This is a genomic window from Legionella micdadei, from assembly GCF_000953635.1.
Classification (GTDB): domain Bacteria; phylum Pseudomonadota; class Gammaproteobacteria; order Legionellales; family Legionellaceae; genus Tatlockia; species Tatlockia micdadei.
This window is the reverse complement of the sequence record NZ_LN614830.1, coordinates 1,982,130-2,097,472: the sequence shown is the minus strand read 5'-3', so window position 1 is coordinate 2,097,472 and position 115,343 is coordinate 1,982,130. Positions and strand designations below refer to the sequence as shown.

Here is a 115,343-nt window from a genome sequence, read left to right as displayed (position 1 = left end):
AGTAAAATTGGGTGTGATTCCTGGTTATGGCGGGACTCAGAGATTGGCTCGGTTAATCGGCAAAGGACGAGCAATGGATTTGTGTTTAACTGGACGCTTTATCAACGCTGAAACTGCACTTGACTGGGGATTAGTAAGCGAAGTAGTGGCTGCTGATGATTTACTGACACGTGGAAAGGAAATGCTAAAAGGTATTCTTAGTATGGCACCACTCGCCATAGCAAGCGTCATGGAAGTGATTGATCGGGGATTCGACATGTCTTTAGGCGATGCGTTGCACTTAGAAGCTGTCCATTTTGCCAAAGTTTGTGCTAGCGAGGATAAAAAAGAGGGGGTTGCGGCCTTTTTGGCTAAGCGAAAAGCAGAATTTAGAGGGGAATGACAAATGACTGCAGATATCGCTTTTGCTAAAGCGGGACAAATCGGATTAATCACGCTAAAACGTCCTCAAGCGTTGAATGCCCTGACATTACCGATGATCAAAGCATTACAGCAGCAACTGATGCTCTGGCGCAATGATGAGAGTGTGCAAGCAGTCGTTATCCAGGGAGAGGGGGAAAAAGCCTTTTGTGCTGGCGGCGATGTGCGCTGGCTTTATGAAGCTGGATTAGCTAAGAATCCTGAGCAAATGCAGTTTTTTTGGCATGAATACCGTCTGAATCACTACATTCATCACTACCCTAAGCCTTATATTTCTTTAATGAATGGCATCACCATGGGCGGAGGCGTAGGGATTTCCCTTCATGGTTCCCATCCAGTGGCAACAGAACGCTTTATTTTTGCTATGCCAGAAACGGGCATTGGTTTTTTTCCTGATATTGGTGCTAGTTTTCTGCTTTCTCGTTGTCCAGGCCAAGTCGGTGTTTATCTTGGATTAACTGGTAATCGCTTAAATGCTCAAGAGGCCAAATTTGTCGGTTTGGTGAATTATGTTATTGCTTCTGACCAACTCGAGGCGGTGTTAGACAGCCTCGTCCAAACCAATTTTACAGCCAATGCTCATCAACAAGTGGATGCTTGTTTACAGCGTTTTGTTATGCCTGTTGGCGAAACGATGCTCGAGAAAGATAAAGCAACAATTGATGCTTGTTTCGCAAAAGATACGGTGGAAAAAATCATGGCTAGTTTGCAAGAAAGAGGAGATGAATGGTCAATGCCACTCCTGCACAATTTACAGCAAAAAGCCCCTTTAAGCCTGAAAGTGACTTTGGCACAAATTCAAAAAGCAAAATCGTTATCCATGGGCGAATGCATGAAAATGGACTACTGCCTAGTAAGCCAATTCATGAGGGATGCTGATTTTTATGAAGGCGTTAGGGCATTATTGGTCGATAAGGATAAAAATCCTCAGTGGAGTCCTGGCCACTTGGCGGAAGTGACAAGTGCTAGAGTTGCTGATTATTTTGAATGCGGACAAAAAGAACTTGAATTGATTGAACAGTAATTGATGCCTTGCAATTGCGGGGTTTGGTTAAAGCAAAAAAAAACAACCTTATAAATCCTGCGTGAAAAATTAACTTCATCCCGCTTAGGGCAAGCTATACTAAGTGAGAGCTCCTGAAAACAAAATTGTCTGTTCTCTTCATTTCCCTTAAAATGCGCATTCAAAATAAATGAAGGTTTTTTATGTCTGATTTCTACGAGGATTTCACCAAGCGGCGGACGTTCGCTATTATTTCTCACCCTGATGCTGGTAAAACGACAGTGACAGAAAAGTTGCTGCTGTTTGGAGGGGCAATACAGCTTGCCGGAACTGTAAAAGGGCGCAAAGCCGATCGCCATGCGACTTCTGATTGGATGGCGATGGAGAAAGAGAGAGGAATTTCGATTACAACCTCAGTCATGCAATTTGTTCATAATCAGCATGTTATGAATCTCTTAGATACCCCAGGACATGAGGATTTTTCTGAGGACACTTATCGCACATTGACTGCTGTCGATTCCGCACTCATGGTTATCGACGTAGCGAAAGGTGTCGAGGAGAGAACGATCAAGTTAATGGAAGTGTGCCGTTTACGTGACACGCCTATCATGACCTTCATTAATAAATTGGATCGCGAGGGGCGAGAACCAATTAGCTTGTTAGACGAAGTTGAAACCGTGTTAGGTATTCAATGTGCGCCAATAACTTGGCCAGTTGGCATGGGAAAACGGTTTAAGGGGATTTACCATCTGTATCATGATACCGTTTATTTATATGAGCCAGGTAAAAATGCCCAAAAGCAAGATGCAAAGCAAATTAAAGGCTTAACTAATCCAGAATTGGATGCGTTGTTAGGTGACGCAGCCCAAGAATTACGCAATGAAATTGAATTGGTCAAAGGCGCGTCTCATGAATTCAATTTAGAAGATTATTTAGCTGGAAAGATGACTCCGGTGTACTTTGGATCAGCAATCAATAACTTTGGTATTAAAGAATTATTAGATGATTTCGCGAAATATGCCCCTAGTCCTTTGCCACGCTTAGCAGTTGAACGTAAGGTCAATCCCAACGAAGAAGCTTTTTCGGGATTTGTGTTTAAAATTCAAGCCAACATGGATCCAAAGCATCGTGACCGCATTGCTTTTTTACGTATCTGCTCAGGAACGTTTAAAAAGGGAATGAAGTTAAATCACTTGCGGATAGGCAAAGAAGTGCAAATTTCCAATGCACTGACTTTTATGGCGGGTGATAGGGCGCATGCTGAAATGGCAATGGCAGGAGACATTATCGGATTACATAATCATGGGACTATCCGCATTGGCGATACGTTTACCCAAGGAGAGCATTTAAAATTCACTGGGATACCTAATTTTGCACCAGAGCTCTACCGCTTGGTGCGCTTAAAGGATCCTTTAAAAAGTAAAGCGTTGCTTAAAGGATTAATCGAGTTATCTGAAGAAGGTGCAACGCAGGTATTCCGGCCGCTCAATAGCAACCAGTTGATTTTAGGTGCAGTAGGGATCTTGCAATTTGATGTGGTCGCACACCGCTTAAAGCATGAATACAAGGTGGATTGTATTTATGAAGCGGTTAATATCACTTGTGCACGTTGGGTTTATGCAGAAGATGAGAAATCAATGGCTGAATTCCGTATAAAAGCGCATGACTATTTAGCGCTTGACGGGAGTGACGCGTTAATCTATTTGGCACCGACTAAAGTGAATTTAACCATGGCACAAGAACGTTATCCCAAAATTCACTTTTCCGCAACGCGTGAGCATTGATATTATCCCCACTAAGCGTGGGGTTTTTCAAACCAGATTTTATGATGGCATTACACGCCGATAGATAAATTTCGATCGATTTGTTCCCTTGAGGCTTCAAGGGTGATCAAGGAAGTGTATAAATTTTTATAATATTGTTGAGTTGATGATGCACGTTTATTGATGATGAAAAAGCAAAAATTATAGCAGGTATCCTTGTTGATTATCATATCAACGATCTCGATTAAATGTTGAGTCTGTTCCTTCCAAGCCTCATTCTTTGCTTTAGGAGATTCTATAGCGTCTATGTGTTTTTTGGTTTCAGTAAGTGCATTAAGAATTTCCGCTACACCTTCAGGGACTGTTTTTTCAAGAATTTTTTGCCCATTCCTCATCTTCACTGAAACACCGCCGAAATATTTAACCTCGAATGAAGTAGCGGCAATTTGATTGATGGATTGAGTATAAAATTCTCGATAAAGTCGATTAGCAGCTTCCAGATCAGCGTTTGCTGTTTCTTGTTTTGTATCGACATGAGATAAGAGCATTACGACATTGCTTTCAGTCATGCCCTGGATATATTGAGGAGATTCATAATCAATTGCAGTTTTACTTGGGTCACGCAAACCACATCGGATTATCTCGTTGATCAGTTTCTCTGCCTCAACATCATTCAGTTCAGTAGCATTTCCCTTTGGATCGGAAAGATAGAGAGGAACATAATAATTAAAATACAATGCGGGTAAAATACTGCCTAATCTCGTTGCATCAAAATGCAAGCCATTCATAATTAAAATTGTTGCAACTTTAGCCATTTTTTCGGCAGCACGATCAAGGTATTGTCTAAATGGCTTAACTAAATCAAGTTCACCTGCTTGTGCCGCTGCGAAGGCTGCGCCTCTTTTATTGATATTTAATTTTGTTCCAAACAAATTGTTGCATAAACTTCCTTTACGGCAATAATCACCGCCTTCAGTACCAATAAATAATGCTAACAACTTATGGTTATTCGTAAGCTGAGTATAAAATGAATCAAGGATAGTCTGTTTCAGCTGGAAATCTAATTCTCTATCCGGCAAGCTTAGTGTGAGAGGTTTTGTATTTTGCGGGGAAGCAAAATGTGGATTACCTGCTAAAGCATGCCCGTGGAAAAAATCGCTTTTAGAAATTTCACAGGCTTCTTTGCGAGTAAAACCACTTTCCATTAATAAGGAAGCAGAGACATAATTGTCACCTATATTTTGAGGATTTCGGTAAAAGACATACCCTTTACTTCCTGGAAAAAGTAGATCGCCTAAAGCACCTTGGGGATGACGTGCAACGCCATTTTCCGCCAGGACTGCTTCAATTTCATTTAATAAATCAATCCAAAAAACAGGGTTACTTTCTTGAGAATTTTTATCGAAAATTTGCATATAAATACAAATTTCCTTGCCATCCAGATTTCTATGTCCGGCTAAGTCATTATCGGGATTTACAGTTTTAAAAAAACCAATCTGATGTCTCAATAAAATAGGAATAATTAGGGCTTGGGCTTTATGAATAGTTTCTGCATCATGGGCAACTGAAATATGAACTTTATGTGCATCGGAATGATAGTTTAACCGTCTATTTTTAAATTGAATCCAGTTGCTGTCAAATCCTGTTAAGGCATAGTCTCCGAGTTCAATAGGTGCACGCATTTCTTTCCACAGCCGAACCATAATAAGCTTAATTATAATTAAACAATATTAATAAATTATTAAATTGATTAATATTAAAACAACAAGGCTCCTGCACTGGATTATCAAAACCGTTTTTTTACAGCTAATATCAATGCTCGCCGTTTATCCATGGAATCCTTGCATGTCTGATCTTCGCCTGGATTCTGTAAACTAGTCGCGCATATCGAAAAGAAGAGAGCTGCTATTTGACTCCGCTTTTGTTCTAGACAGAGACAAATGAGAATTGTTTCAAAGAGATATTACCAGTAGTTTTAAACTAGGTTAGAGTCAGCAACTAAAAGAGATTGATTGTGTAGCATTCTCTGTGTTTTCACTTTTTAATTTGAAATTGAAAAAGGTATGACATTCCAAGCCATGGGCTAATTCAATAATACTGTCGGCTTGTTGAAGTTCGACTTCTTTGTATTCGTTGTCACTCTCATCAATCCCCACAAGCGTTTTGTATTGGGAGGTTCTTTCCACCTTTATGGTAAGAGTTCCCGGTAAAGGGAGAAGCTGCACTTCAGGGAGTCTGTCGGCAACAATAACGTGTGCGGCAATTTTACTTATATCATTTGCTACTGTAATTTGATTCTTAAAATTGTCTAAACAAATTTCGACTCCAATAGTTACACCATTGATGGTGATAATATTGCTGTCTTTATGGCCCTTTTTAAAAAAGGCATGCTGACCCAGTTTGCCGCTTGAAAATTCTAAGTCAAAATTTTGATGAGATTACTCTTCCTGTATTTCATAACAGTTGCCTGATGCACAAAATAGATCATGTTTCTGTAGTAGGGTTTTTGATTGTCCTTACTGCTTTTTTGCCAACAAATTATTCCGGGTGCTAGAATTAAGTCGCAATTTTTGGATAATCGAATTAAAGCCTTTTTAAAGTTATTTTTTTGTTCTTGTGAGAAATATCTTTCTTTGCCGCTTTTAGAAAAATCTTTGAATAAATATTCTGGTGCAATAAAAATAGCTTTTATGAATCCTTTGCTTTGTGTTTCTTTAAAATCCTTTTGAGCTAGTTCAATATGTTCCTCCAATTCCTTTAACCGCGCTTCAAAAGGGCTTTCATAAAAGGGTGGAGTTGGTTGAAATAGATATACCTTAAATTGTGTACTGATGGTGGTTGAACCATTATCAGGGTTTATTTTAGCATTATACAAAGACTGCTCGGATAGTTTCTGCGTAAATTATACGCAAAACGGTATGGAAAAACATCACAGTGATGATTACACTATATAAGTCACTTGGCGGGGAGAACATAGCCCTTCTCGCGGATGAGCCGTACAATAGCGTCGACTGCTTCAGGATCATAAAGTTCATTTCGACCACGTAAAAGTTCATTAAGCGCTGCCTCTAAACCTAGGGCAGGACGATAGGGGCGATGAGAAGACATCGATTCTAGAACATCAGCGACGGCAATTATCCGTGCTTCAGGCAGGATTTCATTGCCCATTAGGCCTTGAGGATAGCCACTGCCATTCATGCGTTCGTGGTGTTGTAAAATTGTCTCCGCAACAGGCGCATTAAATTCAATATCTTTTAGAATTTCATATCCTGCCCGCGCATGACCTTTTACGAGCTCCATTTCCATGGCAGAAAGTTTGCCTGGTTTGGAAAGTATTTCTGCAGGTATTGAAACCTTGCCAATATCATGAACAAGTCCAATTAATTCGAGTGCCTCGCAGCGGGCAGGAGGCCAACCCATTTCCTCAGCAATTGCTTTCGCAACCAAACCTACCCGTCGTTCATGGCCTGCAGTATAAGGATCACGCAATTCAACCATATTAGAGACAGCAAGGAAGGTTCCATTAATTGCTTTTTCCAATTGTTTAACATAGCGATTAATCTTGTCTTGGGCTTGCTTTAACTCTGTGACATCCTGAACCATAGTAAGCGCGGCTGGCTTACCATACCAGGTGATTGCTGTGGCGTGCAAACCGAGAATAATCGGTTTGCCATTTTTTCGACGAAACGGAATCTGATAGGAAACACCGACTTGACCGGCTTTAATCTGTTGCCATATCTCAATAACAAGTTTTTTAGTGGGCACATCATTGTTAAGCAAATCTAAGATGTTCTTATCCTGTAATTCTTCTCTACTGTAACCAATGATTTCGAGGAACCGTGGGTTCGTGTAAATGAATTTCTTTTCATCCCTAACAAAAATACCTGTAATGGGCTGTTCAATCATAGCCCGAAAATGATGTTCCCTTTCTTTTAAAGCTTGTTGGTGTCGGTGCAATTCTTCAATTCGCTGACCTAATTCCTTGACTAAGTTTGTCCTTTCTAACTCCAAATATTTTCGATCAGAGATGTCACGAATCACTTGTACCCAAGCATTTGGATAAAATTCAGAAGAAATTGGCGTTAAGCTACATTCTACCCATCCATCATTTTCTCTATTAATTTCTCCCATGAATGGTTCAGTTTTGTTTAATTGCGAACAAATAGGGCATTCGCTTTTAGAAGCGTTGGGATTATGAAAGAGGGTATGGTTCTCTAAGCCAACCAAAGACTCGGGTGTAGAGTGGGTAAACTGAGCGGCAGCAAGGTTAGCAGTTTTAATTTGGCCGCTCGATTCCATAATGATAGTGGGATCTGGAACGGTATCGTAAGTACTGGCTGTTCGTGCCAATACATTAAAAGGTTGTGTTAGGGTTGTGATCACCAAGGCTACATAAATAAACCAGTACGCAACGATTTTAAAGATATGGCCTAAAATATTTTCAATGCCGTACATATCGGCATAGATGGAGAAAAATACCTCTGACAAAGCCATTGCCGATAGCGATAGGATCAAATAATTAAATAAACGAGGAGACATAAGCGCGCGCATTTGCCAATAGCTGAATAGAGTGGATAGCAAGATGAGAATGACAAGCCATTCAGTTATTCTTTTAAACAATGTTAGTCCATGTCTTTCAACATAAGTATCAGGGAAATAGTCATGAAAAATTGCCCAAGAAAGAACAATAATTAAACATGCGAAGCCAATATGAAGAGCATAAGTAGGACAGGTATGGCGTAAAAATATTGGAGAAATTAAAAAGGCTAGTGCTTGAATAAGGCGAGCAGAAACCCAAAATTCGGTGCTCACGTTAGACCCTTGCACGGGAAGCAGATTCATTCCCTTGTACACAAGCATATGAATTAAATCTAAGCTCCCGCACCATCCTGAAGCAATCGCTATAAAAATAATAAAATGATTTTTTGTAAATTGGCTGGTAGTTGTCGCTACTGTCAAAGCAGTGATTACAATAATAATTGAAAAAAGTTCAACTAAAATATGAAAAACAAGGTAATTGGTCTTCATTAATACAAAAATGCTAATCAACACTAAAATAATAGGGGGAAAAAATATTTTCTTTAAATTAGGTTGAATCGGTCCTGTCAAAAGCGCACCTTGTTGACTATCCATAGTTAAATTCGCTAAGAATTGTGTATTATCTAATTAGAGAATAGTTAATTTTTTGCTTATTCGGAATAGGCGGACAATCGTATTTTGCTATCCAAGTTTGAAAAGAGCTTGGTCACAAGCGCAGCGAATAGTGGCTGAGTTTGAATGCAAGATTTTCATTCGCCATTAAGAGCCAATAAAAGAAGTGCTGACAGCACCCCTTTTGATTTAGCAAGAATTCAGTTGGCTAAGGACCGACGTTCTGACCTAAGGCTGGATTTCCTCTAGCAGTTCGCTCAAAGTCGACATTGATTAATGTGACCTGTCTATCTGCCGGCTGACGGATACCCCATGCACCCGCAGTGCCTATATTAGCAATGGCTTGGATATTAAATCTCGTATCACGTATTAATCCGGTATTTAGAATTGCGCTGTTGTTGTTAATTCCCATCGCTTGAATCAACGTTAGATTATTAATACCTGCTTCTCCAACAATATTAAATCTTGAAAGTCCTGAGATACTGAAGTCGCTTGTATCATTTAATGCGATGCCTTGTGCAACCATGACAGGTACAAGGGACGTGTTAGTCGTAGTCGCTGTCGCTCCTAATGTTGAATTAAACATGTCCAATACAGTTCGACCATTTAACTCCATACTAGTTGCAACCATAGGTAGCGGAGCTTGTGCTGGAAAATTTGTAGCTCTCGCAATTACCGCGCTTCTAAGTAGCACAAGATTCGTGTTATTAGCGCGAAGTCCGGTGATTGTTCGTGAGTTGGTGTTTGTCGCAAAAATTGCCGAATCAATGATGCTAACAACATTACGTGCACCATTTTGACTTATTATATCTACGCCTAAGGTATAGGTGTTGGAGTTGCGTGCTGTACCTATATAGTCATTTCTTAGTATGGTTCTTCCTGATATAGTCATTCCAACATTTTGCCTAGGTTGCAAACTGAATAGCTGAAATTCTTGAGAGAAAGGAAGTGCTGAGTCTAGTATTTGATTATCAAGAATAATATTGCTTACTTCGTTATTACCACTTGAATCAAGGCCACCAATCAATTTAGCCCTTTCTTCGCCATAGGCAGGTTTTTTAAAATCAAGCGTGCGACCGTCGATAGATTGTCCTTGATTTAAACGAATTCGCCCGCTTTCTGTAGGGTCTAATAAATAGGTGCCTGTTGCTAAGTCGAGCGTATCAATAGGATCCAGAGCGCTAATGGTATCAATCTCAGACTGGGTCAACCCAGTACTAGTACATGGATGTTCTGCTGTACAATTGCTTAAACCCTTTGCCGCATCAAAGTTTTCCCCGCCTGGTTTAAAAAACCAGATGTGGTCTTTCTCAACCAGATTCGCTCCGTTATCTATCCATGCTCGTTCTGTGGGAATGCTGGTACCTTTATCAAGCGTGCCTAAATTACGGCGAACAGGATCAAGCATCCGTCCTTCCTGCGGGTTAATTGCACCGAACCGCAAACGTACCGTTAACATGAAGGTATTGTCGTGTAAATTATCGTAAGAGTCTTGGGCTAACAGAGTCACACGGTCATTGAATGGGTATTCAACGGTGCCAATGATCCCGCGCATGTCATTCATCTCTTTAAAGTTAAAGTAATAACCGCCTAAAGCCAATCTTAAATTATTTAAGGGCAAAACCCGGTAACCCACCTCCGCATCGATACCTCGGCCGGCGGTTTCGGTATCAACAAACAGATGGTCAAATTGTTTATGTTCTGAAAAACTAACGAAACGATAGTCGCCAACCTCATCTGCCCAGACGCTGCTAAAAATTTTGCTGCGGGAGCCTACCGGGAAATAACCGTTAAGATGGGCATCCCATTGGGCGTTCATACCTTCAATACCCGGATTTAACGAAAAAAAGCGTTTATTGCTTGTTGATTCATTGTGATCAGCAAACACATATCCACCGAAAATATTAGAACCGAAGGTTTGCCGGAAACCGCCCGCGATGCCTCCAAACCAGCTATCATGCCGATAATATTTTCCCTGCAGCCCTCCATACACCATCCCACGCTCACTGCCAAATAGAGGCAACATAAAATCACCTCGACTACCCGCTGTTGTTCCGGCTGTGCCATCACCAAGTAAACGAGCAGGGAGGGGGAAAATGTCGCCAGCACCAAAGCTAGGAAAGATTAAAGCAAATGAGCTAATTGCCAACAGAGTGCGAAGGTATAAGGTCATAAGGTAGTTCTTTTTTTTTAATTATCTAAGAAATATCAATTAAATAAGAAGTTAAGTCAACCCTGATAAAAAAATCCCTTCGCAAAAACCCGAATCCGCTTAATAAAAGTCTAAGGACGGTTTGATTTTACTATGGATGCTCCATTTCTCTTAACTTGAAAGTGGCTAAGCCTAATGTTTGTGATCTAGAAGTTAGAATAGCTAATATTCACTTTTCAATTTTAATAAAACGTCTTAGAGCCTTCTCTCTTATACTCCCATATTGAATATCTAATATGCCGATATAGTTCATTTTTACAGTTGTAAAACAGGGTTGTTCACCTGATTAAAAAAATGGTAATAACTTAATTGAAATTTAATTTGCTCAGGAGAATCTGACACCCCGCAGGCAAGCCTGGGGGTATAGAGTAGATAGTATTGTATGGGGCCAAGATGTTGTTGGGTATGGCTTACACAGAACAATAGGCAGTAACAACGTTTTGACCTCGATTGGTTAATCTTACTTTAGCTCCGGAATCTGCTGAGAGAGTTATCTGCTGTCCTTGATGAACGGTGATTACTATTGGAGGGTCGCCTGCAGAAATAGTTTGCTCGTTTATCTTGCCCGATTTGCTAAGTGCCTCAATAAGGAAATCGTCGCTTGGATCTTCGCTATCAAAAGTACAAGTTGCTGTTACTGACCAGAACCAATAATTAGCAAGTATCTGAGGTTCACCAGGAAAAAACTCATATTTAATGCCAGGTCCTAGCATGTAGACATTCGTCTTTGCGAACACGCTAGCACTGAAAAGGGCACCTGCCCATAACAAACCATAACAAATTTTTCGAAGCATAAAGTCTCCTGGTTAAAAAAAAGCTAAGATACCGTTATTTTGATATCAAGGCAATGAGGGATTTGAGGAGGAAGGCACGCTTCGAGAGAGTAAATGAAAAAGCTACTTTGTTTAAAGTTTAAAAAACCTGACGAAGAATTTGCTTCGTCAGGTTTTGATGGAGCTATATTTCTGTTAAAGCTTTAGCAATTGATTCAGTCATTACTTTTGCATCGCCAAAAAGCATATAAGTATTGTCATGATAGAACAAATCATTTTCTACGCCAGCATAGCCTGGGGAAAGACTTCTCTTCACAAAGAGAATAGTTTTTGCTTTTTCAACCTCAAGCACTGGCATACCGTAGATAGGAGATCCTGGATCAGTTTTTGCGGCTGGGTTAGTAATATCATTTGCTCCAATAACAAAAGCTACATCCGCTGTTGCGAAATCACGATTGATTTCGCTTTGTTCAAAAACACGATCGTAAGGAATATTGGCTTCGGCTAAAAGCACATTCATATGACCTGGCATTCGACCCGCGACAGGATGAATAGCGAAGCGTACACGAATTGAGCGTTTTTCTAGTGCGTCAACGAGCTCTTTTACAGCATGTTGTGCATGGGCAACAGCCATTCCATAGCCTGGGACAATAATGACATCTTTGGCATTAGATAATAAGAAGGCTGCATCTTCGCCATTCGCCTGCCTGATTTGTTGGCCTTCATGGCGGGAGCTACTGCTAGATGAATCCGCTGCATTAATGCCGCCAAAAATGACATTGATAATCGAACGATTCATACCTACACACATGATATAACTCAAAATTGCCCCGCTCGCACCCACCAATGCACCTGTAATGACTAACAAGTGATTACTGAGGGTAAATCCGATACCCGCTGCAGCCCATCCTGAGTAAGAGTTTAACATTGAGATAACAACGGGCATATCAGCACCGCCGATGGGAACAATCAGTAATAGTCCAATTAAAAACGACAGCAAAGCCAAGATACTAAATGCATAGAATGATTGCTTTAAAACAAAGAAAATGAGCAGGGCTAAGATAACCAGCCCTATGATCAAGTTAACAAATTTCTGACCAGTAAAACGAATCGGTTTTCCTGTCATCCACCCTTGCAGTTTCAAAAAGGCAATAATAGACCCCGAAAAAGTAATTGCCCCGATAATCAAGCCTAGGCTCATTTCAATAAGGCTCGCAGTTTCAATATTTCCTGGGGTACCAATATGGAAAGAATGGGGTGATAAAAAAGCACAAAAGGCAACCAACACTGCGGCTAAACCCACGAGTGAGTGAAATCCAGCCACTAATTGTGGAATTGCCGTCATGTTAATTTTAAGAGCGATGAATGTACCGATAGCGCCGCCTGCGAGAATAAGTACAATGAGCAACCAGTGATGACTAACAGAAGGCATCATTAAGGTGGAGATAATGGCAAGAGCCATACCACAAATACCAAGTAAATTACCCCGTCGCGCCGATGAAGGACTGGCAAGCCCTTTAAGGGCTAGAATAAAGCATATTGCTGCAATGAGGTATAAAAATGGAACTGATGATGTCATGTGATATCCGTCCTATAACGCTTAATGTCCTAAACGCCTCACCGGAATGTGGGCGGGTTACATAGTTATTTTTTTGAACTTTTATACATCCGTAACATTCTTTGCGTCACCACAAAGCCGCCAAATATATTTATAGCGGTGATAAAAATGGCCAAACCACCCAGATAAGTGATGGAACCCATCAATTGAGTGCCAGCAGCAATCAACGCACCCAATATGATAATACTAGAGATAGCATTGGTTACCGACATAAGGGGGGTATGCAGGGCAGGTGTTACTTTCCAAACAACGTAGTAACCGACAAAGCAAGCAAGAACAAAGATGGTTAGAATAGCAACATAAGGATTGCCTAGGGTATTGATGCTAGTCATAGCGTTTCCTTAGCCATTTGAAACGGCAAATAATTCCCATCGTGACAAAGTATGGCTTGTTTCACAATTTCATCTTCTTTATTAAAAGCCAATTCAGTGGAGGCACCCACTAACAATGTAACCAAATGCACCAGATTGTTGGCATACAATTCACTTGCTGTTGCCGGGATTAGCCCGGCTAAATTGCTGTAACCGATAATGGTAACTTCGCCCTCCTTGACCACTTTATCGCGCAGGCTCAATTCGCAATTGCCCCCGCGAGAGGTCGCTAAATCAACAATCACAGAACCAGCTTTCATTTGCTCAACGGTTTTTTTTGTAAGTAGTATTGGTGCTCTTTTACCAGGAATAAGCGCAGTTGAGACAATAATGTCAGACTGCTTAGCATATTGGTCAATAAGTTCAGCTTGCATGCGTCTGTATTCTTCACTGGTTTCTGCTGCATATCCGCCACTAGTTTCAGCATCTTGCCCGTCACCCACTTCGATGAACTCAGCGCCTAAGCTTTCAACTTGTTCCTTTGCAGCCCGACGCACATCAAATGCATAAACGACTGCACCTAACCGTTTAGCAGTGGCAATTGCTTGTAAACCAGCCACACCTGCGCCCAAAATGAGTATCTTTGCTGGATGAATCATACCTGCTGCGGTCATCATCATAGGCACTGCACGGTTAAAGTGTGCGACCCCTTCAAGAACCCCGCGATACCCAGCTAAATTGGCTTGGGAAGACAAGCTATCCATGCTTTGCGCCCGACTGATTCGAGGAATCAGGTTCATCGAAAAAATACTCATTTTTTCTTTAGAAGCCCAAGTCAGTAACTCGCTCGATTGATCATTATCGATATGGCCTATCACTAAACTATGCGGAGCTAAGCCTTGAAGATCGGCGGGGGAAGGCTCATTGACACAAACCAGGATTTTTGCATTTTGCAATAATGCATCGCGACTATCAGCCACCTTTGCCCCCACTGCTTCATAATCAGAGTCACTAAAACCAGAAGCGTGGCCAGCATTTTTTTCACAAATCACTTCCAGGCCGAGTTTTAGATAGTGTTTGACTGCATTGGGTGTGATGGCGACACGAGTTTCATTAGAACTGTTCTCATTTAATGCGGCAATGATCATAGAGAAGTATCCATTTCACCTTAGATTTGCTTATCCTATTGTAATCCGGTTGATATTTCTAGCGTTTTTCTATTAATTCTCTATCTCTTTGCTTTGAGGCCTATTTAAATAGGCAAATTGTTGTCTATTTCCCTCACTTGCTATAAAGTACCTGCTACTTAGGTAAGTCCAACAATGAATATGGAAATACTCTGCTTTTGGGCAGGGATGGCTTGTGTTTATACCCGCTCGGCCTATCCTGTGCTTGTTCTGATTTTGAGTCAATTTTTAAACACCAATCGCTCGGCCATTGGATGGTTCTTCTTGGCAGTCCTCTGGGGACTTGTTCATCTATGGTGGGTGAATGATAGAGGAATGCCTGATCTTCGAGTTCTTGCAAATGCTAAGCTGCAAGGAACGGTAATATTGTTGCCGGCCCGAAGCCCCCATAAAACCCAATTTGAATTTGCTGTTACGCAATTAAATAAGCAAAACGTACAGTCTGTGGTTCTGCTCTCTTGCTATCGTCATTGTCCTGATTTTAAACCGGGTCAAATCTGGTCTTTAACCGTAAAACTAAAAAAGCCTGAAAATTTAGCTAATCCGGGCCACTTTGATTTTGTCGGCCAATTAAAGTCTCGCCATATTTATTGGACAGGCTATATCAAGCAAGCAACCAGGTTGAGTGAGACGGCAAATCCACAATATTTGCTGGCCATCCGCGAGAAACTTGCTGAAACACTAAGTCACTCGGTTACAGAGACTCCTGTTTTAGGTGTTTTACAGGCTTTGACCCTCGGTGTTACGTCGAATGTTGATCAATCCCACTGGGATTTGTTTCGTCGCACGGGGACTACCCACCTGATGGTTATTTCCGGATCGCATATTGGTTTAATCGTTGGGTTTAGTTATTGGCTAATAAAGTGGCTATGGTCCCGTTCTAGTCGATTTTGTTTGTATTGCCCTGCTGCAAAAATTGCAACAGGGATAAGTATAGCGATGGGGTTTACCTACGCCTTATTAGCAGGATTCGCTCCGCCTTCCCAGCGTTCGATATTGGCTTGTTTTTTCTTGTTATTACGTAATTTTTTAAATTATCGGTTTACTGTATGGCAAGCCTGGCGATACGGCTTATTGATAGTTTTGTTGTATGAGCCTCATGCGGTGTTGTTGCCTGGGTTTTATTTATCGTTTATCGCGGTGGCTATTTTAATTTTAATTAATCAACGGGTGGGAGGCAGTGCGATTAAAAAAGCGATAGCTATTCAGGTAGCCTGCCTGTTTGGCTTGATGCCCCTTAGTTTATTTTGGTTTTCTTATGGCTCAATTAATGGATTTATAGCCAATTTTTTGGGTATTCCCTGGGTCGGGTTTTTAATTGTGCCGTTTGCGCTCATTCACCTTTTTTTACTTCAGTGCTTTGATATTCATTTTCTTGTTATTCCTGTTAAAAAATCGATTGAGTGGCTATTGTATTTTTTGCAATGGGTAGATTCATTTTCAATGTTAAATATCGATTTTTCATACACTGAACTGATGTTTCCATTAGCACTGATGTTGGTGATATTTGTTGGCTTATTTATGCCTATTAAAGCAATATTTCCAGCCCTAGTAGTTTTATTTTTTTCTAGCGTGTTTCCCGGCTATCCGCGAATTCAACCAGGGGGTGTAAAAATTGATGTTTTGGATGTTGGACAAGGATTAGCTGTTGTAGTCACTACTGCAAAGCATGTTTTGATTTATGATACAGGTATGAAGTTTTATCAGGGCGGTGATATGGGTAAATTTGCCATCATCCCCTATCTTAATACCTTAGGCATTAAAAAAATCGATAAAGTAATTGTCAGCCATCCTGATTTGGATCATCGTGGAGGCCTATCCTCTCTTGAAGAGAGGTATGGTATTGCAGAGCTTTTGGTCGATAACCCTGCCTTTTATCATCGAGGCAAAACTTGCCATCAATACCCCGCATGGCAATGGGAAGGGGTTTCTTTCCGCTTTCTAGCAGTTGATCAAACGCATAACACTAAAAATAATAATTCTTGCATTTTGCAAATAGAACATTCTGCAGGCAAAGTGCTATTAACAGGCGATATTGAAAAATCAGCTGAAAATTATTTGGTTTCTACCTATGGGGATCAGCTTCGCTCAGATATTTTGCTGGTGCCTCATCATGGTAGTAAAACATCCTCTTCCTTTGCATTTATAAAGCAAGTTCGCCCACAATTCGCGATTATTTCATCGGGTTTTGATAATCGCTATCATTTTCCCCATCAACAGACTTTACGCACGTTCGCCAAACAAAAAATTCCAATTTACAATACAGCACAGTGCGGCATGATTTCTATTGAACTTACCAAAAAAAATAAGCCAATTTCACCAACCTGTTTTAGAAACTCTTTGTATGATTAAACTTCTCATTGACAATAAAATAAACACAATGTACCATCAACCCATCTTTTTCTTCCAGGCTTAAATCATGGTGCGTGTTGTTGCTGGCTTGTTGGGATTTTTGGGACTTCTTATTAGTTTTGCAATAAATGCCGCCAGCACTGAATGCCAACAACATCAATGTGTCGCAGTGGTTGATGCAGGCAGCACGGGATCTCGATTACATATTTATGCCTACGACACTGACCTATCCAATACACCTATCAATATTAAAGAATTGTGGTCTAAAAAGATCAAGCCTGGCATAGCCACGATTGAATCTAATCAAGCAACGGTTGATGCTTACCTGACTATCTTATTTTCAGGTGCACCTGAAGGGAATTTGCCAGTTTATTTTTATGCAACTGCCGGTATGCGTTTACTTCCCGCCCCAAAGCAGAAGCATTTTTATAACTTAGTACAAAATTGGTTTGCCAATCAGTCCCAATGGCAATTAAAAAGCTCTAAAACGATCACTGGCAGCGAGGAAGGGTTATACGGTTGGCTGGCAGTGAATTATAAGTTAGGTACACTTAACACTGAGGGTAAAAATACTGTCGGCACCATGGATATGGGCGGCGCGTCTGTGCAAATTGCTTTCCCTGTTGAGAGAACAGATGGAATAAAGGCTACTGATATTCAGCAGATTGATCTTTATGGGCGCCATTTGCAGCTATTTGTTCACAGCTTTTTGGGGCTTGGTCAAACGGAAGTAACCCATCAATATCTCGACGCGACTTCTTGTTTTGCTAACGAATACGAGTTGCCGAATGGTTCAGCAGCTGAAGGAGAGGCTGCAACTTGTAAGGCAGAAGTGGCATCATTATTAAATGGCGTCCATCGAGTCAATCAAATTGTGCAACCAGCAATTGACGCAAACCCAATAAGCAATTGGTTTGTGATAGGAGGTATGGCCGAGCTTGTTCAATCGCCACCTTTTCAATTCCCTACCAATCAATTCACTAATGAATCGCTGCTTGAACAAGCCAACACTCAAGTTTGTCACCAACCATGGTCGTCTTTAAGCTCACTCTATCCAGGCAATGAATACCTGTATGGCTATTGCCTTTTCCCTGCTTATTATTATGCATTAATGGTCGATGGTTATGGTGTGCCGCCACAACAACCCATCAATTATCTCACCGCAAATCAGGTAGGGGATTGGACTTTAGGGGTGGTGTTTTCCCAGGTAGATAAAGCATAAAAAAGTTAAGGTTAAGGAAAAAATAACTTGTATAATAGAGGCCATTCCTATTTTGGTGTTCCTATTCCCAGGAATATTCATGAAAAAAGCGCCTAAATACACTGAGAGTTTTAATGCTTGGCGGTCAAACAAAGCAGCTATAGAAAGTGCCCAGCTAAAAACTGCTATTGAGATCAGCGACTACATCGAACGAGCAAGCTTCGATAACATTAAAGCTGATCTACAAGATAATCATTCTCCGCGGTTTGAAGAATTTAATCATTATGAAAAGCGCAGTATGGGAACCCTTGCTTTTGCAAGGCTCGCAGTTTTTGAATATTTAGAAAGCTCAAGTAGCACGGAAGAGGAAAGGCAAGTAATTATAAAAATAATACAATCCATAGAAAGCTTATATGAGAACCCCTATAACAATACAAAAGAGAATGTTGAACGATTAGTCAAAGAGTTTGGACGATGGATTAATGAATTTGCTGACAAAAATCCAAATAAAAGGGAAGTAAAAGAGGCATGTAAAGCCATTTATGCCGTACTAAAAATTATTGATATAACCATGACGAGTATACCAAGCTGGATTAAGTTTGCAGCTCGTACTGCCGGCATCAATATTGATGAGCTTCAAGAAAAAATCAGGGAGTTAATTAACACTACTGAAGAAAAAAATAAAATATTAGAGAGACAAACCCAGCTACTAAGCCTTCAAGATTCTTCTTCACCAAAATCCCTCCTTGATTCCCTGTATGCTATTGATTTACAAATAATTAATGATTCCTCGATTTCAATGCTTGAACGTATTGAGACCGTGAGAGAGAGAACAGAAAGGATACCGGATGATCTTTGGTCTCTGAAAGCAGCTATCGATAGTGAACAAATGCTATTAAAGCAAAAGGAAAATGCTGAACTACTCCTGCAAGCGCTTAAACAAAATAATCAAAAGGTTACTGGCAGATTATATATCTTAGAATTTATCAATAAAAACCGTAAAAAATTTGATGACGTTATCACTGCTACCGATAATACGGAGGATAAACGCGATCTGCTGAAAAAAAAAGAGGAACTTGCCCAGCCTTCCCTTTATAGGAAAGCCGTTTCATCCATGCAATATTCAACTAGCCTGCTTACCTCTATACCGGCAAGTGTATTTCGTTATGCGACTCCTAAATTTGCACAAAAAATTTCGAGTTACTTACCCGATACTATTGATAGTGAGACAAAGATAAAACTTGAAATTGTCATCAATACGCATCTTGAAAAAATATCAGACGAGTTAAAAACAGTAAGGGAGAGAATCAAGGACGAAAGCGAAAAAGTGACTTGTGGAGATAAGACGGTTGAACAAGTGATTCAAAATTGCGAATTGGAGGAACTTATTAATGCAGCTCAAGTGCTATCAACATCAAAGTCAGATACAATTCAAACCCTGGTTCAATATAAGGAACTGTGTAGAATAGTTGAAAACGGAAAAAGGGTGCTTATGTTAGCCGCAAATTATGAGGGCGAATTGGAAGCACTCATTAAGAAGCATGACGGTTTTATGGTAAAGCTATCCAATTTCCTCGCCCAATTTTTCTCTGTCTGCAAATCCGAGACGGCGAAAACCTTGGATCGCGCTGGAGAGCTTAAAGAAAACATCCAAAATTTTAAACTAGAATACGGGCCTACTATCCAGGAGGCTCAACAAAAAATAGAAAGCAGTACCCATATCCCTGAAAGAATCAAAGCTGCGGTTATCGAACAATTAAATATAGCAGTAGAAGTTAAACCAACATCCAAAATCACCGATAAACTAGAGTATTTAAGCGCCAAAAAGCACTATGAGTTAGTTGAGAAGGGATTTTTCTGCCTCAAGAAAGTCGCAATTTCATCAGCAAAACCAAGTCAAAAGCAAACAGCAGATATCCTAGCCCTTCAAGTTGCCCCAGCTGTGTAATTCCTATAGCTTCAGAATCTATCTAAAACAACATTTGGATCTTGCACCCAATTCTCTAGCAAGTATATACTGCGCAAGTTCGCCGTTGTAGCTCAGTCGGTAGAGCAATTGATTCGTAATCAATAGGTCCGCGGTTCGATTCCGCGCAACGGCATAGTAGAATCAATATGTTACAGTCTAAAATTAGCCAAATTATAATTCTGAGATTAAAAACGTTCCTCTAAACGTTGGGTCTTTCCCAATTACGGGGGCACTAATCGTTAGCAACAGAGCACCCTAACACGCGTTCTATAATTTTCAAAGTTTTTAAACCGATAAGCTCTACGCTGAATGAGTTTCATTTTTCGATGAAAGCCTTCGGTTATCCCGTTGTTCTTAGTGAATCGGAGCATTCTTGCGACTTCATCTTTCCATCTAAATAAGGTATTTCCTAAGGTTTTCAAAGGTTGAAAAGGACTGTGTCTAAGTTCGTTTATCATTTCTAAGAAACGGGGTAATAAGCGTTTGCACTCTTTAGCGGTGCAATGCTTTTTAGTGAGTAATTGATGTAGTTCTTGCTTAAAATCATAAATGGCAGCAATGGCCGGCTGTTGTTCAAGATAGTGATTACGAAGAGAGAGCCTCTTAGTTGTTAAGTTTTCCGGGTTGGTTTTAAGCGCTGCTAATAAACCTCGCTGATACTTGATGGTTGGGTCAATTTGATGAAAGGTTTGTAAGGTGAGCTGATTAATAAGTCTTATAACATGGAATCTGTCAGCCACGATTTGCGCGTTAGGAAAGTGCTGTTTCACCAGTGCTCGGTAACTCGTGCTTAAATCAATACAAACGACTTTCACCCGCTCTTTACCCTCCAAGTTTTTAAAATAGTCTTTTAAATCAGCTGAAGAACGACCTTTAACAATATCAAATACTTTATGTTTTCTAAGGTCGCAAAGTGTAGTTGCATATCGTTGTTTACGGCTAAAGGAATGTTCATCTATTCCAAGAACAGCTGGACAAGGTGCATTCTTTAGTTCTCGTTCTTGTTCTCGATAGTGCTGCTGATACCAGCGCTCAATGGTTGCTTTGCCTTTGCTATATTGCTTAGCAAGGTCTTTTTGCGATATGCCACGGGTATGGTCATGGAAAACAGCTGCCTGCAAACGCCAAGTTGAACGTTGATACTTATTAATCCCAGGAAACTGTTGATTCCCATAACGCTTACAGCTATTGCAATACAGCTTATAAGCCTTAAAGTGTAACTCGCTTCGTCGGTGGCCAATTAATTCATGCGCCACCCGTCGCATATACGACGCTTTTTTACGAACCTCTTTGCTAGCGCAATGGCCACAACGCGCTTTGCGATTATAAGATAACTCCAAAATTAAGGGTTGATAACCACTTACTTTTTTGATGGTAAATCCAGGTAAATTTAGGATAAGATCATTCTTCGGCACTTTAATCTCCTTTTGACCGTCAAATCAAAGGGTTAGTCTATACTAACTCGATTAAAGTGCCCCCGTTTTTGAGAAAGAGCCGAAATTTTCCTAGGTACCCAGTAAGTTTCTCATATGTTGTTCTTTACTCTTCTTTTTTGGTTGTTGTGGGCATTGTTATTTACAACAATACCCCCAATACAAAAAACCTTAATTTCTTTGCGGGAAGAGGAAGTAATTCTCATTTTCAACTAATCCGATAGATCCTGCAGAGTTAATGATTCGATCGACTCTCGCATTTTTTCCTGTCGCAGATATTAAGAACAAATTATTAATTACCTGAGAAAAGCTATCTAAATTAGCGCCAGATCGAACAAAAGTTGCGTTAATAATACCAATTGCTGCTGTAGGATCACTATTTCCTGGGGACAAAGCACTAATGTTGAAAATGTTTCCAACCACATTCATTGTACTTTGATCTCGCGCGTCAATACCTTCCGCTACCAATAGTCCTCGCCCAGGGGAAGTTACGCTAACATTATAATTCACGTTTTGTGAAGTAAACCTACTCCTTTGTGTGAGTTCAACACCTATACCAGTAGTTCTACTATTATCACCTGGGGTATGTGCCCTTACATTAATTATTGAATTACGAATATCTAAAACTGCATTTCGTGAATCCACCCCTCTTACCGGGACATTCACTCCGCTGGCATTAATTTCACTCCCAATAATTAATGCAGAGGTGGCATTGTTGACTCTAACCCCAGTACTATAACCATTCAGATCATTCGGTGTACCTATGGTGGAATTCACAAGCGAATTATTTCCGCTTAAGGTCATACCAATTCGCTGGGAGGTAACCGTCTGCGGTATATTTTCTTGAGAAAAAGCTAAGGCAGAATAACCGATTTGATTAACCAGGATTATATTACTTATATTACTACCAAACGCATCGATACCACCCACAGCTATTGGTCTTTCATTCCCAAATGCTGGTTTTTTAAAATCAAATGTTCTGCCGTCAAGCGATTGGCCAGGATTCAAACGAATTCGCTCAGTGTCTGATGTATCTAATAAATAATAACCGGTCGCTAAATCAAAGGTATCAATAGGGTCTAAAGAACTAATTGTGTCAACTTCAGACTGCGTTATCTCTGTATTTGTACAAGGTTTCTCCGCTGTGCAATTATTTAAACCTTCGGCAGCATTAAAAGTTTCTCCACCCGGTTTAAAAAACCAGATATGGTCTTTCTCAACAAGATTCGAGCCATTATCAACCCATCCCCGTTCGGTTGGAATGGCTGTACCACTATCCAGCGTGCTCAAATTACGACGGATAGATTCAAGCATGCGTCCTTCGCTTGGATTAATCGCGCCAAAGCGTAATCGTACGGTTAACATAAAGGTATTGTTGTGCAAATTATCGTAAGAATCTTGGGCTAAAACGGTAATTCGATCATTGAACGGGTATTCGATTGTTCCAATGATACCGCGCATATCCTTCATGTCGTGAAAGTTAAAATAATAACCACCTAAGGCTAGTCTTAAATTGTTAAAGGATTGAATACGATAACCTACCTCGGCATCAACTCCTCGGCCTGCCGTTTCTGTATCTACCAAAATATGATCAAACTGTTTATGTCCTGAAAAACTAACAAAGCGGTAATCACCGAGTTCATCGGCCCAGGCGCTGCGAAAGGTTTTGCTGCGGGAACCTATCGGAAAATAGCCATTTAGATGCCCATCCAATTGGGCGCTCATCGCTTCAATACCAGGGTTTAACGACCAGAAATGTTTGTTACTGGTTGACTCACTGCGATCGGCGAATAGATAACCCCCTAAAATATACGGGCCAAAAGTTTGGCGCAAACCACCCGCAATCCCGCTAAACCAGCTATCATGACGATAATATTTTCCCTGCAAATCGCCATAGATTATCCCGCGTTCGCTACCAAATAACGGCACCATTAAGTCACCGCGGGTTCCTGCAGTGGTTCCAGCAGTACCATCGCCCAGTAAACGTGCGGGCAATGGAAAACTATCACCCCCGGCAAAGCCTGATGAACTAAAGAATAGGGAAAAAGATATCAACAGAGCCTGATAATTTAAATTCGTCATAAAATGGAGTTTTTATTATTCAATAAAAAACTTTCTCTTAATTATTGAAGAATGTCAATGAGTTAGCAGTAGCGATAGAATGTGTTACTTAAACATAGAGATGGTTGAGACAATAAAAAATAAATCACGACTCGAGGACAAATTGGGGGAAACTGTATCGGTTTAATTAAGGAGCTTTACAATTCCAATCTGAGGCTTTCATCCGTTTTGAATGCTATATCTACTACACCCCTAGGTTTAAACATAGCTAAAAAATGGTTATACATTTCTGACCTATTTTCACCTCCTGCTGTTGTTAAAAGTAAGTTTTGTCCATATTCTGCTATATCTTCAACGATTCGTTCATGCCGGTAATAAGCTAAAATTGTTCTATTTATTTCAATCTTTCCGTAGCCTTTGTAGAAAAGGGCCTCCTCATGTGGTTTATTCCAAACATTAGCGACACCGCCCCCGATAAACATGAGGTCGCGTTCTTTGGGTGCAATGATAGGATCATCCCAATCCACGATATAAATAGTATTATCATTATTTATCAGTATATTGCCACCATGAATATCCGAATGGCACAGCACAAATTGGGGCGATTCGTTTTGAAGAATCTGAGCTAACTGTTCTGCTCGATCTACCAACCGCCGGATTATCATTATATTTTTTCGCATAAAAGCCAGCAATTTCAGAGCTACCTTGTCTCCATTTGCAGTAGCTTCAACGTGAGTGTAAAGGGTGCGAACAATTTGTCGCCATTTTGATGAAAAGGTTTCTTGCCTGAGCCGCTGCTTGATTGATGGAGGCACATTAATTTCATGAATCTGCTTTAGAGTTTTACCGAGTGTTAGCCATTGCTCATCTGTTAAAGCACGAGTAAAACCATTTTTTCCTTCGATGAATGGATACAAAATAAGAGTAAAGTCACCAATACTTTGAGTTAGATGCCCCTGCATGGTTTTAATTGGAGGGATAATCTGTTTAATTCCAACTTCATGCAATAGTTGCAATAGGGTGATACCAATATCGTGATGGTGGCCACATTTTAGCTTTACAAAATAAGAAGAGTTATCTTGTCCTATTGCTTTATATACAGATGCGTTGCTATCTGCACCCAAAGGAATAATCGTAAACTTAATAATTTTTATGCCGTAATGAGCATGAAGGCAATCAATAATACGTTGAGCTGAAAGGGATTGTTCTACTAGCATAGTGAAAGCCTTGTAATAATAAAATTATAACCTATCGAATTATTTGAAGTAATTTTTTAAATATTCATCAGATCAGGGAGGCAGAAAAGGCGGGATAGTCTAGTATTATAATAGCGATATTTCAGAGTGCAAACAATGCAATATTGACCAAGGAATCAGAATCTAAATTCAGGACAAAATTAGCGATTAATCATGAAAGTAGAAACTAGCTCGCGGCTATTTAAAATCCTTACTATCTGTATTGGAATCATTGTCCTCCTGGTTTTATTAATTAATTTCGTAGTGAATCTTGTTGCAAACCGTCTTGTACAATCGATGTTAAGTAAACCTACAAACTCCAATGCGACCAACCTCTATTTTATTCTGGATGTTAGAGCTTTTCCATACCCTAAAATTACTGTCAATGATCTAAATTATAAATATCAGGGGAAAACCGCCCTAAGTGTAAACAAAGCCTTCCTTGACTTTTCACTGATAGATCTCTTTAAAAAGAAATTGCATATTTATAGTATTCATGTTGATAAAATTTTCTTAAATTTACCAAATTTCCCAAAAGCTGATGAAAAACATCAAAATGAGAATATGACTATTCCTTCACAAGAGAAAAATCCCGCAAACCAATCACCTATAAAGGGTACCAATTTAAGAGTTGATGTGATTGATTTAAAAGATTTAAATATTATTTATTCATCTAAGGCGGCTCCCATCCATATCGGCACCATTAAAATCGACCAACTCTCTTCTGATAATAGGCAATTTCAAATCGCTGTGAATAGTGCGTATAAAGATCAACTCATGCAAGGATCCGCAACACTCCGTTTTGAGAAAGGCCTATTTGATTTTGCGGGAAAATTAACTATTGCTAATAATCAAATCGTTGTGAATTCTCAATATAAACAACAGAACTTGAATGGCCAAATAAAGGGGGCATTTAATAATCCCAAGGCCCTAGAATCTATAGTAGGAATTAGTGCGCAGAAATTACCAGCTCAATTTGAGGCAATTTTGCAGGGAAATAGTCAACAACTAACCATTGCCCCAATTCAGGTGCAGTACACTACAGGCGTGGTTCAAGCCGATTTTAACCTCAATACTGGACGGCCTATACAAGGTAACATAATTATACCTGAACAGTTGCTGGAACAATTAGCAGCAGGCGAACCTTCGAAAAATTGCCTTTTGCCTTTTATAGCAACCGAAATAATAAAAGGGATAAATATGAACCTGCAAATGATAATAGTTCCAGCTAATACAAATCAGAGCGCTAAAAAAAGTCTGATTCAAATCAATCCTGCCGGAATAAACCTTGAAAATGGGGTATTACCTGCAAATTTGCAGCAGGATTTTCTTTCTTGTTTTAATTACCAATTGCAGGAGGATATTACCAATTACGGCACAATAGGTTGGTAATGACAGCCTGTAATTTTTTTATTATTTTCATGTAGCAAGAAAATTAGTAAGCGTGCGTTAGACCTTGGGGCTTTTTTCTCAGGTAATATCAACAATAATCATATCATCGTCGATACGTACAGGATATATCCTAAGGTTTTTAGGTTTACTCATTTTACCTAATACTGTACCCACTGCAGGTGGCCAAGGTGACCAGCATTCGGGTTTACCTGTATCAAGATTAAAAGCACTTTTATGAAAAGGGCATACTATAGTGTTTTCATCCGTAATCATGGCTTTAGTCAAAGGTAATTTAAAATGTGGGCATTGAGAGGCAATGGCGTGGACTGAGTTATTATTCCAGATCAATAAAATTTTATGGCCATCAATTGTTTCACAGTGGCGACCTTTTTGTTGGAGTTGGCTTACTGTAATTGTTTGTTTCCAAGACATAATAATATTCCTTCGGTTTTTTAAGTATTACTCATTGGTATTTACCATAAATAGTTAAATAAATACCGCACTAGAGATAGTGGCTATCGCCTATACGATAGATTTTAACGGGATTGAATACAAGATGCTGGCTTTATTCTATTAAATAAAAGGAGCGTAAACTGCCTTAAGCATTCCGTTCTGAACAGTAGCAGCACATGGAGCCCGCTTATTTTTTATGTTTATGCCTATGATGAATATCAGGATAATGCCGGTGAGTGTGGATCATCGATTTATGTTCATGAGGATGAGCATGGGGTTCCATACCATCCCAAGGAAAATCATGCTTGTGCTGATGGTGTTCGTCGTGAACATGGCTGTGATAATGAAATAAATATTCATGAGTATGTCTATGCTCATGGCTTTCAGTTAAATGTATCCAAACGCCTATAGCCATTAATAAAGTTGCAATCCAAAACAGGGTAGACGTGGTACCCCCAAAAAATAAAATGGCTATCGCTGCCCCAATGAATGGAGCCGTTGAGAAATAAGCACCGGTTCTTGCTGTCCCTAAATTCCTTAAAGCTAATACGAATAAAACCAAACTGATGCCATAACCCAAAAGACCGATCATTAAGGCATAACTGATCTGTGTCCAATTGGGTATTGACAAGTGCAGCATAAAAGCAAGGCTGATGTTCGTTATACCCGCAACTAATCCTTTGGTGCTTGCAATAAACAAAGGGTCAGCTGTAGAGATACTTCTTGTCAGGTTATTATCAATCGCCCAACACAAACAAGCTAATGCGATAGCAATAGTCCCCATCCATTGGGGTTGACTTATTTGATTAGACCAAGTCAAAAGAATGCTGCCAATCACAATAAGCAACATGCCGAATATAATACGTCTGTCTGTGCTTTCTTTGAATAAGACCCAAGCTAACAATACAGTCAGTACTGCCTCCAAGTTAAGAAGCAACGAAGCTGTCGCTGCATTGGTTTGTGTCAAACCTAACATCAATAGAACTGGGCCTAGAACGCCACCAAATCCAATAACACATAACAACCATAACCATTCTTTTTTAAGTAATCCAGAGGGTTGCCAACCCCTGTCTTTAATTAATCGAAACAGCAGCAAACCTAGGCCGCTTCCTAAATATAACAAACCGGCTAATAAAACGGGTGGAATATTCCCGAGCAATTCCTTAGCAAATGGGATGCTTGCCCCAAATAAAATAGCGGCTGAAAATGCTGTTACTATGGAGGGCGATAAATGTGGTTTTGCATCCATTATTAGGACTCTTTAATAAGTGTATTCAGCGAGCATCGCGGTTTCTTGAAGCTGCTAGTAATTAGCAGCCACTAAAGTGAAGCCTTTTTAAGTAGATATTAGTCCGCTTACATCAAATATAGTGATTGGTGTATCAATCCCTTTCACTTTTACACGCAGATGACCATTGATTTCAATCTCGTTAGCTACTTCTTTGTATGTCGATTCAGAAATCAATATCTGGCCACCGAGACTAAGCTCTTGAATACGAGACGATAAATTGACCGGAGAGCCTATAGCGCTATATTGCATGCGTTTTTTTGAACCAATATTGCCAACGACCGCAACTCCTGTATTAATCCCAATCCCCATTTCCAAATGAGGCAAATTAAGTTTTTTATGAGAATAATTGAGTTTTTTTAATTCGCGCTGCATTTCTAAAGCACAAGTTACAGCACGCAGAGAGTCATTGCCTGAGGAATGCGGGGCGCCAAAAATAATCATGATGGCATCCCCAATAAAGGCATCAATTGTTCCTTGATATTTCTCTATTACCCGAACCATTCGGGTAAAATAAGTATTCAAGATGGAAACCAGTTTTTCTCCAGGAATTGCCTCAGATAAGGGGGTAAAGTTTCTCAAATCACTGAACATAACTGTTATTTTACTTTCATGCCCCCCCAATTTCTGATGTTCGCGGGATTCAAGAATAGTTTTAACAACATCATCGGACATGTAAAAACTAAACACCTTCCGAATAAACCGGTTTCGTAGTTCAAGTTGTTTTTTTATTTTTTGTAACAAAGAATTTGCTTTTCGTAAGCTTAACTGATCTTTGGCGATGTTTGCCAAATTCAGTAGTAGGTCAATTTGTTTCTCACTCAGTTCTTTAGGGGAAGTGTCTGCGAGGCAAAAAGTTCCAACGTTATAACCTTGTGGATCAGTTAAAGGAACGCCAGCATAAAATCGGATAAAAGGCTCGTGTTGCACAAGGGGGCTATTAGCAAATCGTTTATCAAGATAGGTGTCAGTAATAATGAGCGGTTCAGTTTTTTTGATGGTTTCATTGCAAAAAGCAATGTTTCGTGGGGTTTGTTTTTGTTTTAAACCATATTTTGATTTAAACCACTGTCTTTTTTCGTCAAGAAAGGCAATATAACAAATAGGAATCTGAAACAAATCAATTGCAAGACGCACGAGTCTGTCATAACTTTCTTCTGGCGCTGTGTCCATAATCTTAAGTGATTGCAAGGCATCAATTCTTCCTTGTTCTTCAAGTTTGTAAGGCTGAGGTTTACTCGCGTGCTTTGACATAGTTTAACCTGTAATTTTTTTAAATATGAATCTTCATTATTAATATAGTATTGATGAGTGAAGTAGAAAAATATAAGTGTCCTAATTTTAATGAATTCACTCAAAGTAGCTGAATTAACTAAATGTCAAAAATTCAAGAATCATATTTCCTTAAGGATAATTTTCTAAAATCATAAAAGGTAAGCCTTTTTGGATGAAGAAAATGGATTACGCAAACTTAAAAGAGTGGATAGAGAAATTAAAAGCTGCAAATGCACGTAGAGAGGATGTATATTCAGTTATTGGATCTTTAGAATACATTTTATCAAAGCCTTATGATAACAATTTTACGATAAGTAAGATCAGAAGCGAATTTCGAAAACTCATCGAAATAGATGGAATAATAAAAATTAATTATCCTCCATCTACTTCAACCGCAGGTATATTGTACGAAGATTTTACAAAGGAGTGGGTTCAGGATGAATTTGCTGCTTCTTATCCTAAAATTATAGGGGAAGTTAAATCGGAGCCTTCTGTTTTATCGCCACATCAAGAAAAACGTCCAGTCGCTTTACTCGATGTGGACGGAACTTTGATTATTAGAGATAAAACTAAAAATCAGGAGCAGCTTAATCAGAATTTACTCGATGCGTTGATGAAAAAGGGGATTTGGGATGTTTATCTTTTTACGGATATGTATTTTGATGAAAGACAATTACAGAATAGAAAGCAATTAATAGAACAATTAACCAGCCAGGGATTCCGTGTTCATGGTGTGATTACACCCTCTGATTATACGTGGGGTATAAGAAAGGAAATAGAACAATTAAACGATCTCTTTGTTAGCAAAAATATTGACATTCCAAATGGGCGTAACACAGATAAAATCGATGAATTATTAAATGATTTACCAGTCTTAAATGCTTTGCTTGAAAATCCATCTGAATCGCCAGATTTAGGGAGAGCTTTTGAAGAAATTGCTACGCGAGAGTCTTATCAAAGGCAAGATGCAGAAGATTCGATTAATTGCAAGCTTGCGCTTGATATAATCTCTTTAAAGCGCGGTACAGCATCCCCAAAAACGCTCATGTTTGAGCACTTCCTTAAGAAAAAACCGGATTGGGTGAGTGATATTTTTGTCTTCGACGATAAAAAAGAAAACCTTGATGCAGTGAAAGAAACCCTAAATGGTGAGCATGAAGATTTACAAGTATCAACCCTTTATGTAACCGAAAATACCTCGACAGCTGATTTCGAGTTTGAAATGGATATTGATTCTAACCCAGAAAATAAAACCCCATTAGATGCAGAGATTCGGGGCAGAATCAAAGCTGAGCTCGATGATTACATTCAATCACGCAGTACCGGGGGATTCTGGTTGTTCCACAATAAGCAAGGTTTAACAGAAGAAAAGGTTAAAAATGCCCGATTGTTACAAAAGCTTATTGATTCTGATGATGTTAAGACAGTAGGTGACGCAAAAAAATTGCTACATGATATCAAGAGCCTAAATAAGATTACAGAAAATGAGTTTGGTAAAACATACCTCAAGGGCGGGGGCAAATTTGATGCATTAATCGATGAGTTTAATAGTTGGTTAGAGCATCCAGATTTAAGTAGAAGCCAGGTATTGTTATAACCCTATTAAAGCGAAATCTCAATCTCAGATATTTTTGATTTTGTTTAAGTAAAACTTGAACTGCTGCGGTTTACGACTATGCTAATAAAGACAAGGATTACTGGATAACTCGAATAACTAGATGAATAGTAATGAATTAAAATCATTTTTAATGGTTTATGAATACCGCTCCTTTTCACTTGCGGCAAAACGTTTGTGTGTTACACAATCGGCTGTTAGCAAACGCATCAATAATTTGGAAAACGAATTTAAAGTTAAATTATTTGAAACGAGAGGGGGGATGATCTTCCCTACCATGGAAGGACAGCTGCTCATACCGTATGCCCGGTCTCTTTTACATACTATGTATAACGCTGCAGATAATTTAAAAAATCCCGATATCACAGAAATACCGGTTTTTATCGGTACCTCCACTTTTCCATCGTTACAATTGTTGCCCTTATTCATTGATTACTTGGTTGCAAATCAAATTAATTTTCCTAATTTTCATATTAAACAGATGCCGAAACAAGAGCTGATACCTGCGCTTCAAAACGGACTTGTGGATCTGGCTTTAACTACTGAAGATTTAGTGATTGACAGCGCTATTCTATCAAATCAGCTTGATGAAGAGGACGTGATGGTAGCTATATCGCCTAGACATGAATTAGCTAAAGAAAAATGCATTGATCTAGCAAAGCTTTCCCAATACCCATGTATCTTAACTGAACGAGGGTTTTCTATTCGTGATAATATAGAGCGTATTTTCTCTAAGCGAGAATTACCACTTCTAGTGGATCATGAGCTATTTTCTTTAGATGCAATCAAAAAATTGGTAAAAACAGGATTGGGTTGGAGTGTTTTGCCAAAACAATATTTCGATCCGGAGTTGTTGAAATTAGAAATAAACGATTACTCGGAAAAAATAAAATTATGTTGGTACTGCCACAAGAATCGTGCCCACTCTAAAATAATCCAGTACGTAGGCCAATTGTTAAACGAATCCCTCAATTATATCCGTGAACACCGCTAAGAAGGTATGGATCTTGTGGTGTTGCTCAAATGGAAGCTTGATAAACAAAGTCAACCATCAAATAATAAATAAAATTCCAGACTCATCTAAGCCGTAAGTAAATGAACGGAACAACGGTGGAGTGAATAAGGATACAAGGGATGCCCATCGCAGTTGTCATTCTTTTAATTGTGCTATTTGCTATTGCTTTTCGAAGAGTAATTAGAGTTGCTATTCCCATCTGGGTGATTATGGCTATCGGTGCGGTTGCAGCCTTATTACTCCAACAAATCACAGGGTTAAGTGCCCTCAAAGCGATTGAGCCTGAGGTGATGTTTTATCTTTTTGGTGTTTTTTTAATTTGCCAGGCTGCAGAGGATTGTGGTTATTTGGAACATCTAACTGACAAGATTTTTCGCCGCGCACGGACAGGAAAACAAGCGCTAGCAATCATTGTCTTTATCCTCGGATTAAGTGCAGCGCTATTAATGAATGATACGATTGCAATTATTGGTACACCGATTCTATTACAGTTGTGCAAATCACATAGGGGTTTAATCAAGCCTTTGTTATTTGGGTTGGCTTTCTCAATTACCGTTGGAAGCACCCTCAGCCCAATAGGGAATCCGCAAAATTTATTGATTGCAGTAAAAGGGGAAATCGTTTCTCCTTTTTTTGATTTTGTTTACTCTTTGCTCATCCCAACATTGCTTAGCCTAGTTGTGACTTATTTACTTATTTATTTTAAGTTTAAAACCATGCTAAACGAGCCTATTGAAAAGCCTATTCCTTTACCGATTAATAATTATCAGGTAGTCATCCTCGTTAAAATAAGTTTGGCGATAATGGTTGTTTTGGTCGGTGCGAAAATCATTATGGATTGTATCCAAACCGTCGTGCGAATTAATTTTAGCTACATTGCCCTTATCGCTGCTTTGCCTCTCCTGCTAAGTAAGCAGCGGTGGAATTTCATTAAGAAGCTTGATTGGGGAACATTGATTTTCTTCGCAAGTACTTTTGTGCTTATGCAGGCGGTTTGGGAGAGCGGATTTTTTCAAGCTAACATAAATCATTTTCATATTACTGTCACTCAGATCCCCGTTGTTTTGGCAATAAGTACCATTCTTAGTCAATTTATTTCTAATGTTCCCCTAGTGGCTTTGTACTTACCTTTACTCCTGCATCATCATTTGCCACACTCCCATCTCTTGGCTTTAGCAGTAGGCAGTACACTCGCTGGTAATTTATCGATATTAGGCGCTGCAAGTAACATCATCATTATTCAAAATAGTGAAAAAAGAGGGGTTAGAGGATTTGGATTTTTAGAGTTTATCAAACTGGGTTTGCCGTTAACTTTGATAACTATTCTGATATTTGCTTATTTTCTTTAGGAAAGTTTCTATTTTTATGGCAAGTTGCATTGTCCTAGCACAAATCGTGATGATGACAGTCGCATACTCGTCGGGATTTATTATCAATAACCTAGGTCGAAGCCTATTTTTTATTTGCCTTTTCTATTTTAATTCTTCAAGCCTCCTTAATTCTCAATCACAGAGAATTCATATCATCTTTTATGGCTCCAATTGTTAGATGGTATTAGCTCTGGTATCTTTGGTGCAATTGCGCTGGTTATAGTTTCCGATTTAGCAACCGGGACAGGAAGATTCAATTTTTTAGTAGGTGTTCTAGGGTTAAGCGTGGGTGTTGGCTCATCGCTCGGTAACATCATTGCTGGATGTATAACTCAATTGTTTGGTTTCCATTTAGGCTTTTTTTCCTTAGCTTGTTTGGCTACGATAGGTTTATGATTTTAGCTTTTATTTTGCTAGAGACAAAAAGAAAACAAGACAAATTGATTAAGAATTAGGGACGATTGGAAGAAATTTGCACTAAAAAGCGCTTGGTGCTAGCATTCATTCCTTTTTGATTGTTTATACGATTCATCCATAGAGTCGTAAGAAATTTCTCTAAGCTTCGGGATAACTATCATGCGAGATTTATATATTGTCGTAGAGTCAAATGATATTGATATTAACCAATTATTGCCTTTATTGAATTCATTTCAATACCCAGATTGTAAAATAAACTTTTCAGCCGTAAAACCTTTGCAATTTCAAGAGCCGGAATCTGTTCCTTATTACAAAAGTATGCCTGTTTATGCAATTAGCACGTATTGTTATTTCGGTGAGTCTGGGCCAAATAAACTCGTGGAGGATTTTGATGAGCTTAGACTAGTCGCTGAGCAGTTTGATATTTTTATAAAAGAATTATTAGCCCAAGATGTCAGATTTCGTGAGTGGGTTTTTAAACAGGATTCAGAATTCGAAACTGCTCGAACTGTGAATCAGTTTAATTTATCTAAACAAAGGCAAAAATGGGCTCTCGGCGATGTATTATCAGATTCTGCTCAAATGTTGAGACAGTTTAAATCTTCTTTTATCTCGCCTTCTTATCAGCCAACACTATTTTCTTTTGAGTCTGCTAAAGACCGTTATAATAGAAAAGCTGCTGTTGAATTTATTGCTGGGGGTGTAGTGGGCTTATTAAGCATATCTTTATTTCTTCTAGAGCCAGTGACTGCGTCTATCTTGGCTCTAGCAGCTGTCATCTTAATCTTTGCTGCTCTGTATAATTTGTCTAAGGCCAAGCAATTCGATGAATATCATCACAATAATGCTACAGAATCATTAATTGCATCATCCTAAACGTTAGCTTGGTTAGAGATAGAGCGCACTAACAATTTCAATTAGCGCTAAAAACTTTTATAGTTTTATTTTGGCATTGAAAAATGGGTTTTATTCCGACCTGTTTTAATAAATTACGGGAGATACAGCTCATCTTCGATTATAGGATTAAGAAATAACAAATAAATGGAGAGTCAATGCAACTGACATTTCTTGGTGCGACACAGACAGTAACAGGATCGAAGTATCTATTGGAACTGGACTCTAAGATCATTTTGATTGATTGTGGCCTGTTCCAAGGCTATAAAGAGTTGCGTTTACGGAACTGGGATAAATTTCCTATTAATCCTGCGGATATTGACGCTGTAATCCTAACTCACGCTCACATTGATCACTCAGGTTATTTGCCATTATTAGTAAAAAATGGATTTAAAGGCCCCATTTATGCCTCACCAGGCACAAGAGCGCTATCCTCAATCTTACTTCCAGACAGTGGCCACCTACAGGAAGCAGACGCTAAGTTTGCCAATAAACAAGGCTTTTCCAAACATAAGCCCGCTTTGCCTCTCTATACAGAAGCAGACGCAAGAAAGGCTTTATTGCAATTTGAAGAGGTTGATTTTGGAATCACGTATCCGCTTACAAACCAGGTCACATTCGAATTTTATCGTGCCGGCCATATTATTGGCGCTTCATTTGTCAAAATAAAAGGTAAGGGAATCTCGATTTTATTTTCAGGTGATATTGGTCGTCTACATGATCTTGTTATGCGGGCACCTACGGCAATCGAGGAAACCGATTATTTAGTTATGGAATCAACTTATGGTGATCGCTTACACGAGCCGACTGATCCACTTCGACAACTTAGCAGCATTATTAACCAAACTATCAAACGAAGCGGATCGATCATTATACCTGCCTTTGCGGTAGGCCGAGCACAATCGCTTCTCTATTACATCTATTTGCTTAAAAAGAGGGGGGAAATTCCGGATATTCCTGTGTTTTTAGATAGCCCCATGGCAATTGATGCGACTCGGATTTTGTATGCTTTTAGAGAAGATCATCGACTAAATGTAGAGCAATGCAAAGGGCTCTGTTCGGTCGCTACTTATGTGAATACACCAGAAGAGTCTAAGCAAATTGATTATCAAAAAGGAGTGCAAATAATTATTTCTGCAAGTGGAATGCTTGAAGGGGGGCGCATTTTGCACCATTTAAAAGTTTTTGCCCCCGATTATCGAAATACGATTATTCTTACTGGTTATCAGGCCGGAGGTACGCGGGGAGCACGATTATTACAAGGTGAGCGTGAACTGAAAATTCATGGACAAATGATTCCTATTCATGCTCAAGTCGAAGTGATAAGCAGTATTTCTGCTCATGCCGATTACCAAGAAATGTTGGAATGGTTAGCCAATTTTAAGCGACCCCCTAAAAAAATTTTCATTACCCACGGTCAGGCTCAAAGTTCAGTAGCTTTTAAGGAGAAAGTGGAAAAACGGTTTGGTTGGAAATGTGTTGTTCCTTTTTACTTACAATCAGAAAAACTTAAGTGAAAAAATTGAGTTAATGGATTCTTTCATTAGGAAACACGTTATTATTCTCGGAGGGACAGATTGAAACCCATCGTTTTTTTTCTAGTTGAATCATCCGTCATAGGCAAAAGAATAATAGAAGAGCTTGATGCTGAGTCAGGCGAGATGATATTGCGCCGTTTCCCTGATGAAGAATGGTACATAAAAATCAATTCAGATGTTAAAAACCGCGAACTGATCATGGTCGCAAGTCTAAACCAACCGGATAAAAAACTGTTGCCTATATTATTTTGGGCCCGTACCGCAAGAGAATTGGGCGCTGTAAAAATTGGCCTAATCGCGCCTTATCTTGCCTATCTACGTCAAGATACGCAATTTCAATCAGGTGAGGGAATAACCTCAAAATATTTTGCGACACTTTTATCAGAACATATGGATTGGTTGATAACGGTTGATCCCCATTTACACCGCTACAAATCACTTAATGAAATCTACGCCATGCCAACTTTGGTTTTGCATGCAACAAGTGATATCGCGAAATGGATTCAAATGCATGTAAAAAAGCCAATTCTCATTGGGCCTGATAGTGAAAGTGAACAATGGGTGTCAGAGATTGCAAAGCAAGCCAGAGCCCCCTATCTCATTGCAGAAAAGAGAAGGCGAGGGGATAAAGACGTACACGTTTCAATCCCACATATTGAAAATTTTGAATCATTTACTCCTGTGCTGGTTGATGACATTATTTCAACAGCAAGAACAATGGCTGCAGCAGCTGCACATTTAAAAAAACAAAAGATGGAATTGATTTATTGTATTGCTGTACATGCTATTTTTGCTGAAGATGCTTATCCCATTTTATTGGAAGCAGGCGCTTCTCATGTCGTAACATGCAATACCATTGAGCACAAAACTAATGCTATTGATGTGAGTGGAACTATCATTAACAAACTAATAAAAATGATTAAAAAATAATCAATATGCTTAACTTTTGCTTAATGTAAAAATGATATCATTTTCTATGTAGCAATTCGAGAAAAATATTTACTCCTAAGGTTAAAAATCACTCACATATTTTTGTCAATTGCTACAGCGCTTTTAGAATCGCCACCCATCAAAGGTTGGTTTGTAGTGATCTTAGCTTTCCCTATATCTACTTAAATCTCAATTCCGATGTACTATAGTTAATAGGACGATTCACCGTAAGACAGAAAGGAAAGAAAGTGGATGAAAGCCGCATTTATTACCAAAACAGGGCCTTCAAACTATATTAAGTATGAAGCATTACCTGTTCCTGATATTAAAAACAATGAGTTATTAGTCAAAACACAATTTGTGGCTGTCAATCCAGTCGATTGTTATATCCGTTCAGGTAAATACGCTATTCCACTTCAATTTCCTTACATAATTGGACGCGACTTTTGTGGTGTAGTTGAGAAAATCGGTCCGAAAGTGACTCAATTTAAACCCGGAGATAAGGTGTGGTCAAACTGCCAAGGTATTCATGGCCGTCAAGGATCGTTTGCAGAATATTTAGCTGTGGATGAGAGGACTGTTTTTCACCTCCCTAAAAATGCAAATCCCTTGGAAGCGATTGCAACATTTCACTCTGCCTTAACTGCAGTAGTGGGAATTTTTAGAGAAGCGATGCTCAAAAGGGGAGAAACCATTTTCATCAACGGTGGAGCGGGAAATGTCGGCTCCTTAGTTTGTCAAATCGCATCCTCATTAGGTGCCGCTGCTATTGTTTCAGCCTCTGGCGAACAAGATATTCAATGGTGTTATGAAAGTGGTGCTCAGCACGTCATTGATTACAAAGCTACTGATGTTACAATTGAGCTTAAAAAATTAGCACCTAAAGGTGTCGATGTTTTTTGGAATACGACCCTTGTCCATGATTTTGAACATTTTCTTCCATTGTTAGCCTACAAAGGACGTTATATTCTGATGTCCGGGTTGGGGCGAAAATCATTGATTGATGTTGGTGATTTATATACTAAAGATGCCTGTATTCACGGATTTGCGATAAGTAATTTAAGTGATGATGAATTAGTAGGGAACGCAGAAGCAATTAACCAATTACTTAGTAAAAATAGCATCAAATCTCGCATAGCTCATATCTTACCATTAAGCGAAGCGGCTGCTGCCCATAATTTATTGGAAAATACTAAAGTTAAAGGGAAAATAATTCTAACCTTAGAGTAATTACAGGCTTTCTTTGGATGAGTGAATGCCAATCCACCAAGAAGCTTATACGGGTCTTGTTTGCACCTATTCCCTAGGTGCAAAACGGGATTACTGCTTCGGCGTTGGAGAGGGAGATTCTACTTCTTGTTGTTGTGAAGAAGGTGTTTCACCATCGCCAGTTGTTTTACGATTATAAAAAAATCCTTGTGGATTAGTTTTCGAAGGGTGAAATCGTTCAGGAATGATTTTACTGAGAGGGGCGTTGCCTAATGTTGCGCCAACGCTTGCAACAATCGAAAAAACCCCTCCGGTGAGAATGGCGCGAATAGGTACTTGCTTGGCAGCATTGGCTAAAAAGGCTAATCCTGCCTCTTTAGGATTTTCTAGGTATGCTGCAGCTAATTTCTTGAGTATTGTAGCAGTGCTGTCAATCCTCAATTGTCCGTTAGTTACATTGGCATGCACAAGGGTATAATCTCTCAATAACGCAAAAGGGTAGGAGATAACCCCAGCACCTACACCAGTTAATGCTCCTGATAGAAGATGCCGTATTTTTTCGTCTTCTATTGGTAATCTTTTGGCTAGTTCTTCTTCAAGAACACATAATGCTCCAAAATTGGCAAAGCCTGCGAAATATTCTGACGGAAAACCGCCGGTCCACAACTGATAAAGATTATTCCTTGTGTACCATTTGAAACCTGAAGGCAACAGATTGGGTATTTTCCTTAATTGTGAGAGGGACTTTGGGATTTGAGTTACCACATAATCACCAAACGCAGCGGACATTACATAACCTGCTTTGTTTAAGTTAAGCCCCGATAATTTTTCTTCATGAGGTGTACTTTCTTTAACCTCGATTGGCTTATTGTTTTTAGCTGCAGTCACATAAGCAGTCCTTGCCGCAGAGCCTGCAAATGATGCGGAAGTTCCAGCATACAGTGCACGAAAAAATCCAAATGTTCCAATTGATGTAAGTGGATATTTGGGGAGCACAGTGCCATCTATAGTGAGATTAGTAAGCACGGTTTTTAGAGGGCTTTGGAAAATTACAACCCCACCGCAAGTAACTCCAGTAACGAATAAAAAGTTAAGGGCTTCCCATAATGGTTTGCTCAATTTGTAGCCTGATGTTGGCATGGATTTTGGGGTTGGTGTGCTTTGAGAAGCGCTTTCTGATTTGGTTGAGGGGTTCTGATCGACTCTTGTTTTCATTATTCTTACCGCCTTATTAATGCGAATTCGGCACAGAATATAGCGGGGAAATGTTAAGAAAATATTAAGAAAATATTAAGGGAATATTTTACACATAGTCTTCCATCTTTGGAGTAATTGAGCCCTAAAAGATTCATTTTGTCCATTTGGACACATAAAAACCCAATCCGGTTTATTCATTGACCTGAATGAGATAGAATAAAAAAGATTTTCAAATCAGAGTATTAATAAAGGAAAAATGTGTGATCAATGGATTAAGACCGCTTATTAAAGAAGCAGCACTTCATACTACTGGTGTGGTCACGTCGACTAGTGTGGCTTGGGCAACCTATAAAGCCACTAGCGCTATCTTTGGGTTTTTTAAGAAACCAGAAGACATGCCTTGCCCTCAAACAATGTTGAATTCCTCAGAAAAAGAGGGAACAAAGCTTGCGCCAACCCCTTCCTTTTGAGAGCCATTATTACTCTGCGAGAACTCTTCTTATCAAAAGGATGTTCTATACTTTTAAATAAGGTTGTCATAAGGAAATTGAGCATGGGAATAAAAAGCTATTTAAATCCACAACCGTCCGCTGTTGAAAGAGAAGATAAAAATTGTGTGAAGCCAAAACCAACCAATTTAGATGGTTCTGAATTTGAAAAAAATGATAAAGAGAAAAATGAAAGAGTCATTCGAAGAGGATGTAATCGCTAGTTTAGAAGGAAATTGGTTATTTTATCGAAATCTTGAACTGCTCCGCTAAAACATTATTGATATGCTAAACTCCGCAGAGCGACCCGCTGTTTTTCTGTTGTGATCGAAAACAGAAAAAATTTTGAATCATGGTTAATCACCTAATATTTACTTAATACTCTTAGTTTAGAATATCGACTCTCTTATTCAGTAGTTGATCTAATTTTGAAAGAAAAAATCGACGAGTTATGCGCTTACTTCTCGCTAAGTGAATATAAAGCAATGGTTTTTGGCAAATGGGCTAGGCCCCTGCACACTTCAAAAACAACAATAAACTACACGTTTGATATTCATTCAATGTCTCAGGAATTAAAAAGTGAGTTGGAGGTAAGCTTCCCTAACATTACGATGAGTTCCCTGCCCCAAGTCAGTAGAGAAAAAGTTCAAGAAAACCTAGACTTTTGGCGGCTAGCGTGTGGCAGTACAATTGAATTTAATTATGTGCCTAAGCTAGAGTCTGATCAGCCAGGAATTACGTTTGTTGCAAGTGATAATATTAAAGGTGCGGCTGGTATAACAAACTATAATTTCATTCCGGGTAATGACAATTTGTTAAACCAAGTTTTGGTCTGTTTACCCAGCACAGTAAAGCAAAGAGTTTATGCCCATGAGATAGGTCATTCTTTAGGTTTCCTACACTCTCATGAAATAGAAACCCTTAAAAATCGATTAATGGACACTCCTCAAGGCTTAGGTTGCTCAGTAATGGGATATACCCGTATATTGAGTTCAACTAATAATAATTGTACAACGCCAACATACTGTGGTGATCAACCTTATGCGATATTTCCCGGGCCTATGGATAGGGAGATGTGCACAATGTTGTATGCTTTTCCACCTTACTCATTCACTAAATATGCTAATTCGATGTTTTTGGGTTTTTTAAGTGGGTCTGTTGAAAAAGCGCTTTCAACTTATTTAGAAAACGTGAATTTTCTGAAGCTTAGTCCATTATCGGCCAATGCGCTCGCTCTTACTTCGTCATCAGTACTATATGGTTTTATGAATGGACAAGTATTCAATGTGACAAATGTTCTGGCAATGATAGAACTTATAGCGCGTAATAAGAATGAGAGTATCGCTGACTTGCTTCAGATCGTTAGGGTTTTATCTGTAGTTGTTACTCTTTTTATGCAGATGTATGAATTCTATGCCAATGAAGATGCCGGCAACAACGCAATCTATTTGAGTGCGTTTTTAGGAAGTAGTCTTGCTGGCTTATTATTAGCGTCTACAGTTGGGAAAGTAACTGCCGACTTAACAAATGGTGTAGTTGATAAAATAAGCTCAATATTTGGTTGGGGTGTTCAAAAAAGCACACAGATTTTTCCGGGGATTGCACATAAGTTTGGTTGGTTTGGAAGGATGTTTTCTAAGGGTAACGCAAGCGAAGAATTCGAATTAGAGGCAGAAAATTCAAAGGGACAATCGATATAGCTAAACTTGGCGATATTGCATAATCATTTGACAATGATGTCAAAAAAAGAATAAACTTTCGAAAATTTATCAATTTCACAAATAGGATATAATATGCCAAGGCATTACAAAAATACGAAGCTTGATTCAATCATTGAAGAAATAATAGTCCCTGATGATTCAGGGTATTCTGGCTATTCTTACCCTCATATTAAATTACGTCAATCTGAAGTGAAATTACAGCTTGATGAGCTATCATTTGAGCCTCTCGAAGAGGATAGTGCTATCTATGTGGTGAAAAACAAAGAATATTATTTTGGCAATCTCATAACGACACTAGTATCCTTTGAGGAACGTGGATTGATTGATAACTCTTTTAAAGAATCCATTATATTGAACGAAAAGAGTTTATTTCAAAAACAGATGCAGAAACTTGTCAACAGACGCATCTACGAACATCCACGATCTGAAGGATCGCTTATTGAAGCAGTCATAATTCAACGACATGGGTCTACGGACTCTGCTTTTCTCAGTTATAAACAAGAAAATCAAGAAGAACTATTCAGGGTTTGCGAGCTTCATCATCTAGGGCTTGATAAAATGCCTTCCAGTGTATTTGAAAATTATGCAGTGATATTCGGGGCTGAGAATTTGACTCCTACAATGGCACTTGAAGGCATTAAAAGAGCTGGATTAATTGATGACGAATTTAAAGAGTTTATAATTTCTCAGGAACAACAAATTCCTCGAGAGCTTGAGGAAAAAGCAGTCAATGAAGAGGAAATGGCAAGAAGGTTTGATTGCCGGTATCCTGTGATGGCCGACTATGTCCTAACGAGTAACCATCGATTTTATCAGCCAAAAGAGATGGAGGTTCCAGCTAAGTATAGCGATACGTTAAGTCCGACGAATAGCAACTCCATATAAATTAACTAAAATTAATCACTTTTCGGTACGATACCCTGCACGGGACAATGTACCGAAACAAGGAATAGATAAGCGGTGGTTAATTCAGCTGTTGGTGCCATTTCCAACATTGATCGATCTACTGATCTTATTCTCCTGCTTGACGACACTCATTTTTTGCGTTTGCTTCACATGTTTGCGTGCAATTATTGCCTTTCGATTTTTCACAGGCATTAATGCACTGATTAACACGTTGTTGTATGCACAATTCTTGAGCGTTTTGCTGATCTTGAATTTCTGTTTTAGTAATATCTGCTGCCCAGGTTGTAATAAACAATACCGAGAGCAGCAAAACTAGAATAAACCTATCCATGATATGATTCATCTAATAATTATCCCTATACTGAATACTGATAAGTATAGAAGTGAGTGATACTTTTTTCAGATTTTTAAGATCAACTTATGCAAATCATCGGTGCTGTATCACCAGGACCTGCATCATGATGAAAATCAAGAGGTTTAGCAGGGGCACAAGCGAAAGCTCCCGGTCTAAATAGAGTAGGGTTGTAGATATTTCTGATTCTTGGTAGTCCCGCTGGAGGAGTATGCTGGGCATTCCCTAGGGCTAAAAGTTCTTCTCGAGTGTAGGTTAATTTAGTTCTCATGATTTTGTTCAAAAAATGAATACTATAGCAAAAAATTGAAAATCTGAAAACAATTTAAAAAAAAGCCATACAAAAAAATTAAGAAAATTCTTCATCTCATTGTATAGTCAAAATAAAAAAGGTCGAAAATGAAAGAAATTATCCAAAAAACGCCCTGGCCTTTGAGCAGGCAGACAAGCGAAAATTTTAGTGCATTAGGGATGTCAAAGTTCACCGATACCGAATTTGTGTATGGAGAAGAGGGATTAAATGTTACGCATTTTGTGAGTAAACAATCAGCCTGGGCGCAAGAATTTCTAGAGAATCTGTTTATTGGGAGCGTTTACGCATTATACGGCCATTACGATAAGCAGGGAGGTTATCCTAAATATGATTTAATTATTGATCTTTCAGAATTTAAAAAGAATAACCAATTTATTCAATTGGATAGCAACCATCATACCATCGCAATCGAAGACAACGGCATAAATTTTCCAGAGTTGCTTGAAGAAATCCGCTCCCAAGAGATTTTTAAGAAGATAAATCAAGCCAGGGAGGCTAAGAAACGAGTCTTAATCAATTGCCAAATGGGCATGTCACGAAGTGCTACTTTGGCAATTCTTTATATGATGGAAACCTATGGAGTAAGCCTGGTTCAAGCCTATCGCCATTTGCAAAGGTATCGGCCTATGGTAGAGCCCAATCCTGGTTATTTTGCTGCTTTACATTACCATGAAGCAAATTTAACTGTCGAGCCACCGCCTTTTGAAGCAGCAAAATCTTGGCTTCAAGAGTTTATAAAAAACCCAGAGCCTTTGAGTGTTGAAGAAAAGGAAGACAGCGTAATTTTAAAACTTACAAGAGATAGAGGGGAGTTGGGAAGTGCATTTATCGACTTTGTTTCACTTTTAAGAATGCTCAACATCTCTTTTATCTTGCTCAACTGTGATGGGCGAAGTGGTGATGTCCACATTAGTTTAAATGATTTTAAGAAACTTAAATTGCTTATAGAAAATAAAGCTTTGACTTGGGAAAAACTCAATGAAGAAACCTGCGAACAGTTAGTCATCGCAATGAAAGAGGCATGCGATAGCTTGAAATTCCAGGTCAGTAACAACGAGCAAAAAGAAGGAGAGTTAAACAAACTAATACTGAAATTTAATGAGCATCATAAAGAGAAACAGTGGGATGATGCTTTTGAAACCATTATTAGTTTTATAGCGTATGCCTCCAAACCTAGGGCGGGTACCACTCATTTTTATAAAGCTGATTTTGGCCAAACGCCTCCTGCCAAAGTTTTCTATCAATCACTCGAGAGAGCTGGTTTAATTGATTTGGCTGCTGCCATTAAGAGCCATGTTGGGCACGGGTTTAACGAACAAGATATATCTGCACGTTTAGAAGTTTAGTTCAAGATAGCCTAGATTGAATGATTTGAAAGAAATCCATCGTTAAACTAGTATAAATACGAGGCTATCATTAATGGGCTAATTTTTTAAACTTTCAAAATTAAGGGATCACCACATATTTTTCCATTTAGGAGCTTAGAGCAATATAAGGATATTAATCATGACAAACGAAAACGAAACTGTTTCTACAACGCCGGATGTCAGAAACTTTTACTCAGCCAGACGTATCTCTTGGACAGCAATCTTTACTGGTGCCATTGTTGGGATAGGTCTTAGTTTTCTCTTAGGGCTTTTGGGCGCTGCAATAGGTCTTTCCATTGTTAATATGACCACCAATAGAGTTGGCCTGCTCGCTTTGAGTGGTTCTATTGGCGTTTTGATTAGTATTATTATTTCTATGTTGATTGCAGGGTTTACAGCCGGTTATTTAGGGCGATTATATTGTCCCCACCGGAATTTAGGTACCCTTTATGGCTTCACTACTTGGACTATCGTGCTGATGCTAAGCGCTGTGCTTACCACACATATGAGCGCCTACGTTGCTACATATACTAACCCAGCACAAACCCAAGTTATGAATGCGCCTGTTTCTTCACAACCCCCAGCACCGCCACAAGGAACAACCGCACCAGCAAAAATAAATACAACTCAAGCCACTCCGAGTACAGCGGGTAATGCGACCAACGCTGCAGCTAGCTCGGCAATGGCCTCTCCTCTATCTGTCCAGCCAAATAGTTCAATAAGCGGTAATCAAATTATTATTGTGCGTTCGTCACCAATCACTTTAGTTTGGGGAGCGTTTCTTGTGTTTGGCTTTTTCTTTATCGGAGCACTATTTTGCTGCATAGGTGCTAAATGGGGAATGCGTTGTAGACGAGATAGTTAAATAACGATATAGGGAGTCTCCCGCAAGGGGATTCCCTTGAAGTGCGTTGCTTCTAGCAGCAAGAGTAGCCAGAAACCTAAAATCAAACCTACCATCGGTCAAGAAGGGATGGACTTCGTCTCTATTGATCCCTAGTGGATGACCTCATTTCTTATTGTTCTTTGTCTTATTAATGCTATTTTTTTCTTTAGATTTTATTGTTATTGTTTCTTTTTTAGAGGTTTTACCTACCGACATTTGTGCGGCTGAGCGAGCGATATCAAATGGATCCATATCAGTAGAAGGGGAGAAAAGTGATTTAGTCACATCGCCTATGACTACATCGGGTGTGGATAGTGCAGTTGTGGCTGATTTAAAATAGTCCATTCCTTTTTGACAATTAGAGATAGTTGGATTTGTTTCCAGTAATATTTTTGAAAAAATATCGAAAGATTTCCTCACATAGTCCAGAAAAAGCAGACTATTTTTTAATGCTAATTTAACCTGATTTTCGAACAGTTTCTCTGGCTTGTTTATAAAGTCCATTATTTCAATTTGATACATGTTTTTCATGATTTGAAGATTTAGTTGGATCAAGGATTGAATGGCAGATGAGAGATCATCATTATTACTTGTATTCCTTTGGTTAGACATGGCGGGTTATCCCTGAATTATGCAGTATACTTAAACTATAGATTAGAATGTTTAAATTACCAACCTAACAAAGAACTTCACTTTATTAATAATGTATACGATAAAAAAATTCATTATAAGGAGAGAAATAATGAATAAATTAAATGGATTTAAAGTAGCGATTTTAGCGGCAAATGGATTTGAAGAAATTGAACTGGAAAAGCCTCGAAATGCTTTGGAAAAAGAGGGCGCTAAAACATTTCTGATTTCTCCAGAAAAAGAGTATGTACAAGGGTGGAACCATATGGAAGTGGGGGATACTTTTACTGTTGATGTGCCGTTAAAAGAAGCAAAAGCAGATGATTATGATGCCTTACTATTGCCGGGTGGGGTTATAAATCCCGACAGATTGCGGACGATACCTGAGGCAATTAATTTTGTGAGAGAAATGAATAATCAAAAAAAACCTATTGCGGCAATATGTCATGGTCCTTGGTTATTAATCAATGCTGATGCTGTAAAAAATCATAAGGTTACTTCATGGTCATCGATTAAAATTGATCTAATTAACGCCGGTGCAAAATGGATAGATGAACCTGTCGTTTCTGATGATAATTTAATAACTAGCCGTAAACCGGATGATATTCCTTTATTTAATGAAGGAATGATTAATTTGTTTAGTTCATGGAAAGAAGGGCATCACTCAGCGCAATGAGTCATTCGTTGTTAACTTGAATATGTCTGAAAGGGTTGGGGCTTATTCCCCCACCTCAGTTTTGGATGGCATGGAAAACCATCTCACCACTCCATAACTTGCGAAGAATTGATATAGAGTTTATCAATGAGTGCTGCTCTCAAAGAAGCTGGGCCTTGTGCTCTTGACGTTACTGAGCCAACACAATTCCCGTAAAATCCAATGGCGGAATGAGCAGCGGTGTATCTATCGCTCTCAACGGTATGAAAAGCACCAATAACGGCAGAAAGAAGGCTGTCGATACCAGCAACTTTTTGGAGAAGCGAGGAGTCGAAGTTAAATTTATCTATCTTGTTTGAGTCAATAACTGTGTTAAATTTTCCGCTGACTACTAGGGCAATATCGTATTTTTCGGATAATTTTTTCGCGTTTTCGATGACCGAATTATAATCTGGAATTTTATGATTCGACACCGTAATTTTCTCAGTTAAGAGGCTTTCAAGCTCATTTGCGTAACCACGCACGACAGAGATGTTATGATTTTTGATTAATTTTAGCGCAACGTCTGTTCTATAACGGCTTACACCTGCGCCAACAGGATCTAATACAATCGGTTTACCACTCGCATTCGCGCTTTGACAAATCCGACTGCAAAGATCTACAAACATATCGTCGAGCTTACCTAAATTAATAACAACCGCTCTCGTTAAATCAAGAAGTTCATCGATTTCCTGCTCGGCATTGCTCATTAATGGGAATACACCAATGCCTCGTAATCCGCTAGCTATAAGGTCCATAGGATAGTAATTGATGATATTCAGTAAGTAGGGCTTCTCCTGATGAATCTTCATTAAAATTGCTTTAGCTTTGCTGCTCATAATTACAATCCTAACCAGCGAATAAACTCATTAGTAGTCCGGAGTCGAATTGACGGTTTGGCTTCAAAATCAACGGTGTAACTCTTTACTGATGCTAAATTTTGCGATGGATCCACATTAAGCCTGACTTCTTTTATTTTTCCTAAATCAACAATATGCATTTCCGTCTTATAATAACCTCGTTCCATTTTCACCACTGGAATTACGAAATAAACAGTATTGAGCGCCTCCTTGTTATTACTAATGACTAAATTTTCAAGTTCTGTGCTGCTTAAGGCAATGTATTCCGCATGATTGATTTGACGTCGAAGCATGCGGCCTAAAGGCGGTTTAGTATGGAATATACGCTCATAGTCATCGGCGGACATAACAAGAATGGGTTCGGTGCCAAGATTTTTACTGTTGATATTGGCAAAAAGAACCGGTTCTCTATGCTCTTGTTCTTCTGATTTTATTTCTGTATCCATTACCGAAGCATATCGAGTAGGGGAGAAATTGTCACAATTGAGGAATTTTGATTTTAGAAACCACTTATCACTTGGGTAATAAATTACAAATAAGGATTCACCTTTTATTGTATTAATGATAGCTGAAGTGAGATCGAGGGGTAATGCTGGACATCCCCAGCTACGACCTGCTCTACCGTATTTTTTAATGAAATTTTCATTCACATACCAGCCCCCATGCATAACAACCGAACGATTGGAGGCATTATCATTAAAGCCCGCATCAAGACCATCCAACTTTAATGAAAGACCATCCCGGCCATAGTAAGTGTCCTCGGTTTTATACACGCCGATGCTACTTGATTTGCTGTTAAATTTGTTCGAGAAGCTTGTTGATAATAAAGTCCCAGATTTAATTCCGTGCGAGACATAAGTATGGAATAGCAGTTTTTTTTCAAACAAGTCAAATACCCACAGCCGCTTTTCGCTTGAAGGTAATGAATAATCAATAATGGTTAAAATATTGTTATGAGGCACATTGTATTCGCTTGCACATTTTAGGGTTTTTAATACTTTCTCAATGACAGGTGTATTTAATGTGCTTGCCAAGAGCATGTCCGCTATTTCCGTCATGGATTTATTTGTGGTTTTCGGTGAAATAAGCTCGGGGCTAATCATCGCTATTATTTTTATAATCCTATCGCCATCCTTATCAGTTAATGCTTTTTCGTGTAAATGCTTATGGGAAGACAGGGAAAAACAGGTCGAAGTGACTGCTAACATCCATAGCAGAGCTTTTCTCATGATATTTCCTTGATCCTATTTTATTATTTGATTACCTAATATAATTTATAGCTCAAATTTGAATAAAAAACATAATTTTAATTCAAATAGAAAATTATTTAATCAAAATAATGGGGTAGCATGTGATAGTGGAATTTTTGAGGTTGAATTAAGGACAGGGACTCCTACGCGTTAGAATCCCTGTCATCAAAGGATTAGTCTTTCTTATCGAAAGCACGGATGACTTCACCCACATATTCGTATTTGATAGTGGAAATTTCAGTCTCTATTGCGAGATCCACTTTGTACAATGCATCATTAACAGCTTCCACCATTAATGCACAAGTTCTGGCCTTATCATCCCAATCTGAATAGGAAGGATCAAAACTAAGCTCGAGCAGTTGATGATTACCATCAACCCTTGCTTTAGCAATCCTGTCAGTTGAAAATCCCTCTACGACTAAGAACTCCAGATCTTCCAATTTTGCTGCGATTGCTGCCTCCATTTGGGCGCTTTTCACCCTGATTGCTTTTGCAGTGCGGGCTCCCAGCGCTTTCATGATATTTTCATCCACTAAAACCCCAGCTGAATTTTTCATTAGATTACCTCCTACGAAAATTTTAAAATGCATCGCCAATCAAACGCGAATAATTATGGATTTGATGGTCGTTGAGTTTGTTGCTCGGTTTCCTTATGAACAAGTCCATGTCTAGCCAGTATCTTAGGTAGCTCGGAAGTAAGCTGAACATTGACAACAGGATTATTATTTACACCGCGACCAAAATTATCTTGAGAAACTTTTTTTACTACTTCTACTATTGACTGTATGTCTGCTTTCTTTTTCGTTTCATCACCGCCTATTCTCTGATCAATGATTTTAGCTAATGCTCCGGTTCCGTACATTGCAGCTGAGTAGCAGTTAGAAGTGTACATAGTGCAATGTTGGGGCTCACAAATCGTTTTATTAATTTCTTCAATTAATTTTTTAGTTTCTTTACCCGATATCACCACAGCATTAGGATTAGCTGGTCTTTCTTCAGTAACCTTTCTTAATGCGAATGAAGAGTGGTAGAAAGGGGATTTCTTACCCGTCTCTTTGGCAAAGGCTTGCTTTCTTGCAAAATTTACCTCGAATTGCTCATCATCCCCGATTTCACGAAGCTCTTTACCAATCATCTGTGCTGGTTTGATAAGAACCTTTGGTGCTTTCGGATCTTGAGTAAATGGTTCGGTTACGAAGTCACTGCCGGGAAGCAATTCGTAATGACTTTCGTTATCAATGGCCGTTCCCAATCCTTTAATCAGTTGTGAACTTTGGCTGATTTGATCCCAAAGATGATTCTTTGGATTTTTTACAGGGTCGCGTACATACCCTGGGCTTTGCCTACCAAATAAAAGCCATTCTTTTTGATCTGCTTCAACAATTGCCCTTTCAGGGGGTTCTTGTGTTGAGGAGAGGGACTCCATTTTTTCCTGGAATTGTTTATACTCCCATGCTTGCTGGACTAAATAACCCGCACCTGCGCCAAATCCACCAGTCACTAGTGATTTACTAAAAAATTTACTTGCCCAAGCCATGATTACCTCAAAAAATTAGTTTGTTAGATTTAAGTATACAAACTAAACATTAAGCAATTATTATTATCATAGTACGTAAATTTAAAACATAAAGATCATTATTTGATAAATTTTGTGGATTTGTTTGTGCATGATTTAATTTAATGATTCAAAGAAGGACAGAATAAAAATTAAATGAATTGATTTATAAAATTTTTATTTTAAAATTGAATCTAAAATACGTTGTTAAAGTCGGGCTTATGTGGATGGGGTAGGGATAAAACAGGGGAGTGCTAGCTAGTGCTGCAACCCCTGTTTTCAACAAGTTAGTCCTTCTTTTCAAAAGCGCGAATGACTTCACCCACATATTCATATTTTATCGTGGAAATCTCAGTCTCAATAGCGAGATCCACTTTATAGAGTGCATCATTAACGGCTTCCAACATCAGGGCGCAAGTTTTGGTTTTATCATCCCAATCTGAATAAGAGGGATCAAAACTCAGTTCGAGCAGTTGATGATTACCGTCGACTTTTGCTTTAACAAGCTTACCATTTGAAAATCCTTCGACCACCAGGAACTCGAGATCTTCTAATTTTGCTGCAATGGCAGCCTCCATTTGAGCGCTTTTCACCCTAATCGCCTTTGCAGTATGCGCACCCAACGCTTTCATGATATTTTCATCCACCATAATCCCAGTTGAGTTTTTCATTAGATTTTCTCCTATGAAAATTTTAAAAGGTACGTAGCCTTTTAATAATTATTGTTTGGGCCTAGATTCGTGTTCCTCTGTTTCGGTATGCACTAGCCCATGTTTAGCCATGATTTTAGGTAATTCAGAGGTCAATTGAACACTTACTACTAGGTTGTTACTCACTCCTCGACCAAAATTATCTCGAGCAACATTCGATGCGACGTCCGCAATTGACTGTATATCTGCTTTCTTCTTTGCTTCATCATCGCCTATTCTCTCATCGATGATTCTAGCCAATGAGCCTGTTCCGTAAACGGCAGCAGAATAACAATTGGAAGTGTACATAGTGCAATGTTGAGGGGCACAAATTGTTTCATTAATATCATCAATTAGTAATTTTGCTTCTTTGCCAGAAATAATCACTGCACCAGGATTAGCGGGTCTTTCCTCAGTCACTTTCCTTAATGCGAATGAAGAGTGATAAAAGGGGGATTTTCCTTTGCTCTCTTTAGCGAAGGCTTGCTTTCTGGCAAAGCTAACTTCAAATTCTTCCTCATCAGGAATCGCATGAAGTTCTGCACCGATCATCTGTTCGGGTTTTATAAGAACTCTTGGTGCTTGTGGATCCCGGGTGAATGGTTCCGTCACGAAATCGCTCCCTGGAAGCAACTCGTAATGCTTCTCATTATCGACATGTGTTCCCAATCCTTTAATCAGTAACGGACTTTGTCTGATTCTATCCATAAGATGATGTTTGGGCGTTCTCTCTATGTCTCGTACATACCCTGGACTTTGTCTACCAAAGACGATCCATTCTTTTTGATCCGCTTCAACTAGCGGTCTATCTGGAAGTTCTGGCGTTGAGGATAGTGACTCCATTTTCTCTTGGAATTGTTTATATTCGTATACTTGCTGGGTCAAATAAGCCGCACCTGCCCCTAATGTACCCGTTAGCACAGGTCTAACAAACATACCTAATCTTGCCCAAGCCATGATTACCTCTATAAAGTTAACTAAGTTTGTGTAAGTATACTAATTAAACATTAAGGATTTATTATGTTCATGACTTATGTATTTGAAGCATAAGGAGTGGTTTTTAATAATAATTTACGGAAAAATTTACATATTGTTTAATTTAAGTGATAGATTGGGATAAGATAAAAAACAAGTTGAGTTAATTTATAAAATTTATTTAAAAAATGTCTCGCGATTGCTTTAATGATTTCTAAAAATGTTTTACTATTAATCAACAATAAAAATTTTTTACAACTTTGGTAAAAAAGCCTGTAATTTGCATAAAAAAAGAGAGCAGCGCTCTTTGGTTATAGGCTGTCCATTATTTATTAAGGGAAAAGGGAATGGTACATATAAGTTCATTGGTATCTTTTTTTAGCCCTAGAGCGGGCGAGGTTTCTGGTGCTGAAGCTTCTGCGAAAGATTCTAAAGTGTCTGTGAAAGAAAAACCTTCGGCGGATTATATACCTAATCCTGTTAACGTACCCCGTAATAAAATGTACTCCCTAGAAGAGGCTTCTGATGAAGGAGCTTATGAATTGATGTTTGCCACAAAGGCGGGTTTGCCCCTTCCTCATTTTCCTATTAGTCATTCAGCTATCGCATTACGTGATCCGACGCAAGATCGTTTCGCTATCTATGGCCGCCAAAGCCCTTATAATTTTACAATGTGGTTTGATAAGGGGTTTAGTATTCGCACTAAAAAAGATAATGAAATGCCTTATTTAAATAAAGGCTTCAATTTTACCGCTTACCCTACCGGTGTGTTTTTTAGTAAAGAAGAAATGGAACACTGTTTAGATGAGGCCGACCGTCTTATCAATGAAAATCAGTCTTGTAACATGGTTAATTCGAATTGCTATTCTTATTCGGTCATGGTGATGGCTTTAGCTATTCAACAGTTACTTAAACGACCTACGGTGGATTCTGCAGCAGTAAGTCGAATTATTGCCGTAATGGAAGGACATCCGTTGTCTGATCATTGTGCCTTTGGTGTTTTTAATAACCAGGAGGTTGTGGATAAATTAGTTTCAGTTAATAGCCAAATTCAATCCCACCTTGAGACGATTGAGAATAAATCGGATGAGGACAATCATTTGCTTCAACAAAGCTTGGCTTTAAGTGAAAAAATAGAGAAAGAAGCCCCCAAATATAGGATTTTCGCTTCTTTTACTTAATAAATCTTAACTAAAAATTTACAAAAATGTGATTTAAAACAAGCAAAAAGTATTGCAATTGCTCTGAATGCTCTAAATTTGAGCAAATTATTTGACTGACTCCCTTCACTATGTAAGAATATTGGATTACTAAAGTCCGGTCTTCATTATAAATAATAACTCTAAGACGTTGAAACCGAGTGGGTTTAACATAGTTAAACCTTTATTCTTTAGAAAATTTGGAATCCGTAAGGAAAACTAAAAGCAATGAAGTCTAAGTAAGGAGTAGGAACGTGCCAGGAGAAAAATTAGCTTTACAAGCAGGTCTATCATTTATGAACTTCGGTCGACGAAGCCTAATGACGAAAGCGGAACCTGCTATAAGAAATGGACTTGCCTTTTTTAGTCGTGCATTTTCCACAGATAAAACTAAGGCAACACCCGAGATTAAACCAGAAGTTAAACCACCCATAGTTATCCCTCGTGAAAAAATGCGACCTTTAAAAGAATGGTCTGACGAACATCGTTTGGAGCTAATGTTTGCAACGAAAGAAGGATTACCTGTTCGTCGCTTTCCTATTAACCACTCAGCTGCAGCATTTCATGATCCGAGTAAGGACTTTTTTGCTATTTATGGCCGACAAAGCCCATGGGATATTACTAACTGGTTTCGCGATGGCATTACTTTCCGTACAATGATGGATAATGAGGCCAATTATCTTCATCCAAAATTTCAATTCAAAGCCCATCCGACGGGAGTGTTTCTTACTAAGGATGAGATTAACCAACTTCTTAAGAAAACGGATGAACTGATTAATAAACCTCAAACCTGCAATATGGTTACTTCTAATTGTTACTCTGCTTCCACCACCGTAATGACTCTAGCAATAGATACTTTGCTAAAGAGGCCAAAATTCAATGCTGAAGAGATCGATAAACTATTAACTGTTTTGAGCGACCATCCTATGAAGGATCATTTTTCTTTTGGTGTTAAGAATAATCCGGTTGTGATGGACACGCTAAAATCTGTTCTTTCCTCTGTAAGTGAGCGTAGTGCCAAAATACCGAGTCCTTCTGCAACAGAAAAAGCACTACATCAAAAAACAAAGCATTTACTTGAAGAACTCGCTGAAGAGAACTTGGAACTAGAAAGACAATTCCGTACTAGAGATATGCTTGGAATGTAATCAATTATTGATTGCAAACGTTGTGGCTTGGGCATGCCAAGCCACAACTCATACCCCTGTTGGATTCATGACTTGACCTATAAATAGAATAATGCCTGATTTTGCATCGAACAGAACAAGCAAAAAGGGATGATTCGCATTAAACTTAATAATGGGTTGAGGGTATGCAGCAGTAGCTATCAAAAGGGTCGACGTTGCTGCTGTAGCGACGGTTCCTTTTTCATCTACCTTGATAATTGCTTTTTGAATTATCGCAGAAATGGAGAGCGCTGATTTTGTCATCTTAGAAAAATTGGCTTGATCAGTAAATGCTTCTTTCAATCCCATTTTTTGAAGAGTACTACTTAAGGTATCAAACGTTGAATCAAGATTAAATCGCGGAATGCTAACTTGTACCTTTTGTTCTATGGAGGCACTTACTAGTTTAGAAAAAATTTCTTGATTTAAAGTTTTTAGCACGTCTTGAGTGGTGTAATTTCCTTTCGGCAGCAAAATAGCAAGTTTAATGTTGCTGTTGGTATAGCCCAATTGCAACAGCTGTAGGTGCTCGTCTTCACTATAAAGAAACCGGTTTTCTTGATTCATCATAGGTGTTTGTACAGAAACCCCGTTTTTCAATAGAAATGGCTTTAACAAAGTATTTTTACGCTGAAAAGGGAGCATCCATAATCCATTGAAATAAATTGCGTTGACTAATACTAATTTTGTATCTTTTGAGATGGCTCCTTGTGGAATTAGCTGCTGGATATAGCCGTTTGTTTTCTTTTCAACCCAATTATTGATGGTTGTCCTCGCTTTTTCAGGTAAATTTTTAAAATCAGCTTGATGGAATTGAGTTACCTTGGCTTGTTGTAAAGTAGTAAGAAAGGCAGGAATATAAGAAAAACTTCGATCTGCCCAAAGCGCATTGGCAATTAAGAAAACAGTATTATTATCATTCGGTTTACAATAGGCATCTCTGGGGCAAGCATTAGAGCCTAGCAATTCCTGATCGATTGCATCTAAGTTAAAATTGTTTTTTCCGTTTTCGTAGTTAAAATGAAGAAGTTTAGCGAGTTGTTGTTGCGTATTACCTTGCGCGCCATTCAGTAAAATCACTAACAGGGAAGAGAGGCTATAAGGTGAAATAATGATATTTTGGTTCGACTGCGCAACTTGTTTATAGAGATCAAATGCAAATTCATTGAGTGCTTCTTTTTGAGTGTTGTAATCGGTCGTTGAATTGCTGAGAGCTTGTAAGGGAAAACTCAAAAAGAGAAAGACGAGTGAAATAATGATCCATTTTTGTTTGATGAGAGTCATAACCCTTTCTCCAATTCATTTGGTTGAAAATCGGAACCCCCGATACCGACAACAAAAATCTCTTCTAAGAATAGATGAGCGATTAATTATATTCAAATTAATTAAAATGTGATCACAGAGAAGGGATAGAAGCGAATTTAAAACCTGAATGTGCTTTTGATGGGTTCGAAGCCCTTGGCCTTCAAAATGCGTTAAGGCTTCGAAATCAGAACTGATTCTATAGGATGTTGTTTGCAGAAATAACAGCCGCTTTACCACGTTCTTGGTAAAACAGAGCAAGGAAGCCAACCACGGCAAGCGCTAAAGTCAAAGGAATTACACTTAACCCATAAATGAAGGCGCTGGACATACTGGGTCCACCAAACACATTGACCAAAAGCCCTATAGTAGTATGGAATGCGTAACCAAAGCTCATGATAATCATGTTAGCAATGGCGGTAGTAATTCCGGCCACATCCTCAGGTAAATAAGTGGACGCTTTATAAATCGCTAAAATCTGATATGCACTGCAAACACCGACTAAAATAAAACTAAATGCCATTGTATTTGCTGTAAATTGCTTAGAAATAAGCGCTAAAAAGACAAGCATCATTGCGATGCCAGCGCCAATGATCACAGCTAAATAATTATTGGTTTTCTCAGCGATAAAACTGAGTACGGGTGCACCGAAACACATCCCAATAAAAATCATTGAAGGCAGATAGCTAGCCAAGGTTGGATCGAAGCCATAAACCCGCTTAATGAAGGCCGAGCCCCAAACATCGGCAAATCCTTCCAGTGGACCAACCATGAGCCCTGATAAAAGACATAATGCTATCACCTGTCGATTGGTGAGAACCCTTTTGATATCACTGATGATCGAGTGAGGCTGGGTACTCTTTTCTATCTCTGGCACGATAAAATAGGTTAGCGTGGCAAGTAAAACCCCAAAGAATGCAAAAATTTGTACAACTGTTTTATAACCTAAGAGGGTACAGAGATAACTCACTGGGCCACCACCGTAGATTGCTCCGATTAAACCAATCGTAACAGAGAAACTCAGCATCCGCGTAAACAACTGTTCTCTGAAAGCCATGCGGATTATTTTGAAAGTGCCGAGGATTGCTGCAGAGGAACCCATACCAATCAGGGCTCGGCCAATCATCGGATACATCCAGCGCTCTGCAAATAGAATGGGTAGAAGGCCAATAACGGTGAGTAAGATACAACCCGTCATCACTTTTTTAGGGCCAAAGCGGTCTAGCATAATGCCGATTGGTAGATGCATCAGGGAGTAACCGAGATAATAAACCCCTGAAAACTGACCAAAAACTGCTGTATCGATGTGGAACTGCTGAATAAAATTATCCAGCATGATGTTAGGCATGACCCGCAAAATATATTGATAGGCATAGAATAATGAAGCAATTATCCATATTCCCCATGCTGCAATGCGTGTAATTGATCTATTCATAACTTATCGCTTCAATCGTGTTTAGTTTAAGGAAAGTCAACTCTAAATTATTGGAAGAGCTGAGGAACAAATTTTAATAGGATAGGTTTGAAGGATACTCCGCTTAGCGGAGGAGCTTATTAAGGTGCAGGATTGTAAAAGAATCTAAGCGAGTAGACATGTTTTGTTTCTCACAACGAGTAAAAATCATTGTCATTCGGAACATCATATGAGCATTATAAAAATATGTCAAGCCTAATAATCGAGGAAGAGTTTGAAATATTTAGGTTAAATTAGCAAAATTGTTAAAATTTGATAAAAATTATTTTACATTTTGCAAGTAACTTTTACAAATACTCAATAAATTGTTATTATGCGTTGAATTCCAGTTAGCGACCACGTGAATTAATCGCAAAGAATAAAGCATTATTCATTAACGATTTAGTGCGCCTTTTGAGAGCAACTATCATGACTTTAAATGTAGTTAAAAAAACGCAATTAGAATGGGAATACGATTCATTAGCTGTGTACATGGACAGCAAAGTAGCTTGGAATCAATTAAAGCAGGAAGTTATTGAGTTTTGCGTTAATGAAGAGATTGAACTCTACAGACTTAAAGATCTACCCCATGTAATTGCCAAAGAGCTGGCTTCCGAATTTATAGCGCTCCTCCCACAACCTTCAGGTTCAGAAATTATTGCTGATGGACAACATGCAATCGAATTAGAGCAGCGATTGCAGTGGAAAAGTAAATTTGAAAAAATTTGTGCCGAAGCAACTCTCTTACAAGGAAATTATCATAAATTAGGTACCTACGTAAGAGACCCCTCTGCTTGGTTTTATTTAAAAGAGACGGTTTTACTCTTTTGCCTTAGAGAGGAAATCCATCTGTATGATATTGTTACCCTACGCTATGCGCAGGCTGAATACCTAATGAATTTGTTTGTTGAACTGATCTCCGTTCCCTTAGATAGAGAATTCCTAGGTGATAAACAATTTGCATTAGAAGTAGAAAAGAGGCAAGAATGGAAACGGCGTTACTTAGCGTTTAGGGAACAATCAGATGCTGAAATGCATCGTGAACATAGAATTGCTGATTTAAGCGTTGGACATCAATTCATAAGAACAGGACAAATTCGTAGCCGAACGCTGTTAACGTTTCAGGACATGGATGATCTCCTCAGCGACGAGAAATTTAATTCTCCAGACATTCTCAAATCGAAACCTTTTCCTCTTACAGAACTCGCACCGATCGATGCAGAACCCATTCAAGCGCTAATTGATCAAGTTGAGAAGGATGTATTTCTACCTATTGTTCATGAGGGGCATTGGATTTATTTATTAAGGACTAAAGGGGAATGGTCTATTCACGATTCACAACCTTTTGCTGATGGGAGCATTTTTTCTAACGATGGACTTAATTTAACAGAGCGCCAAAGATCTATTTATATGAATTGCATTGACTTTCTTGCAAAAATGCATCGAGAACAAGATTTCGGAGCTGTGGTTTACCTTACAAGCGGACAACAACCTGTTGGCAATGACTATGAATGTGGCACACATGTAGTTACTGCTTGGAGAATGCTAGCTGATAGGGATTATGTTAAGCCAACTCATGATCAAATTCTTATGGAACTGCTCAATAGGCAAGTCCCTAATTGGCGGGAGCTCAAGCAAAGCAGAGAAGCGAATAGAACAAGCTCCCATTCCGCCTCTTCCCATCATGGTATGGAAAGATTGGATGGCACGCAATCGAGTAGCTCAAAAGAAGCTTCTGGAGAAAAAGAAAATCATCAGGCAGCAATGACGAAGACAATTGACACCATGCAAGGTCTTAGCCAATCAACAGTGGCTCGTCGAGATAAACAAGAAACCGGGGTTGGCACTGTTGGAAGAGATTCTGAGTTAGGAGAAGAGGAAATCAAGCGGCTTGCCTCGGTTGAAGCATTTGACCCATCATCTAATTTAAGAAGAACTAGGCCTGAAAGTTCAAATGGCCGGAGTGATCTCCCTCCAACCACTTTTACAACCCAGTCATTCACTATCCCCACCGAGAGGGAAAAAGAGTTTCTGAGAAGAATCGCTGAATTAGATAATGCTTTAGAAGAACTTTTGAATAAAGCAGAAGAATTCAAAGAGATAAAACAAGCTAAAATAAAAGAGCTTACTGGTAAGGTTGAGTTTGAACGAAAACAAGGAAGAACGAAAGCATTAGAGCAGAATGAATCTATACTGAGCATGCAAGAAGAGATAAAAAAATATGAACAGGCTGAAGTTGCAGCAAGAACAATCCATGAGGCAATTTCAGGCGCTCTTGTAGATTATAAAAAGCACCCCACATATGAGTCTTATATCTTATTCCAAGGAAAAGCTGATGAGGTAATTAAAGCGTATTCTCATACTCTTGCTACACATCGAAATAAAGATAAAATTGTTGCTTATAATATATTGGGATTAATTGCAGGACTAGTTGTTTTTTATTTGGCATATGCGGCAATCGATTACTTCAGCGATCCAAAAAGAAGAGGTTGTTCCATATGGCAAACTGATTCCGGAAAAAAAGTCAATCGCATAGAAGATGCGGTAGATGCATTAAATCCTATGCAGATGCCAATTCAAGCCTTCTAACGATTAAAATATTAAAATTAGAAATAAAACTGGATAGAACGTTATCTATTGCAGCAATTAAGCAACAGGAATGCAATCGATTAGTATTCTCGTAATCTCTTCTATCCCCAGTTTACGCATTGCAGCCATATTGGCCTCGGGAATTTTTTCTGTGTTTCCATATAAAGCAATCGCTTTTTCGACACTTTCTTCGCGCAACAAGTGGAACATAGGGTAGGGAGAGCGGTTGGTAAAGTTAGTCACATCGTCGAATTCAGCATCTGCAAAACAGTATTCAGGATGAAAGGTGGCTAATTGATAGATTCCTTCATATCCATTTTCAAACAGAAGTGCCTCAGCCTCATTGACAAAATCTAAATAATGAAAAAAATCCTCAAACGAGGAAGGGAAAACTAAAAGGGTCGTTTCAACTGAGGGTTCACTGTCTAGTAATTGAATTTCTGTCATTAATACTTTAAGACCCGCTTGGATCTTTTGCGCACTGCTGACTTGGATTCTTAAAGTTCCCCTGTTGATTTCCCGCTTGGCAAATGGACAAATATTCAACTTAATGACAAATGAGCGAATCCAATTTAATGTGTGTTGAATAATGAGTTCATCGGGTTGAGGCATAGTGTAATTCATTACTAAAGCCAAGTATTCTACGACCATTTTTTTTCTTTGCCTATACTTAGTTAAGGCAAAGTAATCAAGAAAAGGATATGAAGATGCCAATTTCTTGCCGATTAAGCATTTTATTTCTTGCATTAGGAGCTTCTTATTATAGTTATTCCGCAGCTCCGAGCTCTCCTGAAGGCGTAGAGTTTGTGAATGGCGAACCCATTTCTCTTGAGCAAAATGCGAATAAAACCTTGTTACCCTCGCCTTTTCCCGTCTACGTAATCCAGAATTCGGGCGTGATTAATCATCCCTATCCTGGAGCCACAAAAGTAATGTTACCTACTGACAATAGTTATACAGATTCTCCTGGGTGCTATATTGCTTGCTATTCGCATCAACCTGGAATTTATGCGGTCTCACCAACAATAAATGTCATGGGACAAATCCGTGTGAGCGGTTCTTATCAGGCTCGCGTTTGTCAGCCGAAAGGGTATAAAGATAAGGATATTAGCGCAGCAGATAAATTTAAGCGTTTATGCTCCGATAAAATAGCATCTTGTAAAAACATTGAATGCTGGGCTGGCGGTGATACGGGTGGATGGTTTGGTATTCAATGAGCAATCGTTAAGCAAGACTCACCGTAAGGGTTTTTTTATAGACAGCGCTGATTTTCTCGCCTGTCCATACATAACTATAGTGAGTGCCCTGAATGCAGTGATGGATAGTTTTAGGTTTGAAAAGAGCAAAATTCTTATTATCTGGTCCCACAGCACGAACTGAGTGATAGACTAACCCATCTTCACTTCGTTTTTTTATCTCTGCGCCTAAAGCTTGGCTGATTGAGTAGTCGTTTAAAGAGTAAAGTGGGTGTTCGGATTTATTCAAACTTAGCAAGTCATACAAATCAGCACTGAATTCGGCGATCAGTGTTCGCATATCAATTTCTTGCGCGGGCTCTTGGGTATAACTTAAGAATCGTTCCCGATGATAAACAGTTTCAGCAATAGCAGTATCCAGGGATTCGGAAGCATAGTAAACCCCATAATCTCCATTCGAAAAACGACTACCATCAGGGTTGATATGGGTAAAGGCGGCCATAACGTAGCCTGATCCAGGTGCTGCATAAAGTCGTTCGCCTTCTGGTACTAACGAAATATCACCAATCTCATCTTGAATCCTTGGGTTAGTCAATGCCTGCACAGCATACAAAGCTGCAAAATCCTCTTCATCAGCCACATCTTCAAATAGATGAATAGGTGGAAATTTAGAGGGGATTAGGCGATAGCATCGTTGATTAGTGAAAAAAAGCTTATTTAATTTGTCGGAAAAGCCCATTATGATTTTCCACCCCGTTCCGCATTAAGGCGGCTAGCAACTGCCCAAAGGTCGACGACACGTCCTTGCAGCATGATATCCATTGCGGATTTGCCATTAAAAAAAGGCGCACGATTAGGCTTTCTAACCCAGCCATAGATGGAATCTGGATTTGAGAAAAGAATTCTTAACGCTGCATGAATGTTTAGTAGATAAGATAGTCTCTCAGTTAAATCTTGGCTGATAGACGCTTTTTCAGGCATGCTTTTATATTTGAACAGGGTAGAGCGTTTTAGGCCAAGTAATATTTGCATCTCTTCAGTTGTGCAATGCCATTTATGCAAAATATTAAGGACAGCTTTAAAGGCGGTATGCACTTGATTACTGGTGATTTCTGTCGTTTGTTTAGGCCGGATCATATTTATTCTCCTGCTCTGGGATATGAGTATAAATATAGACTAATAATTAAATAAAGTCTATATTTAGACTTTGAATTAAGTTTCTGCTTTCGCTCATTTTTCTAATAAAAATTTGATATCCTCTATCGTAGCCGTAATTCTTGCCTGCAAATAGGCATCATTTTTAGCAAGTGTTTTAGCTTGTTTTAATTGACGAATCGCATCGCGGTGTCGACCTTGAAGCAGCTGGCATTGGGCTTCAGTAAAATAAGCATAACTTTTGCGGTTAGCCGCAGCTTGAGCGTGTGCTAATTCTTCGCAAAGGGGTAAATCTTTTTTGAATTGCCTAGAGCCTTTAAGCAAAACACTCGCAGCGCGTTCTGCTTGTCCTGCGGCCAGCAGTCCTTGTCCATAAGCCATCATTGCAGCATAATTTTCCGGATAATTGCTTTGTAAAGCACTTAATCGTGTAATTGCTGGAGCAAATTGTTTAGCTCCCGTTTCTGCATGAGCCATCGCAATTTGAAAAAAAAGGTTATCGTGGTCTTGAGCGAGCAGAGCATTTATATGTGTTTGAGCTTGCTGAAATTGATTGATGTTAAGGAGTGTCAAGGCATAACCGTATTCACAGGCAAGGTGATTTTTTGCGGGGCATTGTGCTCGATAATAATCGAGTAATTGTTTAGTATCATTGGTGACGGAAACCCGGATTATTTCTTTAAATAACCGATAATTTAGATTGTCAGGATATTGTTTTTTAGCGAGTCTGTCGCTGCGATTCTCTGCTTCGGCAATACGCTCCTCGTCAAGCGGGTGGGTTCGCAAAATGGCAGGTATATTGGCTGTATAATAGTAACGCGAATTTTCCTGCATTTTTTTAAAAAAACTAGCCATAGCTTTAGGGTCTAAATCTGATTTAATGAGCATGTCGATACCAATTCGATCAGCCTCTTTTTCATTCGCGCGTGTAAAATTAATACTGTCTTGTGCGAATCCGCTCATTGAAGCCATCAGCGCTCCAGAGCCCAAAGTAGGATTGATTGCACCTAAAGCAATGGAGGCGAGCATAGAGGCTATCATTGGGATTCGCATCTGCTTTTGATGTTCAATCATATTGTAAAGGTGGTGAAGGCGAACGTGGGCGATTTCATGAGCCATTACTGCAGCGAGTTCACTTTCGTTTTCTGTCGCAAGGATAAGCCGAGTATTAATCCCGATATAGCCCCCAGGGCCGGCAAATGCATTGATTTCGTTCGATTTAACAATGAAAAAATAGGGTGTTTGAATGTGTGCAAAACGCGCTAATTTTCGACCTAAATGATTAATGTATTGAGTTGCGAGCGGATTGCGCTCCACACTGTCTGATTGGTTTATGAGTTGAACAAATTCTTTTTCTAATTCTTCAAGTTCATGGGTTGAATAAGGAGATAAAGAAAATGCATTGAGAGGAAAAAATTGCAAAACAGCGAGTAAGAACCCCAAGCTGACTTTAAGAAACCTTTGTCGTCTAAAACGGTGCAATAGGCTCATATGCTTACTCAATTAATCATGATCTTTGTCAAACCCAGCAAGTATATCATAATCAAGACAGCATATATACCAACTGACTAGAAGCGAAATTGAGCCTGATTTGCTTTGATTTCTTTTAAGGTTAAATTCAGTCTGTTAGTGAAAAATCGAAGTCCCTTTCTTAACTCATCCTTTATTGAAGCACCAAAAATAATCTCATCGTCAGTTGCAAAAGTGATCGCTTCACTTAAATCTGAATAGATATCGGTAACAGGGTGCGGTGAGTTTTCCAGATGCCAATTAAGCTTGGAATGACAGGTAGGACAAACTTCAATAGGAATGTTGAGTTTACGAATTCTTACTTTTTGTGATTCGGTTAGAAAAATACAATGCCCTAACCGAACCTTTCCATGTAAGGGTTTTTCTTTTTGAGAAGCATTTTCTTCAACCCATTTTTCCAGAGCGGTCAAAATGGTATCTGTGTCTTGGCGCTCAATCTCAGTATCCGCTTCACCCATATGAATCGTTAAGCCGATGTTTCTATTGAGTGCCTCATCAATAAGTTGCTTAAGATCGTCGCCTCTGAGTGTTCTAGAGGATAATGGATTACCACAGATATCGATACCTTTAAGAACACCTTCCCGGCTGTTGGTGACTCGTGCCATAAATTCTTTGGCAACTTCAAGTGAATGGTATGTTCTATCTAAGCTTAATAGGCCAAAAGCTTTCTTCTCAATAGAAGAATCAAGGCTTGCATCAATTAAACCTTGTTCAAAGGCTGTGATATATTCTTCCCTCGATTTTTTATCAATGCCTTTGGGTGTGGTACGAATTTCTAAGTATTTTGCTAATGAATTACGTATGACATCTATAGTTCCTAAATGGATGTCGTCCAATGTCTGAATAATTTTGTGAATTAAGGCGAATTGCTCCCAGACTAGTTTAACATCTTCTTCTGCAAAGCCGTCTGCTGGCTGTTCTTTTGTCTTAATAAGATAACTTTCTCTTAGTTCGACGAGTCTGGTGTATTCATCAAGGCGTCCATTTTTCCCAGCTACCTTATATAAGAAAGGAAGGCTGAAGCTGCCATTTAAATGGCAGTGGAGATCGCTCGTGTTTTTTTCAAACATATTTTTTATTGCAAAAAATTACAGCTTAACAAAAAATTATTTTATTTACACCAGGTTATTGAGTAAAATCATCAATTTCAAGCGAGAGTTTGAGTCCAAGCACAGGCTACTCATAAATTGAATAATTTGTTATCATATTGGAATTTTTCATCAGTGATTTAACTATGCACAAATACTTTATGCTGGCTGCTCTTGATCAGGCCTGGCTCGGACGGGGTAGTTGTGCACCAAATCCAAGTGTTGGCGCTGTTGCAGTTCACAAGGGCGAAATCATTGCGCGAGCTTGGCACCGAGGTGCTGGAACAGCTCATGCCGAGCAACTCGTGCTTGAGCAAGTCCCAAGGGATATGAGTGATGTTACTTTATACGTTACATTAGAACCCTGTAATCATTGGGGCAAAACCCCACCATGTGTGACCGCAATCATTAACCACGACATTGCTCAAGTGATTTATGGCTATAGTGACCCAAATCCCCTTGTTGCTGCAAACAATACTCCAGAACTTTTGCAGGCAAAGGGAATTAAAGTCCTCCATTACCCATTGGCAGAGATTGATTCGTTTTACCAAAGTTATCGGCATTGGACTTCAACCAAAATGCCTTGGGTTACTGCAAAATTAGCACAATCATTAGATGGCAAGATTGCAGGAGTTAATGGTCAGCGTTGTTATTTATCGAATCCAGAATGTGCTGAATTTACCCACCGGAATCGGTTGCATGCAGATGTTATCTTAACTACTGCCCGTACCGTAAATTTGGATGATCCTTTACTGAATGTGCGCATTGGCGATTACGAGCAGGGCAAGATTGTGGCAATTGTTGATCGATGCTTATCTACCCGTAAAGACGCTAAGGTTCTTAGTACAGCAAAACATTGCCATATCTTTCATGATGAAATGAATAAAGTAGTGAATCCTTATCCAAACTGCTCGTATCATGCGGTGCCTACCAAAAGTGGTTTACTTGATCTAACTGCAATCGCTAAATATCTGGGGCATCTTGGGTTTCATGATGTTTGGTTAGAGGCAGGTGGTCAGTTTTTTTCTGCAATGCATCGTGAAAATTTAGTTCAGAGAACCTACCTCTATATCGTCCCTCAACTTTTGGGCAATGAGGCAGTACCTGCATACAACGGAGAGGAGATTTTCAAATGCGAACCCAAAGTGACATGGGAAATAAGGGCCAATAATGTGATAGCATGCTTTGATTGGTAGGAGAAGTGATGTTTACCGGAATAATAGAGCAGCAAGGGGCGGTATTAGCAAATATTTCAATGAAGAATGCGAATCGCTTGGAAATTGAATCACCTTTTCAGGATTTAAAAACAGGGGAAAGTATTGCTGTAAATGGCGTGTGCTTAACTTTACTCCCAGAGCATAATGGTAGTCTCATGTTTGATGTATCCCCAGAAACAGTAAATCTAACAACACTAGGTCACCTAAAAAAGGGCGATAAAGTCAATTTAGAACGTGCGATGCAGGCAAATACCCGCTTTGGTGGCCATTATGTAAGCGGGCATGTTGATACCACCGCAAGCCTTAAGTCAGCGACAACCATAGGGGAATTCCAAGAAGTTGTTATTGGGGATTTTGCAGCATGTGCTAGTATGTACCTTTTGCCTAAAGGCAGCATAACGCTTGATGGGGTGAGTTTGACAATTAATGCTGTAACTGACGGTAACATTAAACTAATGCTAGTCCCGCACACCTTGGCGCAGACCACTTTAGGCCAAGTCGCGGTTGGCCAACGTTTAAATGTAGAGTTTGATTATTTGACCCGGATCGTAGCCCATCAGCTCAAGATATCGGGGCAATTGAACAATGATAATAGAATAGGTCCCTACGTTAATATTTGTTAGAGCTCAGTAGAGGCCGATCACTTATGAAGAATGAGGTTGAATTTGCATGACAGTACCCTTTGCAACGATTGAGCAAGCGATTGCAGCATTAAAAGCTGGTCGTATGATTATTTTGGTGGATGATGAGACACGTGAGAACGAAGGGGATTTAGTAATTGCAGCTGAGTATGCCACACCCGAAGCAATTAATTTTATGTCTCGGTATGGCCGAGGTTTGATTTGTTTACCTATGACTGGTGAATACATCGATAGACTAGGTTTGCCCATGATGGCAAGTAATAACCGTTCACCTTATGGTACCGCTTTTACTGTTTCTATAGAGGCTGCAAGTGGTGTATCAACAGGTATTTCGGCTCAAGATCGTGCCCACACTATTGCTGTAGCTATTTCTTCAGACACTGGGCCTAATGAAATTATTTCACCGGGACATGTTTTCCCTTTACGAGCAAGGGAAAGAGGTGTGTTAGAGCGGCCAGGACAAACCGAAGGAAGTGTAGACTTAGCACGTCTTGCGGGTCTTAAGCCAGCGGCAGTTATTTGTGAAATTATTAATGAAGATGGCACCATGAGTCGGCGCAATGAACTGGCTTCATTCTCGCAAAAACATAATTTGCCAATGGTTTCAATCAGAGACCTCATAGAATACCGCATTTGTAATGAAATTTTAGTGGAAGAAGCTGCTACCACCCAGATTCCCTTACATGAGCACGGTGATTTTTCGATGACTGTCTTTCACAATAAACTTGATTCAGCTGAACATTTTGCCTTAGTTAAAGCGCCGCTATATAAAAATCAGATTCCTTTGGTGCGTATTCACTCTGAGTGCATTACCGGTGACGTTTTTGGTTCATGCAAATGTGATTGTGGTAAACAACTAAAACAAGCTTTAGCGCAAATTGGCAAGGAGGGTGGTGTCCTCGTTTATTTACGCCAAGAAGGACGGGGAATAGGACTTGCCAATAAATTGAAAGCCTACGCTTTACAAGAAAAAGGATATGACACCGTTGATGCTAATTTACAGTTAGGCTTTCCGGCAGATAATCGTGATTACAGTGTCGCGTTTCAAATATTAAAATACTTAGGGGTAGAATCGTTGAGACTACTGACTAACAATCCTAAGAAAGTGGAATCCTTAGAGAAATACGGTTTAAAAGTCTGTGAACGCTTGCCTTTGGCTATCTGTCCTACCTCTCAGAATCGCGAATATTTAAGGACTAAGCAGCAAAAACTTGGTCATTTATTGGGTATTGAGTAAAATTTGTCATCCGGAGTAGGTTGGAGCGTTTGGCTGCATATAATTTGTATAAGATCTAAATGGATATTCGCGACCTAGCCTACTCAAGAAATCCCCGAAATCTATAGAATCGTATTTCGATAGAAATTAAGTGTTATTTCTTCTCCAACTTTGTTAAAATTAAATCCCGTTTACATGCATAGCTATTTTACCGCTCACTGCGGTTTTGGCATTTCAAACGGGATCATCTATGACGAATTATATTTTTATCACTGGCGGAGTAGTCTCTTCGCTAGGTAAAGGCATTGCTGCTGCCTCACTGGCTGCAATCTTGGAAGCACGAGGATTGCGCGTCACCCTTATCAAACTTGATCCTTACATCAATGTTGATCCAGGTACAATGAGTCCATTTCAACATGGCGAAGTGTTTGTGACCCATGACGGAGCCGAGACTGATCTTGACCTTGGCCATTATGAGCGTTTTGTCCGAACCACCATGACTAAACGCAATAATTTCACCTCAGGTAAAATTTATGAGACGGTTATCAAGAAAGAGCGTCGCGGGGATTATTTGGGTGGTACAGTTCAAGTGATTCCGCATATCACGAACGAAATTAAACGTTCAATCAAGGAGGGTGCGGATAATTACGATATTGCGATGATTGAGATAGGCGGAACGGTAGGTGATATTGAATCTTTGCCTTTCCTTGAGGCGATTCGACAAATGCGAATCGAACTTGGCTCACACCGCTGTCTCTTTATCCACTTGACTTTGGTCCCTTATATTGCGACTTCAGGTGAAACTAAAACAAAACCTACCCAACATTCAGTGAAAGAATTACGCTCAATTGGTATTCAACCTGATATTTTAATCTGCCGTTCAGAAAAACCATTGTCGCTATCTGATAGAGAAAAAATCGCTTTATTTACAAATGTGGAGAAAGAAGGGGTCATTTCTTTAGAAGATGCCAAGAGTATTTATCAAATTCCAATGATCCTGCATGGGCAAGGTTTAGATGAGATCGTGGTAAAAAAATTAGGCTTAGACGTCAAGCCCGCTGATTTAAGTGAATGGCAACGTGTTCTCGATGCCCAGTCCAAACAAACGATGTCAGTTAGAGTGGGTATGGTAGGCAAATACACAGAATTAAATGATGCTTATAAATCCATTAATGAGGCTTTAACTCACGCAGGGATTCATACACAAACTAAAGTTGAAATTGTTTATATCGATGCCGAATTAATCGAAAGACAGGGTGTTGAGCCATTAACATTAGCTGCTGTTGATGCCCTACTCGTACCCGGTGGGTTTGGCGAACGCGGGATTGAAGGCAAAATAAGGGCAATACAATACGCACGCGAAAATAAAATTCCTTTTTTGGGCATTTGTTTAGGGTTACAAACTGCAGTGATTGAGTTTGCTCGCAATGTAGCTGGATTATCAGGGGCTAATTCAACTGAATTTGATAAAAAGACCCCTTATCCTGTTATTGCATTAATTAGTGAATGGCTGGACGCGGATGGCAGCGTGAGTTTCCGAGATGAAAGTACTGACCTTGGCGGTACTATGCGACTGGGAAGCCAGTTATGTCGGATAAACACTAATTCGCTAGCATTTAAAATTTATGACAACACAGAGATAATTGAACGTCATCGTCATCGTTACGAGGTAAACAATCAACTTTTAGAAACATTAATCCAGCATGGTTTAATTGTTTCCGCTCGCTCAGCAGATAACAATCTCGTTGAAATGATTGAACTTAGAGAACATCCCTGGTTTGTTGCTTGCCAGTTTCATCCCGAGTTTACTTCCACCCCACGCGATGGACATCCGTTATTTTCACAATTTATTTTAGCTGCGCGTGAATATCACCATAAAAAGGATCAAGAATGAAATTATGTGGTTTTGAGGTTGGTATTGAATCCCCGTTATTTTTAATTGCAGGGCCTTGTGTTATTGAAAGTGAGGAATTGGCAATTGAAACAGCAGGGTACTTGAAAGAAATTTGTTCGCAGCTCAAATTGCCCTTTATCTATAAATCTTCATTCGATAAGGCAAATCGTTCATCAATAAACAGCTATCGAGGCCCAGGCTTCGAAAAAGGTCTTTCTATTTTAGAGAAAGTTAAGACGCAAGTTGGGGTTCCGGTGTTGACAGATGTGCATGAAGACACGCCATTATTGGAAGTAGCCTCAGTGGTAGATGTGCTGCAAACTCCAGCTTTTTTATGCCGTCAAACTAATTTTATCCAAAAAGTCGCTGCGATGAATAAACCTGTCAATATCAAAAAGGGCCAGTTTTTGGCTCCTTGGGAAATGAAACACGTAGTTGCTAAAGCAAAGGCTTGTGGTAATGAGCAAATCATGGTTTGTGAACGCGGGGTCAGTTTTGGCTACAACAATTTAGTCTCTGATATGCGTTCCCTCCAAATCATGCGGGAGACGGAATGCCCTGTTATTTATGATGCAACGCATTCAGTCCAATTACCTGGCGGTAATAATGGCGTTTCTGGTGGACAACGGGAATTTGTCCCGGCTTTAGCAAGGGCAGCAGTAGCAGTTGGTATCGCCGGTATCTTTATGGAAACGCATCCCCAACCTGAGAAAGCACTCAGTGATGGGCCTAACAGCTGGCCCCTATCTCAAATGAAGCCATTGCTGGAAAATTTAATGGCGATTGATAACGTGTTTAAGACAAATGAGCTTTCCTAGATAATTTGAAGGGATCAGAGGGACATAATGTCCCTCTGATGCTAGAATTTCACCGTTTTAATCAACGCCCTTATTGTTATTTATTAAGGAATAAATCTTTATTCTCCTAACTCTAGGCTAATAACCCGGAACCTGATGTTGGATTTGGCACATACAGTCATCTTTCAGTTTGGTCGCGAGAAAACCTGTCAAAAGCATCTTACTTTCTATGTGTAGTTTTTCCTGTTTGTTAACAAGATGTACCAAATATGGTCTTATCCTGATAAGGGTTGATCTATTCAGTGTAGGGATAAGAATTCATTCCTTGGTAAGGATGGCATTTTTAACTTATTTAGTAATTAGGATGGGTGAGGAAGACTTGGCGGAGAGGCAGGGATTCGAACCCTGGGAAGGTCGCCCTTCAACGGTTTTCAAGACCGCCGCTTTCAACCGCTCAGCCACCTCTCCGACAGAGCTGAATACTATCTCAAGGTGAGATCGTTTGCAAATAATTTTTATGCATTATTTTAAGTTAGCTTTTATTCGCAAAATTCTTATGGATGGGTATAATGAGCGGCATTTACAACGAGTTGCTTTGCAATGGGTGTTTAAATGAAACGAATTCAAAAGCTAGCCCTAATGGGGCTTATGCTATCTCTTACTGCATGCAGTTGGTGGAATAAAAGCGATGATGATAATACGCCGTACCAGGGAATGAGCGCAAAACAGCTATATACTGAGGCGGAGCAAGCTTTAGCAAAAGGGCAGTATGATAGTGCTGCTAAACGCTTTGAAGCATTAGAATCGATGTATCCTTTTAGTGATCATGCTGAAAAAGCGCAAATGGATTTGATTTATGCGTATTATAAAAAAGGGGACTATCCCTCTGCTGCCGCTACTGCAGAGCGGTTTATTCATCTTTATCCGCGGGCTAAGAACGTTGATTATGCCTATTACATGAAGGGGCTGGCGAATTTCCAACAAACCCGAGGTACGCTGGCTAGCAGTCTTCCTATTGATGAATCTTGGCGGGATCCTGGCTCTCAATCTCAGGCGTATTCAGATTTCGCGACTCTCATCCAAAAATTCCCAGACAGCCGTTATAAAGCCAACGCGCTGCAACGTATGATTTATTTACGTAACATGTTCGCAAATCGTGAACTTAATACGTCTAAATATTATTATGAGCGTAAGATGTATGTTGCAGCCGCAGAGCGTGCAAGTTATTTGATTGAGAATTATCCACAAGCACCAAGTACAAAAGAAGCTTTAGCTATCCTTTATAGCGCTAATAACATACTGGGCTTAAAGAAAGCTGCTGAGGATGCTTTAAAAGTTTATCAAGCGACCTACCACAGCAATCCACCCAGTGTCTCTATATCATAAGAATTTACGGTGGTGCTAGGAATGCAACGAAAAATAATTCGTTGTTTTTTAAGCTTTGTACTCGTCGTATTGGCCTTCCCTAATCAGGCTGCGCTCTCTATTGAAGATGCGCAGCTTCTGCGGAAAGAATATCAACAATATCATGCTTGGGTGTTAAGTCGTGACTATCTGTTCGGTACTACCCTAAAACCCGAGCCAATTAAAGCATTAGCATGGCAATTAATTTATGTAGGAATGCTACCAGCATCCTACCCAGGAAAAGAAAAATTATTAGACCCCTATAAGCGTAAACTGCTCACTTCACAACTTGTTGAGGCCACACAACTAGCACAAACTTTGCGTCATCGCTATGCTCTGCAAGAACCTTTCACCGAAGAAGAGTTATATCGAGTCTACTCACTTCATGAGAATAACGTTTCTTGGGCCGATTTTAAATTTTTATTACCTTCAGCAGAAATAAGGCAAAATTTTAATAAATGGCTTGATTGGCTTAAACAAAACAATCATTTTCAGAATGCACTGGAAATTGAACAAGTCAAACATGAATTAGATAAAAATAACCAGCACCCAATTGTTTATGGACACGTGATGATACAAGGACCAGAACCACTTGAAATGGTGCGTAGTGAAGTCAAACTGTCAGCTGAGGGTTTTTTATTTCCCATCCCAATGACAAAACAATTTCCTTTGCTCTACCTGGCTATAAAACGGTGACAGTGTCGATAAATAAGAAAATACCTTTACAGGGTATCCCGCCAGTTATTCTTATCAAGCAAGGTGGTAGTAAAAAAACAGGTGTTGTAGGCCGGGTTTTACCTTGGGCAGGTGTTGAAGGCTCTAACATAGTCTTGCGCTGGGTTACTTCGGAAATTGCAAAAGAACCTTGGTACAGACCTGTAGTGCCATTGACGGTAACCCTTGGCGGCCAATTTTATGCAACGGGCTTATCGCCTGGCCGTTACGAACTTGTTATTACTACTAGAGGGTTGAATACGTCAAAGCAATTCACAGTAAAAGAAAATGAGATTCGAGGGCTATCATTAATTGATTTGCGGAAAGTAGAAGTACGTCAATCTTAATTTTTACCAAAACATCAGTGATTATTGTGCGATGGATTACGGTTTGTCTACTGTACCCGCAGCCAAGCTGCGGGGCGTAGGAATAAAGGTGAGGCCATTCCCTCTGGTAACCTAATCTACTCAACTCAAAAGAAATTCTAAACAAGACAAGCTTCTTCTTGCTTATCCGATGTTTCTATTTCTTTCAGTTCATTCAATCCTGCTAGTATATCATTGGTAAGCCCACGTAATTCGCCGCAAAGTAGAGTCAATGCAGCGTCCCGCTGTTGATATTCTTCTTCGAGATGGCGGATTTCATTAAATTCATCGATGAGGTAATCAAGACTCTTCAAGCGCTTGAATGTCAAATCATGGGTTAAGGTAAATTGAATGCGCTCGTTCCAAATCAACGAAATCTCTGCTGCAGCTAAGCCTTGCGATAGAAGTGTTAAAATTTCCTCTGCAGGCAGTTCATAGCCTTTGCAATTAACTCGTTTCTTTTCGTTATCCAGAGAAAACAATAAACAGTCCGATGCAAGTTTAAAAGGGGAGGGTAGAAGGGTTGGGTCACTTAACCATTGAGCGAAGCGCAAGGCTAAGTTTTCATTGCACGCAAGAGGTTCAATTTGAATACCAGGAATTGATTTTCTTAATAAGGAAGTCAATTGAGAGGCTTGGTTTTGACTGGACGTATTGATGATTAATCGCTTAGTCATGCTATCAAGTAGGGCATGTAGCCGTTTTTGCACACAGAACGATTTTGGCAAGAGTTCAAACTCCAAATCTTCTGCCATCTGTGCTTTCTCGGCGCGCCTTACCGTTCTTCCTTGCTCTGTTTCGATGGTTTGGATTCGTTCTGCAAGTAAGCGCTTAATAACCCCGCTAGGTAAAATTTTTTCCTCTTTACCCAGGCAAACTAACGAACAACCGGCAACTTCTTGGACTAGTTCATCTGCATAGGCAGGCAACCATCCATAGATAAATCTTGCATGAGGTGGGCAAGGCTTTAACTTTTCTTCATCAAGCAAACGGGCCAAATCAACAGATTCATTGAGTTCATATTGATAAATAAGAGCATTGTTAAACCACATTTTTTATCCTTTTTTTAAAAAAACTGATGCTAACATGTTTCTAATTGGGTTGCGATTGCTTAATATTACGACCCTAAATGCTAGGTTGGGAAAGAGAGATGAAAGCTGCTGTTTATTTGCATAAAACGAAACAGAATACTGTACGACGTGGGCATCCTTGGATTTTTCCGAAGGCGATTACTAAAACATCAGGAAAATTAATCACTGGAAAGTTAGTCGATATTTTCGCAGCAGAAGGAGAGCTTCTTGGTGTCGGAGTTTACAATGAGCATTCACTCTATCGCGTACGTGTTTTAGCGCTACAACAAGAATCAATAGATGCTAAATCACTTCCATCGATTATTATTCAACGTTTAAAGCAAGCTCTAGTTATCCGAAAAGCGCTAAATCTACCCAATGAAATGACGACCGCTTATCGATTGTTTAATAGTGAAGCAGACGGGTTATCGGGTTTGACCGTGGATCGTTTCAATGATGTATCAGTTGTTGCAAGTTCTGCGTATTGGGTGGAAGCAAATAAGCCGGTTATTACCGAATGCATCCAGGAATTATTCCCAGGGGAAGAAGTTATTTGGTTATCCCAAGAAAAACCACTTGCTCAAGATGGTTGGAATCACCAGGGGGAACGCGTTATTGAAAAAACGATTCAAGTTCTTGAAGCAGGAGTGATTTATCAAATTGATTTTTCCCAAGCTCAAAAGACAGGCCTCTTTCTTGATCAACGTGAAAATCATCAACGAATTGGTGCTATAGCAAAAGGAAAGCGAGTATTAGATCTTTATTCTTATACTGGGGGCTTTGCTTTGCACGCGGCAAAAGCAGGAGCCAGTCGAATTACTGCAGTCGATAGTTCAGCCCAGGCAATCGCTCAGGCAAAAGAGAATGCGAGGTTGAATAAACTATCGATCGAGTTTATTGAAGCAGATGCTCGAGATTATTTAGCTCAAGCAGGGGATTATGATTTGATTATCCTCGACCCACCTAAATTAGTGCCCTCACAGCGCCATCTTGATCGTGCCAAAAATTACTATCGCTTTTTGCACCGGGAGATTTTTAAAGCGATGAAGCCTGGTAGTTTATTGATGACCTGTAATTGCTCATCTGCTTTAACCACGCAAGAGTTTGGTATTTTAGTAAGTAGTCAAGCGGGTGCTACAGGGAAACAAGCCCGTTTGCTAGGAATTTTTGGACCAGCAAGTTGTCATCCCACCTTAGCTGCTTTCCCTGAAGGGAATTATTTAACTGCGATATTATTAGCTGTGGTTTAACCAGGTAACTAAAAATATGCGACCGAGCACAGATCGAACCAAGCTTAATGATCTTGTGCATGGCCTAATATTGAGTAATGTTTAGGTGCGCAATCTAAACACTACCTTTGCCTATGCTGCAAGTACTCTAACAGTTCATAAAAACTTAGCTCACATGCTTGCAGCATAACGAGCAGATGAAAAACTAAGTCAGCTGCTTCATTAAGTAATTCTTCGCGATCACAGGCAACAGCAGCAATGACTGTTTCGACTGCTTCTTCACCTACTTTTTGGGCACAGCGGTTAATGCCTGATGCTAATAATTGAGCGGTATAACTGCTAGTGTTACTCTCTTTTGCGCGATTTTGAATGATGTTGATTAAGCTATCGATAAACCCAAGTGCGGTAACTATTCCTGGTTGGAAACAACTTGTAGAACCAAGATGACAGGCAGGGCCTTCAGGCAGAGCTTGGACTAATAAACTGTCGCCATCGCAATCGGCTGCTATCGCTTTTAATCTTAGGAAATGACCAGATAACTCCCCTTTGATCCACAAGCGTTGTTTGCTTCGGCTATAAAAAGTCACGAGCCCTTTTTGTAAAGTCATTTCTAAAGCTTCACGATTCATATATCCAAGCATCAAGACTTCACCATTATGGGCGTTTTGGATAATAGCTGGAATAAGACCGTCCATTTTTTGCCAATCCAATTGCTCTATTTGTAATGCATTCATAATCTGACCTCAATAGTATTGGCCTTCAGTTCAAATTTCACTTCATCAATGGATAAAATTTCATCGTGAAAAACGGAGGCCGCTAGTGCCCCATCAACTCCGGCTAGTTGAAACACTTGCACGAAATCACTCACACTGCCTGCTCCCCCGGAAGCAATTAAGGGGACGTGAGTGAGCTTGCGGACTAACCGCAATTGATGGATATCGTAGCCTTTGCGCACCCCGTCGGCTTGCATACAATTTAAAACAATTTCCCCGGCACCTCGCTCCTGGACTTCGCAAACCCAATCTAAGGTTTTGCGTCTGGAATTTCTTGATTTAGTTTCATCGCCAGTATACTGATACACATAGAAATCATCTTCAATCCATTGGCTATCAATGCCAATCACAACGCATTGATTGCCGAACTCCCGGCTTAATTGGTTGATCAAATCAGGGTTTTCTAAGGCAGGGCTGTTGATGGAAAGTTTATCCGCACCGGCATTAAGTATAGCTCGGGCTGTAGCAAGGTCACGGATACCACCCGCTACCGTAAAGGGGATGCTGATAGTTGCAGCCACATGATTAATCCATTGCGGACAAACTGATCGTTGGTCAGAGCTTGCCGTAATATCGTAAAAAACCAGCTCATCTGCTCCGTTAGCTGAATAGCGGGTGGCTAGAGATATAATATCGCCAACAACACGGTGATTGCGAAATTTTACACCTTTAACGACTTGATTATTACACACATCAAGACAGGGGATAATGCGTTTGGCTACCATGCTTTCCTCGCTAAATAAGAAGTGATATCAAAATCACTTTCATACAACATACGCCCCAAGATAGCCGCAGCGATACCAATAGTAGATAATTTTTCCAAATCATTAATATCGCGAATGCCACCGGATGCCTGCCAACCTATTTGCGGAAAACGTGTTACCGCTTCCTGATAAAGCTGAAAATTAGGGCCATTCATCATGCCGTCACTCTCAATGTCCGTGCATAAAATCTGGGTGATACCAAGCTGTTGGTAGTGATTAACCAAATCCCACAGATTTGTATCTGTTGGGACTTGCCAGCCATTGATTGCCGGCTTTGGCAGGTTGTTCTTAATCTGAACATCTAAGGCCAAGACGATATTTTCAGGCTTAGTTAGTTCAATGATTTGCGCGGTTAAATTGGGATTAATGACTGCAATGCTGCCAAGCACCAGTTTATTAATTCCGGCTTGCAAACAAGTTTTTGCTGTCTCCAAGCTGCGAATACCACCCCCTACCTGTAGACATAGGCCAGGAGCATGCATTGCCTGAATGAGGTGGAGCTGTTCAATGGTACCTGATTTGGCGCCGTCTAAATCAACAATGTGCAGCCGCTGGGCACCTTGTAGTGCGTACCCTTGTGCAAGAGTTATGGGTGAATAATCGTAGACAGAAATTTGATCAAAGCGGCCTTTGCGTAATCTTACACATTGCCCTCTGTACAAATCAATCGCTGGAATAATGATCATAATCCCTCCAGCTGCAAAAAATTATTCAATAGTTTAAGCCCAGTTGCTGCTGATTTCTCTGGATGAAACTGCATGCCATAATAATTTCTATACTGCACAATAGCAGTAAATTCTTCACTGTATTGGCAATTTGCCAAGGCGTGGTTACTACAGGGCAGGGCATAGCTATGCACGAAATAGACATAGTCTTCTGCAGCCAGATCTTTCGCAATAGGAGTTTGTTTTGTCCATGATAACTTAGACCAACCCATATGCGGAACGGGGTAATTCGGACAGTTAGCAAAACGTTTGGCATAGCCTGGTATCAGATTTAAACAATCCACGCCACCTTCTTCACTAAATTCGAGCAATAATTGCATACCCAAGCAAATGCCAAGTACTGGCTGAGTGAGTAGGCGTAATATGTCGACTAATTGATATTGTCTTAATGCTTGCATTGCCGTGGCTGCTGCACCTACGCCTGGTAAAATGACATGGCTGGCTGTCATAAGAGCCTTCGCTTCATGGGTGAGTGTATATTGATAACCTAGGCATTTAAGTGCATTGGTAAGTGAAGTTAAGTTATTACCGCACACATCAATAACTGCAATCATAAGATCCCCTTTGTTGAAGGCAAACTGTTATCACAGCGAGCACAGGCTTGGCGTAGCGCTCGACCTAAAGCTTTAAAGCAAGCTTCAATCATGTGGTGATGGTTTTGTCCTTTAACATTCACGTGCAAGGTGGCACCAAGGCTGCTAGCGAGTGAATTAAAAAAATGAGGGACCATTTCGGTGGCCATCCCACCAACAAATTCGCGCGTAAACTGCCCTTCAAAAACACAGTGGCTTCGCCCACTTAAATCAACCACAACTGTGGCGAGCGCCTCGTCCATAGGCAAAGTGAATCCATAGCGGGCAATACCCCATTTGTCACGCAATGCTTTTTTTAAGGCTTCGCCTAAGGCAAGTGCGGTGTCTTCAACCAAATGATGTTCATCCACTTCGGTATCGCCCTGTGCTTTAACCTGTAAGCTGAATCCGCCATGTCGGGCAATCTGCTCAAGCATGTGGCTGAAAAACCCGATAGGGGTACTAATACGACAAGGGGTTTCTGTGTCTAAATTTAAGCTAACTTCGATTGAAGTCTCTTTTGTTTGACGTTTAATGGAAGCAGACCGTTGCTGAAATAAAATCGTTTCAACTATTTGTTGCCAGGTGTGTTCTCGGCTCACAGGAAGGAAAGAAATTCCAATATTTTGTGCCAATTCTTTATCCGATTCCCTATCCCCAATCACCCATGATTGATTACGATCTATTATAGTGTTCAGTAAAAAGGAGTCGAGCAAACCTGTTTTGGGTTTACGGCATTGGCAATAATCATTTTCTCGATGGGGGCAGATAAAAATCTCGTTGAAATGGATGCCTTGCGAAGTGAATAGGTCAAGAATAAACTCGTGACATTGTTGGAATGAGGTTTGCGGAAAATCATTTGTGCCTAAACCATCTTGGTTAGAGACCATCACTAAGGTAAAACCTGCTTTGCTTAAGGATAACAGGGCTGGAATAACACCCTGGCATAAGCGAATCTTGCTTAAATCATCCACTTGGAAGTCTGCAGGTTCTTTAACCAGAGTACCATCCCTATCAATAAATAAGATCTTCTGCATTTAACATTTCTCCTGCTGAAACCTGCGTAATGCGTTTAACAATCGCTGATTCTGCGCTTGCTCACCAACAGTAACTCGCAGCATATTCTGTAAGGGGCCTGCTGCAAAATGCCGTACAGCAATGTCCAATTCAGCCATCCATGCAGCAAGTTGTGCGGCATATGAGGATGCAATGAGAATAAAATTGGCCCTACTAGGGTAAATTTTATCTATCAAAGTCAATTGCTGGAGTTGAGTTATCAATCGCTGGCGTTCGTTTAAGATGTCCTTAATTTTATTAGTGAACCATGATTTATCGATGAGCGCTCGTTGCGCTAAATCAAGAACTGCACTTGATAGCGTATAAGGAGGCATCGTGTTTTCGATGGCTTTAATTAGTTGCGGTTGGGCAATGATGCTACCGAGGCGTAAACCAGCTAAACCGTAAGCTTTGGATAAAGTGCGTAATACAATTAGATTATCAAAAGAGGGAATAAGCGAAGTGGCACTTGTTGTTTGAGCAAACTCAATATAAGCCTCATCCACAACAACGACTGCTTTATTTTTAAAGTAGTTGCAAAGGGTTTCTATGCTTGTTAATTCAAGCAAATTCCCTGTGGGATTATTGGGGCGACAAAGCATGATGAGTCTGCAATTGGGTTGCCAAAGTGAAATCAATTTTTCAATGGAAAAACTAAAATCGTTATTCGCTTCCAGGGGGCAATTCAACGCGTCAGCTTGTTGTAGCCGGCCATAGAATTCGTACATAGGGAAGGTAGGCGGACATTGCATAAAACTGTCTTGACCGGCGCGAAGGAAAAGGCGCATAAGCATATCAATTCCATCATCACTGCCTCGCGTTAAAACCAGTTGGTTGATATTTATTTGATAATAGTTTGCGAGTAGTTGTTGCAATTGTTGCTGTTGTCGGATGTCCGGATAATGATTCAACGGGACTTGGGCGAAAGACACTGGACACCAGGGTAGTTCATTCGCGTGCAAGCGGCAGTCTAAAGTGTCCCCGCCAGGTTTGTAGCTTTGCATGGATTGTAAATCGGGACGAATCAATTCCAATACCGACATGTTAGGATCCCCTTAGTTGATTTAAACGTAATTTGATCGCATTAGCATGCGCATCTAAGCCTTCGATTAGCGCTAAGGTCTCTGCGGCTTCACCTAAAGATTGCACACCTTCTTTCGTGATTGATTGGACAGTCAGTGCTTTTAAAAAATCCATTGTACTTAAACCGCTATGGTTGCGTGCATAACCATTGGTAGGTAATACGTGATTGCTGCCGGTGACATAATCCCCCATTGTTTCAGCAGCCCATGGACCGAGAAACAAGGTACCTGCTGCTGTAATGTGAGGAACTAATTCCTTGGCATTGCGGCGATTGATGATCAAGTGCTCAGGCGCATAGTTGTTGATTATTTTAATTTGTTCAGCAGTATCTGTACAAATTAAAACAGTCCCGTGCTGTAAAGCTTGCTTCAGAATATCTTGTCTCGTTAGAGTCATCATTTGCTCAGCGAGCTTTTGCTGGACTTTTAGTGCAAAATCAAGACTTTCGCAAATTAAGATAGCCTGAGAATCAATTCCATGCTCTGCTTGCGCAAGCAGATCAGCCGCGACAAAGTCAGGGTTTGCTTCATCATCTGCAATAATCATGACTTCAGATGGTCCTGCGGGCATGTCAATGGCCGCCCCTTCAGGATCACCAGCAACCAGTGTTTTCGCCTCAGTTACATAGCTATTTCCAGGGCCAAATAATTTATCCATTTTGGGAATGGTTTTGGTTCCGTAAGCCATTGCGGCAATTGCTTGGGCTCCGCCGATTCGGTAAATCGTGTCGATTCCACAGAGTCGGGCTGCGACTAAAAGATGGGGATCAATTTCCCCATCTCGGTTAGGTGGTGTACACAAAATCCTTAATGGACAGCCTGCAACTTGTGCGGGGATCGCTTGCATAAGCAACGAAGAAATGAGAGGCGTATTATTACCCCCGGGCACATATAATCCCACACAGCTAATCGGTCTATAAGTACGTTCAATAAGCACACCTTGGGCAGTTACTACTTGCTTGGCATAAGGCATCGTGGCTTGGTGGTAGGTGCGGATTGTTTCTATTGCTTGATTTATTGCAATGCTCGCGTTTGAACTAATTTCCGCTCTTTTTATCGCAGTAGAGGGGACTCTCAAATCCACTAAATCAATTCGATCATATTCGCGTGTTAAAGCAAATAAAGCTTCATCTCCCCGTGTTTTAACTTCTTGAATAATCGATTCAACCTGCTCCCTAAAAGAAACAGCTTGCTCAGGCCTTCTAAGTTTTTGCTGTCTTTCTTGTAAGGATAAATTTTGCCAATCGTTAATGGTTAACATGAATTCACTCCAGCATTTTTTCAATCGGTAACACCAAAATAGAACTGGCACCTAGCGATTGAATGGTTTCTAAGGTGTTCCAGAAGATTCCTTCGCTGGAAACAACATGGACTGCAACTTTGTCAGGATAGCCAGGTAAAGGCAGAATAGTAGGGGATTCGGCTCCAGGCAAACGTTCACAAATTCGTGTAAGAGCGGTTTTCGGGGCGTGAAAAAGAATATATTTTCGTTCAGCAGCTTGTTGTACCGCCTGAATACGTCTTTTCAGCATGTCGAATAAATCTTGTTTGGCCGGGGCAATGGGTTTGTCTGCCTTGATAAAAATGGCCTGGCTGGCTAATACGGTATCCACTTCAATGAGTTTGTTCTCTTCCAAAGTTTGGCCAGTAGAGACCAGATCGCAAATGGCATCCGCCATGCCCATGCGTGGGGCAACCTCAACTGAGCCTGAAAGGACAAGGCTTTCAGCACAAATTTGTCGTTCAGCCAAATACTTACTAAGCAGGAGCGGATAGCTGGTAGCAATTCGTTTGCCATCCAAGGAACCTGGGCCGCAATAGTCAAACCCTTCTGGAACAGCAATGGTAAGACGACAGCGGCAGGTTCCTAGATTTAAGATGGATTTATAGTTTTTATCGGGGGAGCCCAACGCTGCTTCCAATAAGACATTCTCACCAACGATGCCTCCATCGCATAAGCCATCAAAGATTAGGGTTGGAATATCATCGTCACGGACAAAAAGTAAATCAATGGGAAGGTTATCAACATGAGTAAGTAATGCGTTTTCTTTAACACGAAATTTTAAACCACAACGCTGCAAGAGATTAAGTGACTCTTGTGCTAAACGACCTTTTTTTTGTAGGGCTAAACGAACTCTATTCACGATTGCTCCAAACGTTCCGCAATTAAGTTATAACCGCCGCTTCCAAAGCTAAGGCAACGCGCGACTCGGGTGACGGTAGTCACACTCACCCCAGTTTGGTCGTGGATGGTGCGATATGGAATACCCTGACGAAGTAGAGGGACAACTTCCCAACGATCAGCCATGGCTTCAAGTTCTGCCGGTGTACATAAATCGGTAAAGAAAGCCAAAGCCTCGTCTGAATTTTTAAGCAAGCTAATCGCATGCATCAATTGATGGATTGAATGATGTTTTTGGGTATGTTGTAGTTTCATAATAGTGTATTAGTGCATTAAAACATTATTGCAGTGTAACGATATTCAAAAATGGTGTCAAGAGATAAAAGAACCTTCTTGAAGATAATACAGAACGACAAATACGGGGCATTGACCGCATACGTATGTTTAATTGTTTTAACCTTTGCGTGCCATGGAGATTTCTCCAGATAAGCTATTTCGTGTATAGGCTTTAATTATCCCTTGACAGTCTCTCAGCTTTACGCTGTGATTGTCATTTTCTGTTGGGAGGAAGGGAATGCTGCTGGAAAAAGATAGGTCATGTTTGTTGCTAATTGATGTGCAGGAAAAACTGACCCCTCATGTATTGCATGCTGATGCAATGGTGGAACGCTGCCAATGGTTGATCCAATTAGCAGCTGAATTTGATGTACCATTGATAGTAAGCGAACAGTACCCTAAAGGTTTAGGTCCCACAGTTGAACCTTTGCGTACTTTAGTCCCTCAAGATAGTTTTATTGAAAAAATCCAGTTCTCCTGTTTTCGCGCTCCTGAATTTAAGCCTAGATTGCAATCATTTAATAGAAAGCAAGTGGTTTTAATCGGTATTGAGACGCATGTCTGTGTGTTGCAGACTGCTTTGGATTTACAAAGAGTAGGTTACGAAGTGTATGTGGTTGTCGACTCAGTGAGTAGTCGATTTGAGCTTGATTACAAATATGGCCTTAAACGCATGAAACAAAATGGTATTCATTTGGTGACCTCAGAAATGGTTTTCTTTGAGTGGGTAGGACAAGCTGGAACAGCGCAGTTTAAAGCGTTAAGTAAAGTTTATTTGCAATAAATTGAGATTAAGGGAAAGGAACATTAGATGAACTTAGATAATCAGATCGCAATTATAACAGGTGGTGCATCAGGAATGGGTAAAGCTTGTGCTCAAAAATTAAGCGGGCAAGGAGTTAAAGTTGTTGTTTGGGATAGGCAAATTGAAAGTGCCCCTGGAGAAGCTCCTGCTATCGCTTGTGATGTGAGCTCTGCTGAAGAAGTTGAACGCGCATTAGCCAAAACAATTTCTCAGATAGGAATACCTAGAATTTGCATTAATTGTGCTGGTATAGCGCCTGCTAAAAAGATGTTTGGCAAGGAGGGGGTTATGCCTTTGGCCGCATTTAAGCAAGTTATTGATATCAATTTAGTAGGCACATTTAACGTAATGCGTGTTGTGGCAGAAGCGATGTCACATCTTGATCTTGAGCCAAGCTCACAAGAGCGTGGAGTCATCATTAATACCGCTTCGATTGCTGCGTTCGAAGGGCAAATAGGCCAAATGGCATATAGTGCTTCAAAGGGTGGGGTGGTGGCAATGACTTTGCCTGCAGCACGCGAGCTTGCTCAGCATGCGATTCGAGTTAATACGATTGCCCCTGGGTTAATTGCCACCCCTTTACTTTTAAATATGCCGCAAGAGGTTCAGGATAGTCTAGCTGCAACCGTAACTTTCCCAAAACGTTTAGGGAAACCCGAGGAATTCGCAGCCCTGGCTGTTCATATCATTCAAAATGCGATGATTAATGGCGAGGTTATTCGCTTGGATGGTGCATTACGTATGCAAGCGCGATAAGGTAATCATTGCCGTAGTTTTGTCAGGGGTAACCGTCACTATGTATAGCGGTTTGTAGTCAAATCCGATTTTTTGTGCCAAGTCCAATGGAGGATCTGTTCTATAGGGTAGGGAGATTAAGCCTCTTGATGGCAACTGGGTTCTACTGAGGCTTTAAGGTCACCGTTCGCTGTGTAAACATTGATCGCAGTTGTATTCTCTCGACCCGTTAAAATGTTAATTATTTCTTGTCGGGTACTGAGATTGGTTGTGATAACCTGGCCATTTATTGAGTTTAACTCCCGGCAGGTTGCAATTTTTTCTGCAAGCTCAGTATTAAGCTCATTGATTTGGTTGGCTTCTGTTGATGAGCAATAGTTTAAGAAAGTTTGTAAGGCAAGCTTGGCGTCTTTGTAGGCTGCCATTTCTAGTAATTGCATACGTTCGCTTGCGCTCTGCTCTAGCTTTTTAGAGAGTAATTCTTTTTGATTTGCAATAGGCTCTAATTCCTCAAATTGACGTTGGGCAAGCACTTTTTTTTCTTCAGTTAATAAAAGAATTAATTCTTCAATGCAGTTGATTTCGTGTTTTAAGTGGTTAATTAATTTTTCAGGTTTGCTCTCAGTCATGGATGTCCTTGAGGTAAGACTAAATTGAAATTGAGTCGGTGAGTTCCTTGATTTTAGTGCACAGGGTTATTTATTATGCTAATTCGATATCCGCGAGCATTTTTGTTGCAATCTGATCGCTTACAATTCGGTAACGGCCATTAGCGAGTTCTTCTTTAAGAAATTTAATCCTTGCTTGATTAACTTCCGGTGCCTTGGTAATGTATTCTTTCAATGCTGATAGCTGCTTCGATGTATCACTAATACTGACATGGTTCGCATCTTCTTCAGGATGGGAATTAGATGTTGTGGGTGATAGGTGTTGTTGTATTCGATTCTCTGCATCAATCCGCTTGAAATTATTCGAATCATTAAGTGGATTTACCATAACATTGCTCTCAATTGCACTCATCATGGTTATCGGCTCCTATCCTGAAATCTTTAGAAAAAACGTCCAATGACCAATGATTACCATATTTTTGAAGCAATGTCACCATGATTTTAAATAAATTTTTAAATGGTTACCCTCACTTGTCTATTTGCGCTGACTTGTGCTTCAACTATACGCTTAGAGGTTAAATTTTGTACCTTAATAGTGTCCCCTAAGGAACCGTCAGTGAGCGCAATACCGTCCATACTAACATTAATCATTTCATTGATTGCTTGAATGCTGACTTGCTCACCTCGACGAACCATGAGAGGTGTTTGGAGATTATACGGGGTCAGAATGGCTCCTTCAGGGACATTTTGCTTACAAACTCGATCAACCACCTCTTTAGTGTCTGTGAAGTACCCATGCTTCAATTGGCTTACGCTCACCTTTAATTTATCAAAGTCATTTTCAGTAAGACGGGTTCCCTTGGGTAAAGAATGATTGGCAACGAGTACTAATCTTTTCTGAGTCACTTGAATAGGGACGTAAAGAGTCCAATGGGTATCTTGTTCTCGACACTTAACCCCAATAGTGGTGGTGTTTAATAAAGGTGTCTTGTAAGGATTAAATACTTCCAACTTATCTTCTTTACAAGCTTTTAAATTAAGTCTGGGGTCGATTTTTTCCGCCGATACCTCAATCTCATCATTGTTCTGGGTTGATAATTCATTTAAAGCATAAAGCTCCACTTTTTGCTTAATGATATCGAGGGACTGTCTAGGAGAAGCTTGCGATAAAGTACTTGTAAGGATTAATAACAGGCTAAAAATTGTTTGTTGCAACATAGTTAGATCTCAATTTCGAGGGTTTCCCAAGCTAAAAGCTTGGGAAATGTGGGTTAGGCTATTGGTTTGAGCTTTGGGCTTCGCAAGTGATTTTTGTGCAGTCCCGGCAGTTTTGTGCAGCCATAGAAAACGCATTGGTTGCAGAAGTTACATTTTTTGCCATTTGGTCGTCAGCGGCTTTATCAGCATCAGTGGTGGCAGTACTAGCGTTGGTTGTGCAAGTCCAATTCGCATTCATGTCTGTTTTTGTTGTTGAATTGGTTGTGGTAGTAGTTGAGGTTGAAGTGGTACTTGATTCAGCAGCCATACTCATTGATGTTGCAAAAATAAAAGTGCTAGCGATAGCTAAGTTTAAAATTCCTTTCATGTTGTTCTCCTTTTAATTATTTTAGTTGGGATTGTTGATTTTCTTTCCCTCTAGAGAAGGTTAGATTGATTAATAACTACCGTCAAGTTGATTGGAAGGCATTTTGCGAAAGATGAATAAATTTTATAATTGAAAACTAAAGAATGAAAAGGTTAATGACTCATGTTTAGGATGCTCGGATTTGTTGTGTTAGGTTGTTTATCATTTTGTCATCCTCAAGCCTCTCAGCACCACCCTCAAGAGTTTCTTCAATCTATTAAGGGCAGTAAAGAGGAGGGAAAGCAAATTGTGCAGCATTTCTGCGCCAGTTGTCATGCAAGCAATCCACTAATTCCTCTTGGTGCTCCGCGAATCGGAGAGAAAGACGATTGGACCCCAAGAATAAAACAAGGAATTAATAGTATGTTTAGTCACACTGAGGAAGGGTTTAATGCAATGCCAGCACGAGGTGGTTGTTTTGAGTGCAGTGATGAGCAATTAATGTTAGCCATATTATTTATGTTGCCTGAATCCTTAAGAGAAGAGGTTTTGGTCAAGAAAAAGATCACAAAATAAACAAAAAGTTAAAATAATTTATAAAAAGACCTAAATTTATTCAGAATCCTCCCGATAACATAAAAAAAAGAAGAAGGGAGGAGTCACCAATGAAAAAACAACTCATCATTGGCTCGTTGTCCGTATTAGCAGCATCTTGTGCCTCAATGGATAGATCAGTACCAATAGTGGATGATGCAGGGAACACGCATTATACCATGAGCATGGATTCTGATCATAAAGGGGCTAATTATTTCCCTGAACATCGGGAGCCTACAGGTAGAAAAGTATTTATTTTCGATCCTAAAGCGACAGCATGGGCAGCTTATGATGCGCAAGGTAACCGGGTTAAAACAGGTAGGGCTTCTGGAGGTAAGGACTTCTGCGAGGATATTGGCAGAAGTTGCCATACTGTTACTGGTACCTTCCATATCTACTCGAAGAAAGGGGAAGATTGTACTTCAAGCCTTTATCCAATTGAAACGAATGGTGGTGCTCGTATGCCGTATTGTATGCATTTCGATGGTGGCTATTCGATCCATGCTGCCTACGAAGTTCCCAATTACAATGCTAGCCACGGTTGTATCAGGGTTTTACCGAGTGCAGCGAAATGGTTGAACCAAGAGTTTTTGGATGTTGGCTCAACAGTTATTGTTAAGCCTTACTAGCAAATACATGCAACACAGCTTATAAAAGCTGTGTTGCATGTGAATTTATGAAAAATAGACTCCCGTATTATCAGTTTCTTTTTTATCAGTCTTTTCCGAGGCCGGGTTTAACACAGGATCTTCTGAAAGTGTTACAGAAGCTTTAGACTGGTTAAAAAAACTATCTCTGGACGCTGATAAGCTCATTTCTTCTACCTTTTGTTTCAAAAGATATATTTCCGTAACTTCTTTAATGGTGCTCTCGGGTAAGCCGATAATATCATCGACAGGTTCTGAGAGAATGCTAATTGCATCAACTGGCCTGGCATCAAAAGGCTCAAACTTAGCAGCTAATTGCACACAAATTTCGTCATAAGCAGAAGAAAGAATTTCCGGAGGGATATTTTGCTCTAGATATTCTTTTACTGTTATTGGTTTTGGTGCCGGTTTAAAGGTATGTTCATCACTCAGAAGTTCGAAGAGTTTGGGATAAGTCGCTTTACTGAAACCATGCATTCTTGCATAAGCATACAAATGCTCATCCGAAGGGAATTTGAGAAGTCTACCTTCTCTTTCGTTATATTGACAAATCATTAATGATTCAGGGGGGAAACCATAAGTTTGTATTAGAAATTTTTGAATAAGCTTAATCTCGAGCAATGATTGGTAATAGTGTTTCAAAGCTTCTGTAGAGGCGCTTTCGAGATCAACTATTCTCACGAATAGGCCGGTTACAGAATCTTTCCATGCATCAAGCAAAACCTCATTCATATGACCGTCTTGGCCAGATTTTATTTCGGTACTTAACTGGTCTAATGTTTTAAATCCTTTTGTATTTTCAGTTAAAAAATCAATGCCTTTACGGGTAGCACGTTTTTCCAATTTATCCGTTCTATTAGTGTTAGCATCTGTGGAGTTGACATCGTAGATGTAACATTTGTTAGCGTCGAGAAGAAGCCCATAACAACGTCCGTCGATTCCATAGGTAGGAACATATTTTCCTTTAACAAGTAAGGTTGTTGATGAAAGGCAATCTCCTCCTGGACTGCATAAAAGTTTGCCTTCTGCACGCCAATCCTGTAAACCAACATAATCGGGATCTAAAATGATTCGGTTGACTGTTTTGGCTATTAAGCGTGATTCAGCAAATAAAGTACCAATTGTCATAAAAACACCCTCTAATTAAAGCAATACTTTTGTCAATATGGTGATATAATGAACATCTTTATTTATCTAAAATAACATGCTTAAATTAAGAGCAAATTATGTGTTTATTAAGAAAACATTAAGGAGAGGAGATTTCTTATGTTTAAAGACCTTCCATATGAAATTCTGGTTAAAATTTGTGATCAACTGAATATCAAAGACGAACGATCCCTGGGTTTCTTTTCTTCAGAGGTTAAGGCAGTAACTATGGCAGAAATGCAAAGACGCCTCTTCAAAGTGTTACAAAATCCAAGTCCTAATGCTTTTTGCCAATTTTTAGAGTGCATCACATCAGATGAAAAGATAGGGTATGCTATTTTGTTTGATTCGACTTGCAAGGATATTCTAATCAATAAACGCCCTAGAACATTACCCCATTGGATTTTAAGTGTTGCTCAAGCACAACCTAATTTATTGCAACCGATATTGGAAGATCAGGATTATCTGGAATCATTATCTTCTTCAGAAATTAGTTTTCTATTGAACAATCATGTTGAAAAGCTAGATGATCCTGCGAGATTAAGGGCGCAGTTGGGCAGAAAAACACGAGAACCTAGCGATAAATCGGAGGAAATTGATAGGATCGAAGAATCTTCCTCAGCAGAAAGTAACGTTAGTCTAGGAATCCGCTAAGAACGAGATAACTGTTCACCTTTCTCAACGTCAAAAGATTAAGGACAGAAGACGTTGAGAAAGTGGGCTATTGCGAATTGTTTAAGTATTTTTTCAACAAAGAATGAATTTGTTCTGGGGCGGCTTGACCTCCTGTTTGCTTCATCACTTGCCCCATAAAAAAGCCGAGTAATTTGTCCTTGCCGGCTTGGAAATCTGCTACTTGCTGTGGATGCTGGTTAATGACCGCGCGTACTATACTTTCAAGTAAATCATCATCATGAATTTGTCCATAGCCTTCTTTGTGGAGAATGTCCTCAACTGTACCCTCGCCAGCCCATAATTTAGTGAAAATTTGTTTAGCGATTTTGACGGAGATTTTTTGCTCGGCTAATAAACTGAGGAGAGGAGCGAACTTAGCTGCAGATAAAGGTGAATGTTCAAAGCCAAGATTCGCATCATTCAATGCAGCGGCAAAACTACCTCTAAGCCAGTTTGCGATCATTTTTTCATCCGCTTTAGATAGTTGTTTTACCTCACTAAAAAATTGATAAGCGGCAGGTGAAGAGAGAAGAAAATTAATATCTTCATCATGCAAGTTTTGATTCATTTTAAGTTTTTGCCGAAGTTCCTGTGGTAAAGAAGGCATTGTTTTCCTAATTTTCTCTATATCTTCGGGATGAATTTGAATGGGTAATAAATCCGGATCGGGAAAATAGCGGTAATCGTTTTCATTTTCCTTTGAGCGCAAAACCTGGGTGGTATTGGTGTTCGGGCAATAAAGACGAGTTTCTTGCTGAACTGGCTGCCCGCATTCGAGCAAATCCAAGTGTCTAGCCTGTTCAAAACGAATTGCTTTCTCAATGAAACGGAAAGAATTAAGGTTTTTTAATTCAGTGCGCGTGCCTAAGTGGTCTGAACCTTGAGGTTTAAGTGAAATATTGACATCGCAGCGAAAAGAGCCTTCTTGCATATTGCCATCACAAATTCCTAAAAACTGCACTAAACGGTGAAGGGCTCTAAGATAGCTGATTGCTTCCTCAGCGGAATACAAACAGGGGGCTGTAACAATCTCAAGAAGAGGGGTTCCCGCACGATTGAGATCCACTCCTGTATATTGGGGATGCGCATCATGAAGCGATTTACCAGCGTCCTCTTCGAGATGGGCCCGCATAATTTCAACTTGTTTTTCGCGGCCGTCTACTTCGATGATTAAATGACCATGCGAAACAATAGGGCGCTGGAATTGACTTATTTGATACCCCTTAGGCAAATCAGGATAAAAATAGTTTTTCCGCTCGAAATAAGAGTGATCATTAATTTGTGCATTAATCGCTAGGCCAAATTGCACTGCCATAAAAACGGCTTGTTGATTAAGCACGGGCAAAACGCCAGGAAGACCCGCATCAATAAAACTGGTTTGAGTATTCGGTGCTGCACCAAATGTTGTGGCAGCACCAGAGAATAGTTTAGATTTTGTTTTTAATTGAGCGTGGACTTCAAGGCCAATAACAGTATCCCATGCCATAAATCACCCTTTGAAGGTAGGCCTGGCTTGGTGCCAGTCAGTACATTGTTGATAATAGTGAGCACAGTTAAGCAATAGCGCTTCACTGAATTGTTTGCCTATTAACTGCATGCCGATTGGTAACCCCTGACTAAATCCCGCGGGTATAGAGAGTGCGGGAATGCCCGCCAAATTTACAGCGACAGTGAACACATCCGCTAGATAATTTTGAATGGGATCAGCAATTTTCTCACCGAGTTTAAATGCGCAAGTTGGTGTAGTTGGACCTAAGATAATATCTACTTTATTTAACACATCTCGCAATTCATTCTGAATTAAGCGTCTAATTTTTAATGCTTGAAGGTAATAATCATCAAAGTAACCTGAAGAGAGTACATGCGTACCTGTAAGAATGCGGCGTTTAACCTCTATACCAAAGCCCTCTGTACGAGTATTGACAATTTGCTCACGCAGGCTAGTTCCTTTAGTACTGCGATAGCCGAAGCGTACTCCATCATAACGCGATAAATTCGATGACGCTTCCGCACATGCAATCACGTAATAACAAGGAACCCATAAAGGTTGTAGGGCAAGATCCAATTCAATAATCTCAGCACCTTCTTGCTGGAAAATGTTTACCGCGGCATGGATGGCCTGTTGGATATCACCAGCCACTTCCTTATGAAAGAAACAAGAGGGTAAACCAATACGTAATCCCTTAATCGGATGATTCAGCGTTGATGTATAGTTAGGAATTGCTTGATTTACCGAAGTTGAATCGTTTGCATCAAAACCTGCTATGGCTTGTAGAACCAGGGCAAGATCTTCGGCATTGGCTGCAAATGGACCTCCTTGATCAAGGCTGGAAGCAAACGCAATCATCCCAAAGCGAGAAACAAGACCATAAGTAGGTTTAATTCCTGAGATTCCACAAAAAGCAGCTGGTTGGCGTATTGATCCTCCTGTATCTGTCCCCGTTGCAAAAGGAACTAACCTGGCAGCAACCGCAGCCGCTGAACCTCCAGAAGAACCTCCAGATACATGCTCCAGATTCCAGGGGTTTTTTACTGGACCAAAGTAACTGTTTTCATTGGCTGATCCCATGGCAAATTCGTCCATGTTGGTTTTTGCAAGAAGAATAGCGCCTTGTTCTTCCAATTTATTGACCACTGTCGCTTGATAAGGGGAATAATAATGTTCAAGCATTTTTGAGCCACAAGTCGTAGGCATCTTTTTAGTGCAAAAAATATCTTTATGGGCCATGGGGATGCCGGTCAGAGGCTTTCCTTGACCGCTTTTAAGCAATTTATCCGCAGCATCGGCTGCAATTAAAGCTTGCTCTTCATCGACAACGTGAATAAACGCATTGAGTGATTGATGGCGTTGAATGCGTTTAAGATAATGTTGAGTGAGCTCCTTACTAGAGAGTTCCCCATGATGCAGCGCACGACTTAATTCGGATAAAGAGAGCTTATGCATAACTTATTGTCCTGAATCAATTACCTTAGGAACTAAATAGAGTCCATTTTCAAAAAGCGGAGCGATCTCTGCCAGTTCTTTGCTGCAGTCCTTCTCTCTCACTTCATCGGGTCTTAAGCGCTGATGGAGGTCGAAGGGATGAAAAAGAGGAGCTTGACCTGTTGTGTCCACTTGTCGCAGTTGCTCAACAAAATCCATAATGGCATTAACTTCTTCACACAGCTGACGATGATCTTCTGATTCACTATCCAAATAGGCTAATTCTTCTATTTTTTTTAAATCGTTTTCAGTAAACGGCATGATGATTCCAAATTAGTTGAGGACGAGATTATACCTCGCAACATGTTAAGGGAGAAACTCTTTTAGAAATTATTAGCTTCGTCGATTTGGCGAACAGACCCTAAGTTATTTCTAAAGTTGAGCTAAGTTGAGGGGTTGATTCTTGTAAGGCTTTTACAAAATCGCTCACTGTATTGACTGGCCGGTTAACAATGCAGTTTGCATGTCCGGCTTTAATAAATGCTCTTAAATTTTCTCCTAAACTTCCTTTTCTTAGTGTAGACAAATGGGTATTTAAATCAATAGGATTCCCTTCTTTATCAAAATAATCACCTTTCAATACACTTTTTAGAGCATTAATAGCAGAGTGTTTTTGTGTGTAACTTTTTTGAAATAAGCCAAAGATATTGATATGTAAGTATTCTTTAATTTTGCCATTTTCGTCCTTTTGTGCTTTTCGTTGCTCATGATAAGTGTCGATAATTTTGATTAATTCATATAATTTATTCTCTCTCATGTGCACTAGGTTTTCCTTTAGGTTGCGATTAGCAACAAAGGAATCGATGGCTTCAACTATCACTGTGTTCTTGCTTCGCAGTGCTATCTCCCTGGCAGAAAGGCCCTTTTCTTTTTCTCGAGCATTGACATCAAGGTGTTCGATTTTCAACAAGGCTGCAACGACTTCGGGAGCCCCTTTCATAACAGCTTCTATGAGAGCCGTATGACCATTTTTGCTTTGTGCATTAACATTGGCTCCCGCAGCGATAAGCGAATCAATAATCCCTAGATTTCCATTTTGAACCGCACGAATTAATGGTGTGTATCCTTCATTGTCTGCACTGTCGAGGTTGAAATTCAACTCAATAGCATTATCATCAACTTCTTCGAAACCTTTTTCATTTAGACTCAGTTGCTCTTGAATAACTTCTGCATTACCTAAAAAGGCAGCTAGGCCTATCGTACTTAGCCCCAAAGCATCTTGCGCTTGCCTAACATGCGCTCCACGGCTAATTAAATATTCGGCCACTTCGGGCTTTTTATATTGAATCGCCACAATAAGAGGGGTCAGCTCGTGTTTGGAAGATCTAAATGCGGGTGGCTCTTGATAATTAACACTAGCGTTTAAACCGTCTACTAAATAATGTACTGCTGGGAGATTCCCTGCAGCAGCAGAGGATAGTAATGCTGAATTGTAATCAAAAGGTTGCGGACTGGCAGTATGCAACATTTTGGCAATTTCAAGTTGTCCTTGAGAACAGGCTCTCTGAAAATCAGCTTGGGTAGGAACTACACCTGCTGCCAACAAGGTTTGTACAATTGCAATGTTGCCGTTAAAAATTGCAGCATTCAGTGCTTTTCGCGTATAACTATTGCTGAAATTGAGACTCCCAACCCGTACGAGTAATTCGACAAGTGCAGTTCTATTTTGCTCTGCAGCCATTACCAAAGCTGTTTTTTTGGATTGTTCGTCAGTGAACACATAGTCCACAATTTTAGGATCTGCATCGATAACAGCCTCTAAGAGTTCGAGATCATCTTCTTTAATTGCTAACTCTAGGATAGTAAATAGTCGGAAGTAGGGTTTTATTTCCGATATTAACCTGGATTCATCAGTAATTCGCCGAATTAGCCTTGTTTGCTCCTGACTAGGCTTATGTTGTATTAATTGCTTAAGGTAGTAATGGAACACGATGGATTCAGCTTGATGTTGGATGGCACCGCTGTGTCCTCGTATCTTCTTTAAATGAGCCAATCGCCTATCAATTTTTTGATTGAGTACTTCAATCGGCTGAGTCATTATTGATCCTCTTGTTATATAAGAATACATCCTAACAAAAGATTATTAAGAGAAAATTAAAAGAAGATAAAAGGGGTCCACCTTGAAGTGTGTTGGTTTTAAAGTAGAATGAATAAATGTTCTTTCTTTCGAGTACGGTTGATGCTACATCAGGTTAAAACTGCAGGTGGTGTTCATATTGAATATGAGCATCATGATTTAGTCTATGAAAACGCCATAGAGCCGCTTCTTGAGCGACTTGATACCCACCGTGGGGCGTTATTCGCTTCAAGTTTTGAATATCCCGGACGTTATACTTGTTGGGATATAGGTTTTTATAATCCTCCTTTGGTTTTGATTTGTAAGGGAAATGAAATTCATGTTCAAGCTTTAAACCAACGGGGTGAAATTTTATTAGCAATTTTTTTCCCACTATTACAGTCTTCTGCTGATTTAATCATTAAAGAACACTCAGACCGCTTATATCGAATCGCTGTAAAACCGTCACAAAGAATTTTTAGTGAGGAAGAGCGTAGTCACCAGCCATCCGTTTTTACTCTCCTGCGACTATTGCTAGCTTTTTTTAAAACAGAGGAGCCTTATTTAGGTTTTTATGGTGCTTTTGGTTATGATTTAATTTTTCAATTTGAACGCTTAAGCCAGTGTAAAGAGCGTCCCTCAGAACAACGCGAAATGGTCTTATACCTTCCGGATGAAATCTATGTTGTGAATCATCGCAAAGAAATTGCGTTTATCAGACGTTACGATTTTCAATACAAAGGCAAATCGACTCAATCTTTGCCTCGAGATGGTGAATTTAAACACTACGAACCTGAGCAAAGGCCTGCTAAAAGTTGTGATCATGCTCCGGGTGAGTACGCACAACTTGTGGAATTAGCAAAACAGCGGTTTGCTTGCGGTGATTTATTTGAGGTGGTACCAAGCCAAACATTTTATGCACATTGTTCTGAACAACCATCGACCATTTTTCGTAGGATGCGAAAAATCAATCCCTCTCCTTATGGATTTTTTATTAATTTGGGTGAAGATGAATATTTAGTTGGTGCATCACCCGAAATGTATGTACGTGTCCAGGATAGAAAAGTAGAAACTTGTCCTATTTCAGGAACGATTAAACGGGGTTCCGATGCAATAGAAGATGCGCACAATATTCAGGTTTTATTGGATTCTGAAAAAGAAGCCTCGGAATTGACAATGTGCACTGATGTGGATCGCAACGATAAATCGCGTATTTGTGAAGCCGGCTCGGTACGAGTCGTTGGCCGACGGCAAATTGAAATGTATTCACGGTTGATTCACACCGTAGATCATGTTGTGGGTACATTGCGGGAAGGGTTTGATGCAGTCGATGCTTTCCTCACACATATGTGGGTAGTGACTGTGACAGGTGCGCCTAAACTTTGGGCAATGAATTTCATCGAAAAGTACGAAAAATCCCCGCGTAGATGGTACGCTGGGGCTGTAGGATGGTTTGGCTTTAACGGTAACCTAAACACAGGCCTTGTCTTAAGAACGGTAAGAATTCAACAAGGTATCGCTGAAATTCGTGTGGGTGCCACCTTGCTTTATGATTCCCAACCGCAGGCGGAAGAACAGGAAACTCGCCTTAAGGCATCTGCTTTTTTAGATATTTTGCAAAAACCGGAAAGTAAAGCCGAGCCGACCAATACAATGCCTAAACAAGGTTTAGGAAAAAAAGTGCTTTTAGTTGACCATCAAGATTCTTTTGTTCATACATTGGCTAACTATGTGCGCCAAACAGGGGCCGAAGTAGTGACCATACGCAGTGAGCACGTGATGGATTATTTACACCAACAGCAGCATTTCGACCTTGTCCTCCTCTCACCTGGTCCAGGGCGGCCTGCTGATTTTAAAGTGGCACAAACGATTGAAGAAGTGCTAAAACAAAAGATTCCTCTTTTCGGTGTATGTTTAGGGTTGCAGGGTATTGTTGAATACTTCGGAGGAGTGTTGGATGTATTGTCTTATCCAATGCATGGTAAAGCCTCTGAAATTGAAATAAAGGATGAATCAAGACTATTTGCAGGTCTTGGATCTTCTTTTACAGCGGGGCGTTATCACTCTTTGTATGCTCGTCTCGCAACAATCCCAGAGGAATTAAAAGTGACTGCTTTAAGCCAGGATGGAATTGTTATGGCCGTAGAGCACCAAACCTTACCCGTGTATGCAGTGCAATTTCATCCTGAAACGATTCTTTCGATGTCTAATCAAGCAGGATTGCGGATTATTTCTAATTTAATGGGAATGATTAGAGGACATGCGTCATAAATTATTGCTCGTTTATAGTGTAGCGATTCTTCTCGGGATAACTACAGGGATTGTGGGTTCTTTTTTTCAAATTGGAATTCGTTGGTTAGATTATCTTATTGAGCAACTCCTCGTTTCCATTTCCACAAAAGGGGGAGAGGCAGCTATTTTTTGTGCCCTTATCTCAATGATTCTGACTTTTATTGCTTGGCTTATGGTTCGCTCTATTTCACCAGAGGCCTCTGGAAGTGGGGTGCAAGAAATTGAAGGAGCTTTGCTGCATGAAAGGCCTATCTTTTGGCGCCGGTTATTACCTGTTAAGTTTATTGCTGGGGTTATGGCAATTTCTGCAAAGCTCGTTCTTGGCCGGGAAGGTCCAACAATTCAAATGGGAGGAAATCTCGGTGATATGTTTGGCGAGATGCTGCATTTCTCCCAAGACAGGCGCGATACTTTAATCATGGCAGGTGCTGCCGCTGGTCTTGCTACTGCTTTTAATGCCCCTTTAGCCGGTGTGCTTTTCGTATTAGAAGAGCTTCGTAACGAATTCAATTTCACCTTTACCAATTTTAAAACAGTTGCCATTTCTTGTGTGATGGCAACCATTACTTTGCATTTTATTATCGGACCACAAGCAGCTATCTCCATGAGTGTTTTTGCGCTTCCAAGCCTTAAATCCCTTTGGCTCTTTTTTATTCTTGGGATAATGGTTGGTTTTCTTGGCATCTTATTTAATCAAATGCTAATGCTATCTTTAAGAATCATTGATACATTAACTTTGTTTATGCGTGTTGCGTATGTGTTGGCAATTGGTGCTGGAGTAGGGTTCTTAGCTTATTATCAGCCTGATCTGGTCGGAGGTGGATATCGGATTATTCATCAGGCACTAACTTTTACCCCGAGTGCTTCCTTACTTGTAGTAATTTTGGTCATTCGGTTCTTTACCACGATGTTGTGTTATTCGACAGGCGTGCCCGGAGGCATTTTTGCACCAATGCTTGCTTTGGGTGCATTATTCGGTACGGCTTCGTCTTATTTATTACAAAATTTAATGGAAGACATCACGATTCATCCGGGCATGTTTGCAGTTGCCGGCATGGGTGCTTTATTTGCTGCGGCTGTTCGTGCACCAATTACAGGTATTGTATTAGTTGTCGAAATGACTCAAAACTACTCTTTAATCCTACCCCTAATGGTCTCTTGCCTAACTTCTACTACGATTATGCAATTGGCACGCAATGAACCCATTTATACACAACTTTTACGTAGGACACTGAAAAGGGAACGAGAATTGGCGAGATAGCTGCCTTAATTATATAAAAGGATTTTAAATGGACAGCGAGAAGAAGCACCCACAAATTGAACAAGGCTTACTTGCCCTTGTGAACCAATTTTTAAAAGATCTTGATGCTGAGCGTGCGTTAAAAAACATCTCTCTAGAGGCTTCATTAGGACGTGATTTAGGGATTGATAGTGTGGGTAAAGTTGAACTTTTCACTCGCATAGAGAAAACATTTTCATTGCGTTTGCCTGAACGTGCAATAGCGGAGATTGACTCGCTAAAAGAGTTAGCCAAAGTGATTGAAGAAAGCTTAAAAGCGCTGCCAAAAAGAAAGATTCAATCATTCTCCCCAATTATCGGCATTACTGATCTTGATCTTTCCTCGGCAAAAACCTTAGTAGACGTGATGCAAACCTATGGGACAAAAGAAGAAAATCGACCTCATTTGTACTTACAAAACGAACAAGGCGAAGAGCAAATTATCCAGTATGGGCAGTTATTAAAGGAAGCCAAAAAGGTAGCTCGAGGATTGCATAACAAAGGAATAAAGCAAGGTGAAGCAATAGCAATTATGCTTCCTACCAGCGATGCTTTTTTTTATGCATTTGCTGGTATATTGTTGATTGGAGCTGTCCCGGTGCCTATTTATCCTCCATTTCGAGCTGATCGAATCGAAGAATACGCAGAGCGGGAGGCAAAAATCTTACATAATGCCCAAGCCAGAATACTAATTACCTTCGCAAAAGCTGAAACTCTAAGCCATATTTTAAGGACTTTTGTCCCCAGCTTAAAAGAAGTGGCGACAATAGAAAATCTGAGGATGGTAACAGGTCCGGTACCCGAGGTTGAACCTGGGCCGCAAGATCCTATTTTGATTCAATATACATCAGGAAGTACGGGGGATCCAAAAGGGGTTTTCCTCTCCCACCAAAACATGCTTGCCAATATCCGCGCCATTGGCAAGGGAATACCCGTTCAGCCTACAGATGTCGGGGTAAGTTGGTTGCCTCTCTACCATGATATGGGGTTAATGAATTGGTTAGGTGCAATGTACTTTGGCATTCCTATGGTTATTTTATCCCCGCTTACTTTTCTAACAAGACCGGAGCAATGGCTGTGGACAATTCATTACCATCGCGCCACATTATCAGGAGCGCCTAATTTTGCCTATGAGTTATGCATAAAAAAGATTGATGATGAGGATATTCAAGGACTTGATCTCAGTTCATGGCGATTCGCATTCAATGGTGCTGAAGCAATAAATCCAAGGACTCTAGACCGTTTTGGTAAAAAATTCTCCCCTTATGGTTTTCATATCGAATCATTTGCCCCAGTTTATGGATTAGCAGAATCGACAGTTGGCCTGACATTTCCGCCAAAAAGACGTGAGCCGCGAATCGATAAAATTCAGAGAGAAGCATTTGAGATGAAAAATAAAGCTATTCCAACATTAAAAAGTAAAGATTTTATTGAATTTGTGAGTTGCGGGGTTCCCTTACCTGATCACGAAGTGCGTATAGTCGATGAGGCTGGAAGTCATGTGGAAGAAAGAGTGATTGGAATGATTCAATTTAAGGGGCCGTCAGCAATGAAGGGTTATTTTAATAACCCTAACGCGACTCAAAAAATTTATCATGATGGATGGTGGGATACCGACGATCTAGGTTATTTGGCTGATAAAGAGTTATTTATTACTGGTAGAAAAAAAGATTTGATTATCAAGGCGGGGCGTAATCTTTACCCAGAAGAAATCGAAGAAGTCGTAAGCGAGGTACCGCACGTGCGCAAAGGATGTGTGATTGCTTTTGGTGTAAGTGATCCCGTTCTTGGTACAGAAAAGTTAATTATCGTTGCTGAATCTTATGCTCTTGAAAAAGAAAAGCAAAAAACCATCTGTGCTGAAATCACTGAAAAAATGATGACAGCGCTAGAAATTGCGCCTGATGTGATATTCTTGGTGCCTCCAAAAACGGTTCCGAAAACATCTAGTGGAAAATTACGCCGTTCTGCATGCAAGCAGGCCTACCTCCAAGGCAAACTGATTAAAAAGCATAAATCAATAACCTGGCAGTTAGTGAAATTATTTTCAAAAAGTATTTATAGAACGATTCGAAACGGTTTTTTTTATCTAGGAAAATTAGCCTATACAATTTATTTTGTCCTCATTTTATTTGTAGTGCTTATACCAGTTTGGTTTGGTGTGTTGTTATTCCCCCGAACGATCGCTGCGAAAATAACTCGTATTGGTGCCCGTTCTGTGTTCAAGTTGGGACTTTGTCCAATCCATCTTGAAGGGGAGGCGAACCTCAAAAGTGAGGCACCGATGATTTTTATTGCCAATCATGCAAGCTATTCAGACGCATTAGTACTGACCGCTCTACTACCACCTGGAACTCTTTTCACGGCAAAAAATGAATTACTAAAAACACCGGTAATACGTACGTTTATTAAAAAATTAGGACATTTAGTCATTGACCGTATGGATTTTGTAAAAAGCGTTGAGAATAAAAATCAGATTGAAGAAGCAATCCTAAAGAAAAATTCTGTGATTTTTTTTCCAGAGGGAACATTTACTTATGCAACAGGGTTACGCCCATTTAAATTAGGGGCTTTTACAGTTGCTGTGGAAACAAAAACGGCTTTATGCCCCATAGCTATCTCTGGTACTCGAACTTTTTTACGTGCTGATAGTTATCTGCTTACGCCTGGATCGATTAGGATAGTCATAGGAAAACCACTTTATCCAAAAGAAGATGGGGGTTGGGATGAAATCATAATGCTTCATAATAGGGCTCGTTTAGAAATTGCTAAATATTGCGGCGAGCCCATTATTGACTTAATTGTTGCAGGGTTTGAAGGATAGCAAAGCATCTTGCAAAAAACTAATTTTGACGCGCATTTTTAACAATACGATAACGTTTTTGGATGCACTAAATTTAAAAAATCTTCACTTTTAATTTTGAGCAGCTCGTTATGGTTACCAGCGTTAAAGGCCAACCATTCTTTATGAGCAAGGCTATCTGCAAGATAGACATCCATCCCATAGAGCTCACCCAGAAGCGGGATTGCGCCAATTTCGCAGTCTGTAAACTTATCTTGAAATTCATATTCGTGAGCAATCTCTGCGTTTTTTGCGTGGATCTCTTTTTTAAACTGATCTAAATCCAGGCGGATATGGGCAGGAATTGCAACTAACACAAATTTGCCGTCCAATTTAACAACGACTGACTTGGCAAAATTGCCGCCTTTAATGTGCGCGGCTTGTGCACATTGTAATGCTGTGTAGGCTCTAGGGTGGCTAATGGTTCGGTAGCTAACCTCATGATTATCCAGATAGGTTTTAATACTTGAGCTTAACATGGGGGTACTCCTGTAAAGAAGCTTTACTGATTAATTATAGAACATTTTTTATCCCTATATCTGGATATTTCCAAGAGTCAGGAAATCCTTCACGCATTTGCGTAATTGAGTGTGCCATCACGTACAAATTGGCCAAATTTGGTAAGGACTAATCACTAAAATTAACTGGCTGTTCTAGTTTGGCCATGAATTGTTTTGAAAACGACTGAGGTGTTTCTGGCTTTGTTTGTAATTGATCCAGATAAACTAGCTTAAAATAAGTCGCATTTGCTTGAGAGTTGATATCCGGATTTTCAGGGAAATATTTAAGAAGGGGAAGATAAGCAGATTGGCCTATTACATAGCGTTTGTCTCGGCTTTTGGGCGAAAGTCCCCAGACATTTTGATAGCTTACAGCTTCTGTTTCTTGGTTATTGAGTTTTTTATTACCAACATACAACATAACATGGCCGCCAATGTAGATGAGGGTCATTAATGGATGCCCTTTTTCTTTAAGTATTGCTAGGCGCTTATCCACATCCTCTTGAGATAAATCCAACGAGGAATTTAATTTTCCTTGGGCTCCGGAATTTCTTGGCAACCATATCCCAAATGGAGTAAAAATGCTTTTCATCTCTTGTGAGCAGTCATTAAAGAAGAAGGTACTACCCCAACCGTAGGGCCGATTTTTTAATTGTCTAATTATTTTAACTAGATTTTTTTTGGAAGCTGGTAGGGGCATGATCTCAGCATCTTGAGAATGAACAACGGCGGCTTTAATTACCGCTTGATTGTGCTCATTTTTAACAGGAATGAATATCGATGTTTTGCGGGTATTACGTTGGGCAAGAGGGAATACTGCGCCGACATATCCGGTAAAACGGTAATTGTCGTTCGAATCAACAATGCTTGCCTCGGTCTTGGTGATTGCAACAAGATTTTTTTGCGCAGCTTGCTGCCATTGATTGATAAAAGGGTGAGAGGCATAGGCAATATCATTGCTTTTTACCCAGGCAAAATATGCATCAGGCGTAAGTACTAACGACCAAGCTTTATCTTGTGAAGTACTAAAGACGTAAAGTGGTGTCCCAGCCCAAATGGCGGATTCTTGTAAATTATCAAAAGGGAATCCCTGACCAGGTAGACTAACATGGTAAAAATCAGGTGCAGCATCTGGTAAAGCGCGCGCCAGCGTATTTGCTACAGCGATGGCTTTTTTTTCTTCATTGTAAGAACTGCTTTCCAGAGCCTCCAAAGCCATGTTGCGTTTTATTTTATTCCACCAAAGTTGATTTTTTTCTTTAAAATTTTCTGAGTAGTGACGTTCGATGGGCGATTTATTTTGGTTGTTGAAATCGTCTAAAATTTGTTGCTCGATTTTTTTCACGATAGGGAGGACAGACCTAACCATCTGCTCACTCCACGGGGACAGTCCTTGGGCATCGCTAGCATAATAATGATTATAGAATTGTTGTAATTGGAGTTTTTGATAATGCTCAGTGAGAATAGATGCTGAATAATCGTCGCTGTTCATTGGTACGTAGTCATTGCTATTTTGACTATAAGACTCTAAGGGAAAATCATAGATAGGAACATCAATCGCAAATGCCAAGGAATAAAAAAACATTAATGCGATTGAGATAGATGATCTTAAAAGACTTTTAATCAGCATAATTAATCTATCGAACTAAAAATGGCTCCTATAATACCATAAAATACCTTTCAGTGACAAAATAGGCAAATTGCAATTTTAATTAACAATTATTAAGAAAAAGGCGGTATGCATGTACAATTAATCCATGCGAATAACAATTTTGCCGAAATGTGCACTGCTTTGCATCTGTGCATGGGCTAGTTCAATTTCAGAAAAGTCAAATACAGAATCGATGACAGGCATAATATGTTTATTGAGTAAAGATGTAGACCAATGTTCTTGGGCTGATTTCCACAGCGCCGCTTTTTCAGGAATGGATTGTGATCGTAAGACAAAACCTATAATTTGCAGCCGTTTTTTCATTAAAGTTGCAAGATTACATTCTACTTTATGCCCTTGCATGCATGAGATTTGCACCAGCTTGCCTTTTGTCTTTAACAGCTCCAAATGTTTAGGGAAATAAGACCCGCCGATAAAATCAACAATTAAATTAATCGTTTCTTTGCTGATTAGTTCTGCAAAATCATCTTTTTTATAGTTAATGACAGTCTCAGCACCAAGTTGTTTGGCTTTATCAATTTTTTCCTGATTACTTGCTGTGGTGATTACTCGGGCACCAATGTGCTTTGCCATTTGAATAGCGAAAGAGGAAATACCACTCCCCGCGGCGTGTATCAGTAGTGTTTGCGCTTGTTTTATTTGGCCAATTGAAAATACAGTAGCATGAGCAGTGATTAAGGCCTCCGGGATAGCTGCAGCATAATCAAAATGCCAGCCATCGGGGATGGGGGCAGCAAGTGAGTGGTGCATGCAGCAATAATCAGCATAGCCTCCACTTCCCACCAACCCATAAACACGATCACCGATTTTAAAATTTTTGACGCGACTCCCAAATGCGACTACCTCGCCTGCGATTTCTAGCCCTGGAATGGGGGATTCACCTGGCGGTGGAGGGTATTTACCCTGCCTTTGCATTAAATCAGCACGATTTATCCCGGCTGCTTTGACTCGAATCAGGAGTTGATCTTTTTCATAGCTTGGTACCTCTTGTTCTTTTATGATTAACCGACTTTCGGGTCCAGGATTATCGATAGCTACATAACGCATAAAATTCCTAAGAACATTTTAGAATGTCTATTGATAACTTATTTCTGGCTAATGAACAATAGATGGATCACGAAGCGCGGACTTTAAGTAGTACGCACGAAATGGTATTTTTATCCTAGCCTTTTAAAGTTTCTTGTGTATATACTTTTGCACACGCGAGCGACTTGGTTGTTTGATGGTTAAATACATAAAGCATAAGAAACTAGCGATATTTTTTATTTCTTTTCAATTAATTATTACGCTTTTGTTTTTTATTTGGCCTGCTTGCTCCGCATTGATACAGTCCGCCTTTTTTAGCGATTCTTTTGGTTTACATCATCGCTTTGCTGCTTTAACCAATTTTCTTGATTTATTGCAAGATCCAGATTATGCCAAGGCATTATGGGTTACGTTGTTGGTCGCCTTTGCCATTACCTTAACTACAATGAGTGTAGGGCTGTTACTCTCATCACTTTTGCAGAGCCGCCGTAAAAGTCAAAAAATCTATAAATCTTTGCTATTGTGGCCTTATGCTGTTGCCCCTGCAGTGGCAGCCATTTTGTGGCGTTTTCTTTGCCAACCAACAATTGGATGGATTGCGCAAGGGTTGCAGGTCGTCGGGATTAATTTTAATTATCTTACCCATGCTAATCAGGCTTTACTTGTCATAATTATAACTGCAAGTTGGCAGCAGTTTAGCTATAATTTTCTGTTTTTCTTTGCAGCACTTAAGGCTATCCCTAGGTCCTTAATCGAGGCAGCAATTCTGGATGGTGCATCGGCATGGCGGCGTTTTTGGCAAATTATTTTCCCTCTCCTTTCCCCAACCACATTCTTTCTATTAATCATGAACTTAATTTATGCTTTTTTTGATACTTTCGGTATTATTGATGTTATGACACACGGTGGGCCAGGTAACAGCACTACAACACTAATTTATAAAGTGTATAAAGATGGCTTTGTGGGTATGGATCCAGGTGGCTCATCGGCACAATCAGTAATGTTGATGCTGTTAGTCATTTGCCTCACATTGCTCCAATTTCGCTACCTTGAAAAAAAGGTGCATTACGAATGAAATTTTTAAAGCGATTACTTGCTCACGGCATATTAATTTGTTTTATTGTGTTTTTGTTCCTACCACTCTATTTAGCGCTTGTAGCTGCTAGCCATGAAGGAGCTGCAATGATGCAAGCGCCATTGCCTATATGGCCAGGTACAGCATTATTCCATAACATTAAGACAGTGCTTACGGAAGGGTTAGTGGCAACTGGAGGCCAACCCATTGGACAGTTATTATGGAATAGTTTTCTTATGGCTGGGTTAATTGCGGTAGGCAAGATCATTTTTGCCTTGTTTTCGGCCTTTGCTTTGGTTTATTTTGAACTACCGCTTAAACGATTTTTATTTGCCATTATTTTTTCAACAATGATGTTGCCAGTAGAGGTTCGTATTGTGCCTACTTTTCAGGTCGTTGCTTCTTTTTCTTGGCTAAATACGTTTACTGGGCTGACATTGCCTTTGATGGCTTCTGCAACTGCAACTTTTTTATTTAGACAATTTTTCAAAACAGTGCCTAAAGAGCTTGTTGAGGCAGCAAAATTGGATGGCGCGGGACCTGTACGATTTTTTGTTGACATTCTTTTACCTTTATCGAGAACGCAAATTTCCGCTTTATTTATTATTCTTTTTGTTTATGGTTGGAACCAATATCTCTGGCCCCTGGTCATTACAACTGAGACTAATATGGCTACGATTGTAATGGGGATTCGTTATTTAGCGGGGGTTGCCGATCAAATTCCACAATGGCATTACATCATGACGGTTGCACTGATTGCTTTGCTACCACCATGTTTAGTAGTGGTAACCATGCAACGCTGGTTTGAAAAGGGGTTAACGCATTAAATGGCAATGGTAAATTTAGTCGAAGTGAGCAAGTATCACGGCCAACAGCTTATTCTGGATCAAATCAACTTGCATATTGATAAAGGTGAGTTCGTTGCTGTCGTTGGGCCTTCAGGCTGCGGTAAATCAACGCTGCTTCGCTTGGTTGCAGGATTGGATACGGTTAGCAGTGGTAAAATTTTAATCAATAATCAGTGTGTCAATGATATTCCACCAGCAAAACGCGATATGTCCATGGTTTTTCAAAGTTATGCCCTTTATCCACATATGTCTGTTTTTGATAACATGGCTTATGGTTTAAAGATGCGAGGGATGAAACCGAATCAAATTCGACAAAAAGTCACTGAAGTGGCTGCTGTATTGCAATTAAGTGACTACTTAACGCGTAAGCCCGCAGAGCTCTCTGGCGGCCAACGTCAGCGTGTTGCGATGGGTAGGGCGATTGTCCGTTCTCCAGCCGTATTTCTATTTGATGAACCTTTATCAAATCTCGATGCAAAATTACGTAGCGAAATGCGCCATGAGATCAAAAAATTACATCGGCAATTCAAAACAACTTCGCTTTATGTAACCCACGATCAAATAGAAGCAATGACCATGGCCTCGAGGATCCTCGTTTTAAATAAAGGGAAAGTTGAGCAAATTGATTCGCCCCAAAATTTGTATCAGCGGCCTGCCTCCCTTTTTGTGGCTGGGTTTATCGGCCATTATCCAATTAATTTTTTACCAGCAAGAATCAATCTAAATTGCCAAAAAGTAATCACTGACATCGGTATTGAGCTACCATTACCTAAAATGTCCGAATCCCTTCCTTGTGGCGAGGAGGTGATTTTAGGGGTTAGACCTGAGCATTTGAACATTGCACCGAGAAATAAAGAAGACGCAATTTTAGTAAAAGTAGAATATATTGATGATATGGGTGCAGATAAATTGGTACAGGTTGTAAGTCAATGCGGTATGGCACGTTTTGCAATAAGGACATCAACGGATATTGAAGTGATTGATAACCAGCTCGCTCTGGAACTGGTTGTAAGTAAGGCAAATTTATTTCATCACAAGACTGGATTGCGTTTGGGAGGCTGGCATGGTTAAGGGTAAGAAAACATTACGAGAAATCGATAGGCCTTTTTATCACTATTGGCAGGCTTTATACCATTCTTTTTTCAATAATGAGCTATATGTTGACGTTGGCAAGCGTTGGAAGGGATTAGGCATAGGCTATTTACTCTTATTGATGTTTGTTGTGACACTCCCTTTTGCACTACGTGTTGCGACGGATTTTAATCGCTTTTTTGTTGAAGACTTGGTGCAACCATTGCAGCAGTTGCCAACATTGTATATACAGAATGGTACCGTATCATTGGATAAACCAATGCCTTATGTTGTAAAAAATAAGTACAACCAGGTTGTCGCGATTGTCGATACTACTGGTACAGTAAAAACAATTGATAAAACCTACCCTTTTTTAAGTATACTTATCACCAAGGATAAGCTGTTTTACCGCTTTCCCTCTCCGCAATTTTTCTTCAATATAAACAATGTACAAAATCCAGTGAGCCCTATTTACGTGTATCCTTTTAACGAGCATAGTAATGCAGTCTTTGATGGGAAGGAGTGGGTTAAAGCCTCAGGAATGTCAAAATTGAAACTCTTTTTCGCTATTTTGATTTATCCTACGGTCGCTTTGGTCTTTTTTGCTATATTTCTAATCATATTACTAGCATTTGCTTTGATGGGGCAATTCATTGCCAAGCTATTTAAATTTTCAATCACCTACAAACAATCCAGCCGTCTAACTATGGTTAGCATTACTCCATTTATGGCTGTACTCTGGATTCTGTTGACTCTGGGACGATTTTCTAACCAATATGGCTTTTTCATGCCACTGCTTTTCATTGCTTATTTTTGTTATGCTGTCATATCACTTAAAAGAGAAAGCCAGAAACTGGTGGTTGCGTGAGAGAGCTAATCCATTTTGCACATGGTAATGGATTTCCATCACCTTGCTACAGACAATTGCTTAATGGATTGCAAGAGCGTTATGACTGTTGCTTTATCGATCGTATCGGTCACAACCCGCAATTTCCAGTCACAGAAAATTGGCATTTTTTAGTGGATGAAGTAATTAACAGCATTAAACAGCAGACTAACCAGCCCGTTATTGCGGTGGGGCATTCTTTGGGTGGGGTGTTAAGTCTCCTCGGCGCAATAGAGCAGCCTTCTTTGTTCAGGGCAGTGATTATGCTTGATTCACCTCTCATTGGGCGCTTTAAATCGGGCATGGTGCGATTGGCTAAGGCTCTAGGCATCATCGATAGAGTGACACCTGCTGCCCGCACACGCGGTCGCAGAGAATATTGGCAAAATAGGGACCAACTTATTGCTTACCTAAGAACAAGAGATTTGTTTAAAACATTTACTGAGGATTGTTTACAAGATTATATCGATTATGGGTTGGAAAAAACAAAGGATGGTTACCTACTACGATTTGATCGCCATATCGAATACCTAATCTACCGGACAATACCTCATCAGTTATCGGAATATGAAGGAAAACTATCTGTTCCTGCAGTATTGATTTATGGTGATAAAAGCAGTGTCGTGGATAGGCTTGATATTCGTTACATGAAAAAAAATTACAACATATCGTGTTATAAAATAAAGGGTACACATATGTTCCCCATGGAGTATCCAGCTCAAGTTGCAAAAGAAATTCTAATCCGTTTGGATGCTATACTGAAATGATGGATTTAATGCTCTTAAAGTTAAGAATTGTTTACTGATAAGGAGAAAACAGTGTTACAAAGTCTGATCGTTCTGGCAGTTGTATTGGGAGCTCTCTTATTAATAACACGGCAAGCATCTGTTATGGTCTGGACGATCAGTTACGCGATTTTTGCCCTTTTGGTTGAGCGCTATGCTTCACCGGGCTTTATTGCCCAATTTTTCTTGTGGGCAGTGTTTGCCGTAATGGTTTTTAGTTCAATAAAGCCATTACGCAGAAATTTATTATCTCGCCGGCTTTTTGCTGTTATAAGCAAAGCGATGCCCACAATGTCTGCTACAGAGCGTGAGGCATTGGAAGCAGGAACAGTCAGCTGGGAAGGGGATTTGTTTAGTGGTTCGCCTGATTTTAATGCTTTGCTTAATACGCCGATAGTAAAACTTACCGCTGAAGAGCAAGCGTTCATGGATGGGCCAGTCAATGAGTTATGCCGAATGATCGACGATTGGGATATAACACATGTTCGTACGGATATGCCGCCGGAGATGTGGCAATTCCTTAAGGAAAAAGGTTTTTTTGGTATGATAATTCCTAAGGAATATGGCGGACTTGATTTTTCTGCCACTGCACAGGTGGCCATTTTAGCCCGAATTTATGGTCGCTCAGTAACGGTAGGAAGTACTGTTTCTGTTCCTAATTCGCTTGGACCTGCTGAATTACTCTTAAAATATGGCACCAAAGAGCAAAAAGAATATTATTTGCCCCGCTTAGCGGATGGACGGGAAATCCCTTGTTTTGCCTTGACTGGGCCAAATGCAGGATCAGATGCGGCTTCTATACCCGATAAAGGGATAGTCTGTCGGCAAATGGTTAATGGTCAGGATGTGCTAGGAATCCGCTTAACCTGGAATAAGCGTTATATTACTCTTTGTCCAGTAGCAACAGTCATTGGTTTGGCGTTTCGGCTTTTTGATCCTGAAAACCTTCTAGGGAAGGGACATGATGTAGGAATCAGCTGCGCTTTAATTCCTGCTAATACACCTGGCGTGGTTAAGGGGAGACGTCATTTTCCCTTAAATACTGGGTTTTTAAATGGCCCAACACAAGGTAAGGACGTGTTCGTTCCGATTGATAGTTTAATTGGTGGTCCAGTAATGGCTGGACATGGTTGGCGCATGCTGATGGAATGTTTAAGCGCAGGGCGTGCTATTTCATTACCATCCAGTTCGACAGGGGGTACACAAGCTGGGGCTCTAGCAAGTGGCGCTTATGCACGGATTCGTAAGCAATTTAATCAATCCATAGCAAATTTCGAAGGGATAGAAGAACCGCTGGCTCGTATTGCGGCAAATGCTTATATTATCGATGCTGGATTAACAATGACAGCGGCGGCAATTGATCACGGTGCTAAACCTTCGGTAGCGGGTGCAATATTAAAATTTAATACCACTGAACGCGCACGCCAAGTTGTGATGGATGCAATGGATATTCATGGTGGTAAGGGAATTTGTCTAGGTCCTAACAACTATTTGGGACGTGGTTATCAGAACACACCAATAGGAATTACTGTTGAGGGTGCAAATATCTTAACGCGCAATTTGATCATATTCGGTCAAGGAGCTATCCGTTGCCACCCTTACGTATTTCGTGAGTTAGAAAGCGTGAGAGAAAATAATCTCCATAATTTTGATGAAGCCTTCTGGGGACATGCTGCATTTGTTCTAGCTAATCTGACTAAGTCGCTTATTTTTGCATTAACCGATGCCCGATTGACCAAAACGCCTGTTAGTTCGGCAAAACGGTACTATCAGCTGGTGCATCGTTACAGCACGAATCTTGCTTTTCTAGCTGACTTTTCGATGGTTGTTTTGGGGGGTGAGTTGAAACGCAAAGAAATGATTTCGGCTCGTTTAGGCGATGTTTTGAGTAAGTTATATCTTGCTTCAGCCGTTCTAAAGCGTTTCCATGATGATGGTGAGCCTCTTGACGATTTCACCTTAGTCGAGTGGTGTTGTCAGCAATTAATGCACGAATGCGAATGTGCTATTCAGGGGGTCATCGCAAATTTCCCAATGCGTTGGGCTCGAATTGTTCTGAAAGTATTCTTACAACCATTTGGAAACAAGCGTCATCAACCATCGGATAAACTGAGCCAAAAAGTAGCCCATTTGCTAACTGAACCGAACAGTACTCGCACTCGATTAACACGCTTTGTGTTTGCAGAACCCTTACCCAATTGCCCACTTGGAAGATTGGAAGAGGCTTTCCTTAAACTTTGCGCTGTTGAAGGACTGGAAAAGAAAGTCAGTCAGGCAATCAGAGAAGGTGTATTGCACTCGCTCACCTTACTCGAACAAATTGATGAGGCTGAACGCGCAGGGATTCTTGATTCTAAGCAGGCGCAGCAATTAAAGGATGCAGAATACGCAAGACAGGAAATTATTGCGGTGGATGATTTTGCTGATGATGAATTACGTAGGCAGCCTATGGATAATTCAAATAAAAAGGGTAAAGCAAGTCAGCATGATGATTTAGCAACTGAGACGGTTTAGGGGCTGTTAACATTTCATCTCATGCCAACGTGAGGCTTGTCCCTGAATCTTCTACACATCTGTGAAAACACAGTCTAGCTCTGTTCTCCGACGTCCCGCGGCTTGTCCGCGGGATCCAGGAGATCTGCATTAAAACACAGAGCCCCGCGGACAAGCTGCGGCACGCAGACGGCAGATGAAATGTCAACAGACCCTTGCGCATACGACATAAATGAGCAATGAGTCAGGTACTTTAAGGGAATCCAGGTTACTTGACTCCCTAAGTAAGCGATCTTCTTATTAAAATATAATCAATAGCAGCTAGATATTATCAGCCCGATACAGTCAAATGAGATACATACTGGAAGTAAAAGTGACAAAAAACCACTCGCATAGGCTTGTATTTGATTCAACTCTGACCGTTTGTGCCCAATTCAAATTGGGGAACCTGCTCTATTACCTCAGTTGCAAATTGATAGGGAAAGCCGACGGAATACACCAAGATCTCTGAGAAATGTTGGTCTTTACAATACTGTTTACCCAGGAAGCCTTTAAATTTCTTCCAAGGCTTCATCAGGCATCGTAACATTAAGTTCAAGAACTGCATTATCGCCCATTCGTTCAAGATTTACACTGACCTGATCACGATTGATACGGATATATTTGGCAATCACTGCTAAAATCTCTTCCTGTAATTTTGGCAGGTAATCAGGAGTGTTGCGTTGAGAACGCTCATGCGAAATAATGATTTGAAGGCGTTCCTTAGCTACTGAGGCAGTATTATTGCGTCTTCTTAGATAACTGAATAGGCTCATGCTGGTACATCCTCCTTGTTTTTACCGAATAAGCGGCGTAACAACCCTTTACGCTCACTGGTAACAAATCGCATTGGTCTGTTTTCGCCAAGAAAACGAGATATAGCATCTTGATAAGCTAGACCCGCGTCACTGGTTTCGTCAAGAATGACAGGTGTTCCTGTATTAGATGCTTTAAGAACTGCCTTGGATTCTGGAATGACTCCAATAAGTGGGATCGCAAGAATTTCTTTCACATCGTCAACGGATAGCATTTCGCCTTTTTCGACTCGCTCAGGATCATAGCGAGTTAATAAGAGATGCTCTTGAACTGGCGTAGTGTTTTCGACAGCTCGTTTAGTCTTACTCGCCAAGATTCCCAAAATGCGATCGGAGTCTCTTACAGAGGAAACTTCAGGGTTAGTGACTACAATGGCATGATCAGCGAAGTACATGGCCATGTGCGCCCCGGTCTCAATTCCAGCAGGGGAGTCACAAACGATAAAATCAAATTCTTTTGCTAAATCGGATAGCACTTTTTCAACGCCGTTTAGGGTTAAAGCATCCTTATCCCGAGTTTGTGATGCGGGTAATATAAACAGGTTAGGAATACGTTTATCCTTAATCAAAGCCTGATTTAAGCTGGCCTCTCCATTGATTACATTGATGAAATCGTAAACAACTCTACGTTCACATCCCATAATGATATCAAGGTTTCTAAGGCCAATATCAAAATCAATGACTACTGTTTTATGACCTTGCATAGCAAGACCGGATGAAAAAGCTGCAGAAGTTGTGGTTTTACCCACTCCACCCTTACCTGATGTTACAACTATAATCTTAGCCAACGTTGAACCCTTCCTTTAGTCGACTGGTTAAAAATTTTACCCAGTTTACACGGTATTGTTAAGTTAATTCAAGCTCAAAGAATATTAAATTTTAGGGGCTGATGACAATGGGTTTCGCATGGTGAGAATAAAGATAAATTAGCTCAAATAGGAGTTGTGAAATCAATTGTCATCAGACACTGATCCTTTTAATGAGAATTTTCGTTCCATCAAAAAATCTGTAACAAAATTGTTACAATATTTTTTATGTCTGTCATATGCATATTACATTAGCTGGCTAATCTTAACAGGTGTTTACAAAATGAGAGGATTAACCATGCATATAAAAAAGTTAATGATGACAACGATACTTAGTATTTCGGTGCTCGGTATTACTGGCGTTTCTGCAAATCAATCGACCATTAAAGAGGCCAATAGTATTCCAATAAAAAAGGCATGCAAATATCAAGGAATTAAAAGCGTATTAACTGTTGAACAACGTGACGAATTAAGGAATATAATGCGTAATTTGCATGTGCAACTAACGCCTTTAATTAAGAAGAAAATGGCTCTAAAAATACAATTAAAAGGCAAGATGGCTACCCCACAAACCCAATGGGCTGATATTAATAAGCTAGTTGAAGAGTTAAATGAAAATAACGCGAAGATGACAACTTTGATTACCCGAGCTCAGCTCGTGGCTTTTCAAAAATTTGGTGTTTTTCTTCCTTTGCACCACCGCTTTCATCATCACGGATTTATGAAAGGTAGAGGGGTGCTTTAAATCCTCAACAAAAATGTCCGCAACAAGCAATCAGGCTTGGAGATGGTGCTTAGCACCTCTCTGCCTGAATTGAGAATGTAAGTTGAACAAAGAGATTAATACCATCCATTTGAGCCGCAACAACCACCATAATAACTGGTGCTACAGCAAGATGTACATGTTGAATAGCCGCAATTAGTGAATCCACAGCCTGTAACGAGTGCCGTAGATGTAAGGATCAGGGCAAGCATTAGTATTTTTTTCATGGTGGCAGTCCTTGCTTTAGTTATTATCAATAATTATACGCAAAGAATATAAAATAAACAAAAAGATAGAAAATTAATTTAAAAAAGGGTAAGATATAAAAGCATATTTAATGCCTCTTATGCTTATTTTTAGTACTGCCATGTGCTTTGCAAAGAGCTCTTATGCGGCTGATTGTCAGAACTAAGGAATAAAGAAGATAGCGCCATAGCAACAGTTTATTATAAAAACTTAGTGACTAAAATGAAAACATTCTGTATCATATAGGTAACTTGAGTTACGCAAAAAATGAAAGTGTGGTATTTTTTATACAAAGTCAAAATGGTGTCCAGAGTATACGCGTTTTAATGAAAGGAAAGCTTAAAAATGAGTTATCCAATACATATTCTTGTCGTTGAGGATTCCAAGGTTGCGCAAATGGCAATCGAGAACAGCTTAATTCAACATGGATGCATTGTTGATATCGCAAATGATGCTCAGGGAGCTTTGCAAAAGGCACATGCTCATCATTATGATGTTATTTTGATGGATATAAGCCTTGGAAACGGACCAGATGGTTTTGATATTGCGGCCCAAATTAAATCACAGAGTGCTTTAAATAAAAAAACATCCATTGCCGCGGTTACTTCTCATGCCGAACCTGAATATCGCGACAAGGCAAAAGCTGTTGGGATGGTTGGTTATTTTAATAAACCCTTTACACATAAACATGCTGAAAAAATTATTGGTTTTGTTAAAAACAACCAGTTGATGAGAATCCTGAGTCATATGAAATAAACAATTTTTGATTTTTGTGTATAATATAAAAATATTTTCTCTAATTTCTTGAAAAATAAAAGATTGTCGTTTTATACTCTAAATTTAAAAAATATAATAAAAAAATGATGAAACGATTATTGATAACTTTTTGTTTTCTATTCGGTACTTACAATATCAGTTTTGCTAGTTCCTCCTCAGATAAAGAGGCGCAACTGTGTATTAACGCCTATAATCATCTCTGGTTTTCTTTTGAAACGATTAAATCCGATTTAAGAACTGATCCAGTTTCCCAACAGCCAAAATTTATCGAAGAATTCACAAAGGTTGTGGCTCCTGATGTCCATTTTGAAGTTCAGAAACTTCCTGTTCCACCCGATCTGACTAGTACTATTTCTATTGTCGTGGATGGTATTACTGATTTGGCTAATACAGCTGCTTTTGGCATAGATAACTATGGAGAACATCATATTACTTCGCCATTCAGTATAAAAAAACTGCCAAGTACGGATAATAACGTAAGCCATGTTTATAGCATGACGACGCGGGATATCGATTATACGCGCAATGCCACTGCAGATGGCGGATGCACGGTGTACTTATCACAAAAAGATGTAGTATGTACTATAGAAAAGATAAAAGGCATTTCCAGCAGTAAAAAAGCGATATTAAAAAGCATCATTGATAACGTTGTCACAGCATTCCCACTTCCTGCTCCACAATGTGCTTTGTGG

106 protein-coding genes and 2 tRNA genes (2 of these 108 cut by a window edge) are annotated in these 115,343 nt (G+C 39.8%); 52 read left to right on the top strand and 56 right to left on the bottom strand.

What is annotated here, in order from left to right:
* The 3 genes from LMI_RS09390 to LMI_RS09380 form a co-directional block, all read left to right on the top strand.
* Positions 1 to 382 carry the end of an enoyl-CoA hydratase/isomerase family protein gene (locus LMI_RS09390; protein WP_045099571.1) on the top strand. It extends 395 nt beyond the left edge of the window, so 382 of the gene's 777 nt are visible here — the last part of the coding sequence; its start codon lies beyond the left edge, outside the window; its stop codon occupies positions 380 to 382.
* A gap of 3 nt (positions 383 to 385) precedes the next feature.
* Positions 386 to 1,444 carry an enoyl-CoA hydratase/isomerase family protein gene (locus LMI_RS09385; protein WP_045099570.1) on the top strand — a complete coding sequence of 353 codons (1,059 nt, stop codon included), beginning with the start codon at positions 386 to 388 and terminating at the stop codon, positions 1,442 to 1,444.
* Positions 1,445 to 1,626: 182 nt separating this feature from the next.
* Positions 1,627 to 3,207 (top strand): peptide chain release factor 3, encoded by a 1,581-nt coding sequence (locus LMI_RS09380; RefSeq protein WP_045099569.1) that lies wholly within the window; start codon positions 1,627 to 1,629, stop codon positions 3,205 to 3,207.
* 50 nt (positions 3,208 to 3,257) lie between these two features.
* On the opposite strand, the gene LMI_RS09375 is transcribed toward LMI_RS09380, so the two are convergent.
* The 8 genes from LMI_RS09375 to LMI_RS09340 form a co-directional block, all read right to left on the bottom strand.
* Positions 3,258 to 4,889, bottom strand: coding sequence for a hypothetical protein (locus LMI_RS09375; protein WP_143001002.1), 1,632 nt, complete (start codon positions 4,887 to 4,889; stop codon positions 3,258 to 3,260).
* Between the two features lie 713 nt (positions 4,890 to 5,602).
* On the bottom strand, positions 5,603 to 6,061 hold the full coding sequence (locus tag LMI_RS15640; RefSeq protein ID WP_231852127.1) for a hypothetical protein: 459 nt from the start codon (positions 6,059 to 6,061) through the stop codon (positions 5,603 to 5,605).
* Positions 6,062 to 6,141: 80 nt separating this feature from the next.
* Positions 6,142 to 8,319: an MASE3 domain-containing protein gene (locus LMI_RS15115; RefSeq protein WP_045099567.1), complete on the bottom strand. Its 2,178-nt coding sequence runs from the start codon at positions 8,317 to 8,319 to the stop codon at positions 6,142 to 6,144.
* Positions 8,320 to 8,545: 226 nt separating this feature from the next.
* Positions 8,546 to 10,510 carry an inverse autotransporter beta-barrel domain-containing protein gene (locus LMI_RS09360; protein ID WP_045099566.1) on the bottom strand — a complete coding sequence of 655 codons (1,965 nt, stop codon included), beginning with the start codon at positions 10,508 to 10,510 and terminating at the stop codon, positions 8,546 to 8,548.
* Between the two features lie 449 nt (positions 10,511 to 10,959).
* Positions 10,960 to 11,343 (bottom strand): hypothetical protein, encoded by a 384-nt coding sequence (locus tag LMI_RS09355; RefSeq protein WP_045099565.1) that lies wholly within the window; start codon positions 11,341 to 11,343, stop codon positions 10,960 to 10,962.
* A gap of 163 nt (positions 11,344 to 11,506) precedes the next feature.
* On the bottom strand, positions 11,507 to 12,901 hold the full coding sequence (locus LMI_RS09350; RefSeq protein ID WP_045099564.1) for an NAD(P)(+) transhydrogenase (Re/Si-specific) subunit beta: 1,395 nt from the start codon (positions 12,899 to 12,901) through the stop codon (positions 11,507 to 11,509).
* Between the two features lie 65 nt (positions 12,902 to 12,966).
* Positions 12,967 to 13,272, bottom strand: coding sequence for a proton-translocating transhydrogenase family protein (locus LMI_RS09345; protein WP_045099563.1), 306 nt, complete (start codon positions 13,270 to 13,272; stop codon positions 12,967 to 12,969).
* The gene (locus LMI_RS09340; RefSeq protein ID WP_045099562.1) at positions 13,269 to 14,399 is read right to left on the bottom strand and encodes a Re/Si-specific NAD(P)(+) transhydrogenase subunit alpha; all 1,131 of its coding nucleotides are present in this window, start codon (positions 14,397 to 14,399) and stop codon (positions 13,269 to 13,271) included. Before LMI_RS09340 ends, LMI_RS09345 begins: the two co-directional genes overlap by 4 nt.
* A gap of 174 nt (positions 14,400 to 14,573) precedes the next feature.
* Between LMI_RS09340 and LMI_RS09335 the strand changes: the two genes are divergently transcribed.
* From LMI_RS09335 to LMI_RS09320, 4 genes are all read left to right on the top strand, one after another.
* Positions 14,574 to 16,790 carry a DNA internalization-related competence protein ComEC/Rec2 gene (locus LMI_RS09335; protein WP_052679510.1) on the top strand — a complete coding sequence of 739 codons (2,217 nt, stop codon included), beginning with the start codon at positions 14,574 to 14,576 and terminating at the stop codon, positions 16,788 to 16,790.
* 67 nt (positions 16,791 to 16,857) lie between these two features.
* The gene (locus tag LMI_RS09330; protein WP_102010552.1) at positions 16,858 to 18,012 is read left to right on the top strand and encodes an acetate and sugar kinases/Hsc70/actin family protein; all 1,155 of its coding nucleotides are present in this window, start codon (positions 16,858 to 16,860) and stop codon (positions 18,010 to 18,012) included.
* A gap of 79 nt (positions 18,013 to 18,091) precedes the next feature.
* Positions 18,092 to 19,939, top strand: a complete 1,848-nt coding sequence (locus tag LMI_RS09325; RefSeq protein ID WP_045099561.1) for a hypothetical protein — start codon at positions 18,092 to 18,094, stop codon at positions 19,937 to 19,939.
* A gap of 81 nt (positions 19,940 to 20,020) precedes the next feature.
* Positions 20,021 to 20,093 (top strand) — tRNA-Thr (locus LMI_RS09320).
* Between the two features lie 106 nt (positions 20,094 to 20,199).
* Here LMI_RS09320 and LMI_RS09315 read toward each other — a convergent pair.
* The 3 genes from LMI_RS09315 to LMI_RS09305 all read right to left on the bottom strand — a co-directional run bounded on the left by LMI_RS09315 (position 20,200) and on the right by LMI_RS09305 (position 24,671).
* Positions 20,200 to 21,375: an ISL3 family transposase gene (locus tag LMI_RS09315; RefSeq protein ID WP_045099560.1), complete on the bottom strand. Its 1,176-nt coding sequence runs from the start codon at positions 21,373 to 21,375 to the stop codon at positions 20,200 to 20,202.
* Between the two features lie 189 nt (positions 21,376 to 21,564).
* Complete coding sequence (locus LMI_RS09310; RefSeq protein WP_045099559.1) at positions 21,565 to 23,475, bottom strand: inverse autotransporter beta-barrel domain-containing protein; 1,911 nt, start codon at positions 23,473 to 23,475, stop codon at positions 21,565 to 21,567.
* Between the two features lie 176 nt (positions 23,476 to 23,651).
* A complete protein-coding gene (locus LMI_RS09305) occupies positions 23,652 to 24,671 on the bottom strand; it encodes an aminoglycoside phosphotransferase family protein (RefSeq protein WP_045099558.1) in 1,020 nt (339 codons plus the stop codon).
* A gap of 315 nt (positions 24,672 to 24,986) precedes the next feature.
* On the opposite strand from LMI_RS09305, the gene LMI_RS09300 reads away from it, so the two are divergent.
* Positions 24,987 to 26,081, top strand: a complete 1,095-nt coding sequence (locus tag LMI_RS09300; RefSeq protein ID WP_144405778.1) for an AsmA family protein — start codon at positions 24,987 to 24,989, stop codon at positions 26,079 to 26,081.
* A 78-nt stretch (positions 26,082 to 26,159) separates the two neighbouring features.
* Here LMI_RS09300 and LMI_RS09295 read toward each other — a convergent pair whose 3' ends face one another.
* From LMI_RS09295 to LMI_RS09285, 3 genes are all read right to left on the bottom strand, one after another.
* On the bottom strand, positions 26,160 to 26,513 hold the full coding sequence (locus LMI_RS09295; RefSeq protein WP_045099556.1) for a Rieske (2Fe-2S) protein: 354 nt from the start codon (positions 26,511 to 26,513) through the stop codon (positions 26,160 to 26,162).
* 208 nt (positions 26,514 to 26,721) lie between these two features.
* Positions 26,722 to 27,783 carry a DMT family transporter gene (locus tag LMI_RS09290; RefSeq protein WP_045099555.1) on the bottom strand — a complete coding sequence of 354 codons (1,062 nt, stop codon included), beginning with the start codon at positions 27,781 to 27,783 and terminating at the stop codon, positions 26,722 to 26,724.
* An 87-nt stretch (positions 27,784 to 27,870) separates the two neighbouring features.
* The gene (locus LMI_RS09285) at positions 27,871 to 29,076 is read right to left on the bottom strand and encodes an adenylate/guanylate cyclase domain-containing protein (protein ID WP_045099554.1); all 1,206 of its coding nucleotides are present in this window, start codon (positions 29,074 to 29,076) and stop codon (positions 27,871 to 27,873) included.
* Positions 29,077 to 29,269: 193 nt separating this feature from the next.
* Between LMI_RS09285 and LMI_RS09280 the strand changes: the two genes are divergently transcribed.
* The 7 genes from LMI_RS09280 to LMI_RS09245 all read left to right on the top strand — a co-directional run bounded on the left by LMI_RS09280 (position 29,270) and on the right by LMI_RS09245 (position 38,106).
* A complete protein-coding gene (locus tag LMI_RS09280) occupies positions 29,270 to 30,694 on the top strand; it encodes a hypothetical protein (protein WP_143000998.1) in 1,425 nt (474 codons plus the stop codon).
* Between the two features lie 121 nt (positions 30,695 to 30,815).
* On the top strand, positions 30,816 to 31,706 hold the full coding sequence (locus tag LMI_RS09275; RefSeq protein ID WP_045099552.1) for a LysR family transcriptional regulator: 891 nt from the start codon (positions 30,816 to 30,818) through the stop codon (positions 31,704 to 31,706).
* A 140-nt stretch (positions 31,707 to 31,846) separates the two neighbouring features.
* Positions 31,847 to 33,076: an SLC13 family permease gene (locus LMI_RS09270; protein WP_045099551.1), complete on the top strand. Its 1,230-nt coding sequence runs from the start codon at positions 31,847 to 31,849 to the stop codon at positions 33,074 to 33,076.
* 597 nt (positions 33,077 to 33,673) lie between these two features.
* On the top strand, positions 33,674 to 34,390 hold the full coding sequence (locus LMI_RS09260; RefSeq protein WP_045099549.1) for a hypothetical protein: 717 nt from the start codon (positions 33,674 to 33,676) through the stop codon (positions 34,388 to 34,390).
* A 176-nt stretch (positions 34,391 to 34,566) separates the two neighbouring features.
* Positions 34,567 to 35,925: an MBL fold metallo-hydrolase RNA specificity domain-containing protein gene (locus LMI_RS09255; RefSeq protein ID WP_045099548.1), complete on the top strand. Its 1,359-nt coding sequence runs from the start codon at positions 34,567 to 34,569 to the stop codon at positions 35,923 to 35,925.
* Positions 35,926 to 35,985: 60 nt separating this feature from the next.
* Entirely contained in the window at positions 35,986 to 36,876 is an 891-nt protein-coding gene (locus tag LMI_RS09250; RefSeq protein ID WP_045099547.1) for a ribose-phosphate pyrophosphokinase, read from the top strand.
* 252 nt (positions 36,877 to 37,128) lie between these two features.
* Complete coding sequence (locus LMI_RS09245; RefSeq protein ID WP_045099546.1) at positions 37,129 to 38,106, top strand: NADPH:quinone reductase; 978 nt, start codon at positions 37,129 to 37,131, stop codon at positions 38,104 to 38,106.
* Between the two features lie 90 nt (positions 38,107 to 38,196).
* Here LMI_RS09245 and LMI_RS09240 read toward each other — a convergent pair whose 3' ends face one another.
* Positions 38,197 to 39,300, bottom strand: a complete 1,104-nt coding sequence (locus LMI_RS09240) for a hypothetical protein (RefSeq protein WP_052679509.1) — start codon at positions 39,298 to 39,300, stop codon at positions 38,197 to 38,199.
* A 242-nt stretch (positions 39,301 to 39,542) separates the two neighbouring features.
* Here LMI_RS09240 and LMI_RS09235 point away from each other — a divergent pair, with 242 nt between their 5' ends.
* The 4 genes from LMI_RS09235 to LMI_RS09225 all read left to right on the top strand — a co-directional run bounded on the left by LMI_RS09235 (position 39,543) and on the right by LMI_RS09225 (position 42,376).
* Positions 39,543 to 39,752 carry a hypothetical protein gene (locus tag LMI_RS09235; RefSeq protein ID WP_045099545.1) on the top strand — a complete coding sequence of 70 codons (210 nt, stop codon included), beginning with the start codon at positions 39,543 to 39,545 and terminating at the stop codon, positions 39,750 to 39,752.
* An 83-nt stretch (positions 39,753 to 39,835) separates the two neighbouring features.
* The gene (locus LMI_RS15345) at positions 39,836 to 39,994 is read left to right on the top strand and encodes a hypothetical protein (RefSeq protein WP_153280303.1); all 159 of its coding nucleotides are present in this window, start codon (positions 39,836 to 39,838) and stop codon (positions 39,992 to 39,994) included.
* A gap of 204 nt (positions 39,995 to 40,198) precedes the next feature.
* Positions 40,199 to 41,470: a hypothetical protein gene (locus LMI_RS09230; protein ID WP_058393244.1), complete on the top strand. Its 1,272-nt coding sequence runs from the start codon at positions 40,199 to 40,201 to the stop codon at positions 41,468 to 41,470.
* Positions 41,471 to 41,563: 93 nt separating this feature from the next.
* Positions 41,564 to 42,376, top strand: coding sequence for a hypothetical protein (locus LMI_RS09225; protein ID WP_045099543.1), 813 nt, complete (start codon positions 41,564 to 41,566; stop codon positions 42,374 to 42,376).
* Positions 42,377 to 42,503: 127 nt separating this feature from the next.
* On the opposite strand, the gene LMI_RS09220 is transcribed toward LMI_RS09225, so the two are convergent.
* Complete coding sequence (locus LMI_RS09220) at positions 42,504 to 42,740, bottom strand: hypothetical protein (protein WP_231852126.1); 237 nt, start codon at positions 42,738 to 42,740, stop codon at positions 42,504 to 42,506.
* A gap of 70 nt (positions 42,741 to 42,810) precedes the next feature.
* On the bottom strand, positions 42,811 to 43,020 hold the full coding sequence (locus tag LMI_RS09215; protein WP_045099542.1) for a hypothetical protein: 210 nt from the start codon (positions 43,018 to 43,020) through the stop codon (positions 42,811 to 42,813).
* A gap of 128 nt (positions 43,021 to 43,148) precedes the next feature.
* Here LMI_RS09215 and LMI_RS09210 point away from each other — a divergent pair, with 128 nt between their 5' ends.
* Both LMI_RS09210 and LMI_RS09205 read left to right on the top strand, forming a co-directional pair.
* Positions 43,149 to 44,408, top strand: a complete 1,260-nt coding sequence (locus LMI_RS09210) for a dual specificity protein phosphatase family protein (RefSeq protein ID WP_045099541.1) — start codon at positions 43,149 to 43,151, stop codon at positions 44,406 to 44,408.
* 160 nt (positions 44,409 to 44,568) lie between these two features.
* Positions 44,569 to 45,294 carry a hypothetical protein gene (locus LMI_RS09205; RefSeq protein WP_045099540.1) on the top strand — a complete coding sequence of 242 codons (726 nt, stop codon included), beginning with the start codon at positions 44,569 to 44,571 and terminating at the stop codon, positions 45,292 to 45,294.
* 144 nt (positions 45,295 to 45,438) lie between these two features.
* Here LMI_RS09205 and LMI_RS09200 read toward each other — a convergent pair whose 3' ends face one another.
* A complete protein-coding gene (locus LMI_RS09200) occupies positions 45,439 to 45,927 on the bottom strand; it encodes a hypothetical protein (protein ID WP_045099539.1) in 489 nt (162 codons plus the stop codon).
* 130 nt (positions 45,928 to 46,057) lie between these two features.
* On the opposite strand from LMI_RS09200, the gene LMI_RS09195 reads away from it, so the two are divergent.
* Positions 46,058 to 46,621, top strand: coding sequence for a type 1 glutamine amidotransferase domain-containing protein (locus tag LMI_RS09195; RefSeq protein WP_045099538.1), 564 nt, complete (start codon positions 46,058 to 46,060; stop codon positions 46,619 to 46,621).
* An 83-nt stretch (positions 46,622 to 46,704) separates the two neighbouring features.
* On the opposite strand, the gene thiM is transcribed toward LMI_RS09195, so the two are convergent.
* The 6 genes from thiM to LMI_RS09165 all read right to left on the bottom strand — a co-directional run bounded on the left by thiM (position 46,705) and on the right by LMI_RS09165 (position 51,950).
* Positions 46,705 to 47,478 (bottom strand): hydroxyethylthiazole kinase, encoded by a 774-nt coding sequence (thiM, locus tag LMI_RS09190; protein WP_045099537.1) that lies wholly within the window; start codon positions 47,476 to 47,478, stop codon positions 46,705 to 46,707.
* Between the two features lie 2 nt (positions 47,479 to 47,480).
* Positions 47,481 to 48,728 carry a murein L,D-transpeptidase catalytic domain family protein gene (locus tag LMI_RS09185; protein WP_045099536.1) on the bottom strand — a complete coding sequence of 416 codons (1,248 nt, stop codon included), beginning with the start codon at positions 48,726 to 48,728 and terminating at the stop codon, positions 47,481 to 47,483.
* 194 nt (positions 48,729 to 48,922) lie between these two features.
* Entirely contained in the window at positions 48,923 to 49,306 is a 384-nt protein-coding gene (locus LMI_RS09180) for a YbaB/EbfC family nucleoid-associated protein (RefSeq protein WP_045099535.1), read from the bottom strand.
* A gap of 53 nt (positions 49,307 to 49,359) precedes the next feature.
* Entirely contained in the window at positions 49,360 to 50,286 is a 927-nt protein-coding gene (locus LMI_RS09175; RefSeq protein WP_045099534.1) for a hypothetical protein, read from the bottom strand.
* 305 nt (positions 50,287 to 50,591) lie between these two features.
* On the bottom strand, positions 50,592 to 50,975 hold the full coding sequence (locus tag LMI_RS09170; RefSeq protein WP_045099533.1) for a YbaB/EbfC family nucleoid-associated protein: 384 nt from the start codon (positions 50,973 to 50,975) through the stop codon (positions 50,592 to 50,594).
* 48 nt (positions 50,976 to 51,023) lie between these two features.
* A complete protein-coding gene (locus LMI_RS09165; RefSeq protein WP_045099532.1) occupies positions 51,024 to 51,950 on the bottom strand; it encodes a hypothetical protein in 927 nt (308 codons plus the stop codon).
* A 365-nt stretch (positions 51,951 to 52,315) separates the two neighbouring features.
* Between LMI_RS09165 and LMI_RS09160 the strand changes: the two genes are divergently transcribed.
* Positions 52,316 to 53,149 carry a hypothetical protein gene (locus LMI_RS09160; RefSeq protein ID WP_045099531.1) on the top strand — a complete coding sequence of 278 codons (834 nt, stop codon included), beginning with the start codon at positions 52,316 to 52,318 and terminating at the stop codon, positions 53,147 to 53,149.
* Between the two features lie 272 nt (positions 53,150 to 53,421).
* The gene (locus LMI_RS09155) at positions 53,422 to 54,315 is read left to right on the top strand and encodes a hypothetical protein (RefSeq protein ID WP_045099530.1); all 894 of its coding nucleotides are present in this window, start codon (positions 53,422 to 53,424) and stop codon (positions 54,313 to 54,315) included.
* 48 nt (positions 54,316 to 54,363) lie between these two features.
* On the opposite strand, the gene LMI_RS09150 is transcribed toward LMI_RS09155, so the two are convergent.
* Positions 54,364 to 55,617, bottom strand: coding sequence for a serpin family protein (locus LMI_RS09150; RefSeq protein WP_045099529.1), 1,254 nt, complete (start codon positions 55,615 to 55,617; stop codon positions 54,364 to 54,366).
* 217 nt (positions 55,618 to 55,834) lie between these two features.
* Positions 55,835 to 57,070, bottom strand: coding sequence for an MFS transporter (locus tag LMI_RS09145; protein ID WP_045099528.1), 1,236 nt, complete (start codon positions 57,068 to 57,070; stop codon positions 55,835 to 55,837).
* A 447-nt stretch (positions 57,071 to 57,517) separates the two neighbouring features.
* Between LMI_RS09145 and LMI_RS09140 the strand changes: the two genes are divergently transcribed.
* Positions 57,518 to 59,677, top strand: a complete 2,160-nt coding sequence (locus LMI_RS09140) for a coiled-coil domain-containing protein (RefSeq protein WP_045099527.1) — start codon at positions 57,518 to 57,520, stop codon at positions 59,675 to 59,677.
* A gap of 57 nt (positions 59,678 to 59,734) precedes the next feature.
* Here LMI_RS09140 and LMI_RS09135 read toward each other — a convergent pair whose 3' ends face one another.
* Positions 59,735 to 60,328, bottom strand: coding sequence for a DUF1415 domain-containing protein (locus LMI_RS09135; RefSeq protein ID WP_231852125.1), 594 nt, complete (start codon positions 60,326 to 60,328; stop codon positions 59,735 to 59,737).
* Between the two features lie 56 nt (positions 60,329 to 60,384).
* On the opposite strand from LMI_RS09135, the gene LMI_RS09130 reads away from it, so the two are divergent.
* Positions 60,385 to 60,894, top strand: coding sequence for a hypothetical protein (locus LMI_RS09130; protein WP_102010551.1), 510 nt, complete (start codon positions 60,385 to 60,387; stop codon positions 60,892 to 60,894).
* Between the two features lie 7 nt (positions 60,895 to 60,901).
* On the opposite strand, the gene LMI_RS09125 is transcribed toward LMI_RS09130, so the two are convergent.
* The 4 genes from LMI_RS09125 to LMI_RS09110 all read right to left on the bottom strand — a co-directional run bounded on the left by LMI_RS09125 (position 60,902) and on the right by LMI_RS09110 (position 64,628).
* Complete coding sequence (locus LMI_RS09125; protein WP_045099526.1) at positions 60,902 to 61,612, bottom strand: RES family NAD+ phosphorylase; 711 nt, start codon at positions 61,610 to 61,612, stop codon at positions 60,902 to 60,904.
* The gene (locus LMI_RS09120; protein WP_052679508.1) at positions 61,612 to 62,010 is read right to left on the bottom strand and encodes an MbcA/ParS/Xre antitoxin family protein; all 399 of its coding nucleotides are present in this window, start codon (positions 62,008 to 62,010) and stop codon (positions 61,612 to 61,614) included. The genes LMI_RS09125 and LMI_RS09120 overlap by 1 nt, the downstream gene beginning before the upstream one ends.
* Before the next feature lie 93 nt (positions 62,011 to 62,103).
* Entirely contained in the window at positions 62,104 to 63,519 is a 1,416-nt protein-coding gene (locus tag LMI_RS09115) for a M48 family metalloprotease (RefSeq protein ID WP_052679507.1), read from the bottom strand.
* 77 nt (positions 63,520 to 63,596) lie between these two features.
* Positions 63,597 to 64,628, bottom strand: coding sequence for an amidohydrolase family protein (locus LMI_RS09110; RefSeq protein WP_045099525.1), 1,032 nt, complete (start codon positions 64,626 to 64,628; stop codon positions 63,597 to 63,599).
* 164 nt (positions 64,629 to 64,792) lie between these two features.
* Here LMI_RS09110 and ribD point away from each other — a divergent pair, with 164 nt between their 5' ends.
* The 5 genes from ribD to kdsA all read left to right on the top strand — a co-directional run bounded on the left by ribD (position 64,793) and on the right by kdsA (position 70,432).
* A complete protein-coding gene (gene ribD, locus LMI_RS09105) occupies positions 64,793 to 65,842 on the top strand; it encodes a bifunctional diaminohydroxyphosphoribosylaminopyrimidine deaminase/5-amino-6-(5-phosphoribosylamino)uracil reductase RibD (protein ID WP_045099524.1) in 1,050 nt (349 codons plus the stop codon).
* Between the two features lie 8 nt (positions 65,843 to 65,850).
* Positions 65,851 to 66,486, top strand: coding sequence for a riboflavin synthase (locus LMI_RS09100; RefSeq protein ID WP_045099523.1), 636 nt, complete (start codon positions 65,851 to 65,853; stop codon positions 66,484 to 66,486).
* Between the two features lie 46 nt (positions 66,487 to 66,532).
* Positions 66,533 to 67,741 (top strand): bifunctional 3,4-dihydroxy-2-butanone-4-phosphate synthase/GTP cyclohydrolase II, encoded by a 1,209-nt coding sequence (locus LMI_RS09095; protein WP_045099522.1) that lies wholly within the window; start codon positions 66,533 to 66,535, stop codon positions 67,739 to 67,741.
* Positions 67,742 to 67,970: 229 nt separating this feature from the next.
* Positions 67,971 to 69,614 carry a CTP synthase gene (gene pyrG, locus LMI_RS09090; RefSeq protein WP_045099521.1) on the top strand — a complete coding sequence of 548 codons (1,644 nt, stop codon included), beginning with the start codon at positions 67,971 to 67,973 and terminating at the stop codon, positions 69,612 to 69,614.
* A complete protein-coding gene (kdsA, locus tag LMI_RS09085; protein ID WP_045099520.1) occupies positions 69,611 to 70,432 on the top strand; it encodes a 3-deoxy-8-phosphooctulonate synthase in 822 nt (273 codons plus the stop codon). Before pyrG ends, kdsA begins: the two co-directional genes overlap by 4 nt.
* A 359-nt stretch (positions 70,433 to 70,791) precedes the next feature.
* Here the strand turns inward: kdsA and LMI_RS09080 are convergent.
* Positions 70,792 to 70,879 (bottom strand) — tRNA-Ser (locus tag LMI_RS09080).
* A gap of 144 nt (positions 70,880 to 71,023) precedes the next feature.
* Here LMI_RS09080 and LMI_RS09075 point away from each other — a divergent pair.
* Genes LMI_RS09075 through LMI_RS09065 form a run of 3 tightly spaced genes read left to right on the top strand, consistent with a single transcriptional unit; the run spans position 71,024 to position 72,876 of the window.
* Entirely contained in the window at positions 71,024 to 71,797 is a 774-nt protein-coding gene (locus LMI_RS09075; protein WP_045099519.1) for an outer membrane protein assembly factor BamD, read from the top strand.
* Positions 71,798 to 71,818: 21 nt separating this feature from the next.
* Positions 71,819 to 72,511, top strand: a complete 693-nt coding sequence (locus LMI_RS09070; protein WP_045099518.1) for a hypothetical protein — start codon at positions 71,819 to 71,821, stop codon at positions 72,509 to 72,511.
* A 2-nt stretch (positions 72,512 to 72,513) separates the two neighbouring features.
* Positions 72,514 to 72,876, top strand: coding sequence for a hypothetical protein (locus tag LMI_RS09065; RefSeq protein WP_162182787.1), 363 nt, complete (start codon positions 72,514 to 72,516; stop codon positions 72,874 to 72,876).
* 137 nt (positions 72,877 to 73,013) lie between these two features.
* Here LMI_RS09065 and LMI_RS09060 read toward each other — a convergent pair whose 3' ends face one another.
* Positions 73,014 to 73,946 carry a recombination-associated protein RdgC gene (locus LMI_RS09060; protein WP_045099516.1) on the bottom strand — a complete coding sequence of 311 codons (933 nt, stop codon included), beginning with the start codon at positions 73,944 to 73,946 and terminating at the stop codon, positions 73,014 to 73,016.
* Between the two features lie 98 nt (positions 73,947 to 74,044).
* Between LMI_RS09060 and LMI_RS09055 the strand changes: the two genes are divergently transcribed.
* Entirely contained in the window at positions 74,045 to 75,214 is a 1,170-nt protein-coding gene (locus LMI_RS09055) for a class I SAM-dependent rRNA methyltransferase (protein WP_045099515.1), read from the top strand.
* A 101-nt stretch (positions 75,215 to 75,315) separates the two neighbouring features.
* Here LMI_RS09055 and hisIE read toward each other — a convergent pair whose 3' ends face one another.
* Genes hisIE through LMI_RS09010 form a run of 9 tightly spaced genes read right to left on the bottom strand, consistent with a single transcriptional unit; the run spans position 75,316 to position 82,602 of the window.
* On the bottom strand, positions 75,316 to 75,927 hold the full coding sequence (gene hisIE / locus LMI_RS09050; protein WP_045099514.1) for a bifunctional phosphoribosyl-AMP cyclohydrolase/phosphoribosyl-ATP diphosphatase HisIE: 612 nt from the start codon (positions 75,925 to 75,927) through the stop codon (positions 75,316 to 75,318).
* A complete protein-coding gene (hisF, locus tag LMI_RS09045) occupies positions 75,924 to 76,691 on the bottom strand; it encodes an imidazole glycerol phosphate synthase subunit HisF (protein ID WP_045099513.1) in 768 nt (255 codons plus the stop codon). The genes hisIE and hisF overlap by 4 nt, the downstream gene beginning before the upstream one ends.
* Complete coding sequence (locus LMI_RS09040; RefSeq protein WP_045099512.1) at positions 76,685 to 77,416, bottom strand: 1-(5-phosphoribosyl)-5-[(5-phosphoribosylamino)methylideneamino]imidazole-4-carboxamide isomerase; 732 nt, start codon at positions 77,414 to 77,416, stop codon at positions 76,685 to 76,687. Before LMI_RS09040 ends, hisF begins: the two co-directional genes overlap by 7 nt.
* On the bottom strand, positions 77,413 to 78,009 hold the full coding sequence (gene hisH, locus LMI_RS09035) for an imidazole glycerol phosphate synthase subunit HisH (RefSeq protein WP_045099511.1): 597 nt from the start codon (positions 78,007 to 78,009) through the stop codon (positions 77,413 to 77,415). Before hisH ends, LMI_RS09040 begins: the two co-directional genes overlap by 4 nt.
* Positions 78,006 to 79,064 (bottom strand): bifunctional histidinol-phosphatase/imidazoleglycerol-phosphate dehydratase HisB, encoded by a 1,059-nt coding sequence (gene hisB, locus LMI_RS09030; protein WP_045099510.1) that lies wholly within the window; start codon positions 79,062 to 79,064, stop codon positions 78,006 to 78,008. Before hisB ends, hisH begins: the two co-directional genes overlap by 4 nt.
* On the bottom strand, positions 79,065 to 80,126 hold the full coding sequence (gene hisC / locus LMI_RS09025) for a histidinol-phosphate transaminase (RefSeq protein ID WP_045099509.1): 1,062 nt from the start codon (positions 80,124 to 80,126) through the stop codon (positions 79,065 to 79,067).
* A 1-nt stretch (position 80,127) separates the two neighbouring features.
* Positions 80,128 to 81,426, bottom strand: coding sequence for a histidinol dehydrogenase (gene hisD, locus LMI_RS09020; RefSeq protein WP_045099508.1), 1,299 nt, complete (start codon positions 81,424 to 81,426; stop codon positions 80,128 to 80,130).
* Between the two features lie 4 nt (positions 81,427 to 81,430).
* Positions 81,431 to 82,312: an ATP phosphoribosyltransferase gene (gene hisG / locus LMI_RS09015; protein WP_045099507.1), complete on the bottom strand. Its 882-nt coding sequence runs from the start codon at positions 82,310 to 82,312 to the stop codon at positions 81,431 to 81,433.
* Positions 82,306 to 82,602, bottom strand: coding sequence for a YerC/YecD family TrpR-related protein (locus LMI_RS09010; RefSeq protein ID WP_045099506.1), 297 nt, complete (start codon positions 82,600 to 82,602; stop codon positions 82,306 to 82,308). Before LMI_RS09010 ends, hisG begins: the two co-directional genes overlap by 7 nt.
* A gap of 259 nt (positions 82,603 to 82,861) precedes the next feature.
* Between LMI_RS09010 and LMI_RS09005 the strand changes: the two genes are divergently transcribed.
* Positions 82,862 to 83,407: an isochorismatase family protein gene (locus LMI_RS09005; protein WP_045099505.1), complete on the top strand. Its 546-nt coding sequence runs from the start codon at positions 82,862 to 82,864 to the stop codon at positions 83,405 to 83,407.
* Between the two features lie 27 nt (positions 83,408 to 83,434).
* A complete protein-coding gene (locus LMI_RS09000; RefSeq protein WP_045099504.1) occupies positions 83,435 to 84,184 on the top strand; it encodes an SDR family NAD(P)-dependent oxidoreductase in 750 nt (249 codons plus the stop codon).
* Positions 84,185 to 84,300: 116 nt separating this feature from the next.
* Here the strand turns inward: LMI_RS09000 and LMI_RS08995 are convergent, their stop codons facing one another.
* From LMI_RS08995 to LMI_RS08980, 4 genes are all read right to left on the bottom strand, one after another.
* Positions 84,301 to 84,792 carry a flagella synthesis protein FlgN gene (locus tag LMI_RS08995; RefSeq protein WP_045099503.1) on the bottom strand — a complete coding sequence of 164 codons (492 nt, stop codon included), beginning with the start codon at positions 84,790 to 84,792 and terminating at the stop codon, positions 84,301 to 84,303.
* Positions 84,793 to 84,865: 73 nt separating this feature from the next.
* Entirely contained in the window at positions 84,866 to 85,186 is a 321-nt protein-coding gene (gene flgM, locus LMI_RS08990; RefSeq protein ID WP_052679506.1) for a flagellar biosynthesis anti-sigma factor FlgM, read from the bottom strand.
* Positions 85,187 to 85,284: 98 nt separating this feature from the next.
* Positions 85,285 to 85,989: a flagellar basal body P-ring formation chaperone FlgA gene (flgA, locus tag LMI_RS08985; protein WP_052679505.1), complete on the bottom strand. Its 705-nt coding sequence runs from the start codon at positions 85,987 to 85,989 to the stop codon at positions 85,285 to 85,287.
* A gap of 58 nt (positions 85,990 to 86,047) precedes the next feature.
* Positions 86,048 to 86,356 carry a hypothetical protein gene (locus LMI_RS08980; RefSeq protein ID WP_231852119.1) on the bottom strand — a complete coding sequence of 103 codons (309 nt, stop codon included), beginning with the start codon at positions 86,354 to 86,356 and terminating at the stop codon, positions 86,048 to 86,050.
* Between the two features lie 162 nt (positions 86,357 to 86,518).
* Here LMI_RS08980 and LMI_RS08975 point away from each other — a divergent pair, with 162 nt between their 5' ends.
* A complete protein-coding gene (locus LMI_RS08975; RefSeq protein WP_045099502.1) occupies positions 86,519 to 86,911 on the top strand; it encodes a c-type cytochrome in 393 nt (130 codons plus the stop codon).
* 89 nt (positions 86,912 to 87,000) lie between these two features.
* Entirely contained in the window at positions 87,001 to 87,558 is a 558-nt protein-coding gene (locus tag LMI_RS08970; RefSeq protein WP_045099501.1) for a L,D-transpeptidase, read from the top strand.
* Between the two features lie 45 nt (positions 87,559 to 87,603).
* Here LMI_RS08970 and LMI_RS15510 read toward each other — a convergent pair whose 3' ends face one another.
* Positions 87,604 to 88,704, bottom strand: a complete 1,101-nt coding sequence (locus LMI_RS15510) for a hypothetical protein (protein WP_064102991.1) — start codon at positions 88,702 to 88,704, stop codon at positions 87,604 to 87,606.
* A gap of 138 nt (positions 88,705 to 88,842) precedes the next feature.
* On the opposite strand from LMI_RS15510, the gene LMI_RS08960 reads away from it, so the two are divergent.
* Positions 88,843 to 89,376 (top strand): hypothetical protein, encoded by a 534-nt coding sequence (locus tag LMI_RS08960; RefSeq protein ID WP_045099500.1) that lies wholly within the window; start codon positions 88,843 to 88,845, stop codon positions 89,374 to 89,376.
* A 67-nt stretch (positions 89,377 to 89,443) separates the two neighbouring features.
* Here the strand turns inward: LMI_RS08960 and gatB are convergent, their stop codons facing one another.
* The 4 genes from gatB to LMI_RS08940 form a co-directional block, all read right to left on the bottom strand.
* Positions 89,444 to 90,883: an Asp-tRNA(Asn)/Glu-tRNA(Gln) amidotransferase subunit GatB gene (gene gatB / locus LMI_RS08955; protein ID WP_045099499.1), complete on the bottom strand. Its 1,440-nt coding sequence runs from the start codon at positions 90,881 to 90,883 to the stop codon at positions 89,444 to 89,446.
* A gap of 3 nt (positions 90,884 to 90,886) precedes the next feature.
* Positions 90,887 to 92,341 (bottom strand): Asp-tRNA(Asn)/Glu-tRNA(Gln) amidotransferase subunit GatA, encoded by a 1,455-nt coding sequence (gene gatA / locus LMI_RS08950; RefSeq protein ID WP_045099498.1) that lies wholly within the window; start codon positions 92,339 to 92,341, stop codon positions 90,887 to 90,889.
* A 3-nt stretch (positions 92,342 to 92,344) separates the two neighbouring features.
* Complete coding sequence (gene gatC / locus LMI_RS08945; RefSeq protein WP_045099497.1) at positions 92,345 to 92,641, bottom strand: Asp-tRNA(Asn)/Glu-tRNA(Gln) amidotransferase subunit GatC; 297 nt, start codon at positions 92,639 to 92,641, stop codon at positions 92,345 to 92,347.
* 100 nt (positions 92,642 to 92,741) lie between these two features.
* Positions 92,742 to 94,418, bottom strand: a complete 1,677-nt coding sequence (locus tag LMI_RS08940) for an ankyrin repeat domain-containing protein (RefSeq protein WP_045099496.1) — start codon at positions 94,416 to 94,418, stop codon at positions 92,742 to 92,744.
* Positions 94,419 to 94,559: 141 nt separating this feature from the next.
* Between LMI_RS08940 and LMI_RS08935 the strand changes: the two genes are divergently transcribed.
* Genes LMI_RS08935 through LMI_RS08925 form a run of 3 tightly spaced genes read left to right on the top strand, consistent with a single transcriptional unit; the run spans position 94,560 to position 100,831 of the window.
* Complete coding sequence (locus LMI_RS08935) at positions 94,560 to 96,707, top strand: anthranilate synthase component I (protein ID WP_045100671.1); 2,148 nt, start codon at positions 94,560 to 94,562, stop codon at positions 96,705 to 96,707.
* Entirely contained in the window at positions 96,697 to 97,989 is a 1,293-nt protein-coding gene (clcA, locus tag LMI_RS08930; RefSeq protein WP_045099495.1) for a H(+)/Cl(-) exchange transporter ClcA, read from the top strand. Before LMI_RS08935 ends, clcA begins: the two co-directional genes overlap by 11 nt.
* A gap of 28 nt (positions 97,990 to 98,017) precedes the next feature.
* The gene (locus tag LMI_RS08925; protein ID WP_074454224.1) at positions 98,018 to 100,831 is read left to right on the top strand and encodes an AMP-binding protein; all 2,814 of its coding nucleotides are present in this window, start codon (positions 98,018 to 98,020) and stop codon (positions 100,829 to 100,831) included.
* A 38-nt stretch (positions 100,832 to 100,869) separates the two neighbouring features.
* Here the strand turns inward: LMI_RS08925 and LMI_RS08920 are convergent, their stop codons facing one another.
* The 3 genes from LMI_RS08920 to LMI_RS08910 all read right to left on the bottom strand — a co-directional run bounded on the left by LMI_RS08920 (position 100,870) and on the right by LMI_RS08910 (position 104,068).
* On the bottom strand, positions 100,870 to 101,328 hold the full coding sequence (locus tag LMI_RS08920; RefSeq protein ID WP_045099494.1) for an aminoacyl-tRNA deacylase: 459 nt from the start codon (positions 101,326 to 101,328) through the stop codon (positions 100,870 to 100,872).
* A 148-nt stretch (positions 101,329 to 101,476) separates the two neighbouring features.
* The gene (locus LMI_RS08915; RefSeq protein ID WP_082050729.1) at positions 101,477 to 102,979 is read right to left on the bottom strand and encodes an SH3 domain-containing protein; all 1,503 of its coding nucleotides are present in this window, start codon (positions 102,977 to 102,979) and stop codon (positions 101,477 to 101,479) included.
* A 120-nt stretch (positions 102,980 to 103,099) separates the two neighbouring features.
* Complete coding sequence (locus LMI_RS08910; protein ID WP_045099493.1) at positions 103,100 to 104,068, bottom strand: NAD(P)H-quinone oxidoreductase; 969 nt, start codon at positions 104,066 to 104,068, stop codon at positions 103,100 to 103,102.
* A gap of 175 nt (positions 104,069 to 104,243) precedes the next feature.
* Between LMI_RS08910 and LMI_RS08905 the strand changes: the two genes are divergently transcribed.
* From LMI_RS08905 to LMI_RS08880, 6 genes are read left to right on the top strand one after another with little or no spacing between them, the layout of a single operon-like run.
* The gene (locus LMI_RS08905) at positions 104,244 to 105,122 is read left to right on the top strand and encodes an ABC transporter permease subunit (RefSeq protein ID WP_045099492.1); all 879 of its coding nucleotides are present in this window, start codon (positions 104,244 to 104,246) and stop codon (positions 105,120 to 105,122) included.
* The gene (ugpE, locus tag LMI_RS08900) at positions 105,119 to 105,949 is read left to right on the top strand and encodes a sn-glycerol-3-phosphate ABC transporter permease UgpE (protein WP_045099491.1); all 831 of its coding nucleotides are present in this window, start codon (positions 105,119 to 105,121) and stop codon (positions 105,947 to 105,949) included. The genes LMI_RS08905 and ugpE overlap by 4 nt, the downstream gene beginning before the upstream one ends.
* On the top strand, positions 105,950 to 107,041 hold the full coding sequence (locus LMI_RS08895) for an ABC transporter ATP-binding protein (RefSeq protein WP_045099490.1): 1,092 nt from the start codon (positions 105,950 to 105,952) through the stop codon (positions 107,039 to 107,041).
* Positions 107,034 to 107,909 (top strand): DUF1189 family protein, encoded by an 876-nt coding sequence (locus tag LMI_RS08890; RefSeq protein ID WP_045099489.1) that lies wholly within the window; start codon positions 107,034 to 107,036, stop codon positions 107,907 to 107,909. Before LMI_RS08895 ends, LMI_RS08890 begins: the two co-directional genes overlap by 8 nt.
* On the top strand, positions 107,906 to 108,694 hold the full coding sequence (locus LMI_RS08885) for an alpha/beta fold hydrolase (RefSeq protein WP_045099488.1): 789 nt from the start codon (positions 107,906 to 107,908) through the stop codon (positions 108,692 to 108,694). The genes LMI_RS08890 and LMI_RS08885 overlap by 4 nt, the downstream gene beginning before the upstream one ends.
* 51 nt (positions 108,695 to 108,745) lie before the next feature.
* On the top strand, positions 108,746 to 111,226 hold the full coding sequence (locus LMI_RS08880; protein WP_045099487.1) for an acyl-CoA dehydrogenase: 2,481 nt from the start codon (positions 108,746 to 108,748) through the stop codon (positions 111,224 to 111,226).
* Positions 111,227 to 111,756: 530 nt separating this feature from the next.
* Here LMI_RS08880 and minE read toward each other — a convergent pair.
* Together minE and minD are read right to left on the bottom strand one after the other, a co-directional pair.
* Positions 111,757 to 112,020, bottom strand: coding sequence for a cell division topological specificity factor MinE (gene minE / locus LMI_RS08875; protein ID WP_045099486.1), 264 nt, complete (start codon positions 112,018 to 112,020; stop codon positions 111,757 to 111,759).
* Positions 112,017 to 112,847, bottom strand: a complete 831-nt coding sequence (minD, locus tag LMI_RS08870) for a septum site-determining protein MinD (protein ID WP_045099485.1) — start codon at positions 112,845 to 112,847, stop codon at positions 112,017 to 112,019. Before minD ends, minE begins: the two co-directional genes overlap by 4 nt.
* 316 nt (positions 112,848 to 113,163) lie before the next feature.
* Between minD and LMI_RS08865 the strand changes: the two genes are divergently transcribed.
* From LMI_RS08865 to LMI_RS08855, 3 genes are all read left to right on the top strand, one after another.
* The gene (locus LMI_RS08865; protein WP_045099484.1) at positions 113,164 to 113,610 is read left to right on the top strand and encodes a hypothetical protein; all 447 of its coding nucleotides are present in this window, start codon (positions 113,164 to 113,166) and stop codon (positions 113,608 to 113,610) included.
* 609 nt (positions 113,611 to 114,219) lie between these two features.
* On the top strand, positions 114,220 to 114,630 hold the full coding sequence (locus LMI_RS08860; protein ID WP_045099483.1) for a response regulator: 411 nt from the start codon (positions 114,220 to 114,222) through the stop codon (positions 114,628 to 114,630).
* A 104-nt stretch (positions 114,631 to 114,734) separates the two neighbouring features.
* A protein-coding gene (locus tag LMI_RS08855) for a hypothetical protein (protein ID WP_045099482.1) crosses the window boundary here: on the top strand, positions 114,735 to 115,343 show its 5' portion. Its footprint extends 33 nt past the window's final position; only the first 609 of its 642 coding nucleotides appear in the window; its start codon is at positions 114,735 to 114,737; the stop codon falls past the right edge of the window.

What these genes read in the sequence shown, in the direction of transcription:
- LMI_RS09150 (WP_045099529.1), bottom strand. Translation starts at nt 55,617, where the DNA reads ATGACTCTCATCAAACAAAAATGGATCATTATTTCACTCGTCTTTCTC.
- ugpE (WP_045099491.1), top strand. Translation starts at nt 105,119, where the DNA reads ATGAAATTTTTAAAGCGATTACTTGCTCACGGCATATTAATTTGTTTT.
- LMI_RS08915 (WP_082050729.1), bottom strand. Translation starts at nt 102,979, where the DNA reads ATGCTGATTAAAAGTCTTTTAAGATCATCTATCTCAATCGCATTAATG.
- LMI_RS15510 (WP_064102991.1), bottom strand. Translation starts at nt 88,704, where the DNA reads ATGACAATTGGTACTTTATTTGCTGAATCACGCTTAATAGCCAAAACA.
- LMI_RS09130 (WP_102010551.1), top strand. Translation starts at nt 60,385, where the DNA reads ATGCCAATTTCTTGCCGATTAAGCATTTTATTTCTTGCATTAGGAGCT.
- kdsA (WP_045099520.1), top strand. Translation starts at nt 69,611, where the DNA reads ATGAAATTATGTGGTTTTGAGGTTGGTATTGAATCCCCGTTATTTTTA.
- hisF (WP_045099513.1), bottom strand. Translation starts at nt 76,691, where the DNA reads ATGGTAGCCAAACGCATTATCCCCTGTCTTGATGTGTGTAATAATCAA.
- LMI_RS09195 (WP_045099538.1), top strand. Translation starts at nt 46,058, where the DNA reads ATGAATAAATTAAATGGATTTAAAGTAGCGATTTTAGCGGCAAATGGA.
- LMI_RS09210 (WP_045099541.1), top strand. Translation starts at nt 43,149, where the DNA reads ATGAAAGAAATTATCCAAAAAACGCCCTGGCCTTTGAGCAGGCAGACA.
- LMI_RS09330 (WP_102010552.1), top strand. Translation starts at nt 16,858, where the DNA reads ATGGTGCGTGTTGTTGCTGGCTTGTTGGGATTTTTGGGACTTCTTATT.
- LMI_RS08940 (WP_045099496.1), bottom strand. Translation starts at nt 94,418, where the DNA reads ATGACTCAGCCGATTGAAGTACTCAATCAAAAAATTGATAGGCGATTG.
- LMI_RS09325 (WP_045099561.1), top strand. Translation starts at nt 18,092, where the DNA reads ATGAAAAAAGCGCCTAAATACACTGAGAGTTTTAATGCTTGGCGGTCA.
- LMI_RS09055 (WP_045099515.1), top strand. Translation starts at nt 74,045, where the DNA reads ATGAAAGCTGCTGTTTATTTGCATAAAACGAAACAGAATACTGTACGA.
- hisD (WP_045099508.1), bottom strand. Translation starts at nt 81,426, where the DNA reads ATGTTAACCATTAACGATTGGCAAAATTTATCCTTACAAGAAAGACAG.
- LMI_RS09135 (WP_231852125.1), bottom strand. Translation starts at nt 60,328, where the DNA reads ATGGTCGTAGAATACTTGGCTTTAGTAATGAATTACACTATGCCTCAA.
- minE (WP_045099486.1), bottom strand. Translation starts at nt 112,020, where the DNA reads ATGAGCCTATTCAGTTATCTAAGAAGACGCAATAATACTGCCTCAGTA.
- LMI_RS09160 (WP_045099531.1), top strand. Translation starts at nt 52,316, where the DNA reads ATGGTACATATAAGTTCATTGGTATCTTTTTTTAGCCCTAGAGCGGGC.
- hisH (WP_045099511.1), bottom strand. Translation starts at nt 78,009, where the DNA reads ATGATTGCAGTTATTGATGTGTGCGGTAATAACTTAACTTCACTTACC.
- gatB (WP_045099499.1), bottom strand. Translation starts at nt 90,883, where the DNA reads ATGGCATGGGATACTGTTATTGGCCTTGAAGTCCACGCTCAATTAAAA.
- LMI_RS09110 (WP_045099525.1), bottom strand. Translation starts at nt 64,628, where the DNA reads ATGTTTGAAAAAAACACGAGCGATCTCCACTGCCATTTAAATGGCAGC.
- LMI_RS08905 (WP_045099492.1), top strand. Translation starts at nt 104,244, where the DNA reads ATGGTTAAATACATAAAGCATAAGAAACTAGCGATATTTTTTATTTCT.
- LMI_RS09280 (WP_143000998.1), top strand. Translation starts at nt 29,270, where the DNA reads ATGAAGAAAATGGATTACGCAAACTTAAAAGAGTGGATAGAGAAATTA.
- LMI_RS09095 (WP_045099522.1), top strand. Translation starts at nt 66,533, where the DNA reads ATGACAGTACCCTTTGCAACGATTGAGCAAGCGATTGCAGCATTAAAA.
- LMI_RS09360 (WP_045099566.1), bottom strand. Translation starts at nt 10,510, where the DNA reads ATGACCTTATACCTTCGCACTCTGTTGGCAATTAGCTCATTTGCTTTA.
- pyrG (WP_045099521.1), top strand. Translation starts at nt 67,971, where the DNA reads ATGACGAATTATATTTTTATCACTGGCGGAGTAGTCTCTTCGCTAGGT.
- ribD (WP_045099524.1), top strand. Translation starts at nt 64,793, where the DNA reads ATGCACAAATACTTTATGCTGGCTGCTCTTGATCAGGCCTGGCTCGGA.
- LMI_RS09075 (WP_045099519.1), top strand. Translation starts at nt 71,024, where the DNA reads ATGAAACGAATTCAAAAGCTAGCCCTAATGGGGCTTATGCTATCTCTT.
- LMI_RS09170 (WP_045099533.1), bottom strand. Translation starts at nt 50,975, where the DNA reads ATGAAAAACTCAACTGGGATTATGGTGGATGAAAATATCATGAAAGCG.
- LMI_RS08975 (WP_045099502.1), top strand. Translation starts at nt 86,519, where the DNA reads ATGTTTAGGATGCTCGGATTTGTTGTGTTAGGTTGTTTATCATTTTGT.
- LMI_RS09205 (WP_045099540.1), top strand. Translation starts at nt 44,569, where the DNA reads ATGACAAACGAAAACGAAACTGTTTCTACAACGCCGGATGTCAGAAAC.
- LMI_RS08925 (WP_074454224.1), top strand. Translation starts at nt 98,018, where the DNA reads ATGGACAGCGAGAAGAAGCACCCACAAATTGAACAAGGCTTACTTGCC.
- LMI_RS09165 (WP_045099532.1), bottom strand. Translation starts at nt 51,950, where the DNA reads ATGGCTTGGGCAAGATTAGGTATGTTTGTTAGACCTGTGCTAACGGGT.
- flgA (WP_052679505.1), bottom strand. Translation starts at nt 85,989, where the DNA reads ATGTTGCAACAAACAATTTTTAGCCTGTTATTAATCCTTACAAGTACT.
- LMI_RS09310 (WP_045099559.1), bottom strand. Translation starts at nt 23,475, where the DNA reads ATGACGAATTTAAATTATCAGGCTCTGTTGATATCTTTTTCCCTATTC.
- LMI_RS08980 (WP_231852119.1), bottom strand. Translation starts at nt 86,356, where the DNA reads ATGAAAGGAATTTTAAACTTAGCTATCGCTAGCACTTTTATTTTTGCA.
- hisB (WP_045099510.1), bottom strand. Translation starts at nt 79,064, where the DNA reads ATGCAGAAGATCTTATTTATTGATAGGGATGGTACTCTGGTTAAAGAA.
- LMI_RS09300 (WP_144405778.1), top strand. Translation starts at nt 24,987, where the DNA reads ATGTTAAGTAAACCTACAAACTCCAATGCGACCAACCTCTATTTTATT.
- LMI_RS09345 (WP_045099563.1), bottom strand. Translation starts at nt 13,272, where the DNA reads ATGACTAGCATCAATACCCTAGGCAATCCTTATGTTGCTATTCTAACC.
- LMI_RS09245 (WP_045099546.1), top strand. Translation starts at nt 37,129, where the DNA reads ATGAAAGCCGCATTTATTACCAAAACAGGGCCTTCAAACTATATTAAG.
- LMI_RS09385 (WP_045099570.1), top strand. Translation starts at nt 386, where the DNA reads ATGACTGCAGATATCGCTTTTGCTAAAGCGGGACAAATCGGATTAATC.
- LMI_RS08860 (WP_045099483.1), top strand. Translation starts at nt 114,220, where the DNA reads ATGAGTTATCCAATACATATTCTTGTCGTTGAGGATTCCAAGGTTGCG.
- LMI_RS08890 (WP_045099489.1), top strand. Translation starts at nt 107,034, where the DNA reads ATGGTTAAGGGTAAGAAAACATTACGAGAAATCGATAGGCCTTTTTAT.
- LMI_RS08935 (WP_045100671.1), top strand. Translation starts at nt 94,560, where the DNA reads ATGCTACATCAGGTTAAAACTGCAGGTGGTGTTCATATTGAATATGAG.
- LMI_RS08895 (WP_045099490.1), top strand. Translation starts at nt 105,950, where the DNA reads ATGGCAATGGTAAATTTAGTCGAAGTGAGCAAGTATCACGGCCAACAG.
- LMI_RS09200 (WP_045099539.1), bottom strand. Translation starts at nt 45,927, where the DNA reads ATGTCTAACCAAAGGAATACAAGTAATAATGATGATCTCTCATCTGCC.
- LMI_RS08995 (WP_045099503.1), bottom strand. Translation starts at nt 84,792, where the DNA reads ATGACTGAGAGCAAACCTGAAAAATTAATTAACCACTTAAAACACGAA.
- LMI_RS09040 (WP_045099512.1), bottom strand. Translation starts at nt 77,416, where the DNA reads ATGATCATTATTCCAGCGATTGATTTGTACAGAGGGCAATGTGTAAGA.
- LMI_RS09290 (WP_045099555.1), bottom strand. Translation starts at nt 27,783, where the DNA reads ATGGATGCAAAACCACATTTATCGCCCTCCATAGTAACAGCATTTTCA.
- LMI_RS09255 (WP_045099548.1), top strand. Translation starts at nt 34,567, where the DNA reads ATGCAACTGACATTTCTTGGTGCGACACAGACAGTAACAGGATCGAAG.
- LMI_RS09125 (WP_045099526.1), bottom strand. Translation starts at nt 61,612, where the DNA reads ATGGGCTTTTCCGACAAATTAAATAAGCTTTTTTTCACTAATCAACGA.
- LMI_RS09275 (WP_045099552.1), top strand. Translation starts at nt 30,816, where the DNA reads ATGAATAGTAATGAATTAAAATCATTTTTAATGGTTTATGAATACCGC.
- hisC (WP_045099509.1), bottom strand. Translation starts at nt 80,126, where the DNA reads ATGTCGGTATTGGAATTGATTCGTCCCGATTTACAATCCATGCAAAGC.
- LMI_RS09005 (WP_045099505.1), top strand. Translation starts at nt 82,862, where the DNA reads ATGCTGCTGGAAAAAGATAGGTCATGTTTGTTGCTAATTGATGTGCAG.
- LMI_RS09270 (WP_045099551.1), top strand. Translation starts at nt 31,847, where the DNA reads ATGCCCATCGCAGTTGTCATTCTTTTAATTGTGCTATTTGCTATTGCT.
- LMI_RS08910 (WP_045099493.1), bottom strand. Translation starts at nt 104,068, where the DNA reads ATGCGTTATGTAGCTATCGATAATCCTGGACCCGAAAGTCGGTTAATC.
- hisIE (WP_045099514.1), bottom strand. Translation starts at nt 75,927, where the DNA reads ATGAATGCATTACAAATAGAGCAATTGGATTGGCAAAAAATGGACGGT.
- LMI_RS09100 (WP_045099523.1), top strand. Translation starts at nt 65,851, where the DNA reads ATGTTTACCGGAATAATAGAGCAGCAAGGGGCGGTATTAGCAAATATT.
- LMI_RS09185 (WP_045099536.1), bottom strand. Translation starts at nt 48,728, where the DNA reads ATGAGAAAAGCTCTGCTATGGATGTTAGCAGTCACTTCGACCTGTTTT.
- LMI_RS15115 (WP_045099567.1), bottom strand. Translation starts at nt 8,319, where the DNA reads ATGGATAGTCAACAAGGTGCGCTTTTGACAGGACCGATTCAACCTAAT.
- LMI_RS08920 (WP_045099494.1), bottom strand. Translation starts at nt 101,328, where the DNA reads ATGTTAAGCTCAAGTATTAAAACCTATCTGGATAATCATGAGGTTAGC.
- LMI_RS08865 (WP_045099484.1), top strand. Translation starts at nt 113,164, where the DNA reads ATGCATATAAAAAAGTTAATGATGACAACGATACTTAGTATTTCGGTG.
- LMI_RS09140 (WP_045099527.1), top strand. Translation starts at nt 57,518, where the DNA reads ATGACTTTAAATGTAGTTAAAAAAACGCAATTAGAATGGGAATACGAT.
- LMI_RS09225 (WP_045099543.1), top strand. Translation starts at nt 41,564, where the DNA reads ATGCCAAGGCATTACAAAAATACGAAGCTTGATTCAATCATTGAAGAA.
- LMI_RS09120 (WP_052679508.1), bottom strand. Translation starts at nt 62,010, where the DNA reads ATGATCCGGCCTAAACAAACGACAGAAATCACCAGTAATCAAGTGCAT.
- LMI_RS09070 (WP_045099518.1), top strand. Translation starts at nt 71,819, where the DNA reads ATGCAACGAAAAATAATTCGTTGTTTTTTAAGCTTTGTACTCGTCGTA.
- LMI_RS09000 (WP_045099504.1), top strand. Translation starts at nt 83,435, where the DNA reads ATGAACTTAGATAATCAGATCGCAATTATAACAGGTGGTGCATCAGGA.
- LMI_RS09115 (WP_052679507.1), bottom strand. Translation starts at nt 63,519, where the DNA reads ATGAGCCTATTGCACCGTTTTAGACGACAAAGGTTTCTTAAAGTCAGC.
- LMI_RS09305 (WP_045099558.1), bottom strand. Translation starts at nt 24,671, where the DNA reads ATGCTAGTAGAACAATCCCTTTCAGCTCAACGTATTATTGATTGCCTT.
- LMI_RS09350 (WP_045099564.1), bottom strand. Translation starts at nt 12,901, where the DNA reads ATGACATCATCAGTTCCATTTTTATACCTCATTGCAGCAATATGCTTT.
- LMI_RS09375 (WP_143001002.1), bottom strand. Translation starts at nt 4,889, where the DNA reads ATGGTTCGGCTGTGGAAAGAAATGCGTGCACCTATTGAACTCGGAGAC.
- LMI_RS09285 (WP_045099554.1), bottom strand. Translation starts at nt 29,076, where the DNA reads ATGTCAAAGCACGCGAGTAAACCTCAGCCTTACAAACTTGAAGAACAA.
- LMI_RS09355 (WP_045099565.1), bottom strand. Translation starts at nt 11,343, where the DNA reads ATGCTTCGAAAAATTTGTTATGGTTTGTTATGGGCAGGTGCCCTTTTC.
- flgM (WP_052679506.1), bottom strand. Translation starts at nt 85,186, where the DNA reads ATGATGAGTGCAATTGAGAGCAATGTTATGGTAAATCCACTTAATGAT.
- LMI_RS09145 (WP_045099528.1), bottom strand. Translation starts at nt 57,070, where the DNA reads ATGAATAGATCAATTACACGCATTGCAGCATGGGGAATATGGATAATT.
- gatA (WP_045099498.1), bottom strand. Translation starts at nt 92,341, where the DNA reads ATGCATAAGCTCTCTTTATCCGAATTAAGTCGTGCGCTGCATCATGGG.
- clcA (WP_045099495.1), top strand. Translation starts at nt 96,697, where the DNA reads ATGCGTCATAAATTATTGCTCGTTTATAGTGTAGCGATTCTTCTCGGG.
- LMI_RS09215 (WP_045099542.1), bottom strand. Translation starts at nt 43,020, where the DNA reads ATGAGAACTAAATTAACCTACACTCGAGAAGAACTTTTAGCCCTAGGG.
- LMI_RS09260 (WP_045099549.1), top strand. Translation starts at nt 33,674, where the DNA reads ATGCGAGATTTATATATTGTCGTAGAGTCAAATGATATTGATATTAAC.
- LMI_RS15345 (WP_153280303.1), top strand. Translation starts at nt 39,836, where the DNA reads ATGGGAATAAAAAGCTATTTAAATCCACAACCGTCCGCTGTTGAAAGA.
- LMI_RS09175 (WP_045099534.1), bottom strand. Translation starts at nt 50,286, where the DNA reads ATGGCTTGGGCAAGTAAATTTTTTAGTAAATCACTAGTGACTGGTGGA.
- LMI_RS09240 (WP_052679509.1), bottom strand. Translation starts at nt 39,300, where the DNA reads ATGAAAACAAGAGTCGATCAGAACCCCTCAACCAAATCAGAAAGCGCT.
- LMI_RS09340 (WP_045099562.1), bottom strand. Translation starts at nt 14,399, where the DNA reads ATGATCATTGCCGCATTAAATGAGAACAGTTCTAATGAAACTCGTGTC.
- LMI_RS09380 (WP_045099569.1), top strand. Translation starts at nt 1,627, where the DNA reads ATGTCTGATTTCTACGAGGATTTCACCAAGCGGCGGACGTTCGCTATT.
- LMI_RS09295 (WP_045099556.1), bottom strand. Translation starts at nt 26,513, where the DNA reads ATGTCTTGGAAACAAACAATTACAGTAAGCCAACTCCAACAAAAAGGT.
- LMI_RS08960 (WP_045099500.1), top strand. Translation starts at nt 88,843, where the DNA reads ATGTTTAAAGACCTTCCATATGAAATTCTGGTTAAAATTTGTGATCAA.
- LMI_RS09180 (WP_045099535.1), bottom strand. Translation starts at nt 49,306, where the DNA reads ATGAAAAATTCAGCTGGGGTTTTAGTGGATGAAAATATCATGAAAGCG.
- gatC (WP_045099497.1), bottom strand. Translation starts at nt 92,641, where the DNA reads ATGCCGTTTACTGAAAACGATTTAAAAAAAATAGAAGAATTAGCCTAT.
- LMI_RS08970 (WP_045099501.1), top strand. Translation starts at nt 87,001, where the DNA reads ATGAAAAAACAACTCATCATTGGCTCGTTGTCCGTATTAGCAGCATCT.
- thiM (WP_045099537.1), bottom strand. Translation starts at nt 47,478, where the DNA reads ATGAGCAGCAAAGCTAAAGCAATTTTAATGAAGATTCATCAGGAGAAG.
- LMI_RS09010 (WP_045099506.1), bottom strand. Translation starts at nt 82,602, where the DNA reads ATGAAACTACAACATACCCAAAAACATCATTCAATCCATCAATTGATG.
- LMI_RS09060 (WP_045099516.1), bottom strand. Translation starts at nt 73,946, where the DNA reads ATGTGGTTTAACAATGCTCTTATTTATCAATATGAACTCAATGAATCT.
- LMI_RS09335 (WP_052679510.1), top strand. Translation starts at nt 14,574, where the DNA reads ATGAATATGGAAATACTCTGCTTTTGGGCAGGGATGGCTTGTGTTTAT.
- LMI_RS09220 (WP_231852126.1), bottom strand. Translation starts at nt 42,740, where the DNA reads ATGAATCATATCATGGATAGGTTTATTCTAGTTTTGCTGCTCTCGGTA.